The sequence below is a fragment of the Rhodoferax sp. XS2R6 genome, assembly GCF_056521365.1.
The window spans coordinates 112917-224978 of record NZ_JBWMAY010000003.1 but is presented as its reverse complement, the minus strand read 5'-3'; the positions used below and the strand labels follow the sequence as shown (position 1 = coordinate 224978).

The 112062-nt window shown below is 62.6% G+C and carries 108 protein-coding genes, 2 tRNA genes and 1 pseudogene (1 of these 111 cut by a window edge); 60 read left to right on the top strand and 51 right to left on the bottom strand.

Features of this window, described 5'->3' with window-relative positions; genetic code table 11:
- Positions 1-332, bottom strand: the 5' portion of a protein-coding gene (locus AC097A_RS12625; protein WP_479621107.1) for a class II glutamine amidotransferase. It extends 559 nt beyond the left edge of the window; 332 of the gene's 891 nt are visible here — the first part of the coding sequence; the start codon lies at positions 330-332; the stop codon falls past the left edge of the window.
- Between the two features lie 63 nt (positions 333-395).
- On the bottom strand, positions 396-587 hold the full coding sequence (locus AC097A_RS12620; RefSeq protein ID WP_105259384.1) for a 4-oxalocrotonate tautomerase: 192 nt from the start codon (positions 585-587) through the stop codon (positions 396-398).
- Between the two features lie 73 nt (positions 588-660).
- Between AC097A_RS12620 and AC097A_RS12615 the strand changes: the two genes are divergently transcribed.
- The 8 genes from AC097A_RS12615 to AC097A_RS12580 all read left to right on the top strand — a co-directional run bounded on the left by AC097A_RS12615 (position 661) and on the right by AC097A_RS12580 (position 10366).
- Positions 661-2163, top strand: a complete 1503-nt coding sequence (locus AC097A_RS12615) for an ArnT family glycosyltransferase (protein ID WP_479621106.1) — start codon at positions 661-663, stop codon at positions 2161-2163.
- Positions 2164-2171: 8 nt separating this feature from the next.
- Positions 2172-2987, top strand: a complete 816-nt coding sequence (locus tag AC097A_RS12610) for a phosphatase PAP2 family protein (protein WP_479621105.1) — start codon at positions 2172-2174, stop codon at positions 2985-2987.
- Between the two features lie 283 nt (positions 2988-3270).
- Positions 3271-4230, top strand: a complete 960-nt coding sequence (locus AC097A_RS12605; RefSeq protein ID WP_479621104.1) for a TerC family protein — start codon at positions 3271-3273, stop codon at positions 4228-4230.
- Between the two features lie 2 nt (positions 4231-4232).
- The gene (locus AC097A_RS12600; RefSeq protein ID WP_479621103.1) at positions 4233-4835 is read left to right on the top strand and encodes an exopolysaccharide biosynthesis protein; all 603 of its coding nucleotides are present in this window, start codon (positions 4233-4235) and stop codon (positions 4833-4835) included.
- 176 nt (positions 4836-5011) lie between these two features.
- Entirely contained in the window at positions 5012-5530 is a 519-nt protein-coding gene (locus AC097A_RS12595) for a sigma-70 family RNA polymerase sigma factor (RefSeq protein ID WP_479621102.1), read from the top strand.
- Complete coding sequence (locus AC097A_RS12590) at positions 5521-6522, top strand: FecR family protein (RefSeq protein ID WP_479621101.1); 1002 nt, start codon at positions 5521-5523, stop codon at positions 6520-6522. Before AC097A_RS12595 ends, AC097A_RS12590 begins: the two co-directional genes overlap by 10 nt.
- 96 nt (positions 6523-6618) lie before the next feature.
- Positions 6619-9054, top strand: a complete 2436-nt coding sequence (locus tag AC097A_RS12585; RefSeq protein WP_479621100.1) for a TonB-dependent siderophore receptor — start codon at positions 6619-6621, stop codon at positions 9052-9054.
- 10 nt (positions 9055-9064) lie between these two features.
- Positions 9065-10366 (top strand): PepSY-associated TM helix domain-containing protein, encoded by a 1302-nt coding sequence (locus AC097A_RS12580; protein ID WP_479621284.1) that lies wholly within the window; start codon positions 9065-9067, stop codon positions 10364-10366.
- Between the two features lie 51 nt (positions 10367-10417).
- Here AC097A_RS12580 and AC097A_RS12575 read toward each other — a convergent pair whose 3' ends face one another.
- Positions 10418-11260 carry a Rossmann-like and DUF2520 domain-containing protein gene (locus AC097A_RS12575; protein WP_479621099.1) on the bottom strand — a complete coding sequence of 281 codons (843 nt, stop codon included), beginning with the start codon at positions 11258-11260 and terminating at the stop codon, positions 10418-10420.
- 59 nt (positions 11261-11319) lie between these two features.
- Between AC097A_RS12575 and AC097A_RS12570 the strand changes: the two genes are divergently transcribed.
- Positions 11320-12174, top strand: a complete 855-nt coding sequence (locus AC097A_RS12570) for an NAD-dependent epimerase/dehydratase family protein (protein ID WP_479621098.1) — start codon at positions 11320-11322, stop codon at positions 12172-12174.
- On the opposite strand, the gene AC097A_RS12565 is transcribed toward AC097A_RS12570, so the two are convergent.
- From AC097A_RS12565 to AC097A_RS12535, 7 genes are all read right to left on the bottom strand, one after another.
- Positions 12155-12820, bottom strand: a complete 666-nt coding sequence (locus tag AC097A_RS12565) for a phosphatase PAP2 family protein (protein WP_479621097.1) — start codon at positions 12818-12820, stop codon at positions 12155-12157. The two genes, AC097A_RS12570 and AC097A_RS12565, sit on opposite strands and share 20 nt — an antisense overlap.
- A complete protein-coding gene (locus tag AC097A_RS12560; protein WP_479621096.1) occupies positions 12817-13866 on the bottom strand; it encodes a serine/threonine protein kinase in 1050 nt (349 codons plus the stop codon). Before AC097A_RS12560 ends, AC097A_RS12565 begins: the two co-directional genes overlap by 4 nt.
- A gap of 53 nt (positions 13867-13919) precedes the next feature.
- Positions 13920-15452, bottom strand: coding sequence for a serine/threonine protein kinase (locus AC097A_RS12555; RefSeq protein ID WP_479621095.1), 1533 nt, complete (start codon positions 15450-15452; stop codon positions 13920-13922).
- The gene (locus AC097A_RS12550) at positions 15449-16201 is read right to left on the bottom strand and encodes a metallophosphoesterase family protein (RefSeq protein WP_105259370.1); all 753 of its coding nucleotides are present in this window, start codon (positions 16199-16201) and stop codon (positions 15449-15451) included. Before AC097A_RS12550 ends, AC097A_RS12555 begins: the two co-directional genes overlap by 4 nt.
- A gap of 120 nt (positions 16202-16321) precedes the next feature.
- Positions 16322-17431, bottom strand: a complete 1110-nt coding sequence (locus AC097A_RS12545; protein ID WP_479621094.1) for a DUF2855 family protein — start codon at positions 17429-17431, stop codon at positions 16322-16324.
- An 89-nt stretch (positions 17432-17520) separates the two neighbouring features.
- Entirely contained in the window at positions 17521-17949 is a 429-nt protein-coding gene (locus AC097A_RS12540) for an organic hydroperoxide resistance protein (RefSeq protein ID WP_105259369.1), read from the bottom strand.
- 62 nt (positions 17950-18011) lie between these two features.
- Positions 18012-18470: a MarR family transcriptional regulator gene (locus AC097A_RS12535; RefSeq protein ID WP_315496390.1), complete on the bottom strand. Its 459-nt coding sequence runs from the start codon at positions 18468-18470 to the stop codon at positions 18012-18014.
- 146 nt (positions 18471-18616) lie between these two features.
- Between AC097A_RS12535 and AC097A_RS12530 the strand changes: the two genes are divergently transcribed.
- Positions 18617-20218, top strand: a complete 1602-nt coding sequence (locus tag AC097A_RS12530) for a GMC family oxidoreductase (RefSeq protein ID WP_479621093.1) — start codon at positions 18617-18619, stop codon at positions 20216-20218.
- Here AC097A_RS12530 and AC097A_RS12525 read toward each other — a convergent pair.
- The 5 genes from AC097A_RS12525 to AC097A_RS12505 form a co-directional block, all read right to left on the bottom strand.
- Entirely contained in the window at positions 20208-22211 is a 2004-nt protein-coding gene (locus AC097A_RS12525) for a hypothetical protein (protein WP_479621092.1), read from the bottom strand. The genes AC097A_RS12530 and AC097A_RS12525 overlap by 11 nt on opposite strands.
- A 183-nt stretch (positions 22212-22394) precedes the next feature.
- Entirely contained in the window at positions 22395-23234 is an 840-nt protein-coding gene (locus AC097A_RS12520; protein ID WP_479621091.1) for an ABC transporter permease, read from the bottom strand.
- Position 23235: 1 nt separating this feature from the next.
- Positions 23236-24159, bottom strand: coding sequence for an ATP-binding cassette domain-containing protein (locus AC097A_RS12515; protein ID WP_479621090.1), 924 nt, complete (start codon positions 24157-24159; stop codon positions 23236-23238).
- A 24-nt stretch (positions 24160-24183) separates the two neighbouring features.
- Positions 24184-25338, bottom strand: a complete 1155-nt coding sequence (locus tag AC097A_RS12510; RefSeq protein WP_479621089.1) for a GGDEF domain-containing protein — start codon at positions 25336-25338, stop codon at positions 24184-24186.
- A 4-nt stretch (positions 25339-25342) separates the two neighbouring features.
- Entirely contained in the window at positions 25343-26836 is a 1494-nt protein-coding gene (locus tag AC097A_RS12505) for an AMP nucleosidase (protein ID WP_479621088.1), read from the bottom strand.
- A gap of 69 nt (positions 26837-26905) precedes the next feature.
- On the opposite strand from AC097A_RS12505, the gene AC097A_RS12500 reads away from it, so the two are divergent.
- Entirely contained in the window at positions 26906-27235 is a 330-nt protein-coding gene (locus tag AC097A_RS12500; RefSeq protein WP_105259361.1) for a hypothetical protein, read from the top strand.
- Here the strand turns inward: AC097A_RS12500 and AC097A_RS12495 are convergent.
- Positions 27215-27433 (bottom strand): cysteine-rich CWC family protein, encoded by a 219-nt coding sequence (locus AC097A_RS12495; protein ID WP_236635156.1) that lies wholly within the window; start codon positions 27431-27433, stop codon positions 27215-27217. The two genes, AC097A_RS12500 and AC097A_RS12495, sit on opposite strands and share 21 nt — an antisense overlap.
- Before the next feature lie 58 nt (positions 27434-27491).
- On the opposite strand from AC097A_RS12495, the gene AC097A_RS12490 reads away from it, so the two are divergent.
- Positions 27492-27959: a CYTH domain-containing protein gene (locus AC097A_RS12490; protein WP_479621087.1), complete on the top strand. Its 468-nt coding sequence runs from the start codon at positions 27492-27494 to the stop codon at positions 27957-27959.
- Here the strand turns inward: AC097A_RS12490 and AC097A_RS12485 are convergent.
- The 3 genes from AC097A_RS12485 to AC097A_RS12475 form a co-directional block, all read right to left on the bottom strand.
- The gene (locus tag AC097A_RS12485) at positions 27935-29464 is read right to left on the bottom strand and encodes a tetratricopeptide repeat protein (RefSeq protein WP_479621086.1); all 1530 of its coding nucleotides are present in this window, start codon (positions 29462-29464) and stop codon (positions 27935-27937) included. The genes AC097A_RS12490 and AC097A_RS12485 overlap by 25 nt on opposite strands.
- Positions 29457-30134 carry a glycosyltransferase gene (locus AC097A_RS12480; protein WP_479621085.1) on the bottom strand — a complete coding sequence of 226 codons (678 nt, stop codon included), beginning with the start codon at positions 30132-30134 and terminating at the stop codon, positions 29457-29459. Before AC097A_RS12480 ends, AC097A_RS12485 begins: the two co-directional genes overlap by 8 nt.
- A 150-nt stretch (positions 30135-30284) precedes the next feature.
- The gene (locus AC097A_RS12475; RefSeq protein ID WP_479621084.1) at positions 30285-32519 is read right to left on the bottom strand and encodes a malate synthase G; all 2235 of its coding nucleotides are present in this window, start codon (positions 32517-32519) and stop codon (positions 30285-30287) included.
- 139 nt (positions 32520-32658) lie between these two features.
- Between AC097A_RS12475 and AC097A_RS12470 the strand changes: the two genes are divergently transcribed.
- The 6 genes from AC097A_RS12470 to AC097A_RS12445 all read left to right on the top strand — a co-directional run bounded on the left by AC097A_RS12470 (position 32659) and on the right by AC097A_RS12445 (position 37643).
- Positions 32659-32958 carry a Dabb family protein gene (locus AC097A_RS12470; protein ID WP_315474058.1) on the top strand — a complete coding sequence of 100 codons (300 nt, stop codon included), beginning with the start codon at positions 32659-32661 and terminating at the stop codon, positions 32956-32958.
- Positions 32959-33029: 71 nt separating this feature from the next.
- The gene (locus tag AC097A_RS12465; RefSeq protein ID WP_315474057.1) at positions 33030-33311 is read left to right on the top strand and encodes a helix-turn-helix domain-containing protein; all 282 of its coding nucleotides are present in this window, start codon (positions 33030-33032) and stop codon (positions 33309-33311) included.
- A complete protein-coding gene (locus AC097A_RS12460) occupies positions 33311-34651 on the top strand; it encodes a type II toxin-antitoxin system HipA family toxin (protein ID WP_479621083.1) in 1341 nt (446 codons plus the stop codon). Before AC097A_RS12465 ends, AC097A_RS12460 begins: the two co-directional genes overlap by 1 nt.
- 17 nt (positions 34652-34668) lie before the next feature.
- Positions 34669-35865, top strand: a complete 1197-nt coding sequence (locus AC097A_RS12455) for a CaiB/BaiF CoA transferase family protein (RefSeq protein WP_479621082.1) — start codon at positions 34669-34671, stop codon at positions 35863-35865.
- Between the two features lie 70 nt (positions 35866-35935).
- Positions 35936-36880: a LysR family transcriptional regulator gene (locus AC097A_RS12450; RefSeq protein WP_479621081.1), complete on the top strand. Its 945-nt coding sequence runs from the start codon at positions 35936-35938 to the stop codon at positions 36878-36880.
- 31 nt (positions 36881-36911) lie between these two features.
- Positions 36912-37643, top strand: coding sequence for a DUF429 domain-containing protein (locus AC097A_RS12445; RefSeq protein WP_479621080.1), 732 nt, complete (start codon positions 36912-36914; stop codon positions 37641-37643).
- A gap of 536 nt (positions 37644-38179) precedes the next feature.
- Here AC097A_RS12445 and AC097A_RS12440 read toward each other — a convergent pair.
- The 5 genes from AC097A_RS12440 to AC097A_RS12420 all read right to left on the bottom strand — a co-directional run bounded on the left by AC097A_RS12440 (position 38180) and on the right by AC097A_RS12420 (position 43140).
- The gene (locus tag AC097A_RS12440) at positions 38180-39361 is read right to left on the bottom strand and encodes a GGDEF domain-containing protein (protein WP_479621079.1); all 1182 of its coding nucleotides are present in this window, start codon (positions 39359-39361) and stop codon (positions 38180-38182) included.
- Positions 39362-39532: 171 nt separating this feature from the next.
- Positions 39533-39796: a DUF2164 domain-containing protein gene (locus AC097A_RS12435; protein ID WP_315479722.1), complete on the bottom strand. Its 264-nt coding sequence runs from the start codon at positions 39794-39796 to the stop codon at positions 39533-39535.
- Positions 39797-39877: 81 nt separating this feature from the next.
- Complete coding sequence (gene proC, locus AC097A_RS12430) at positions 39878-40693, bottom strand: pyrroline-5-carboxylate reductase (protein ID WP_479621078.1); 816 nt, start codon at positions 40691-40693, stop codon at positions 39878-39880.
- Between the two features lie 78 nt (positions 40694-40771).
- Positions 40772-42355 (bottom strand): glycerol kinase GlpK, encoded by a 1584-nt coding sequence (gene glpK / locus AC097A_RS12425; RefSeq protein ID WP_479621077.1) that lies wholly within the window; start codon positions 42353-42355, stop codon positions 40772-40774.
- A 20-nt stretch (positions 42356-42375) separates the two neighbouring features.
- Entirely contained in the window at positions 42376-43140 is a 765-nt protein-coding gene (locus AC097A_RS12420; RefSeq protein ID WP_315847644.1) for a DeoR family transcriptional regulator, read from the bottom strand.
- Between the two features lie 113 nt (positions 43141-43253).
- On the opposite strand from AC097A_RS12420, the gene AC097A_RS12415 reads away from it, so the two are divergent.
- The 20 genes from AC097A_RS12415 to AC097A_RS12320 all read left to right on the top strand — a co-directional run bounded on the left by AC097A_RS12415 (position 43254) and on the right by AC097A_RS12320 (position 55063).
- Entirely contained in the window at positions 43254-44855 is a 1602-nt protein-coding gene (locus AC097A_RS12415) for a glycerol-3-phosphate dehydrogenase/oxidase (protein ID WP_105259347.1), read from the top strand.
- A 192-nt stretch (positions 44856-45047) separates the two neighbouring features.
- A complete protein-coding gene (gene rplN, locus AC097A_RS12410; RefSeq protein WP_007861702.1) occupies positions 45048-45416 on the top strand; it encodes a 50S ribosomal protein L14 in 369 nt (122 codons plus the stop codon).
- Between the two features lie 9 nt (positions 45417-45425).
- Positions 45426-45746, top strand: coding sequence for a 50S ribosomal protein L24 (gene rplX, locus AC097A_RS12405; protein WP_105259346.1), 321 nt, complete (start codon positions 45426-45428; stop codon positions 45744-45746).
- A gap of 2 nt (positions 45747-45748) precedes the next feature.
- Positions 45749-46288 carry a 50S ribosomal protein L5 gene (gene rplE, locus AC097A_RS12400; protein WP_105259345.1) on the top strand — a complete coding sequence of 180 codons (540 nt, stop codon included), beginning with the start codon at positions 45749-45751 and terminating at the stop codon, positions 46286-46288.
- An 8-nt stretch (positions 46289-46296) separates the two neighbouring features.
- Positions 46297-46602, top strand: coding sequence for a 30S ribosomal protein S14 (gene rpsN, locus AC097A_RS12395; protein WP_105259344.1), 306 nt, complete (start codon positions 46297-46299; stop codon positions 46600-46602).
- 18 nt (positions 46603-46620) lie between these two features.
- The gene (rpsH, locus tag AC097A_RS12390) at positions 46621-47016 is read left to right on the top strand and encodes a 30S ribosomal protein S8 (protein WP_105259343.1); all 396 of its coding nucleotides are present in this window, start codon (positions 46621-46623) and stop codon (positions 47014-47016) included.
- Positions 47017-47040: 24 nt separating this feature from the next.
- The gene (gene rplF, locus AC097A_RS12385) at positions 47041-47574 is read left to right on the top strand and encodes a 50S ribosomal protein L6 (RefSeq protein ID WP_105259342.1); all 534 of its coding nucleotides are present in this window, start codon (positions 47041-47043) and stop codon (positions 47572-47574) included.
- Positions 47575-47585: 11 nt separating this feature from the next.
- On the top strand, positions 47586-47951 hold the full coding sequence (gene rplR, locus AC097A_RS12380; RefSeq protein ID WP_105259341.1) for a 50S ribosomal protein L18: 366 nt from the start codon (positions 47586-47588) through the stop codon (positions 47949-47951).
- A gap of 17 nt (positions 47952-47968) precedes the next feature.
- On the top strand, positions 47969-48493 hold the full coding sequence (gene rpsE / locus AC097A_RS12375) for a 30S ribosomal protein S5 (protein ID WP_094481691.1): 525 nt from the start codon (positions 47969-47971) through the stop codon (positions 48491-48493).
- Between the two features lie 14 nt (positions 48494-48507).
- Positions 48508-48690, top strand: a complete 183-nt coding sequence (gene rpmD / locus AC097A_RS12370; protein WP_105259340.1) for a 50S ribosomal protein L30 — start codon at positions 48508-48510, stop codon at positions 48688-48690.
- Positions 48691-48699: 9 nt separating this feature from the next.
- Entirely contained in the window at positions 48700-49131 is a 432-nt protein-coding gene (rplO, locus tag AC097A_RS12365; RefSeq protein WP_105260330.1) for a 50S ribosomal protein L15, read from the top strand.
- A 24-nt stretch (positions 49132-49155) separates the two neighbouring features.
- Positions 49156-50466, top strand: coding sequence for a preprotein translocase subunit SecY (secY, locus tag AC097A_RS12360; RefSeq protein ID WP_315474047.1), 1311 nt, complete (start codon positions 49156-49158; stop codon positions 50464-50466).
- A 129-nt stretch (positions 50467-50595) separates the two neighbouring features.
- Positions 50596-50709: a 50S ribosomal protein L36 gene (rpmJ, locus tag AC097A_RS12355; protein WP_012348927.1), complete on the top strand. Its 114-nt coding sequence runs from the start codon at positions 50596-50598 to the stop codon at positions 50707-50709.
- Between the two features lie 24 nt (positions 50710-50733).
- Positions 50734-51099, top strand: a complete 366-nt coding sequence (gene rpsM / locus AC097A_RS12350) for a 30S ribosomal protein S13 (RefSeq protein ID WP_105259338.1) — start codon at positions 50734-50736, stop codon at positions 51097-51099.
- Between the two features lie 15 nt (positions 51100-51114).
- Entirely contained in the window at positions 51115-51519 is a 405-nt protein-coding gene (rpsK, locus tag AC097A_RS12345; protein ID WP_094481697.1) for a 30S ribosomal protein S11, read from the top strand.
- An 82-nt stretch (positions 51520-51601) separates the two neighbouring features.
- Positions 51602-52225: a 30S ribosomal protein S4 gene (gene rpsD / locus AC097A_RS12340; protein WP_105259337.1), complete on the top strand. Its 624-nt coding sequence runs from the start codon at positions 51602-51604 to the stop codon at positions 52223-52225.
- Between the two features lie 106 nt (positions 52226-52331).
- On the top strand, positions 52332-53321 hold the full coding sequence (locus tag AC097A_RS12335; protein WP_105259336.1) for a DNA-directed RNA polymerase subunit alpha: 990 nt from the start codon (positions 52332-52334) through the stop codon (positions 53319-53321).
- Between the two features lie 81 nt (positions 53322-53402).
- Positions 53403-53801, top strand: coding sequence for a 50S ribosomal protein L17 (rplQ, locus tag AC097A_RS12330; RefSeq protein WP_479621076.1), 399 nt, complete (start codon positions 53403-53405; stop codon positions 53799-53801).
- A gap of 19 nt (positions 53802-53820) precedes the next feature.
- Positions 53821-53897: transfer RNA gene (locus tag AC097A_RS12325), tRNA-Met, on the top strand.
- A 188-nt stretch (positions 53898-54085) separates the two neighbouring features.
- The gene (locus tag AC097A_RS12320; RefSeq protein ID WP_105259334.1) at positions 54086-55063 is read left to right on the top strand and encodes a chemotaxis protein; all 978 of its coding nucleotides are present in this window, start codon (positions 54086-54088) and stop codon (positions 55061-55063) included.
- A gap of 131 nt (positions 55064-55194) precedes the next feature.
- Here the strand turns inward: AC097A_RS12320 and AC097A_RS12315 are convergent.
- A tRNA-Gly gene (locus tag AC097A_RS12315) sits at positions 55195-55270 on the bottom strand.
- A 163-nt stretch (positions 55271-55433) separates the two neighbouring features.
- Here AC097A_RS12315 and AC097A_RS12310 point away from each other — a divergent pair.
- The 9 genes from AC097A_RS12310 (at position 55434) to AC097A_RS12270 (ending at position 64051) form a co-directional block, all read left to right on the top strand.
- A complete protein-coding gene (locus AC097A_RS12310) occupies positions 55434-56243 on the top strand; it encodes a plasmid replication/partition related protein (protein ID WP_479621075.1) in 810 nt (269 codons plus the stop codon).
- 166 nt (positions 56244-56409) lie between these two features.
- Entirely contained in the window at positions 56410-57582 is a 1173-nt protein-coding gene (locus tag AC097A_RS12305) for an ABC transporter substrate-binding protein (RefSeq protein ID WP_315474044.1), read from the top strand.
- Between the two features lie 125 nt (positions 57583-57707).
- Positions 57708-58583 (top strand): branched-chain amino acid ABC transporter permease, encoded by an 876-nt coding sequence (locus AC097A_RS12300; protein WP_105259331.1) that lies wholly within the window; start codon positions 57708-57710, stop codon positions 58581-58583.
- Positions 58584-58594: 11 nt separating this feature from the next.
- A complete protein-coding gene (locus AC097A_RS12295) occupies positions 58595-59587 on the top strand; it encodes a branched-chain amino acid ABC transporter permease (protein WP_479621074.1) in 993 nt (330 codons plus the stop codon).
- Complete coding sequence (locus AC097A_RS12290) at positions 59584-60384, top strand: ABC transporter ATP-binding protein (protein ID WP_479621073.1); 801 nt, start codon at positions 59584-59586, stop codon at positions 60382-60384. The genes AC097A_RS12295 and AC097A_RS12290 overlap by 4 nt, the downstream gene beginning before the upstream one ends.
- Positions 60377-61102, top strand: a complete 726-nt coding sequence (locus AC097A_RS12285) for an ABC transporter ATP-binding protein (RefSeq protein WP_479621072.1) — start codon at positions 60377-60379, stop codon at positions 61100-61102. The genes AC097A_RS12290 and AC097A_RS12285 overlap by 8 nt, the downstream gene beginning before the upstream one ends.
- Before the next feature lie 72 nt (positions 61103-61174).
- Positions 61175-62155, top strand: a complete 981-nt coding sequence (locus tag AC097A_RS12280) for a Bug family tripartite tricarboxylate transporter substrate binding protein (RefSeq protein WP_479621071.1) — start codon at positions 61175-61177, stop codon at positions 62153-62155.
- 11 nt (positions 62156-62166) lie between these two features.
- Entirely contained in the window at positions 62167-63060 is an 894-nt protein-coding gene (locus AC097A_RS12275; RefSeq protein WP_479621070.1) for an NAD(P)-dependent oxidoreductase, read from the top strand.
- A gap of 43 nt (positions 63061-63103) precedes the next feature.
- The gene (locus AC097A_RS12270) at positions 63104-64051 is read left to right on the top strand and encodes an AEC family transporter (protein ID WP_105259327.1); all 948 of its coding nucleotides are present in this window, start codon (positions 63104-63106) and stop codon (positions 64049-64051) included.
- Between the two features lie 41 nt (positions 64052-64092).
- Here AC097A_RS12270 and AC097A_RS12265 read toward each other — a convergent pair whose 3' ends face one another.
- Both AC097A_RS12265 and AC097A_RS12260 read right to left on the bottom strand, forming a co-directional pair.
- Positions 64093-65091 (bottom strand): Bug family tripartite tricarboxylate transporter substrate binding protein, encoded by a 999-nt coding sequence (locus AC097A_RS12265; protein WP_479621069.1) that lies wholly within the window; start codon positions 65089-65091, stop codon positions 64093-64095.
- A gap of 110 nt (positions 65092-65201) precedes the next feature.
- A complete protein-coding gene (locus AC097A_RS12260) occupies positions 65202-66122 on the bottom strand; it encodes a LysR family transcriptional regulator (RefSeq protein WP_315474038.1) in 921 nt (306 codons plus the stop codon).
- Positions 66123-66247: 125 nt separating this feature from the next.
- On the opposite strand from AC097A_RS12260, the gene AC097A_RS12255 reads away from it, so the two are divergent.
- The 9 genes from AC097A_RS12255 to AC097A_RS12215 all read left to right on the top strand — a co-directional run bounded on the left by AC097A_RS12255 (position 66248) and on the right by AC097A_RS12215 (position 74049).
- A complete protein-coding gene (locus AC097A_RS12255; RefSeq protein WP_479621068.1) occupies positions 66248-66958 on the top strand; it encodes a substrate-binding domain-containing protein in 711 nt (236 codons plus the stop codon).
- A 49-nt stretch (positions 66959-67007) separates the two neighbouring features.
- Positions 67008-68036 (top strand): amidohydrolase family protein, encoded by a 1029-nt coding sequence (locus AC097A_RS12250; protein ID WP_479621283.1) that lies wholly within the window; start codon positions 67008-67010, stop codon positions 68034-68036.
- A gap of 300 nt (positions 68037-68336) precedes the next feature.
- Complete coding sequence (ligK, locus tag AC097A_RS12245) at positions 68337-69020, top strand: 4-carboxy-4-hydroxy-2-oxoadipate aldolase/oxaloacetate decarboxylase (protein WP_479621067.1); 684 nt, start codon at positions 68337-68339, stop codon at positions 69018-69020.
- A gap of 1 nt (position 69021) precedes the next feature.
- Complete coding sequence (locus tag AC097A_RS12240) at positions 69022-70305, top strand: ABC transporter substrate-binding protein (protein WP_479621066.1); 1284 nt, start codon at positions 69022-69024, stop codon at positions 70303-70305.
- 5 nt (positions 70306-70310) lie between these two features.
- Positions 70311-71231, top strand: a complete 921-nt coding sequence (locus AC097A_RS12235) for an amidohydrolase family protein (RefSeq protein WP_479621065.1) — start codon at positions 70311-70313, stop codon at positions 71229-71231.
- A 1-nt stretch (position 71232) separates the two neighbouring features.
- Positions 71233-71670, top strand: coding sequence for a protocatechuate 4,5-dioxygenase subunit alpha (gene ligA, locus AC097A_RS12230; protein ID WP_105259322.1), 438 nt, complete (start codon positions 71233-71235; stop codon positions 71668-71670).
- Between the two features lie 4 nt (positions 71671-71674).
- The gene (locus AC097A_RS12225) at positions 71675-72568 is read left to right on the top strand and encodes a class III extradiol dioxygenase subunit beta (protein WP_479621282.1); all 894 of its coding nucleotides are present in this window, start codon (positions 71675-71677) and stop codon (positions 72566-72568) included.
- A gap of 1 nt (position 72569) precedes the next feature.
- Positions 72570-73532 (top strand): Gfo/Idh/MocA family oxidoreductase, encoded by a 963-nt coding sequence (locus tag AC097A_RS12220; RefSeq protein ID WP_479621064.1) that lies wholly within the window; start codon positions 72570-72572, stop codon positions 73530-73532.
- A gap of 67 nt (positions 73533-73599) precedes the next feature.
- The gene (locus tag AC097A_RS12215; protein ID WP_105259320.1) at positions 73600-74049 is read left to right on the top strand and encodes a DUF2721 domain-containing protein; all 450 of its coding nucleotides are present in this window, start codon (positions 73600-73602) and stop codon (positions 74047-74049) included.
- Positions 74050-74495: 446 nt separating this feature from the next.
- Here AC097A_RS12215 and AC097A_RS12210 read toward each other — a convergent pair whose 3' ends face one another.
- On the bottom strand, positions 74496-76586 hold the full coding sequence (locus AC097A_RS12210; protein ID WP_479621063.1) for a molybdopterin-containing oxidoreductase family protein: 2091 nt from the start codon (positions 76584-76586) through the stop codon (positions 74496-74498).
- Between the two features lie 76 nt (positions 76587-76662).
- Between AC097A_RS12210 and AC097A_RS12205 the strand changes: the two genes are divergently transcribed.
- Both AC097A_RS12205 and AC097A_RS12200 read left to right on the top strand, forming a co-directional pair.
- Positions 76663-77868, top strand: a complete 1206-nt coding sequence (locus AC097A_RS12205) for a M20 aminoacylase family protein (RefSeq protein ID WP_479621062.1) — start codon at positions 76663-76665, stop codon at positions 77866-77868.
- 28 nt (positions 77869-77896) lie between these two features.
- The gene (locus AC097A_RS12200; protein WP_479621061.1) at positions 77897-78508 is read left to right on the top strand and encodes a hypothetical protein; all 612 of its coding nucleotides are present in this window, start codon (positions 77897-77899) and stop codon (positions 78506-78508) included.
- Here the strand turns inward: AC097A_RS12200 and AC097A_RS12195 are convergent.
- The 9 genes and pseudogenes from AC097A_RS12195 to AC097A_RS12155 form a co-directional block, all read right to left on the bottom strand.
- Positions 78505-79299 carry a type III pantothenate kinase gene (locus AC097A_RS12195; protein ID WP_479621060.1) on the bottom strand — a complete coding sequence of 265 codons (795 nt, stop codon included), beginning with the start codon at positions 79297-79299 and terminating at the stop codon, positions 78505-78507. The genes AC097A_RS12200 and AC097A_RS12195 overlap by 4 nt on opposite strands.
- 45 nt (positions 79300-79344) lie before the next feature.
- Entirely contained in the window at positions 79345-79782 is a 438-nt protein-coding gene (locus AC097A_RS12190) for a rhodanese-like domain-containing protein (RefSeq protein ID WP_479621281.1), read from the bottom strand.
- Positions 79783-79956: 174 nt separating this feature from the next.
- A pseudogene (locus tag AC097A_RS12185) lies at positions 79957-80457 on the bottom strand (MBL fold metallo-hydrolase); the annotation flags it as partial.
- 87 nt (positions 80458-80544) lie between these two features.
- A complete protein-coding gene (locus AC097A_RS12180) occupies positions 80545-81741 on the bottom strand; it encodes a Gfo/Idh/MocA family protein (protein WP_479621059.1) in 1197 nt (398 codons plus the stop codon).
- Positions 81738-82751, bottom strand: a complete 1014-nt coding sequence (locus AC097A_RS12175; protein WP_479621058.1) for a sugar phosphate isomerase/epimerase family protein — start codon at positions 82749-82751, stop codon at positions 81738-81740. The genes AC097A_RS12180 and AC097A_RS12175 overlap by 4 nt, the downstream gene beginning before the upstream one ends.
- A 117-nt stretch (positions 82752-82868) precedes the next feature.
- Complete coding sequence (locus tag AC097A_RS12170; RefSeq protein ID WP_479621057.1) at positions 82869-83831, bottom strand: substrate-binding domain-containing protein; 963 nt, start codon at positions 83829-83831, stop codon at positions 82869-82871.
- 77 nt (positions 83832-83908) lie between these two features.
- Complete coding sequence (locus tag AC097A_RS12165) at positions 83909-84916, bottom strand: ABC transporter permease (protein WP_479621056.1); 1008 nt, start codon at positions 84914-84916, stop codon at positions 83909-83911.
- Positions 84897-86393 carry a sugar ABC transporter ATP-binding protein gene (locus AC097A_RS12160; protein ID WP_479621055.1) on the bottom strand — a complete coding sequence of 499 codons (1497 nt, stop codon included), beginning with the start codon at positions 86391-86393 and terminating at the stop codon, positions 84897-84899. Before AC097A_RS12160 ends, AC097A_RS12165 begins: the two co-directional genes overlap by 20 nt.
- Positions 86390-87592 carry an ROK family protein gene (locus tag AC097A_RS12155; RefSeq protein WP_479621054.1) on the bottom strand — a complete coding sequence of 401 codons (1203 nt, stop codon included), beginning with the start codon at positions 87590-87592 and terminating at the stop codon, positions 86390-86392. Before AC097A_RS12155 ends, AC097A_RS12160 begins: the two co-directional genes overlap by 4 nt.
- Positions 87593-87822: 230 nt before the next feature.
- Between AC097A_RS12155 and icmF the strand changes: the two genes are divergently transcribed.
- Complete coding sequence (gene icmF / locus AC097A_RS12150; RefSeq protein ID WP_479621053.1) at positions 87823-91116, top strand: fused isobutyryl-CoA mutase/GTPase IcmF; 3294 nt, start codon at positions 87823-87825, stop codon at positions 91114-91116.
- Positions 91117-91182: 66 nt separating this feature from the next.
- The gene (locus tag AC097A_RS12145; protein ID WP_479621052.1) at positions 91183-94359 is read left to right on the top strand and encodes an EAL domain-containing protein; all 3177 of its coding nucleotides are present in this window, start codon (positions 91183-91185) and stop codon (positions 94357-94359) included.
- An 86-nt stretch (positions 94360-94445) separates the two neighbouring features.
- Here AC097A_RS12145 and AC097A_RS12140 read toward each other — a convergent pair whose 3' ends face one another.
- From AC097A_RS12140 to AC097A_RS12075, 14 genes are all read right to left on the bottom strand, one after another.
- Positions 94446-96107: an ABC transporter ATP-binding protein/permease gene (locus AC097A_RS12140; protein WP_479621051.1), complete on the bottom strand. Its 1662-nt coding sequence runs from the start codon at positions 96105-96107 to the stop codon at positions 94446-94448.
- A gap of 12 nt (positions 96108-96119) precedes the next feature.
- Positions 96120-98933, bottom strand: coding sequence for a M16 family metallopeptidase (locus AC097A_RS12135; RefSeq protein WP_479621050.1), 2814 nt, complete (start codon positions 98931-98933; stop codon positions 96120-96122).
- 63 nt (positions 98934-98996) lie between these two features.
- Positions 98997-101759 (bottom strand): TonB-dependent receptor, encoded by a 2763-nt coding sequence (locus AC097A_RS12130; RefSeq protein WP_479621049.1) that lies wholly within the window; start codon positions 101757-101759, stop codon positions 98997-98999.
- 165 nt (positions 101760-101924) lie between these two features.
- The gene (locus tag AC097A_RS12125; protein WP_479621048.1) at positions 101925-102872 is read right to left on the bottom strand and encodes a FecR domain-containing protein; all 948 of its coding nucleotides are present in this window, start codon (positions 102870-102872) and stop codon (positions 101925-101927) included.
- Positions 102856-103392 (bottom strand): sigma-70 family RNA polymerase sigma factor, encoded by a 537-nt coding sequence (locus AC097A_RS12120; protein ID WP_479621047.1) that lies wholly within the window; start codon positions 103390-103392, stop codon positions 102856-102858. The genes AC097A_RS12125 and AC097A_RS12120 overlap by 17 nt, the downstream gene beginning before the upstream one ends.
- Before the next feature lie 133 nt (positions 103393-103525).
- Positions 103526-104389, bottom strand: coding sequence for an alpha/beta hydrolase (locus AC097A_RS12115; protein ID WP_479621046.1), 864 nt, complete (start codon positions 104387-104389; stop codon positions 103526-103528).
- A gap of 14 nt (positions 104390-104403) precedes the next feature.
- Positions 104404-105120, bottom strand: coding sequence for an ABC transporter ATP-binding protein (locus tag AC097A_RS12110; protein ID WP_479621045.1), 717 nt, complete (start codon positions 105118-105120; stop codon positions 104404-104406).
- 4 nt (positions 105121-105124) lie between these two features.
- Positions 105125-105877 (bottom strand): ABC transporter ATP-binding protein, encoded by a 753-nt coding sequence (locus AC097A_RS12105; RefSeq protein WP_479621044.1) that lies wholly within the window; start codon positions 105875-105877, stop codon positions 105125-105127.
- Complete coding sequence (locus AC097A_RS12100) at positions 105874-106836, bottom strand: branched-chain amino acid ABC transporter permease (protein WP_479621043.1); 963 nt, start codon at positions 106834-106836, stop codon at positions 105874-105876. Before AC097A_RS12100 ends, AC097A_RS12105 begins: the two co-directional genes overlap by 4 nt.
- Positions 106829-107746: a branched-chain amino acid ABC transporter permease gene (locus AC097A_RS12095; RefSeq protein ID WP_479621042.1), complete on the bottom strand. Its 918-nt coding sequence runs from the start codon at positions 107744-107746 to the stop codon at positions 106829-106831. Before AC097A_RS12095 ends, AC097A_RS12100 begins: the two co-directional genes overlap by 8 nt.
- A 22-nt stretch (positions 107747-107768) precedes the next feature.
- Positions 107769-108965: an ABC transporter substrate-binding protein gene (locus tag AC097A_RS12090; protein WP_479621041.1), complete on the bottom strand. Its 1197-nt coding sequence runs from the start codon at positions 108963-108965 to the stop codon at positions 107769-107771.
- Between the two features lie 96 nt (positions 108966-109061).
- Positions 109062-109298, bottom strand: a complete 237-nt coding sequence (locus tag AC097A_RS12085; protein ID WP_105262255.1) for a hypothetical protein — start codon at positions 109296-109298, stop codon at positions 109062-109064.
- A gap of 117 nt (positions 109299-109415) precedes the next feature.
- Positions 109416-110798 (bottom strand): ATP-dependent RNA helicase DbpA, encoded by a 1383-nt coding sequence (dbpA, locus tag AC097A_RS12080; RefSeq protein WP_479621040.1) that lies wholly within the window; start codon positions 110796-110798, stop codon positions 109416-109418.
- Between the two features lie 565 nt (positions 110799-111363).
- Positions 111364-112017 carry a hypothetical protein gene (locus AC097A_RS12075; protein WP_479621039.1) on the bottom strand — a complete coding sequence of 218 codons (654 nt, stop codon included), beginning with the start codon at positions 112015-112017 and terminating at the stop codon, positions 111364-111366.
- Positions 112018-112062: the final 45 nt, after the last annotated feature.

Genomic DNA, 112062 nt, shown 5'->3' with positions numbered 1-112062 from the left:
AACACCCAGTAGCGGCCCCAGAGTTCGCGCGTGAAGGGATGGCAGTTTTCCAGCGTGACCGCGCCCACCGTGGCTTTGCGCACATGGGCCACCACGTTGTGGCTCTTGATGGGGTAGGACTTGAGCATCTTCGCAATCGGCGAGGTGGATGCACTTTCCTTGTCCACAAAGTGCCGCGCCGCCTTGCCGGGCAGGTCGCCTTCGCTCTCGAAGAAGGCGATGCCCCAGCCGTCCGCATGGTGGTCGGTGCAGCCGCCGCGCTGCGAAAAACCGGTGAAACTCAGCGTCAAGCTGGCCGGCAAATGGCTGTTCATTCCAAGCAATTGGCACATGGAAACAGTTTACTCCGGGGTGGTGGCAAGGGGAGCTGGGCGTTATGCGAAATCGGCCAACGCTTATGCGCGCGGCTCACTCCAGAACTTGCCGCCCGTGGCCCAGTTGTCGCGTTTCACGTCGGTGATGATGATGTCCACCGCTTCGGGCGAGCAGCCCAGGGTTTCGACGGTCACGCGGGTCACTTCGTCCACGAGCTTTTTCTTCTGCTCCTGGGTGCGGCCTTCCAGCAATTCAACATGGTAGGTGGGCATGGGGTTCCTTGGGGTGGGGATATAGAAGGCGCAGATTAGACTGCGGGGGTTTCCATTTTCCTCTGACTTCCCCTTGCAATTTTTGTTCCCGTCTTCTTTGCATGGCCGTGCCCGCGGGGTGTTGGCGCTGGTGTTTGGCCTGCACGCCCTGCTGGGCGCGGCGCTGGGCCTGTCGGTGGACGAGGCGCACTACCTGCTCTACGCCGCGCACCCGGCGCTTAGCTATTTTGACCACCCGCCGCTGGTGGGCTGGGTGCAGTGGCCACTGGTGGCGCTGGGCGCGCCCACCGGCCTGTTGCGCCTCATCCCCGGTGTGTTGTGGCTGGCCACGGTGGGGGGCGTGTACCGGCTGAGTCTGCGTCTGCTGGCGGGCCACCCGCTCGCCCAGCCGGCTGCGCTGGGCGCCGTGCTGGCGCTGGCATTGGCGCCGCTGCTGCACATCCTGGGCATTGGCCTGCTGCCCGACACCTTGCTGATGGCGCTGACCGTGGCCCTGCTGTGGCAAACCACCACGCTGATGGACCCCGAGGCACTGGACCGCCCGGCGGCCTGGCTGCTCATGGGCGTTTTGCTGGGGCTGGCCGGGCTGGCCAAATACACGGCCGTGTTCACCGCGCTGGCGCTGGGCTTGGTTTTGCTGCGTGTGCATGGCCTGCGCCTGCTGCGCAAGCCCTGGCTGTGGGCCGCGCTGGCGCTGGCCGTAGTGCTGGTGTTGCCGGTGCTGGTGTGGAATGCACAGCACCAGTGGGCGTCGTTTGTCTACCAGCTGGCCCATGGCAAAGGCAGCCAGTGGCAGGTGCTGCATGTGCTGCGGTTTGGGCTGCTGCAGTTGCTGGCCTTTGGCCCGCTGCTGTTGGCGGCGGCCTGGGCGCGTGGAGCCCGTACCGCGCGTTGGCTGTGGGCTGCGTTTGTGCTGCCGTTTGCCATCTTTGCCTACATGGCGGGCGGTGGCTCCAGCCTGCCGCACTGGACGGCCCCGGCCTGGGTGGCGCTGGCACCGCTGGCCGGTTTGGGCCTGGCGCGGGCCTGGCAATCCCGCCAACGGGCCGCGCGCTGGCTGGTGCTGGGCCTGGGTGGGTTGCAGGCGCTGGCCTGTGCAGGCCTGTTGGGCCTGATGCTCAGCGCCGGCTGGCCGGTGTTGCCTGGCAGTGATGCCGCGGTGGCCAAGCAGCCCAACCCCTTTGCCGACCTGCATGGCTGGGAGGCCGCAGGCGCCCGTGCCCAGACCCTGGCCGCGCAACACGGCCTGGGCAGTGTGGCCGTACAAAACTGGACCCTGGCCAGCCGCCTGGGCTGGTACGCGCGGCCGCTGCCCGTGTATGTGCTGGAAGACCGCGAAACCCAGTTCCGCTTCTGGGCTGGCGACCTGCCGGTGGGTGGTAACACCTTGCTGGTGGACTGGTCCCACCTGGCCTATGAGGTGCCGCTGGGCGCCCAGGGTTTTGCCAGCTGCACGCTGCTGGACACCCAGCAGGCCACGCACTGGGGCCGGCCACTGGCCCGTTTCCGCTTTTACGACTGCCGAGGCTGGTCCGGCCAGCCGCAGCCCCGGCTTACACTCGCGCCCACCTCTTGATACGCCCCATGTTGACCCCACCCACCACGCCCCATGCCCTGGCCAGCCCGGTCTCCGCCCGCACCTGGTGGTGGCCGCTGGTGATCTTTGTGCTGGGCACGCCCTTGTGGCTGCAACTGTGGGAGCCGAGCCTCTTCATCACCATCAACCAGTGGTGTGCGCCGCTGGCTGCGGAGTTTTGGACGGGCCTGTCGCTGCTGGGCAATGGCTGGGGCCTGCTGGCGGTGACCGCGCCCTTGCTGGTGCTGGCACCCCGCCTGATGGTGGCGTGGCTGTGTGCGGCGCCGTTTGCCGTGTTGTTTGCCCGCACCGGCAAGTTTTTCATTGAAAGCCCGCGCCCCGCTGCGGTGGTGGACAACACGCAGATGCGGGTGGTGGGGGAGCTGCTGCACAACGTGTCCATGCCCTCGGGTCACACGCTGACGGCGTTTGCGGTGGCATCCGGCATTTACTTTGCACTCACCGTGGCCCAGCGCCGCCGCCACTGGTGGCTGCTGGTGCTGGCGGCCGGTGCTGGTTTGTCGCGGATTGCCGTGGGGGCGCATTGGCCGGGCGATGTGGCGGTGGGCGCCAGCCTGGGCGTGCTCTCCGGTTTGCTGGGGCACCAGCTCTGGATGCGCTTGCCCGAAAGGCAGTTTGCACCTTCGGCCTGGTGGTTGCGCATGGCCGCCGTGCTGGTGGCCTTGTCCGTTTACCACCTGCTCACCGAGGAGCTGGATTTTGCGGAAAACCACGTCGCGCAACAGGTGCTGGCGGTGGTGGCGGTGGGGAGCCTGCTGGCGTACGCCTGGCGTGTGCTGCGCGGCAAATTTAATGCGAAATAGGGCTGTAGCCATCGTGGAATATGCGCAGGCAGCTATTAAATTGGATAGCTAATTGATGCACCACAAGCCAATCTGGTTTGCGGGGGCATTGTGATTTCTGCCATGATCCGCGCACCTTTAGGGGAGTAGCAAACCCGGCGCGCAGGTGCCGGGATTGCATGTTTCGTCAATACGTCGCGGGTTGTGCGTTGCCATCGCCCCGGCCGGAACATGCAGAGGCGCCACCAGTGCGCTCTCCCGCAAGACCTACAGGAAATGTTTCAACCATTTCGAGGTCTTGCTTATGCAAACTATTGCACCCCTGTGGCTATGGGCCACCTTCGTCGGCATCGTTCTGATGTCACTCTTCGTGGACTTTGTCGTCCTCAAAAAACAAGGCGCCCACGACATCGGCGTTAAAGAAGCGCTCAATTGGTCCCTCATTTGGGTCGCCTTGAGCTTCTTGTTCAATGGCCTGTTCTGGTGGGCGGTCAAAGACAGCACGGGCTCCACCGAGCTGGCCAACACCAAGTCACTCGAATTTTTGACGGGTTACCTCATCGAGAAGTCGCTGGCGGTGGACAACATCTTTGTGTTCCTGATGATCTTCACCTACTTCGCGGTGCCCACGCACTACCAGAAGCGGGTGCTGATGATCGGCATCATCGGTGCCATCGTGCTGCGCACCCTCATGATCCTGGTGGGCGGCTGGTTGCTGGCCGAGTTCCACTGGATCCTGTACGTGTTCGGTGCCTTCCTGATCCTCACCGGTGTGAAGATGTGGTGGGCGGCCGGCCAGGAGCCCAGCCTGGACGACAACCCCGCGCTCAAACTTTTGCGCAAGCTCTTGCCCGTGAGCAAGCACTACGACGGTGAAAACTTCTGGACCGTGGAAAACGGCAAAAAGATCGCCACACCCTTGTTCATGGTGATCTGCCTGGTCGCGCTGACCGACGTGATTTTTGCGGTGGACTCCATCCCCGCGATCTTTGCCATCACCAGCGACCCCTTCATCGTGCTGACCAGCAACGTGTTTGCCATCCTCGGTCTGCGTGCCATGTATTTCCTGCTGGCAGCCGTGGCCAACAAGTTCCACCTGCTGAACTACGGCTTGGCCGTGATTCTGGTGTTCATTGGTACGAAGATGTGCCTGATCGATATCTACAAGATCCCGGTGGGTGTATCGCTGGGTGTAGTGGTGGGCATTCTGGCCATCACCATGTGGCTGAGTGTGCGCTCCAGCAGCACACGCAGCAGCGTTTGACCGTGGACCAGCAGCAAGCTCGGCGCCTGCGGGCTGCGGCCGAGGCGCTGGAGGACCAGCCCATGCGCCTGCAGCAGCTGTTCCGGCTGCACGGCCGGGCAGGGCCGGGAGCCCTGTTGGTGGTGCTGGCGGTGCCGTGTCTGCTGCCCCTGCCGGGCGCAGGCACCCTGATGTCCCTGGGCCTGGCCGCGCTGGCCTGGATGATCTGGCGCTACTTTCCGCGGCTGGTCATGCCCCGCAGGGTGGGGCGGCTGCAGTTGTCGGCTCCCATGGCACGCCGGGCCCTGCACACCCTGGCATGGCTTTACGAGCAGGCCGCGCGGGTGATGCGCGCGCGCTTGCGCTGGTGGGTGCAGCCCGGCCACCGCGTGTGGCTGGCGCCTTTGGTGGCGGCCATGGCCTGGGCCATTTTTCTCCCCATTCCGTTTGGCAATGTGGTGCCGGCGGTGGCCTTGCTCCTCATCGGTTTGGGGCTGGTGTTTGAAGATGGCTTGGCCGTGCTGGCAGGTGCCACACTGGGTGTCGCGTGGGCCCTGGCCCTGGCGGCCTTGGTGGTGAGCGGCGCCCAGTGGTTGCCGGGCGTGTGGAGCGGCTGGCTGGCTTAGCCGTGGTGGTGTGAGTCGCAGCGCCAGGGTGCGCTCCCGTTCCGGATACACCACAGGCAGAGGCCAGGCGCTTGCGGCGATGGATCTAATTGGTAATAATTCGCATTTAGATTATTCCACTGCCTCCTGCCTGCCTGCTGTCCGAGCCTGGATGGTTGTGCCCGGCCCACGCCTTCATGTCCGTCGCCCCTCCCATGCAGACCGTCAGCACCCTCTACCTGGAGCACTACCCCTGGTTGCTGGGTTGGCTGCGCCGCAAGTTGGGCTGCCCGCACAACGCGGCCGACCTCAGCCACGACACCTTTGTGCGCGTGCTGGGGCAGCCACAAGCGCTGGCCCAGGTGCGCGAGCCGCGCGCCTGGCTCACCACCATTGCACGCGGCCTGGCGGTAGACCAAGCACGCCGCCAGACCCTGGAACGCGCCTACCTCGAAGCCTTGGCGGGCCTGCCCGAGAGCCACACTCCCAGCACCGAGGACCAGGCCATGCTGATCAACTGCTTGGCCCGCATTGACGCCATGCTGGATGGCTTGCACCCCAAGGCGCGCACCGTGCTGCTGCTGTCGCGGCTTGATGGACTGGGCTACGTGGCCATTGCCCAGCAGATGGGCGTGAGCCTGAGCACGGTAGAGAAACACATGGCCACCGCGCTGCGCCACTGCATGGCCATGCGGGCCGAGCTGCCATGGGCCTGAGCGCTCTGGACCAGGCGGTGCAATGGGCCGTGTGCCTGCAGTCTGGCACTGCGGGGGAGGCCGAACGCCAGGCCTGTGCCGCCTGGCGCCGCGCCAGCCCGCTGCACGAACAAGCCTGGACGCAGGTGCAAGGGGTCGAACAGGCGTTTGGCGCCATCCCCACGGGCAGCGCCCGCATGGCCCGCCAGACCCTGGATGCCGCGCAGGCCAGCGGCAAAATCGCATCGCGCCGGCGTGCCCTCCGCTTGCTGGGTGTGGGGGCGCTGAGTGCGGCATCGGCCGCATTGGTGGCGCGGCTGGCCCCATGGCGCGAGGAGGCCAGTTATGCCAGCCGCCCCGGTGAGCGGCGCAAAGTGCTGTTGGCCGACGGAACCCATCTGCAGCTCAATGCAGGCACGGCGGTGGATGTGGTGTTCACGCCGCTGCAGCGCCTCTTGGTGCTGCGTGAAGGCGAGATTTTTATCGACACCGGTGCCGACGCCGATGCCCTGGGCGGCAAGCGCCCGTTCTGGGTGCAGGCACAGCAAGTGCGCATGCAGGCCATTGGCACCGCGTTTGCCGTGCGGCACACGTTGCCCACCCGTGGTGCGCCGCTCGCCAGCACCCAGTTGCATGTGCGCGAGGGCACCGTGGCCATCTACCTGGACGGCAAGGCGCCGCTGCGGGTGCAGGCTGGCGAAACCTACCGCCTGGACGGGCAGGGCACGACCCCCATTACCCGTGTGCTGCAGCCCGACGCCGACCCCACCGCCTGGATGGACGGCGTGCTGGTGGCCAAACAAATGCGGCTGGACGCGCTTGCCGCGGCACTGTCGCGTTACCACGGGGCCCCAGTGCACTGCGCAGCCGATGTGGCGGGCCTGCGCGTGTCAGGCGTGTTCCAGCTCGACGGCCCCCAGGCCGTGCCCCGTGCGCTGGACGCGCTGGCGAGCACGCTGCCGGTGCGCATTGGCAGTAGCCCCCAAGGGCCGCTGACGATCCTGCGCCGTTAAAAAAATTTGCGCTCAGGGTTACGGGTTTTGCGGGGCCTGTTCGGCATAGAGGGGACAGCAACCTTTTTAACCGAACGTCTTGTGAACCCCACTGCCATGCCTACCCGCCATCCCCTTGCCTCACTCATCCACGCCTTGCTCATCCACGGCGCGTTGGTTGGCGCTGCAGCCGCCGCCACAACTGGCGTGCCCGAGGCACCCGCCCCCGGTGATGCCAGCCGGGCTGCCCAGCCTGTGCGCAAGCCCTACAACCTGCCCGCCGCCAGCCTGGAGGACGCGCTCAACGCCTTCTCGCGCCAGGCCGGTGTCACGCTCTCCTTCAACCCTGCGGTGGTCAGTGGCAAACGTGCACCGGCGCTGGCCGGCCAGTACAGCGTGGCCGAGGGTTTTGCGGCGCTGCTGCTTGGCAGCGGCATCAGCGCCGTGGCGCAGGCGCCAGGAACCTATGGCTTGCGGGGCGCGAACAGCGAGCCCGCCGCCGGTGGGGTGAAAAGCCTGGCCGAAGTCACGGTGGCCGGCACGCGGGACCCCAATTCGCTGTACAAACCTTTCGCCGGCGGGCAGGTTGCCAAAGGTGCACGCCTGGGTGCACTGGGCAATACCGAGCTGCTGGACGCCCCCTTTGCCATCAGCGGCTACACCGAGCAGGCGGTGCGCGACGTGCAGGCCCGGCGCCTGATTGACGTGCTGGCGGTCGACCCGGCCGTGCGGTCCACCAACTCGGAAAGCAACGCGGTCGACGTACTGTTTTTGCGCGGCCAATACCTGCTGAGTGCCGACGTGTCTTTCAACGAAACCTTTGCGGTGGTCGATACACGGCGCATTGCGATGGAGCAGTTCGAGCGCGTCGAAGTGCTGAAGGGCCCCAGTGCGCTGCTCAACGGCATCAGCCCAAACAGCACCACCAATGGCGGCGCCATCAACCTGGTGCCCAAGCGGGGGACCGATGTTCCCCTGACCCGGCTGACCCTCTCCGGCTCTTCCCACGGCCAGGCCGGCGGGCATGTGGATGTGGGCCGCCGGTTTGGCGAGGAGCACGAGTGGGGGTTGCGCATCAACGCGGCCAAGCGAGAAGGCGCGACCGGCGTGGTGGCAGAAAAAGTGGGCACCGAGCATCTGTCGGTGGCACTGGACTACGCCGGCGACAAGCTGCGTGCCAGTGTGGACGTGGCCCAAAACCGCCGCCAGTTCGATGGGTTTCCGCAGTTTCACCGGTTCAACGCCGGCTTCGAACTCCCCGCGCCGCCGTCCACCACACAGGCCATCAGCCAGGCATGGGACAGCAGCGACACCGAAAGCGTGTCCCTCGTGACCCGGCTGGAGTACGACTTCACGCCCGACTCCACGGTGTTTGGTGTGCTGGGGGGCGTGAACTACAAAGAATCCAACCTCAATGCGGGCAGCACCCGCCTGATCGCGGCCAATGGCAACTTCACCGCCCAGCCCAGCGTCTTCGCCACGGGGTCCAACATGCGTTCCGGGGAGCTGGGCTGGCGGGTGCGGTTCAACACCGGCCAGGTCAAACACCAGATGGTGCTGGGGTATTCACGCTTCACCGGCGATGGGCAAAGCCTGACCCGCACGATTGGCAGTGCCTTCACCAGCAACCTGTACAACCCGGTGTTTGTGGCAGCGCCCACACCGCCCACCGGGTTGCCGTTTCTGCGTTTTCAGGACACGACCTCGGACAGCGTGAGTGTGGTGGACTCCATGCACCTGCTGGACGACCGCCTGCACCTGGTGGCCGGGCTGCGCTACCAGAAGCTGGACATTGGCGAGTACGCCTCGGGGGTGGAAGTGCGCCGGTTCATGCAGTCGGCCGTGGCCCCCTCGGTGGGCGCCAGTTACAAGCTGATGCCCACCACGTCGGTGTACGCCAACTATGCCGAAGGCCTCTCGCAAGGGCCGGTGGCGGGCGGCACTACGGCCAACAAGGGCGAGGTCTTCCCCCCGTTCAAGGGCAAACAAGTCGAGGCCGGCCTGAAATACGACGCGGGTGCGTTTGGGGCCAGTGCGGCGCTGTTCCAGATTCTGCAGCCGGTGTCCTTTGTCAACAGCGCCAACTACCTGGTGATGGATGGCGAGCAGGTCAACCGCGGCGTGGAGCTGTCGGTGTTTGGCGAGGTGGCCAAAGGCATGCGCCTGAATGCGGGGCTGGCCCTGTTTGACGCGCTGCAATCCAAAACCCTGAACGCTGCCAACGATGGCAAAAAAGCCATCGGCATTCCGGACTACAGCCTGGTGCTGGGCGGTGAATGGGATGTGCGCGCCTGGCCGGGCCTGACCCTGACGGGGCGCTACACCAAGGTGGACAAGCAGTACGCCAGTGCAGACAACACGCAAAGCATCCCCGCCTTTGACAGCTATGACCTGGGCTTGCGCTACAGCACCCGCGTGGCGGGCAAGTCGACGGTGTTCCGCGTTTCCATCGAGAACGTGACCGATTCGTCCCATTGGCTTGCGGTGCGCACCGGCTTCCTGACCCGCAGCACGCCCCGCACGGCCTTGTTCTCGGTCAGCACGGAGTTCTAAGGGCTTGTCGATGCGCCCCTTCTGGACCTTTTTGCACCGCTGGGTAGGGCTGGGCACCGCCGTGTTCTTGTTCCTCACGGGGGTGACCGGTGCGGTCATCTCGTGGGACCACGAGCTGGACGCGTGGCTCAACCCGCACTTGACCGCTGCCCAGCCTAACCCCGAGGGGCTGCCAGGTACCTCCACGCTGGAGCTGGCGCGCCAGCTCGAGCAGCGCCACCCCACGGTGACCGTGCGTTTTATACCGCTGCACGTGGAGCCGGGCCGCAGCGTGGCCTTCGGCGTGGCGCCCAGGGTCAACCCCGCCACCCAAAAATTGCACGAACCCGGCTTTAACCAGGTCTTTGTCGACCCGGTGAGTGGCCAAGAACTGGGCCACCGCCAGTGGGGGGCCGTCTGGCCCATCAGCAGAGAAACCTTTGTCTCCTTTCTCTACAAGTTCCACCACACGCTGCACCTGCCCGAGATGTGGGGCATAGACCGCTGGGGCACCTGGCTGCTGGGAGGCGTGGCGATTCTGTGGACGCTGGACTGTTTTGTAGGCGCCTACCTGACGCTGCCGGTGCGCAGAAAGGCCAAGCCCCAGCCGGGCGATGGTCTGGCCGGTGATGCAGTGGGCGCTTTGAAAACGGGCAAAGGCTGGTGGCAGCTATGGGCGCCCGCATGGAAGATTCGCAGCCGCGCCGGTGCCTACAAACTCAACTTTGATATGCACCGGGCCGTGAGTTTGTGGACCTGGGGGCTGCTGTTCATCGTGGCCTTCACGGCGTTCTCGCTCAACCTGAACCGCGAGATCTTCCGCCCGCTCCTCACCACCTTTTCGCAGGTGTCTCCCAACCCCTTCACGCAGCGCAAACCTGCGCCCAAACACCAGCCCATCCTTCCCGTGCTGGACTATGCGCAGGCCCTGGCGCAGGCCACGGCCGATGCCCAGGCCAAAGGCTGGCCCGAGCCCCCGGGCAGTGTGTTTTACAGCCAGAGCCTGGGCATCTATGGCATTGACTTTTTTCAGTCCGACACCACGCCGGGCTCCATCAACAAGCGCCTGTACTACGACGGCAAAGACGGCCGTTTTGTCGGGGAGCGCCTGTTGTGGACGGGCTCGGTCGCCGACATCTTTCTGCAGGCGCAGTTTCCGCTGCACAGCGGGCGCATTCTGGGCTTGCCGGGGCGCATCCTGATTTCGCTGTTGGGCGTGGTGGTGGCCATGCTCAGCGTCACCGGGGTCTACATTTGGTGGAAAAAACGCCGGGCCCGACAGGTAGTGGCCACCCGCGTAGCCGTCCCGGCAGCCAATTTATGCATCAAATAGGCCTCTGAGCCACGTAGATACTGCGCAAGCAGCTCCTGATTTAATAGCGCGCTAAGGTGCCGAGTGCCCCGCCAGCCGCAGCGCCAGCGCGCTCAAGGCCTGGTAGGCCTCGCCGGCCAGCGGGTCCCAGTCGCGCACCACCTGCGCCTGCCGGGCGATGGCCGGCAGGTCACCGCGCTGGGCGGGGCCGGTTTGTGCGCCGGCCGGGCCCAGGCGGGTGATGTTGTCCACCGCGTTGCGCAGCAGGCTGGCGCGCAGCTGGGGCAGCAGGTGTGCGGGCACGCCCGTGGCCTGCCAGGCGTCTTCGGCCACGGCTTGTAGCACCGGCAAAAAGTTGGTGGCAAACACGGCCGCTGCGTGGTACAGCACCTTGTCCTCGCTGGCCACCGCAAAGCACTGGGCACCGATGGCGGCAAAGGCGGACTTCAGCACGGCGCGGGCCTCCGCATGTCCTTCAAGCGCACAGGCAGTACCAGGAAACTGTTCGATGGCGGCTTCGGGTGTGGCAAAACTCAGAATGCAGTGCGCACTGGCCGTGCGCCAGCCCAGTGCCGCCAGGGGGGCGAGCGACGCCGCACTTTGCGCCCCACTGCAATGAAAAACGATGGGGCCTTGTTGTTGCGCCCCGCGCGGCCAGGCCGCTGCGGCATCGGCCAGCGCCTGGGCGGCGGTGGCAATCTGCGCGTCGGGCACGGCCAGCATCCAGACCTCGGCCGGCCGCATGGCTGCCAGCGCATCCACCGGGGTGCCCGCACCGATGCTGGCGCAGGCCTGCTGTGCGCTGGCCAGTGTGCGGGTGCGCACGTCCTGGATCTGGAAGGTGGCCTGGCGCTGCCACAGCGTGGCCAGGGTCTGGCCGACGCGGCCGCTGCCAAGAAGGTTGAGGGTGGTCACGGGAAGAAGATGCGGGTGGAGGGATCGCAAAAAGGGCAGGGCGCCGCTACCATGGCGCCATGAAAAAAATACTGGTTACAGGCGGCACGGGTGCCGTTGGCAAATACATTGTGGACGATCTGGTGCAGCACGGCTACCAGGTCGGTGTGCTGGACTTGACCGCCCCTGCGCGCAGCGACGTGGTGCACCACGCGGTGGACGTGCTGCAGCTGGACGCGGTGCTGCAGGCCATGGCGGGCTACGACGCGGTGATGCACGTGGCCGGCATCCCGCACCCGCTGAACGACCCGGCCAAACGTGTGTTTGATGTCAACGTGAACGGCACATTCAATGTGCTGGAAGCGGCAGCCCAGCATGGCATAAGCAAGGTGGTGTTCACCTCCAGCGAATCCACCATGGGCTTTGCGTTTGCTACGCATCGGCTGGCGCCGTTGTACATCCCCGTTGACGAAGCCCATGCCGCCCGCCCGCAAGACCCGTACGGCCTGAGCAAGGTGGTGAGCGAGCAGATCTGCAAGACCTACACCGAGCGCTACGGCATGCGCACCGTGTGCCTGCGCATGCCCTGGGTCTGGCTGCCTGACGATGCGCAGCGCCCCTTCTACCGAACGCTGGTGGCCGAGTACGCCAACTGGTACAAAAACCTCTGGACCTTTGTGGACGCGCGCGACGTGGCCACGGCGCACCGGCTGGCGCTGGAGGTGGAGTTGGAGCACAAACACGAGGCCTTTTTCATCACCGGCCCGCACAACTGGACCGGCCAGGACGGCCGCAAGTTGTTGGCCGAGTTTTGGCCCGAGGTGACAGAGTTTGCGCCCGGTTTTGCGGGCACCGACCCGCTCATCTCACACGCCAAAGCGGCGCGCCTGCTGGGCTACGCGCCGCAGTTTGGCGTCAAGGACGTGTTGGCGTAGGCAGCGCCGCAGGGGGCTGGTGCAACTGGTGCCGTGTGAACGGCTGGACCTGCCCCGACAGCCACAAGGCGATGCGCACCTCCAGGGCGTGCGTGGGCAAGTAGGTGGCGGTAGAGGTGTTGAGTGCCAGCACCAGCAGCAGCGGCGCCCAGCGGGTGCTCCAATGCACCACCGTTGCCGTGCGCAGGCGCTGCACCACGGGCCAGCTCACCGCCAGGCCCAGCAGCCAGGCGGCCAGCACTTCGCTCACGCTGTGGGCGCCCACCATCACGCGCGACACGCCCACCAGCAAGGCCAAGCCTGCGCCCAGTGCAGGCCCCCAGCGGTGCGCGCTGCCACCGGGCAGGCCGCGCAAGAGCAGCGGCAAAATGGCGCTGGCCAACAAGCCGTGGCCACTGACACCCGTAAAGTCCAGCGCGGCTATACCGATGCCCCAGCCGTAAAACAGGCACTTGCTCACCACCGTCACCAGCACCGCCCCGGCCATGGCCAGCACATAGTGGCGCGCCGCTGTTTGCGCACCGCTGCGCCACAGGCCCCACACCAGCAGCCCAAAGGCGGGTAGCAGCAGGCTGGACGACCCCAGGTGCGTGATCAGCCACCACACTGGCGCCACCGCAGGCGCGTTGTTCACATCCCCGTTCATACGACCAGCGGGTCTTCCTGCATGGCTTCACATTGGTCTTGCAGCATTTGCACCTGGCCCTTCCAGTAGTCGCTGCTGCCAAACCATGGAAAGTTGGCGGGGAAGGTCGGGTCACTCCAGCGCCGCGCCAGCCAGGCGCTGTAGTGAATCAGGCGCAGCGTGCGCAGCGGCTCGATCAGCGCCAGCTCGGCCCGGTCGAATTCGCGGAACTGCTCGTAGCCGTCCACCAGCATGCCGAGCTGGCGGGTTTGTTGCTGGCGGTCGCCGCTCAGCAGCATCCACAGGTCTTGCACGGCGGGGCCGGTGCGGGCGTCGTCCAGGTCCACAAAGTGCGGGCCGGGGCCGGCGGTGGCCACGGCGTCGGTGGGCGTCCAGAGGATGTTGCCGGGGTGGCAGTCGCCATGCAGGCGCAACTGGCGTATACCGCTGGAATTGGACTTGTTTTGGCCTGTAGCGCCCGCCATATCTGCGCGAGCAGCTATTAAATCTATAGCGCTTTGGCAGGCGGTGGTCCAGGCGCTTTGCACGTCCAACGGCACCCTGTCGTTGGCCAGCAGCCATTGCATGGGTTCGATGGCAAAGGTCTGCACGTCCAGCGCCGGGCGGTGCACAAACGGTCGCTTGGCTCCCACGGCGTGGATGCGGGCCAGAAAGCGGCCGATCCACTCCAGCACCTCGCCGTCGTCCAGCTCGGGCGGGCGCCCGCCACGGCGTGGGCTCACGCTGAACGCGAATCCGCCGAATGTATGTAGCGTCTTGCCGTTCAAGACCAGCGGCCCCACGGCCGGAATTTCGTCGGCCATGAGTTCGGCCGCAAAGTCGTGTTCTTCCTGGATCTGCGCGTCCGTCCAGCGTTCGGGCCGGTAGAACTTGGCGACGACCGGGGCGCCGTCTTCGAGCTGTACCTGGTAGACGCGGTTTTCGTACGACGACAGGGCGGTGAGGCGGCCATCGCCGCGCAGGCCCACGCTGTCCAGTGCGTCCAGCACCAGGTCGGGGGTCAGGGATTCAAAGGGGTGAAGGGCAGTGCCCGCAGTGCTGTGCATGTCCCGATTGTCCTCTGCGGGCTTGCCCCTGCTGGGCGGGTGGCTTCCCCGGTTTAGCCCAGCGGCCCCAAGTCGTCTCCGTAGAGCGGCGCAGCGGGGGCCGCCGCGCTGTCGGCATCCGAGTCCGAGTAGCCCGCCGGGGGGAGGTGGGCATAGGGCGAGCCGCTGCCCAGCTGTGCAAACGGCAGGCTTTGCTTGACCAGAATGATGGTGCAGGGCGCGTCCATGGCCACCTTGATCGGCACGGTGGCGACAAAACGCTGCGTCATCAGGCCGTGGGTGGCCGCACCCATCACGATGACGCTGACGTGGTTGCCGCGTGCGTAGTCCAGCAGGGCCTGGGCCACGTCACCGCTCTCCAGCACATGGCAAGAGGTTTGGTGGCCCGGGTGGTCCAGCGGCTGGGCCCACTGGCGTAGCGTGGTGAGGTAGCGGCGGTGCACATTGGTCTCGCTTTTGTCTTCGTCCGAGGCACTGGTCTGGCTGCTGCTGATCACGGTGACGCAGGCCAGGCGGGCACCGGGGCGGGTGCCCAGTGCGCGGGCCACGGCCTCGCGCAGCGAGTACAGCGTGGCGTCCGTCACGTCTTTGTGCGGCACGGCCACCATGACGATGGGTACCTCTTGCAACTGCCGTGCGGGCAGGGGGCTGGGCTGGTAGTGCATGCCCGCGGCCTTGAACCAGCGCTTGAAATGGGTGCGAAACGGCGTGCCCACGGTGTTGGTGCCACGTGCCGTGACATGCACCTGGGTGGGGTGGCTCAGGTCAAAGGCCAGGTGGGCGGCAGAGGGGTAACGCTTGGCGGCTTCGGGTTCCAGGCAGCGCAGCACCACCTCTTGCAGCCAGGCTGGAATGTCCGCACGTAGCTTGCGCGGCGGGGTTGGGTCCACCCACAGGCGCTGGCGCAGGCCCGCTGCCGTTTGTGGCGTGCCAAACGGTAGCTCACCGGTGCACAGCTGGTAGAGCATCACGCCAATCGCAAACACATCGCTGCGCGGGTCGCCGCGCATGCCCACCACTTGCTCGGGGGCAATCCATGCGGGCGAGCCCACCGCCTTGCGCAACTGCTCGGCCAGCAGGTCGGGGTAGTGCGCGTGGCACGACAGGCCAAAGTCCAGCAGCACCGCGCTGCCATCATCACGCAGCAGCACGTTGGCGGGTTTCAGGTCCAGGTGCACGGTGTTTTGCTGGTGCAGCGCGTGCGCCGCGCGGGCCATGGCAACGCCCAGACTGACGGTGGTGTCCACCGCCACAGGCTGCGGGCCGTCCAGCCAGTGCTGCAGTGTGTGGCCGATGACGTACTCCATCACCAGGTAAGGCGTGTGTTGCAGGTCGCCCGCGGCCACAAAACGCGGCGTGGTGCTGCCGTGCAGGGTCTGCATGATTTGGCATTCCACCTCAAAACTGACGATGTTTTCGGCCCCGTCGCCCGCCGTCATGCGCGGGATTTTCATGGCCATGGCAAAGCCCGGGCCGGGCCGACCATCGGCATAGACCACACGGTAGATGTGGGCCATGCCGCCGGAGTGGATGCACTCCTCGATGGTGAATCCATCCAGCGTGGCGCCGGGCTCCAGCAGTTTCATCGTCCTTGCTCCAGCCGGTGGGCAAAGAACTCGGGCAGGCCGGCGCGGCGGATGGCGGCGGCGGCGCTGTAGTGGTCGTAGGGCACGCGGTGGAAGGTGAGCTGCGCGCGCTCGGTGTCCAGCACCGCGTACATGGCCTGGGGGTTGCCGTCGCGCGGCTGGCCCACCGAGCCCACGGTGGCCAGCCACTGCCGGTGTTTGGGCACCGGCACGGCTACGCCGGGCTGCGGGGTGAACAGCATCAGCCCGTCGGTAGCGCCGCGGTAGTACAGGGTTTGCAGGTGCACATGGCCGCCAAACACGTAGCGCACACCAGGCCATTCGCTGGCGGCGTTCAGGCTCGCCGCGGCGGCGCGCTGGTCGTAGACATAACGCCAGAGTTCGGGGCCATCGGCGCTGGCATGCACCAGCAGCACGGTGTCCAGGTGGTGGGTGAAGGGCAGGGTGTCAATCCACAGGCGCTGCGCGGGGCTGAGCTGCTGGTGTGTCCAGGTGGCGGTGCTGTCGCCCACGGTTTTGACGGTGGCCGGCGGGCGCACGGCCATGTCGTCGTGGTTGCCCTTGAGGACGATGGCGCCTTCTTCGGTGAGCAACGTGACCCGCTCGATCACCTCGGCCGGGTTGGCCCCATAACCCACCAGATCGCCCAGAAAAGCAAAGCGTTGCACCTGCTGTGCGCGTGCGTGGGCCAAGCAGGCGTCCAGCGCCTGGATATTGCCGTGAATGTCCGACAGCAAGGCCAGTCTCATCAAGTCTCCGTGTTCAGGGGTGCAAACCCGCCATCATGCGTGCGGTGCCTGACGGCAAGTTTGCAGGAGTTGCTGCGCCGGGTCTTGATATGCGTCAAATACGGCCCTGCTGCTGTGGCCTTAGAGCGACAGGGTATGGCCGCCGCGCGGATCGCCCTCGCCCGCCAAAATGGCCGCGTAGGCCGCCTGCATCGCCTCTGGCCCCGTGTGGTGCTGCACCTGCAGCCAGGGTGCGGGCAGCTGCACCCGCGCCACAAAGCCCTGCCAGGACTGCACCAGGCGCCGGTTCAGCTCGGCGCCGCCCCATTCGCTGCTGCGCTTCTTGATCTGCGCGGGTGCAAAAAACAGCGTGGGGCGCGGGCCCGGAAGATCCTTGCCACCGCCCAGCTCGGAGACATGTGTGCCGCCAATGGAACTGCTGTAGACGAGCACCGTGCAGTGGGTGTGCAGCGCCTTGCGAAACGCTGCGTTGCCCGCAAAGTCCACATAGATGGAAGGTGTGCCGGGCGCAATCTGGTCCAGCTGCGCGTAGGTCAGCACCCGGTGGTACACGCCCAGGCTTTGGCAGAACGCCACATTGCGCTCCGAGGTGAGCCCCACCACCTCGATGCCCGTGCGCTGCGCGAGCTGGAAGGCGGTGCCGTAGGCGGTTTTGCTGGACGCGCTGGAGAGCAGGATGCAGGGCGTGCCAATGTCGCCCGCGCCAAACCAGGCGTTGTCATCCAGAAAGTCGTCGATCAGCCAGGAGGTGATGAACAGCGGCCGCAGCAGGGCCTGCAGGTCTTCGGTGTCGGCGGTGTAGAACGGGTCGGTGGCGCAGCGGGTGTACTGGTTGTAGACCGCGTGCAGGGTGGCGCGGTGGGGTGCCACATCGGCCCAACCATGGGCGTGCACCTTGCCGGGCATCAGGTCCACCGCGCTGGCCATGGGAAAGTACCCATACACACGCTCCCCCACGGGCACCTCAGGATGGCGGCTTTGCAGCACGGTGGCAAAACCCCACACCGGAATGCGCCCCCACTGGTCGGCGTCTTCAATCCCCTGCACGGGGAAGAACTGCCAGTACTGCATGGCGTCGCCAAAGGCGGCGTAGGTAATGTTGTTGGAGGTAAGGGCAAAGCGGTCGATGTGCACGCGCACCTGGCCGTCGGCCAGCGCGGGCAGGGTGTGGGTGTGCAGCTGGGTCTGGCCGAGCTGGGCTTTGCGGATGAGGAGGTCGGTGGTGTCCATGCGCGGCACCATAAGACAAAAGGCCGGCCCCGCCAAGCGGGACCGGCCTCCGAGGTGACAGGGCGCAGTGCTCTGCCAGCGCTGCCGATTTAGACCACGGTGATGGTCACGTCGATGTTGCCGCGGGTGGCGTTGGAGTAGGGGCACACCTGGTGGGCCTTGTCGACCAAGGCTTGTGCGGCGGCTTTGTCCATGCCGGGGATGGAGACTTCCAGTTGCACTTCAATACCAAAGCCGGCAGGGATCTGGCCAATGCCCACGGTGGCGTTGATGCTGGTGTCCGCAGGCAGGGCAATCTTTTGCGTGCCGGCCACAAACTTCATCGCACCGATGAAACAAGCGCTGTAGCCAGAGGCAAACAGCTGCTCAGGGTTCACACCGTTGCCGGGGCCGCCCATTTCTTTGGGCACAGCCAGCTTGAGGTCCAGCAGACCATCGGAAGTGCGGGTGGTGCCGTCGCGGCCACCGGTGGAAGTGGCATGGGCTTGGTAAATCACTTTTTCGATCTTGGTGGTCATGGTGCTTCTTTCAAAAAATGCCGCGGTGTGTTGCAGCGGGGTGGGTAATTCAGTGGTGTTGCTCAGGCTGTGGTCAGGCGCTGGCGCAGGGCTTGTACCTGCTGGGTCAGGTGCATCAGTTCGTCCAGCGGGCAGTCGGCGGCGGCCAGCACGCAGGCCGGAATACGCGCCGCCTGCAGCTTGAGGGCGCGGCCTTTGGGGGTCAAAAATACTTCCACGCGGCGCTCATCGGCGGCGCTGCGTTGGCGGCTCAGCAGTTCGGCCTGCTCCATGCGCTTGAGTAGCGGGGTAAGCGTGCCGGAATCAAGGTACAGGCGCTCGCCCAGGGCCGAGACGCTCAGTCCGTCCTGCTCCCACAGCACCATCATCACCAGGTACTGCGGGTAGGTCAGCTGCAGCTCTTCCAGCAGGGGCTTGTACAGCTTGGTCATGGCCAGCGAGGTGGAATACAGCGCAAAACACAACTGGTTGTCCAGGCGCAGGGCAGCGTCGTTGGCAGAGGTGGTGCGCGGGTTCGTCATGGGCTGAATTATAGCTAGCAATTAAATTGTGTGCAATATAAATTTGCAAAATCTTTTTTTGAGGGCGACACGAGGGTAAACCTCGGCTTGGCAGCCCTGTGGCCTATGGGGTAACGTTAACGTCACCCTGAATGAGGAGACCGCACGTGTTCGACTACATCATCATTGGCGCTGGCTCGGCTGGCTGTGTGCTGGCCGCCCGCCTGAGCGAGGACCCTGCCGTGACCGTGGCCCTGCTGGAAGCCGGCCCGGCCGATACCAGCGTGCTGATCCACTGTCCTGCGGGGCTGGCCGTGCTGGCCAAAAATGGCGATGCCAACTGGAAGTTCGACACCACTGCCCAGCCCGGCCTGAACGGGCGGCGCGGCTACCAGCCACGCGGCAAGGTGCTGGGCGGCTCCAGCTCGGTCAACGCCATGATCTACATCCGCGGCCAGCGTGAGGACTACGACAGCTGGGCCGCTGAGGGCAACCCCGGTTGGAGCTACGACGAGGTTTTGCCTTACTTCAAAAAGGCCGAAGACAACGCACGTGGCGCCGATGCCTTCCACGGCCAGGGCGGCCCCATGCATGTGCAGGACCTGACCACGCCCAACCGCCTGGGCCCGGTGTTTGTGCAGGCCGGCCAGCAGGCGGGTTACCCACTCAACCCCGACTTCAACGGCGCCAGCCAAGAGGGTGTGGGCGTCTACCAGGTGACGCACAAAAACGGCGAGCGTTTCAGCGCCGCCAAGGGTTACCTCACGCCAAACCGGGGGCGGCCCAATCTGCAGGTGTTTACCGGCGCGCACACCACCCGCATCTTGCTGGAGCACAAGCGCGCCGTGGGCGTGCAGTTTCTGCACGAGGGCGAGATGAAAGAGCTGCGCTGCAGCCGCGAGGTGCTGCTAAGTGCGGGCGCGCTGCAGTCGCCGCAGATCCTCATGCTGTCGGGCATTGGCCCGCACCAGCATCTGGTGGAAAAAGGCATTGCCACGCTGCACGATCTGCCGGGTGTGGGCCAAAACCTGCACGACCATGTGGACGTGGTGCAGGTGGTGAACGCGCCGCACCTGACCGAAACCTTTGGTATTTCGTTCAAGGGCTTGGCCAATGCCGTGCGCGGCATCTTCGAGTGGCGCAAGCAGCGCACCGGCATGTTGACCACCAACTTTGCCGAGGCCGGTGGCTTTATCAAAAGCCAACCCGGTGAGCGCACGCCGGACCTGCAGTTCCACTTTGCCATCGCCAAGCTGGTCAACCACGGGCGCAGCACGGTGCTGGGCCATGGTTATTCATGCCACGTGTGTTTGCTGCGCCCCTTCAGCCGCGGCAGCGTGCGCCTGGCCAGCAAAGACCCGATGGAGGCGCCGCTGATAGACCCAAACTTTCTGGGCGAGCGGGATGACGTGGAACGCCTGGTGCGCGGCTTCAAACTCATGCGCACTGTGCTGCAGCAGCCGGCGCTGGCCGCGCTGGCTGGCAAAGAAGGCCCGCGCTCAGCGGCTGCGCGCAACGACTTCGAGATCGAACAGTTCATCCGCGACAACGCCGACACCGTCTACCACCCGGTAGGTACCTGCCGCATGGGCAAGGGGCCAATGGATGTGGTGGACCACGAGTTGCGCGTGCGCGGTATCCAGGGCCTGCGCGTGGTCGACGCTTCCATCATGCCCCGCATCGTCAGCGGCAACACCAATGCACCGACCATCATGATTGCGGAGAAGGCGGCGGATTTGATTAAGGCGGCAATGCAGGCTACGGAGTAGCCAACGAAAAATTGAGCATCATAGGAACCGCACGACCGCCAGAGTAATCGCCGACGAGCCAAAAGAGAGTTGCCCGATGGCTGGCAATATTGGTGATGGTAGAAAAAAACACTTGATCCCCATAAGGCGGCAAACTCGTCGAAGTTCCCCAGCCCGCTGAGGCGGAAAATTTCCTGACCCGTTGAATGGGGCGCTCGAGGGGCGTGAGGCGGTTTTGCACAGAAGTAAAAAGCGCAGTGGCACTTCCGTCATCGTCCACGAGGATGCGGAGTCCTGATGCATCTTTGGTATTGGCGGTATCTTGGTTCAATGCTGTGGCCGTTCCTAGCCAGCCTGATTCGTCGAATCGTGCGACCCAAAAATTCGTTGGGTCATACATTGCTCCAGATACAGTCCAGCCCAAGAAGCCTTGACCATTGCCATTCATGGCAAGGATAGGCGCGTATCCGTCTTGGGAGAAGGTTTGAGTACCCAGCCAACCCGCATTGGCCTGGAATCTGTTGAATTTCAGACCATATTGTCCGAACCGATTCACGGCATCGCTGGCACTCCAAACCGCTAGAGCATTTCCGGAATCTGCTATCGACAGTTGAACATCTCCAAACCGATTCGCATTCATCATGCTGCTTCGGTCGTCCTCAATCGTGGCCGTAGTCTGCCACGCGCCTCCGGTAGGCTTGTATCTTGCAACCAGCTTACCCGCAATGCCCAAACCACCAACGTCGGTGTTCTCCGTCCAAAGCACCATGGCGTTTCCGTTTGGGGATGTCGCCACACTGAGTTGCATCAACTCATAGTCACGCATTGAAGACAATTGCTGTCCCATGCTCCAGTTGGAACCAACTTGATATTCAGAGACGAAGACCGCCTGCTGAGAACTTCCACTCAATCCCAGTTGCGCAGGTTGACGCACCCATGTGATCGCTGCTGAGCCATCGGGCCTTACCGAGAGTTGAAATCTCAAGTCTCTTCCGACGATTCCGGTGTCCAGTCGGACTTCCGGCCCCAGGCCGGAGTGCCTGTCGTAGCGACGCACATGCACCTCACGCCGGTACTCACCGTTGTCCACACGAGATTCCAACCATGCAATGATGGCGCCCCCGATGTGGTCGGCCCGTATCTGGGGTTGAAAGGCCAGAGGACTGTTTGATACTTCAATGGTTTCCAGAACACTCCCTGCAGATGAAAGACGCATCAGTGCAATCGGTAAGGTTTGATAGACCAACCCATACGAATCGAAGAGTAAGGTGGAGTTGTCGTCAAGTAAAGCCGCTATGGAATTTTGAAGAAGCTCGGGTTTTGAGGTTGGGGATATTTCGCGTGGTGTGCCCAGCACGCTTGTAGCTGGAACGACGGTCTTGATCTCGGCGCTCACAGTAGCCAAAGCTCGCAGGTCAGATATGCCTTTGCCAGCGGCGCTCATGGCATAACCTAGTGCATCCAGTACTTTGTCGTCCGAATCCCCGACCGCAAAATGACCGGTAATAGGGTCTTGCTGCAACCGCTCTCCGGTAAGAGAGTTCAGTTGATCGTTCACATATCTCTTAGCAGCCCAAAGTCCACCATTGATTGTTGCTGCGTGGCCGGAGTTAAAAGTACTGAAGATCGTGCCGGGGTCGCTACCCAGAGCGTGTGAAACAATCAAGTCCGTCGCTGGGGTGATATTCACCCGCCCAGAATGACTGGAAAAACTAAATAACGTTGTTGCTGGTGTTCCTCCATTGACGCGCAACAAGCACGGGAACGTGTGCGATGGTGTTAGCTGCAAACTGAACAGACCATTGGTGTCCGTTGTGCCATTGATATCTGCTCCTCCAATGCAGCGGGCAATGACGTTGCTATTTGGAATTGGTGCTCCAGTAGCCGCCAAACCACTCACCGAGCCACCTGATGAGGAGGAGCCACCTGAGCCGCCACCGCCGCCGCATGCAGTTAGCACTAATACTAGGGCGCTATACAAAACAACGCGCGCACGAATCGATACGTAATTCATAACCATCCCTGATTAATTAATGTTGTCGGCCGTTCCTCTATGGGAACTGATAGGACTGCACACACCACGTCGGCTAACCTAGTGTAGCTGTCGAATTGGAAATTTTAGACTCTTGAAATTCCCTCGGTTTAAGTTGCTGCGCAAGCAGCACTCATCGCCAGAATTGGTCTCTCAGTTTTACGTTCACTTCGCAAACCTCTTGCGCGTCAACGCCAGCGCAATCCAGAACGATCCCACCGCGTACACCGCCAACACTGTCAGGTGGCGTGCAGCATCGGCTGGCCACTGGTCCATGAACAGCGGGCGCACCAGCGCCACGGCGTTGGACAGCGGCAGCCAGTCCGCCACCACACGCACCACCACCGGCAGTTGCTCCAGTGGAAAGAAAACACCGCTCAGGAACATCATGGGGGTGAGGAAGAGCGTGAAGTAGTAGGTGAAGAAGTCGTAGCCCTTGGCCAGCGCGTTGAAGATCAGCGCGATGCAGCTGAAGGTGATGCCCACGCCAAACAAGATGGGCCAGGCGACGAACAGTTTGGGGCTGTGGCTGATGCCCAGCGCCAACATCACGCCCAGGATGGCGGTGACAGTGAACAGGGCCTTGAACGCGGCCCACAGCATCTCTGCCAGCACCACGTTGTCCAGGCTGATTGGGGCGTTCATGATGCCGTCCCAGGTTTTTTGCACGTGCATGCGGCTGAAGGCGGAGTACAGCGCTTCAAACGACGCGGCCTGCATGGCGCTCATGCAGATGGAGCCGCTGGCCAAAAACAGGATGTAGGGCACCGACACGGTACCAGCGGGGCCAGCCACATTGACTTCGCCCACCAAGGCACCCATGCCGTAGCCAAAGGCGACCAGCCACATCAGTGGTTCTGCAATATTGCCCACCAGGCTGGGGATGGCCAGCTTGCGCCAGACCAGCAGGTTGCGCAAAAACACGGGCCAGAAGCGCAAGGACACCTCTGGCGCGCGCCAGATGGATTGCGGTTTGGGCGGGGTGTAGGTAGATGCGGTGGTCATATCAGGCGTCCTCCCGGATCTGGCGTCCGGTCAGTTTCAAAAACAAATCTTCCAGGTTGGCCGGGCGGTGCAGGGTGCGCAGCTGCGGGTGGGCCGCCAGGGCCTGCAGCAGGGCGCCAGCGTCTTGCGTGTAGAAAAACACGGTCTCGCCACTCACTTCTACACGCGCTGCCAGGCTGCGCAGGGGGCTGTCTACCAGCGCCAGCGCGCCCACGCCATACACCTCCACTACATCCGGCTCCAGGTGCTGGGCGATCAGGTCACGCGGCGTGCCCTCAGCAATCTTCTTGCCATGGTCCAGCACCAGCAGGCGGTTGCACAAGCGCTCGGCCTCGTCCATGAAGTGGGTGGTCAGCAAAATGGACTTGCCTTGCTGCAGCAGCACCTGCAGGCGCTCCCACATCAGGTGGCGGGCTTGCGGGTCCAGGCCGGTGGTGGGTTCATCCAGTAGCAGAAGCTTGGGGTCGTTCACCAGCGCGCGCGCCAGGCTCAGGCGCCGGCGCATGCCGCCGGACAGTTCGCCGGGTTTGGCATTGGCCTTGTGGGTCAGCGCCGCAAACTCCAGCAGCTGCGGAATACGCGCGCGGATGGCCGCGTCCTTCATGCCAAAGTAGCGGCCATAGACCAGCAGGTTTTCGGCGCAGCTGAAGTCCGGGTCCAGCGTGTCGAACTGGGTGACCACGCCCAGCGCGGCCTTGATGGCCAGTGCGTCGCGCGGCATCTCCAGGCCCAGCGCGTGGATGCTGCCGCCATCGGGCACGGTGTGGCCCAGGCACATGCGGATGGTGGTGGTTTTGCCCGCGCCATTGGGCCCAATCACGCCCAGGCACTCGCCCGGAGCAATCTCAAAGGACAGGTCTTTGACCACTTCGGCGTCGCCATAACGCTTGTGCAAGTGCTGCACTTCAAACAGTTTTGCATTCATGCGGCGATTGTGCCGCAGGGCCCCTTAGTCGGCTTGCAGCAGGCGGCCGCGACCTTGCGCCTTGGCCTGGTACAGCGCGGCGTCAGCACGCACCATGAAGTCGGTGAGCTTGCGGTCGCCCGCTTGCAGCAGGGCCAGGCCTGCGCTGTAGCCCACGCGCAAGGTGGGCTGCTGGATGCCTTCCTCCAGCAAGGCCAGGCGCAGGCGTTGCTCTACGTGTAGGGCGGCGCGTTTGTCGGTTTGCGGCAGCAGCAGGGCAAATTCTTCTCCACCAATGCGGGCGGCCAGGTCGCTGCTGCGGCGGTTGGACTGCAGCACCTTGCCCACCAGGCGCAGCACCTGGTCGCCTACTTCGTGGCCCTGCGTGTCGTTCACGCGTTTGAAGTGGTCCAGGTCCAGCAGGATCAGGGCCAGCGGCGTGTTGTGGCGCCGGGCCTGGTCAAACAGGGCGGGCGCCCGGTCGTCCCAGCCATGGCGGTTGAGCAGGCCGGTGATGTTGTCGGTAAAGGCTTGCTCGCGCAGTTGGCCTTCGGCCTCTTCGCGCCAGGCCACCAACACCGCCACGGTGGTGAGCACCAGGGCCATGTTGGCGGTGAGCTGGGCCAGCACATTGACGATGTGTGGCGCGTCGAAGGTGGGGTAGAGCTCGGGGTAAAACGCACCCAGCACGCCACGCGCCAGCGACGCGCAGGCGACTGCGGCGTAACACAGGCAGACCAGGGCGCGCCAGCGCAGCCCGCCCGGCAGGCGCGGCCCAAGTGCGGCTTGTGCCACGATGGTCAGCTGTAGCGCAAACATCAGGTTGGCATAACCCACCCGCAGGCTGTAGTGCTCAAAACTCAGGGCGTAGCCCAGCGGCATCAGCACCATCAGGGCGATGAGCGCCCGTTGGTTGGGGCGCGGCCCCAGCCAGGCCTGCAGGGCCAGAAACATCAGGTAGTTGGCCACCGAGGCCAGGACCATCGCGGCGGTGGACAAGACCGGGTCCAGCCAGTGGCCAAACACAAAGCCAGAGCTGATGATGGCCACCCAGCCCAGGGTTTGGCTTAGCAGGCTGAACTGCGCCAGGCGCGCCGCGCGGCTGATGCCTTTGCCCATGATCAGGAGCAGGGCGACGGAGACGGTGCTCAGGTTAAGCGCCGTGAGGACCAGGATGGTCAGGACGTTGAGTTTCTCCATTCGGTTACTGGAAAGCCACCTCGGCAAAGCTGCGCAGCTTGCGGCTGTGCAGCTTGTTCAGGCTTTGGGCGCGCAGCAGCTCCAGCGCGCGAATGCCGATGCGCAGGTGTTGGTCGACCCGCTCGCGGTAGAAGTGGTTGGCCATGCCGGGCAGCTTGATTTCACCGTGCAAGGGCTTGTCACTCACACACAGCAAGGTGCCGTAGGGCACGCGAAAGCGAAAGCCGTTGGCCGCAATGGTGGCGCTTTCCATGTCCAGCGCCACTGCGCGGCTCTGGCTGAAACGGCGCTGGGGCTGGTTGTCGGGCAGCAGCTCCCAGTTGCGGTTGTCGGTGCTGGCCACGGTGCCGGTGCGCATGATGCTTTTGAGTGCAATGCCCTGTACCTGGGTGACCTCGGCCACGGCCTGCTCCAGCGCCATTTGCACTTCGGCCAGAGCAGGGATTGGCACCCACAGCGGGAGTTCTTCGTCCAGCACGTGGTCCTCGCGCACATAGCCGTGGGCCAGTACGTAGTCGCCCAGTTGCTGGCTGTTGCGCAGGCCAGCGCAGTGGCCCACCATGATCCAGGCGTGGGGGCGCAGCACGGCAATGTGGTCGGTGATGTTTTTGGCGTTGGCCGGGCCCACGCCGATGTTGACCATGGTGATGCCCGCGTTGTCGGCGCGCACCAGGTGGTAGCCCGGCATTTGTGGCAGGCGCGGTGGGGCGGCGCCCAGTGCGTCGATGGGCTCGGCCGCCAGGCCTACGCGGCGGGTGATCACGTTGCCGGGTTCTACAAACGCGCAGTACTCACTGTTGGGGTCGGCCATGGCCGTATGGCCCATGCGCACGAATTCGTCGATGTAGAACTGGTAGTTGGTGAACAGCACAAAGTTCTGAAAATGCTCGGGCCCGGTGCCTGTGTAGTGGCGCAGGCGGTGCAAGGAGTAGTCCACGCGTGGCGCGGTGAACAGGGCCAGCGGCAGGGCTTCACCGGCCTTGGGCACATAGGTGCCATTGGCAATGCCGTCGTCCATGGCGGCCAGGTCGGGCAGGTCGAACAGGTCGCGCATCAGGGTGCGGCGCTGGGCGCTCATATTGCCTTCCACATGGTCGTGTTCGGCAAACGAAAAATGCACCGGGATGGGCTGGCTGCTGGTGCCAATCTCCAGTTCCACACCGTGGTTTTGCAACAGCAGGCGGAACTGCTCCAGGTAGTAGTCGCTGTAGAGGTCGGGGCGGGTGAGGGTGGTCTCAAACCGGCCAGGGCCGGCCACAAAACCGTAGCTCAGCAGGGACACGTCGGCTGTGGGGGCGCGGGACACGGTGTCGGTGTGAATACGCACCAGCGGGTAGCAGGCCCGGACATGGCCGGCACTGTCGTCCCCCGCCACAAAACGCTGCATGCCCTGGCGCAGATGCTGGATGCTGCTGTCGTAAATGCGTTGTACCTGGGCCAGTGCAGCGGCCGGGTCGATAAAGCGGGCGGGGGCGATGAAGGGGGGCAGGCTGGACATGGGGGTATTGTGCCGCGTGATTGTTGCGCCGGTATGCGGTAGAGTGCAGGCAAGACCACCACGAGGCCCATGGTGCCAGACCCGAAAGACTCCCGTTTTCACGAAACCGGTTTCCCCTCCCTGCAGTGGGAAGAGGAGGACTTGCCCACGCGCCCTATGCCTTTCCATGAGCGGCCGCTGCAGGCCCGCATCGACCATGAGATGGCCATCATTGCCGAGCACCACATTCGCATCGCCCTGGCCATCGAAAAATTTTGGGGCCACCGCGACTGCGTGGAGTACCTGCAGACCCTGGTGCTCAGTGGTGGCTACAGCGACACCACCCGCAACCGTGTGGGCTTCAAGCCCGAAGTGCTGTCTGCCCTGATCAACCTGGCGTCATTGCACCGGGTGGAGTGAGCGGGCGGCGCAGGCGGCGCAGATGCAGGTTTTTCCCTGGTCGGCCGCGGGCACGCTGGCCAACAGTTCTGCGCTGAAGCTGGCTTGGGTGCACCAGCAAGGCGGCTGCTTTTGGCCGGTGCTGCGCTCCATTTCCATGGCGCATTGGTTGCCTTGGCCGCACAGCGGGCACACTTCAGGGGTGGTGGAGCGTGGCATGGACATGGTGTCCACAGTGTAGCCAGCGCCTGCTGTTTGGCAAAGGAAAGCAAACCCCATGGGCGTGGAAATCGAACGTAAATTTTTGGTCAAGGGCCAGCCTTGGCGCGAGACACCCGGCGTGCCCTATCGCCAGGGCTACTTGAACCGGGACAAGGCCCGCACAGTGCGGGTGCGTATTGCGGGCGAGGACGGATTTCTCACCATCAAAGGGGTAAGCGTGGGCGCGACACGTGCCGAGTTTGAGTACCCCATTCCCCTGGCTGATGCAGAAGCCCTGTTGGCGCAGTGTGATGGCCCTTTGGTCGAAAAAACCCGCTATCTGTTGGACCACGCGGGCACGCGCTGGGAGCTGGATGTGTTTGCCGGCGATAACGCCGGGCTGGTCGTGGCCGAGGTGGAGCTGGAGTCCGAAGACCAAGCCTTTGTGCGGCCCGACTGGCTGGGTGACGAGGTGACGCAGGATGCGCGTTACTTCAACTCCAACCTGGCCGCGCACCCCTACTGTCGCTGGGCCACGCCATAGCGCGCTTGCAGCGATGCGGCCAGCGCCGCCATGGGGGCTTGCCACCCAGCGTCTGGGGCACTGGCGGTTTGCCGGTGTACCGCAAAACCGGGAAACCAGGGCGAGGGGGAGCCTTCCTCTTGCCAGCGAAATTCTGCGGGCGCAGGCACCAGCACATCCCCGCCGATACCTAGCCCTGCGCACAGGTGCACATTGGTGTTGCTCACGCCTACCAGCCCGTCCAGACAAGAGAGCAGGCCCAGCAGCTCGTTCAGGTCCTGGTCGCAGGTGCTCGCGTTCAGCACGCGGTCGGCACCTAAACGTGCTTGCACTTGCGCCCACTCATTGGGCTGCAGCCCCCGCTGCAAGACCACCACCTCCACGTCCAGTGCTGCCAGTGCATCCAGCAGGCTGTCTAGTGGGGCAGACTTTTGCAGCCAGCGCTGGGTGGCAAAACCCTGGGGCTGGGCTTGCGTCGTGCCTGCACGCCAGGCCAGGCCCAGCTTGCGGCGCGGGCTGGCCAACAGCGGGTACTGCTGTTGCAGGCGTGCGCGCACGGCGGCGCTGGCCTGTAGTGGCACGGCCACGGGGCAGGTTGGGGCGTGTGGTCCGCCCAGGGCCAAGGGCAGGTCACCGACCAGTAGCCGGATGGAGGCTGGTGTGTCGGGGGTCTGCACGAGCGATGCAAGCGCGGGCTGGCTGAGCAGGGGCGCCAGCTTGGTGTTGCACAGCTGGTAGTGCACCTGCGCGCCGCGCGCCTGCAAGGCGGGCAGGTAGCGCATAAAAAACAGTTCATCGCCAATGCCTTGCTCCCCCTGCACCCGCACGGTGTGGCCGTGCAAGTCGGCGGGCAGCTCTGGGGTGTTTGGCACCCAGTGCGCGGGTGCGCCTTCGTGGGCATGGCGGTTGAAGCGCCAAGCGTAGTGTTGCCAGCCCTGTGCGAGCTTGCCTTGGCGCAGGCAAAGCAACGCCAGGTTGTGGTGCGCGTCCACATGGTTGGGTTGCAGCGCCAGGGTGGCAAGCAAGGCGGATTCGGCCGCAGCGGTCTGGCCGCACTGGGCCAGGCTGCTGCCCAGGTTGTAGTGCAGGCGCACCGATTGGGGGTGCCTCTGGGCGGCGGCTTGCAAAAAGGTCACGGCCTGTTCGGGCAGGCCCGCCTGTTCGTAGAACACGCCCAGGTTGTAGGCCGCTTCCTCATGGCCGGGGTCCAGCATGAAGGCCTTGATGAGCTGCATCTCCGCGGCGGTGGTTTGCCCGGTGAGCTGCAGGGCGCGGCCCAGGGTCAGCGCATGTTCAATGGCCAGGGTCTGGTCGTTGCCCGGGTCCAGGTCCTGCAGCAGGGCCACACAGTCGGCATAACGGCCCAGGTGGAACAGCGACTCGCCGGCCAAAAAACGCCAGTACACCTGCTGGGGCTGCGCTTCCAGCGCCTGGGCATAAGCGTCCAGCGCCCGTGCAAATTCTCCGTGGGCCAGAAACTGGTCACCGGCCAGTGCGTGGTCCAGGCCCGGCGTGGCCTCAGCCATCGCGTTGTTGTGAGTAGTCGGCCAGCAGGCGTTCGCGGTGCCATTCGGCAGCCATGGGGTCGTCGGCGTATTCGTGGAAGCAGGGGGTGCCCAGCGTCCAGTGCAGCAGTTTGGCGTCGGGGTTGGGCCCCAGCTCCTGTGGCAGCCAGTTCCATTCGCGTGGTAGCGCGCCTATGAGTTCGTCAGCCAGCCAGGTAAAGCGGTGCAGCTGGGCGCCGCTGCCGTTCTCTACAAACGCGGGCGTCACCACGCGGTTGGCCGGGTGGCCGCAGTTCCATAGCACCACGCTGGACCAGTTTTTGCGCGGGTAGTCCTGGTTTTTGGAGCCAAGGTACTTGCCCTGGGCCTTGGTTTTGTAGTCGTGTTGCACACACATCACGGCTTTGCTCTCGTCGCGCAGGGCCCAGAGCTGGGCAATGTCCTCGCGCAGCACCATATCGCCGTCCATGAAGATCGCCCAGCCGCCGTAGTCGGTCAGGTGCGGCAACAGAAAGCGGCTGTAGATGAACTGGTTGCTGCCGTCGCCATGCGTCTCGCGGTAGTCGGGCAGGGTGTGCAGCGCCAGCGGGGTGATGGCCACGGGCTGCCGTGCGTGCCGCACGATGCTGTTGGCACATACGTGGTAGGCCACGGCTTCGCGCGGGTCATAACCAATGAAGATCCGGATCATGCGCCATGCTAGGGCGGGGCTGTGACGCTGAAGCGCCGAAAAGCAGGGATTTACCGGACAAAAAAGGGCTGAAGGCCTAATTGGCCTCCAACCCCTATGGATATTGCGCAAACAGCTCCTAATTTAGGAGCGGAGTGCGGGTGTCGGGGCTTACGCCGCCTTCACCTTCAGCCGCCACGCATGCAGCAAGGGCTCGGTGTAACCGCTGGGCTGGGCCAGGCCCTTGAACACCAGCTCAGTCGCCGCCTGGTAGGCCGCGCCCTTGAAGTTGCCCACCATCGGGGTGTAGAGCTTGTCTCCAGCGTTTTGCTTGTCCACCTTGGCGGCCATGCGGGCGAAGGTTTCTTCCACCTGGGCTTTGGTGACCACCCCGTGGTGCAGCCAGTTGGCCATGTGCTGGCTGCTGATGCGCAGGGTGGCGCGGTCTTCCATGAGGCCGATGTCGTTGATGTCAGGCACCTTGGAGCAGCCCACGCCCTGGTCCACCCAGCGCACCACGTAGCCCAAAATGCCTTGCGCGTTGTTGTCCAGCTCTTGCTGCTTCTCGGCCGCGGTCCAGTTAGGGGTGGCGGTCACGGGGATGTGCAGCAGACCGGCCAGCAGGGCGTCGTGCTCCTGCTTTGCGTTGCGCTTGGCGTGGGTGGCTTCGATGTCCTTTTGCACATCGCTGACCAACAGCTGGTGGTAATGCAGGGCGTGCAGTGTGGCGCCGGTGGGGCTGGGCACCCAGGCGGTGTTGGCGCCGGCCTTGGGGTGGGCAATCTTCTGCTCCATCATGGCCTTCATCAGGTCGGGCATGGCCCACATGCCCTTGCCGATCTGCGCCTTGCCGCGCAGGCCGCAGCTCAGGCCCACCAGCACGTTGTTCTTCTCATAAGCGTGGATCCAGGCGCTGGCTTTCATGTCCGCCTTGCGCACCATGGGGCCGGCGTGCATGCTGGTGTGCATCTCGTCACCCGTGCGGTCCAAGAAGCCGGTGTTGATGAAGGCCACGCGGCTGCTGGCGGCGGCAATACAGGCCTTCAAGTTGACCGACGTGCGGCGCTCTTCGTCCATGATGCCCAGCTTGACCGTGCTGTCGGCCAGGCCCAGCATCTTCTCGACGCGGGTGAACAGCTCTGCGGCAAACGCCACCTCGGCGGGGCCGTGCATCTTGGGTTTGACGATGTAGACCGAGCCCTTGCGCGAGTTGCGGATGGCGTCCTTCTTGGTCTTCTTCAGATCGTGCAGGGCGATGGTGGTGGTGACCACGGCGTCCATGATGCCTTCGGGGATCTCTTTGGTTGTGCCATCGGCTGCGGTGTAGGTGATGGCCGGGTTGGTCATCAGGTGGCCCACATTGCGCACAAACATCAGGCTGCGGCCGTGCAGTTTCACGTCCTTCTTGCCATCGGGCGCGGTGTAGACGCGGTCGCCGTTCAGGCCGCGGGTCAGCGTCTTGCCGCCCTTCTCGAACTGCTCCACCAAGGTGCCTTGCAGTATGCCCAGCCAGTTGCCATAGGCCAGCACCTTGTCTTCAGCGTCCACCACGGCCACGGAGTCTTCCAGATCCAGGATGGTGGACAGCGCCGCTTCCAGCACCAGGTCGCTCACGCCGGCCGCATCGCTCTTGCCGATGGCCGTGGTGCGGTTGATGATGATGTCGAGGTGCAGGCCGTTGTGTTGCAGCAGCACGCTGGAAGGATCTTTGGCGGCGCCCTGGAAGCCGATGAACTGGGCTTTGTCAGCCAGCTTGCTGGTGCTGCCATCCTTCAGTGTCACGACCAGATCACCACCCTTGATGGCGTAGCCCGTGGAGCCCACATGCGAGCCTTTTTTGAGCGGTGCGGTGCGGTCCAGCACGTGGCGCGCGTATTCAATAACCTTCTTGCCGCGCTTGGGGTTGTAACCCTTGGGGCCGACTTTTTCGCAGCCCTTGTCTTCACTGATGACGTCGGTGCCATACAGCGCGTCGTACAGGCTGCCCCAGCGGGCGTTGGCGGCGTTCAGGGCGTAGCGGGCATTGAGCACGGGCACCACCAGCTGCGGGCCGGCTTGCGTGGCCAGCTCGGCATCCACGTTTTTGGTGCTGATCTTCACCTTCTTGGGGCTCTCAACCAAGTAGCCAATCTTTTCCAGAAAGGTCTTGTAGGCAGGCATGTCGGTGATGGGGCCGGGGTGGGCGGCGTGCCAGGTGTCCAGCTCGGTTTGCAGGCGGTCGCGCTCGGCCAGCAGAGCGATGTTTTTGGGGGCCAAGTCGGCCACAATGGCGTCAAACCCGCTCCAGAAAGCGGCAGGGGCAATGCCAGTGCCCGGCAAGACTTTCTCTTCAATAAAGGCGTGCAGGCTGGTGGCCACTTGCAGGCGGTGCGCGGTGGTGCGGGGGGTAGACGAAGCGTTGGACATGGACGATGCCTTTCGAGAAAAAACAAAATGGGGTGCCGGCCGCACACGGCCTGAGGCTAGTGAGTTACTGTATTCCATCCTTTGTGGGTCACTATATGGAAGAATATCAATCTATTTGTGACAAAAACAAAGGTAGTTCATGCCCATACGCCACCTGGTGCTGCTGAAATTCAAAGCCACTGTGACCGCACCCGAGATCCAGGCGATTGAAGCCGAATTTGCCGGTTTGCGCAGCAAGATCAGTGCCGTGCAAAGCCTGGAATGGGGCACCAACAACAGCCCCGAAGGCCTGGCCAAGGGCTTCACCCACTGCTTCAACCTCACGTTTGCCGACGATGTGGCCCGCGCGGTTTACTTGCCGCACCCGGACCACCTGGCGTTTGTGGAGATTTTGAAACCCACGCTGGACGATGTGCTGGTGCTGGACTACGCGGTGTAATCAGCGGATGAATAGTTGACGTAAATATCAATTTGAATTCAAATAAGTCATAAACTTGATATAAAAATCAATTGCAAACCCTCTCTGAACTCGGTGAAGCTGTCGCGCAGCGGCGCAAACTGCTTGGCCTCAAACAGGCAGATGTAGCTGCGCTTGCTGGGGTCACGGCGGAGTCGCTCTCGCGTTTTGAGCGGGGGCGCAGCGCAGAGTTTGGCAGCCGCAAACTACTGGCAGTGTTGGCAGTGTTGCATGCGGAGCTGGACATCCTGTCCGCAGGACAGGCTGGCAATCTGGACGCTTTGCGCCAAGAGCGCAACGCCACAGGTGCACCAAGCGCGGGGAGTAAAACCTGATGCAACTCGGCGTCTATGTGCTGGGCCAACAAGTCGCCACGCTGGAGCAGGCGGGCGACTTTAAAAGCGTATTGAGCTACTCGCCTACTGCTGCGCCAGACGCTTTTGTGTCGCTCACCATGCCTGTGCGGCTGGAAAGTTATGTGTGGGACGACCAGCTACCCCCTGTGTTGCAAATGAATCTGCCCGAGGGCTATCTGCTGCAAGTGTTGCAAGAGCAGTTTGGCCCGCACATAGGTGCAAGCCCCATCGCTTTGTTAAGCGTCATTGGGCGCAATATGGTGGGCCGGGTGCAAGTAGCCGCCGTGGGCGCAGCGCTGGATGAGCCAGCCAAACCCATTGAAGTGGCCGCCTTGCTCAAGGGCGATAACTCCGAGGCCGCCTTTGCTGCCCTGGTGAGGGAACATGCCACTAGCGGCGTGTCTGGCGTGGTACCCAAGTTCCTGGATACGCAGTTGGAGTCCGAGAACGCAGTAAGTACCCTCGCGCAGCACAAAAAAGCCAGCCTCATCACCCGCCGCCACATCATCAAAGGTTCGAGCACGCATTTGCCTTTCGTGGCATTGAACGAGCACCTGTGCATGCAAGTGGCAAGCCGCGTCATGCCCGCTGCAAAAACCGAAGTGTCAGACGATGGCCAAGCCTTGGTCGTGCACCGCTTTGATGTGGATGAACATGGCCAAGCCCACTGGGGTATGGAAGACTTTTGTAGCCTCTTGGGCCTGCGCCCCGCTGCTAAATACGACACCACCTGGGAACGCATTGCCCGCGCTGTGCGCGACCATGTTCCCGGTGAACGTCGATTGGAAACAAACCGTCTGCTAGCCATCACGCTCTTATTGAGCTATGCGCTGCGCAATGCCGACTGTCATGCCAAGAACATCGCCCTGCGCTACACCCGCCGCGCTGATGTGCACCTGGCCCCGGCGTATGACGTGCTTACCACCAGCGTGTACGCGGGCTACCAGCACAACCCGCCGGCTATCGAGTTCATGGGGAAAAAGACTTGGGCGCCCGGCAAAAACCTGCAGCGCTTTATTACCGCCACCTTCGGCATCCAACCCAAAGAGCAAGTGCAAATGGTGCAAGCCATTTGCGACGCAGTGGCCGACGTGGCCCCGAAAGTTCGCCAAGCCATGGCGCAGCACGACGGCTTTAAAGACATCGGCAAACGCATGTTGATGGCCTGGAGCGAAGGCGTGCAGGGCCTGCGCGACCAGCGTGTATACGCCGTTGGCGACTGGATGGTGGGCGAGGCCTTTGAGGGTTTTTCTGCGCCTGCGAAGCTGGAAACCCAAGCAACAAAAATTGGCCGCTCGCCTTTATTGGGTGAGCGGTAACCCATGAGTGACTCTCCATGAGCAACGAAGTTTCCGTCTCCAAAAACCTGCCCCTCACCGGCATCCGCGTTGTTGAATTCACCCACATGGTGATGGGCCCCACCTGCGGCATGACGCTGGGCGACTTGGGCGCCGAGGTCATCAAGGTCGAGCCGCTGGCCGGCGACAGCACGCGCAAGCTGCTGGGCAGCGGCGCGGGTTTTTACCCCCTGTTTAACCGCAACAAAAAAAGCATTGCGGTGGACCTCAAAAGCCCCAAGGGCCGTGAGATCGTGCTCAAGCTCATCGCCACGGCCGACATCGTGAGCGAGAACTTCAAGACCGAGACCATGCAGAAGTTGGGGCTGGACTACGCGAGCCTGAGTAAGCTCGACGAACGCCTGATCTACGTGAGCCACAAGGGTTTTTTGCCCGGCCCCTACGACCACCGCACCGCGCTGGACGAGGTGGTGCAGATGATGGGTGGCCTTGCCTATATGACCGGGCGGCCCGGCGATCCGCTGCGGGCGGGCTCCAGCGTCAACGACATCATGGGTGGCATGTTCGGCGCGATTGGTGCCATGGCCGCGTTGATGCAGCGCCAGCAGACCGGCAAGGGCCAGGAGGTGCAAAGCGCGCTGTTCGAGAACAACATCTTTCTCGTCGCCCAGCACATGATGCAGTTCGCCGTGACCGGCAAGGCCGCCGCGCCCATGCCCGAGCGCATTTCGCCCTGGGGCATTTACGACGTGTTCAGTGTCAAAAACAACGAGCAGATCTTCCTGGCCGTGGTGGGCGACGGGCAGTGGAAAACCTTTTGCGAGGCCTTTGCCTACGCCGACCTGTTTACCGATGCGCGCGTTACCACCAACAACGACCGCGTGCTGGCCCGCAGCTGGCTAATCCCCGAGCTGCGCCAGCGCCTGGCCCAGTTCAACCGCGCGGAACTGTCTGAGCGCTTTGAAAAAGTGGGCCTGCCGTTTGCCCCCATCACCGATCCGCAGCACCTGTTTGACGACCCGCACCTGCAGCAGACCGGTGGCTTGGCGCCCATGGAACTGCCCGATGGCCGCAAGACGCAGGTGCCGCTACTGCCCATCACGCTGGACGGCGCACGCCTGGGCCTGCGGCTGGACCCGCCCAAGCTGGGCGAGCACACCGACGCGCTGCTGCAAAGCCTGGGCTACTCCGGGGCGGATGTGGCAGCGCTGCATGCGGAAGGCGTGGTGCTATGAAAATGGTAGCTGTTTACGCAATATCTACGGGTGCTAGAGGCCAATTTATGCATGAAGTGGCGGGCTAGCCATGGACAAACTCAAACAGCTCGAATCCTTTGTGTCGGTGGCCACCCGCGGCAGCCTGACCGCGGCCGCCAACGCCGAAGGTGTGGCCCCGGCCATCATGGGCCGCCGTCTGGACGGGCTGGAAGAACGTCTGGGCGTGAAGCTCTTGATCCGCACCACGCGGCGCATCACGCTCACGCATGAGGGCAGCGCCTTTCTGGAAGATTGCCAGCGCATCATTGCCGACGTGGCCAATGCCGAAGCCAGTGTCAGCGCCGGTGGTATCAAGGCCAGCGGCCACCTGCGCATCACCGCGCCGGCCGGTTTTGGGCGGCGCCATGTGGCACCGCTGGTGCCCAAGTTCCGCGCGTTGCACCCTGAGGTCACGGTGTCGCTGAACCTGTCGGACCGCGTGGTGGACATTGCCGGCGAGGGCTTTGACTGCGCGGTGCGCGTGGGGGATATGCCCGACTCGTCCCTGGTGAGCGTGCGCATGGCCGACAACCGCCGCCTGTGCGTGGCCACGCCGGCGTATCTGAAGCGCCACGGCACACCGCAAACACCGGCCGACCTGGCCAAATTCGACTGCCTCACGCTGTCCAGCGATGCGTCCCAAACCCGGGGCTGGGCCTTCAAGTTGCCCGCAGGTACCAAGGGCACTGCGGGCAAAGAGGGCGAGGTGAGCTACCTCAAACCCGCCGGCCCGCTGGACTGCAGCGACGGCCAGGTGTTGCACGACTGGTGCCTGGCCGGTTTGGGTATTGCTTGGCGCAGCACCTGGGAGGTGGAGGCCGAAATTGCCGCCGGCCAGCTGGTGGCCGTGCTGGAAGACTATGCCGCCCCGCCCAACGGCATCTACGCCGTGTTTCCCCAGCGCAAACACCTGCCGCTGCGCGTGCGGCTGTGGATCGACTTCATCAAGGAGCGGTATGGAGCTGCTGGGTACTGGACGGCCGCCTTGAAATAGGTCGCAGTGCAGTTTTCACGAAAGGATATTTATGCTGATTGCAGGTATCGACTTGGCGTGGAAGAGCCAAGCAAATCCGACCGCACTTGCTGTGGGTAAGTTGTATGGCAGGACTCTGACCTTAAGCGCTTTGTTGGCCAATTTGTATGGCGTAGATGCCATCATGGGTGGATTGGCAGAATTCCCAGACATTCAAGGCATCGCCATCGACGGGCCTCTTGTTATTGGCAATCTGAGAGGACAACGTGAATGCGAAACGCGTGTGGGATCTGTATATGGTTCAAGAGGTGCTTCATGTCACACCTCCAACCTCACACTGTTTCCCTCGGCTGATAGCGTTCGGTTAGCCAATGTGCTTCGACTCCATGGGTTTGCACACTTGGGATTAGGTGCAGGCAAGTGGCAGATTGAATGCTATCCACACCCAGCACTGATTGAAATATTTGGCCTCGCTCAAAGGCATGCTTATAAAAAGGGCCGAGTCGAAGCAAGGCGGCGGGGGCAGTGTGAATTGGCGATGTTGCTGCAGAGACTTGGCGAGTCGGCAATCTTGCAATTGATCGTACCGTCTGAATTGAAGGCATGCATGACTCCACAGCACATAGCAGGACTTGCAGGTTTAGCCCTCAAACGCAATGAAGACATTCTCGACGCCATCGTTTGTGCATATGTTGGCGCACTGTACACAGTGGGCGTGAATGATGCAGTTTTTGGCGATGCTGCGAATGGGTATATTTATGTGCCTCAAACCGTTTGCATCTAGTGCTGAACCAATCTTTCCAATTAGTACGCTTTGCAAAGTCTTGCCCGAACTCACGAAGTGTTCCTCGGTAGTACCAGACTAGCCCGCAGATCCAGTACAGCGAAAGAGATGCGAGAGCATTCGCCTCTCGCATCATTTCTAGCGCCACAGGGTCGCGCCAGGACCAATAAAGCCAGTAGCAGCCATCTACGGAAAACCACGAAGTAAAGAGCATCAACGGCCAATGTCTCCAGCGCCGTTCCACGATGACGCGCATGGACCAGGAGGCAGTCACGTAGGCAATGAGTCCCATGATCAGACTGATGGGAATATCCCAGTCAGGCGCACGGTGGTAGTAGGCCCCGGCGACCAATAGGGCGATGCCCAACGCCAGGGTCAAAAGTTTCCATGGACGGGAAAGTTCGTGCAGTGGTTCAAAAGGCGGCATGCTTAAGTGGTCGAAAATCAACCATGCAATGGACGATTTTCGTTAAAAATTGCTACAAAAATAGGAGCTATCCGCGCAGTATCCATAAGCGATAGAGCCTGATTTTTCTCTAAACATGCTCCAACGAAATCTCCACCCGGTTGCGCCCATTGCGTTTGGCCAGGTACATGGCGGCGTCGGCGCGGCGCAGCACGCTGGCTTGGCTTTCTTTGGAGCCCAGCACGGCGGCACCAAAGCTGGCGGTGAGGGGGATGCTGGTGTCTTGCACCTGCAGCGGGGTCTCCTCCAGCGCCATGCGCATGCGGTTGGCGGCCTCGCGTGCGCCGGTGATGTGGGTGCCAGGCATGAGCACCATGAACTCTTCGCCGCCAAAGCGGCCCAGCGCATCCACGGTGCGCAGCCGGCTTTGCACCACTTCCACCACATGGCACAGCGCGCGGTCGCCGGTTTCGTGGCCGTGGCGGTCGTTGATGTCTTTGAAGTGGTCCAGGTCAAAAAACACGCAGGCCACAGGTTCGCCGCTGCGGTGGGTGCGCTCCAGTTCAATGCTCAGGCGCTCCTCTATCGAGGCACGGTTCAGGCAGCCGGTCAGGTGGTCCTGCTCGGCCAGGCTGCGAAAGCGCTTGACGAGGCGCCCGGCGGTCAGGCCCGCCATGGTGATGTTCATGGCCATGACGATCACGGTCAGCATCCACAGAAATGGCGTGAAGTGCGGGACTTGCACAAAGACCGCATTCGACGGTGGAGGCCCCTCCAGCAGCACCAGCAGTGTGCGCGTCAGCATGGCCAATGTGGCCAGCAAAAAAGGGCCGCTGATGGCCCAGCGAACGGTGGCCGAAAACTGGTCGTTGCGCAGGCCGCGGTAGCAGTCCCAGAAGCAGTTGAAGGTGAGGGCTGCTACCGTGAGCGAAAACACGATGGCCCGCACCATGTAGGAGCTGCCTTCGGGGGCCACCTGCAGGGTGATCACCATAGCGATCAGGATGGGGCCGATGCGCCGCGCCAGCGTGGGCAGCTCGTCCAGCCGCACCAGGTAGACGATGCCGCTGTGGAAAGCTGCCAGGCCCATGAAGACCAGCCATTCGACGCCTTGGTAATGCAGGTAGCTGGGAGTGGCCGTGCGTTGCACCAGCAGCGCTACGGTGCCAGCAAACAGCAGGTTGGCTACACAAAACCGGATGGTGGCCTTGGGTGCCATCTTCATGGCCCCACCAATAACACCCCAGGAAAATGCCCACATCGTGGTGAGCACCATGTCCATGTAGAACAACGTGATGTCGACCTGTCCCAAAACGGTTCCCCAAGGTGGCAGTGTTGGCTGGCGGCAATCATTGCTGTGCCGGTGGCTAGGGTCAGTGTACCCCTGCGATTTGGGCGGTTGCCAGCTTTTTGCGTGTTGCGCCGCGGCTTTGGCCAAGTGGTCAAACCACGCGCGGGGGCGGCGTGTGGGCAGGGGCTCGCTTCAACGTTTGCGGTCGAACTTGCGCCAGTAGGTGAACTCGGGTTCGTGCACTTCCACGTCCACTTCCATCACGCGCGCCTGCAGCCGGTCCTGCACATCGGTCACCGCCTGGTTGTAGACCAGCGGGCCCACCTCTTCCAGGAAAAAGCCCAGCAGCGCACCGGCGGCCACGTTGCCGATGGGCTCGTCCATGTTCTCGCGGAAGTAGCGCTCGATGGAGGTGATGGCCTGCTTGCGTGCCTCTTTGGAAATATCAATGGCCATGGGAAGGGGCTCCGGGTGCTATTAAAAGAGAAGCTGTTCACGCATTATCTGCGGGCGCTAGAGGTCTAAAAGGCTTGAAAATTAAGCCCCGCCGAATTCCTGGCCCAGCTCGCCCGCACGCTTCTGCGCGGCAAACAGCGCCTTGGCAAACAGGGCCTTCACCCCGCTTTCGTCCATGGACGTGATGGCCGCATAGGTGGTGCCACCCTTGGAGGTGACCTTGGCGCGCAGGCTCTCGGGCGGTTCGGTCGATGCGCGGGCCAGTTCGCCGGCGCCAATGAAGGTGGCCACGGCCAGCTGGTAGGCCTGCTCGCGCTCCAGGCCCATCTGGGCGCCGGCCTCGGTCATCGCTTCCATGAAATAGAACATGTAGGCCGGGCCCGAGCCGCTGATGGCGGTGACCGCGTCCAGCTGCGCCTCGGCCGTCAGCCACACGGTGGCGCCAGTGGTGGCAATCACCTCATCGGCCCAGTCCTTGTCGGCCTGGGTGACCGCGGGGCGGGCATACAGCGCAGTGATGCCCTTGCCGATGAGGGCGGGCGTGTTGGGCATGGTGCGGATGATGCGTTCGCTGCCCAGCCAAGCGGCAATGCTGCTGCTGGGAATGCCGGCCGCCACGCTCAGGTGCAAGGCGCCGGTGTTGTGCGTGGCCACGGCGGCGGCGGCGTCCTTGAAGGTTTGGGGCTTGACGGCCCAGACGATCAGGTCGACCGTGGCCAGAAAGGCGCCGGCCTCGGCCTGGGCGGTTATGCCAAAGTCGGCCTGCAGGCGCGTGCGCGCTTCGGCCCAGGGTTCCACCACGTCGATGTCGCTAGCTGCAAAGCCCTGGCGGACCAGCCCGCCGATGATGGCGCTGGCCATATTGCCGCCGCCGATGAACGCAATGCGCTTGCCCATGAAGTTGTCCTCAGTCGTTGTGGGTGGAGAGAGCGTCAGAGTCTATCCAAAGCCACCCGGCCAAGACCAACAAAGGCCTTACAGCGTGGTCTGGCGCACCGCGTGTTCCCACTGCTCCATGCGCTCCCGGGCGCGGGCGTGCGCCATGGTGGGCAGGAAGCGGCGCTCGGCCTTCCACAGGTCGGTCAGTTCGCTGGTGCTGCCGTACACGCCGGTGGTCAGGCCGGCCAGGTAGGCCGCGCCCAGGGCGGTGGTCTCTGTCACGGCAGGGCGCACGACCGGAATGCCCAGCAGGTCCGCCTGGAACTGCATGAGCAAATCGTTCACACAGGCGCCGCCGTCTACGCGCAGTTCAGACACCTGCGCACCCCCTGCGCGCACCGCGTCGCGGCTCATGGCCTGGAGCAATGCGGCGCTTTGAAATGCTATGCTTTCGAGAGCGGCCCGCGCAATGTGGGCGAGGGTGGAGCCACGGGTGAGGCCTGTAATGGAGCCGCGCGCATCGGGCTTCCAATACGGTGCGCCCAGGCCGGTAAAGGCCGGCACCACAATCACGCCGCCCGAATCGGGCACGCTTTGCGCCAGGCTCTGCACCTCGCCGCTGCCCTGGATCGCGTGCAGCCCGTCGCGCAGCCACTGCACCACGGCGCCGCCCACAAACACGCTGCCTTCCAGCGCGAATTCGGGCGGGCCGTGGTGGGTCGCAGCGCCGGGCCGCCCCAAGCCAGACCGCGCCCCCTCGGGGGGCAGCGCCGTACGCGAAGCGACAAGCGTGGGGGCTATTTGCGCCGCGCTGGTGGTGATGAGGCCGTTCTCGGAGGTCTGGAAGTTGTGGCCCGTGTGCATGAGCATGAAGCAGCCCGTGCCATAGGTGTTCTTCACCATGCCGGCCTTGAAGCAGGCCTGGCCAAACAGCGCGCTTTGCTGGTCGCCCGCCACGCCACCAATCGGAATCGCATGGCCCAGCAGCGCGGGCGCCACTTCACCAAACAGCGAGGCCGAGGGCTGCACTGCGGGCATCAGGCTGGCGGGAATGTCCAGCGCGGCCAGCAGGTCCTCGTCCCACAGGTTGGTGTGCACATTGAAGAGCATGGTGCGCGAGGCATTGCTCACGTCGGTGACGTGCACGCGGCCTTCGGTCAGCTGCCAAATCAGCCAGCTGTCGATGGTGCCAAAGGCCAGCTCGCCGTTGGCGGCCTGCGCGCGCGCGCCAGACACTTGGTCCAGCAACCACTTTAGCTTGGTGCCCGAGAAATAGGCATCTACCAGCAAGCCGGTTTTGTCGCGGATCGTGTCGGCCAAGCCGCGTGCGCGCAGTTCCACACAGGTGGGCTCGGCACGGCGGTCTTGCCAGACGATGGCGTGGTGGATGGGCTGGCCAGTCTTGCGGTTCCACACCACGGTGGTCTCGCGCTGGTTGGTAATGCCCACGGCTTTCACCTGCGCGGCCGTGATGCCGGCCTTGGCCAGCGCCTCGCGCGCCGTGGCGAGCTGGATGCGCCAGATCTCCAGCGCGTCGTGCTCCACCCAGCCGGGTTGGGGGTAAATCTGGGTCAGCTCCTTTTGCGCCATGGCAACGGTGCGGCCACTGGGGTCGAACACGATGCTGCGGGAGCTGGAGGTGCCTTGGTCGAGGGCGAGCAGGTAAGTGGGCTGGGGCATGTGTGTCTCCATGGGGGCGGTCAGTCCGCAATGTGCAGTTGTACGTTGGCGTCTGCCAGCAGCGGGCCAAACGCGGCAGGTGGTGCGGCGTCGGTGAACAAGCGGTCGATCTGTGAGAGGTGCCCCACCTCCACCATGGCGGGGCGATTGAATTTGCTGGCGTCCGCTGCGACCCAGACTTCCCGTGCATGGTGAAGAATGGTTTGCGCTACCTTTACCTCCCGGTAGTCGTAGTCGCGCAGGGTGCCGTCGGCCTCGATGCCGGAAATGCCGATGACAGCCAGGTCCACCTTGAATTGGCGGATGAAATCCACCGCCGCTTCGCCCACGATGCCCTGGTCCCGACCGCGGACGACGCCGCCTGTCACGATGACTTCGGTCTTGGGATTGACGCTCAGGATGCGGGCGATGTTCAGGTTGTTGGTAATCACGCGCAGCCCGCTGTGCTCGCCCAGGGCGCGGGCTACAGCTTCAGTGGTGGTACCTATGTTCAGGATCAATGAGCAGTCATTGGGGATCGCCATGGCAATAGCCCGCGCAATGCGCCGTTTGCCGGCCGCATGCAGGGTTTCGCGTTGCAAGTGGTCGATGTTTTCCACGGTGGAGTTGGGTACGCGCACGCCTCCGTGAAAGCGTGCCAGCAAGCCCTCATCCGCCAGTTTTTGGACATCGCGCCGCACGGTTTGCAGCGTCACCTGCAATCGCTCCGCCAATTGCTCCACCGACAGGCTGCCTTGTGCCTGAACGAGGGACAGCAAGGTCAGTTGGCGAGGATTGGGGGTCATGGGCAGAGGATGTAAGCGGAGGCAGCGAACTATAAACGAATGAAATCGCGTTGAAAAGTGACAAAACGAACAAAAAAGAATAGCATCGACCACCTCTTTACTTCGCCTTTTCCATGCCTCCAGTCACTGCCCCCATGCCCACCCGCCGAGAGGCGCTGATCGCCCGTTTGGGCGAAGACCGCATCTACGACATCGCCATCGTGGGCGGTGGCGCTACCGGCTTGGGCGTTGCGCTGGATGCTGCGGCGCGCGGGTTCCGTGTGGTGTTGGTGGATTCGCATGACTTTGCCAAGGGCACTTCCTCGCGAGCCACCAAGCTTGTTCATGGTGGCGTGCGTTACCTGGCCCAAGGCAATATCTCCCTGGTGCGCGAAGCGCTGCATGAGCGCACCACGCTGCTGAACAACGCCCCGCACCTGGCGCAACCGCTGCCGTTCGTGATGCCTTCTTACCAGTGGTGGGAAACCCCGTTTTACGGGGCAGGGCTCGTGGCGTATGACGCTCTGGCGGGCAAAGCCGGTCTGGGCAAGACCCAGTTTCTGGGGCGCGATGCCACGCTCAAATTACTGCCTACCGCCCGAGCCCAGGGGCTCAAGGGTGGGGTGAAGTACTGGGACGGACAGTTCAATGACGCCCGCCTGGCCTTGGCTCTGGCACGTACGGCAGCCACCAAGGGGGCGCTGCTGGTGAACTACTGTCGGGCGGCAGATCTTCTGTATATAGATGGCAAAGTACAGGGTGTCTTGTGCGAAGACACCGTGACGGGCCGGCAATACCCGGTGCAAGCGCACTGCGTGGTCAATGCCACGGGGGTGTGGGTCGATGAGCTGCGGCAAAAAGATGGGGATGCCAACGCCGGAGACGGACGTAAGCCCACCAAGCCCATGGTGGCGCCTAGCCAGGGTGTTCATATCGTGGTGGACCGTGAATTTCTAGGGGGCGACACTGCGCTCATGGTGCCTAAAACCGCCGATGGGCGGGTGTTGTTCGCGGTGCCATGGTTGGGCAAGGTCATCCTGGGCACCACGGACACGCCGCGACATGATTTGGCGCGAGAGCCGTTGGCCTTTGAGGAAGAGATTGAGTTCATCCTGACCGAATCGGCGCGCTACCTGCGCCGGGCCCCCACGCGTGCAGACGTCAAAAGTATTTGGGTGGGGCTGCGACCCCTGGTTAAGCCGCAGGAGGACGACGGCAATAGCACCAAAGGGATCAGCCGCGAGCATACGGTGTTGGTGAGTCGCAGCGGGTTGGTCACGGTGACGGGTGGCAAGTGGACGACCTACCGGGCCATGGCAGAGGATGTGCTGGAGAAATGTGCAGATAAGCAGCTGCTGCCTCTGCGCCAGCCGGGCGCTACGGTGAATTTGAAGTTGGTGGGAGCGATGCATGGCGGTGCGGCCGTGCAGTCCATCTGTCTGCCTCCTGGTTTGCCCAGTTACGGAGATGAGCAGGATGTCGTGGCCCAGATGCCGGGTGCCGACGTTGCACTCGCACCGGGGTTGACCGAGGGGATGGTGCGTTTCGCAGCTCGCTATGAGTATGCGGTGACGGTTGAGGATGTACTGGCCCGCAGGTCCCGCCTTTTGTTCCTCGATGCTGCTCTGGCCCTGACTTTGGCGCAGCGCGTGGGTGAAATTCTTGTGGAAGAGACCGGTTTACCCCCTAAAGTCGAAGAATTCACGGCACTTGGACAACAATATTTGCTTGCCTGAGTAAAAAGGTGTTGACGAAGCGGATAAGCGGGTGCACAATCGTGGGCTTCGCTTGAAAAAGTATGAAGGTTCTGCCCAAATGGATGTAGCGCGAGTGGTTCGTGTTGCAGACAGCGGGCCCAAGACTGACTGGTTGATAGTGTGTGCCGCAGTGGCAAATGCGATCTTCTGGTGCAAGTTGGGAATATTGAAATGATCCAAACTGAATCTCGATTGGAAGTTGCCGACAACACCGGCGCTAAGTCCGTCCTGTGCATCAAGGTGCTGGGTGGTTCTAAGCGTCGCTATGCAAGTGTTGGCGACATCATCAAAGTTAGCATCAAAGAAGCCGCTCCCCGTGGCCGCGTCAAAAAAGGCGAGGTTTACAGTGCTGTGGTGGTTCGTACTGCCAAGGGCATCCGCCGTGGCGACGGTTCTTTGGTGAAATTCGACGGCAACGCAGCAGTGTTGCTCAACGCCAAGTTGGAGCCTATTGGCACCCGCATCTTTGGACCAGTGACTCGCGAACTGCGCACTGAAAAGTTCATGAAGATCGTGTCCTTGGCTCCTGAAGTTTTGTAAGGACCCGCCATGAACAAGATTCGCAAAGGCGACGAAGTCATCGTTATCGCAGGTCGCGATAAGGGTAAGCGCGGAGTGATCTCCCTGCGCAAAGACGACTCTCACGTGGTTGTCGATGGTATCAACTTGGTGAAAAAGCACACCAAGCCAAATCCCATGAAGGGCACAACCGGCGGCATCGTTGAAAAGACCATGCCTATTCACCAATCCAACGTGGCAATTTTCAATGCCGCGACTGGCAAGGCTGACCGTGTTGGTATCAAGGTGCTCGCTGACGGCAAACGCGTTCGCGTTTACAAGTCCAGCGGCGAAGAAATCAAGGTGGCATAAGCATGGCACGTCTCCAACAACACTACCGCGAAAAAGTGGCAGCTGAGCTGACAACCAAGTTTGGTTACACCTCGCCCATGCAAGTGCCCCGTTTGACCAAAATCACCCTGAACATGGGTGTGAGCGAAGCGGTTGCCGACAAGAAGGTTATGGATAACGCCGTGAGCGACCTGACCAAAATTGCAGGCCAGAAGCCTGTGGTGACCAAGTCCAAAAAAGCTATCGCTGGTTTCAAGATCCGCGAAAACCAAGCTATTGGCTGCATGGTTACCCTGCGTGGCGTTCAAATGTACGAATTTTTGGATCGTTTCGTGACCGTGGCTTTGCCTCGCGTTCGTGACTTCCGTGGTATTTCTGGTCGTGCGTTCGATGGTCGTGGCAACTACAACATCGGCGTGAAAGAGCAGATCATTTTCCCTGAAATTGAGTATGACAAGGTTGATGCCTTGCGCGGTCTCAATATCAGCATCACCACAACGGCTAAGACTGACGAAGAGTGCAAGGCTCTCCTCGCTGGTTTCCGTTTTCCGTTCAAGAATTGAGGTCACCTGTGGCTAAAATGGCTTTAATCCAGCGCGAGCTGAAGCGTGATCAGTTGGCTGCCAAGTACGCGAAAAAATACGCGGAATTCAAGGCAATCGCAGGTGACGCAAAGCGTTCTGACGAAGAGCGCGCAGCAGCCCGTTTGGGTCTGCAAAAGTTGCCCCGCAACGCAAACCCCACACGCCAGCGTAACCGCTGCTCCATTACGGGTCGTCCCCGTGGAACGTTCCAGCACTTCGGTCTGGCACGTGCAAAGATTCGTGAAATGGCCTTTGCTGGTGAAATCCCCGGCATCGTCAAGGCCAGCTGGTAAGCGATAGGAGAACCGAACATGAGTATGAGTGATCCCATCGCCGATCTGTTGACACGCATTCGCAATGCGCAAATGGTTGCCAAGACAACTGTCTCGGTGCCTTCTTCCAAAGTGAAGATTGCCATTGCCCAAGTGTTGAAAGACGAAGGCTACATTGACGGTTTCAAAGTTTCTACCGAAGGTGGAAAGGCTGAACTCGAAATCGCCCTGAAGTATTACGCCGGTCGCCCTGTGATCGAGCGTATTGAGCGTGTGAGCCGCCCTGGCCTGCGCGTGTACCGTGGCAGCGAAGCAATTCCCCAAGTCCAAAATGGACTGGGCGTTGCCATCGTGACCACCCCCAAGGGTGTTATGACTGATCGCAAAGCGCGTGCCTCCGGTGTCGGTGGCGAAGTGCTGTGCTACGTCGCTTAACACTACATTGAGGAGTAAGAAACAATGTCCCGTGTAGGCAAACTTCCTGTCACCATCCCTGCGGGTGTCGAGGTGTCCATCAAGGCTGATCAAATCAGCGTGAAGGGTACTGGCGGCTCTCTGCAGTTGGCTCAAAACAGCCTGGTGAATATCGCTAATGATGCTGGCAAGCTGAGCTTCCAGCCCGCCAACGAATCCCGTGAAGCTGACGCAATGACTGGCACTTTCCGCCAGCTGGTCAACAACATGGTGGTTGGTGTGACCAAGGGATTCGAGCGCAAGCTGACCCTGATTGGTGTGGGTTACAAGGCGCAAGCGTCTGGCAACAAGTTGAATTTGGCTGTGGGTTACTCCCATCCTGTCAACCTGGACATGCCCGCTGGTATTACTGTGGCTACCCCCACACCGACCGAAATCTTGATCAAGGGTGCTGATCGCCAACGTGTTGGCCAGATTGCAGCCGAGATTCGTGCGATTCGTCCTCCCGAGCCTTACAAGGGCAAGGGCATCCGTTATGCGGATGAGAAGGTGACGATCAAAGAAACCAAGAAGAAATAAGGAGCTGCAACATGTTGACCAAAAAAGAGCAGCGTCTTCGCAGAGCCCGTCAAACCCGCATCCGCATTGCAACGCAAGGCGTAGCACGTTTGACAGTGACACGCACCAACTTGCACATCTACGCCAGCGTTATCTCTGGCGACGGTGGCAAGGTGCTGGCAAGTGCATCTACTGCAGAAGCGGAAGTGCGCAAGTCCCTGGGTGCAAGCGGCAAGGGCGGCAACGTCGCCGCAGCCCAGATCATTGGCAAGCGCGTGGCAGAAAAAGCCAAGGCAGCTGGTGTGGAGAAGGTTGCGTTTGATCGCTCCGGCTTCGCCTACCACGGCCGCGTCAAGGCGCTGGCAGATGCCGCGCGTGAAGCTGGCTTGCAGTTCTAAGCAGATCGGAAATAAAGATGGCTAAAGTTCAAGCAAAAATGCAAGGTAAGGCCGAGGGTCCTGAGGACGGTCTGCGCGAAAAGATGATCGCGATCAATCGCGTTACCAAAGTGGTGAAGGGCGGCCGTATTCTCGGTTTTGCTGCTTTGACCGTGGTTGGTGATGGTGATGGTCGTATTGGTATGGGCAAAGGCAAATCCAAAGAAGTCCCTGCAGCAGTGCAGAAGGCTATGGAAGAGGCCCGTCGCAACATGCTCAAGGTTTCGTTGAAAAACGGCACTATTCACCACAAGGTGATGGGTCACCACGGCGCAGCCAGCGTCATGATGGCTCCGGCTCCCAAGGGTACCGGCATCATTGCTGGTGGTCCAATGCGCGCAGTGTTTGAAGTGGTTGGTATAACTGATATTGTGGCCAAGAGCCATGGTTCTTCCAATCCCTACAACATGGTTCGTGCCACTTTGGATGCGCTGTCTGTGTCTACGACACCGTCGGAAGTTGCAGCCAAACGCGGCAAGACTGTTGAAGAACTCTTCGCCTAATCGAGGAATTCAAAATGACAACACAACAAACTGTGAAGATCCAATTGGTGCGTAGCCCGATTGGCACCAAAGAATCCCACCGTGCAACTGTGCGCGGTTTGGGTCTGCGCAAACTCAACAGCACCAGTGAGTTGCAAGACACACCTGCTGTGCGCGGAATGATCAACAAGATCAGCTACCTGGTCAAAGTGCTCTAAAGGTTGATGATGGAACTCAATAACATCAAGCCCGCTGACGGGGCAAAACACGCGAAGCGTCGCGTGGGCCGTGGTATCGGTTCTGGCTTGGGTAAAACCGCCGGTCGTGGTCACAAAGGTCAAAAATCCCGCTCTGGTGGTTACCACAAGGTAGGCTTTGAGGGTGGTCAGATGCCCATGCATCGCCGTTTGCCCAAGCGCGGTTTCAAGTCGCACTTGTTGCAATTTAATGCCGAAGTTACTCTGACCGCTTTGGAAGCGTTGGGCTTGGCTGAGGTTGACCTGTTGTCGCTGAAGCAAGCTGGCCTCGTTGGTCAGCTGGCCAAAGTTGTCAAGGTCATCAATACCGGTGCGATTGCCAAGGCTGTCAAACTCAATGGTATTGGTGCGACCGCTGGTGCCAAGGCTGCCATTGAAGCAGCCGGCGGAAGCGTTGCGTAAGTTTGCTTAGGCGAAAGTTAGCAAGTGGCAACAAACGCGGCTCAAACAGCAAAAACGGGTAAGTTCGGCGACCTGCGTCGTCGGCTTGTGTTTTTGCTGCTCGCTCTGGTGGTTTACCGCCTGGGGGCGCACATTCCTGTTCCTGGCATTGATCCTTTGCAGCTTCAACAGCTGTTTCAGGGCCAGCAGGGCGGCATATTGAATCTTTTCAATATGTTTTCTGGTGGTGCGCTGTCCCGTTTCACAATCTTCGCGTTGGGGATCATGCCGTATATCTCGGCATCCATCGTGATGCAGCTGTTGACATACGTCTTGCCGGCGTTTGAGCAGTTGAAAAAAGAAGGTGAAGCTGGGCGCCGCAAGATCACGCAGTACACACGGTATGGCACTCTAGGTTTGGCTTTGTTCCAGTCTCTGGGCATCGCCATGGCGTTAGAAGCATCTGCCGGACTAGTGATTGCCCCCGGTTTTGGCTTCCGAATGACAACGGTCGTTACGCTGACAGCGGGCACCATGTTCCTGATGTGGTTGGGTGAGCAAATCACCGAGCGCGGTTTGGGCAATGGCATTTCGATACTGATTTTTGGTGGTATCGCTGCAGGTCTTCCTAGCGCTGTGGGTGGTTTGTTGGAGTTGGTTCGGACAGGGGCCATGAGCATCATTGTGGCGTTACTGATCGTTGCCCTGGTGGTGTTGGTTACGTTCTTCGTGGTGTTTGTTGAGCGTGGGCAGCGCAAGATTCTGGTGAACTATGCGCGTCGCCAGGTGGGTAACAAAGTCTATGGTGGTCAATCGTCTCACCTGCCTTTGAAGCTCAACATGGCAGGTGTGATTCCGCCAATCTTTGCTTCCTCGATCATTCTGTTGCCAGCGACTATCGCAAACTGGTTCAGTTCCGGAGACTCGATGCGTTGGTTGAAAGACATCTCCAGCACGTTGAGCCCAGGTCAGCCCGTGTACGTAATGTTGTACGCCGCTGCGATTGTGTTTTTCTGCTTTTTCTATACGGCATTGGTTTTCAACAGCCGCGAAACAGCTGACAACCTGAAGAAGAGCGGTGCGTTTATTCCTGGTATTCGTCCTGGTGATCAAACTGCGCGATACATTGACAAAATTCTGCTGCGCTTGACACTGGCCGGGGCGATCTACATCACCTTCGTGTGTTTGCTGCCTGAATTTTTGATACTGAAGTACAACGTTCCATTCTATTTCGGTGGTACTTCATTGCTGATTATTGTTGTTGTCACCATGGATTTTATGGCGCAGGTCCAGAATTACATGATGTCGCAGCAGTATGAATCGCTGCTCAAGAAGGCGAATTTCAAGGCTTCTTGATAAAAGTAAGTCACCGTAAAGATGGGCACGACTGGTTTAACAGATCGAGTTTCGTTTTGATAGCAAGTTAGAGCGCATGTTCCGCGCGAATCAAAGTCGGAACGGAGCGAAAAGTTTTAGGAGAAGAAAATGAAAGTTTCGGCTTCGGTCAAGAAAATTTGCCGTAACTGCAAAATTATCCGACGCAAGGGCGTTGTGCGTGTGATCTGTACAGATCCACGTCACAAGCAGCGTCAGGGTTAATTGCAAGAGTTTTAGAGGACGAAAATGGCACGTATCGCTGGCATCAACATTCCGCCGCATCAGCATTCTGAAATTGGCTTGACAGCTATTTTTGGTATCGGTCGCACTCGCGCTCGCAAAATTTGCGAAGCTTGCGGCATTGCTTACTCCAAAAAAGTCAAAGATTTGACTGATGGTGACTTGGAGAAAATTCGCGACCAAATCGCTCAGTTTACAATTGAGGGTGATTTGCGTCGTGAGACAACCATGAACATCAAGCGTTTGATGGACATCGGTTGCTACCGCGGCTTCCGCCACCGTCGTGGCTTGCCCATGCGTGGTCAGCGTACCCGCACGAACGCACGTACTCGCAAAGGCCCGCGTAAGGCTGCTGCGTCCTTGAAGAAATAATTGGGATAAACCAACATGGCAAAAGCTCCCTCCAACAGCGCTGCACAGCGCGTTCGCAAGAAAGTTCGCAAGAACGTTGCGGACGGTATCGCCCACGTGCACGCGTCGTTCAACAACACCATCATTACCATCACCGATCGCCAGGGCAATGCACTGTCTTGGGCTTCGTCGGGTGGTCAAGGTTTCAAGGGCTCTCGCAAGTCCACACCGTTTGCTGCCCAGGTAGCTTCCGAAGTGGCTGGTCGTGCTGCGCTTGAGCAAGGTATCAAGAACTTGGACGTCGAAATCAAGGGCCCAGGCCCTGGTCGTGAGTCTTCGGTTCGTGCCTTGGCTGCGTTGGGTATCCGCATCAACATGATTGCTGATGTGACACCTGTGCCGCACAACGGTTGCCGCCCTCAAAAGCGCCGCCGCATTTAATTTATCAACAAGCCCACCGCCGTCAACTTCCGTTGACGGCTCCCGCATTTCTGTGCGGCAGATGACATAAAAGGAAGTTCAAGTGGCACGCTATCTCGGCCCCAAGGCCAAACTCTCTCGCCGTGAAGGCACCGACCTGTTCCTGAAGAGCGCACGTCGTTCCATCGGCGACAAGGCAAAGTTCGACTCCAAGCCAGGTCAGCATGGCCGCACTTCTGGTGCACGTACCTCTGACTACGGTTTGCAACTGCGTGAAAAGCAGAAGGTCAAGCGCATGTACGGTGTGTTGGAGCGCCAGTTCCGCCGTTACTTTGCCGAGGCTGATCGCCGCAAGGGCAACACAGGTGCAAACTTGATGTCTTTGCTGGAGTCCCGCTTGGACAACGTGGTGTATCGCATGGGATTTGGCTCGACTCGCGCTGAAGCGCGTCAGTTGGTGTCCCATAAGGCGATGACCGTGAATGGTCAGCCCGTCAACATTCCTTCTTACATGGTCAAGGCCGGTGATGTGATCGCTGTCCGTGACAAGTCCAAGAAGCAGAATCGTATTGTTGAAGCACTGCAGTTAGCTCAACAAGTGGGTATGCCTGCTTGGGTTGAAGTCAGCCTTGACAAAGCAGAAGGTACATTCAAGTCGGTTCCCGACCGTGACCAATTCGGCGCAGACATCAACGAATCGTTGATCGTCGAACTGTATTCACGCTAATAGCATCTGAGTCGTTGAAATCGTTCCTACGTCGCGGGCACCGCGATGTAGGTGCTTCACCAGCCTTACTGACGTAACGAGTCGGGGGTATTGAGAGGAAGTTTGAATGCAAAATAGTTTGCTGAAGCCCAAGTCCATTAGCGTTGAACAGACCGGTATCAATCGCGCCAAAGTTGCTCTGGAGCCGTTTGAACGTGGTTACGGTCATACTCTGGGCAATGCGCTGCGTCGCGTGCTGTTGTCCTCTATGCCTGGATTTGCAGCAACCGAAGTGACCATCGCAGGTGTACTGCATGAATACTCTTCGATTGATGGCGTGCAAGAAGATGTGGTTAACATTCTTCTAAACCTCAAGGGTGTGGTGTTCAAGCTCCACAACCGTGAAGAAGTGACTCTGAGCCTGCGCAAGGATTCTGAAGGCGTGGTGACCGCCGCGGATATCCAGACGCCGCATGATGTTGAAATCATCAATCCTGAGCATGTGATCGCTACGCTGTCGCACGGCGGCAAGCTGGACATGCAGATCAAGGTTGAAAAAGGCCGTGGTTATGTACCCGGTAGCATGCGCCGTTACGCCGATGAGCCGAACAAATCGATCGGCCGCATTGTTCTGGATGCATCGTTCTCTCCCGTGAAGCGCGTCAGCTACACCGTGGAAAGCGCTCGCGTTGAGCAACGTACCGATTTGGACAAGCTGGTCGTCGAAATCGAAACCAACGGTGCAGTGTCTGCAGAAGACGCCGTACGTGCATCGGCCAAGATTTTGGTTGAGCAGCTGGCAGTGTTTGCGCAGTTGGAAGGCAGCGAGCTGGCCGCATTCGACTCCCCCGCACCACGTGGCAATACGCAGTTCGATCCTATCCTATTGCGTCCTGTTGACGAGCTGGAGTTGACCGTGCGTTCTGCCAACTGCCTGAAAGCAGAAAACATCTATTACATCGGTGACCTGATTCAGCGCACCGAGAATGAGCTGCTGAAGACACCTAACCTGGGTCGCAAGTCGCTCAATGAAATCAAGGAAGTGTTGGCCTCTCGCGGTCTGACACTGGGAATGAAGCTGGAAAGCTGGCCTCCCGCTTCCCTGGAAAAACGTTAATTGAATTGAACCCCACAGGGGTTCCGTGCCACGGGCAGTACCTGATCCGGCTGCCTGTCTAAAAACTGAAGGAAAATTATCATGCGTCACGGACACGGACTACGTAAACTCAACCGCACAAGCTCACACCGCTTGGCAATGCTGCGCAACATGATGAATTCGTTGATCGAACACGAAGTCATCAAGACCACGGTCCCCAAGGCCAAGGAATTGCGTCGCGTTGTGGAGCCCATGATCACTTTGGCTAAAGAAGCCACTGTAGCCAATCGCCGTCTGGCATTTGACCGTCTGCGTGACCGCGACAGCGTGACCAAGCTGTTCGACGTGTTGGGCCCACGTTTCAAAGCCCGTCCAGGCGGCTATACCCGTATCTTGAAGATGGGTTTCCGCGTTGGCGACAATGCGCCTATGGCGTTGGTCGAACTGGTGGATCGTGCAGAAGAAGTTTCTGAAACTTCTGAAGTAACGAGGGTAGAATAGGTTATAATCTAAGTCTTGACGCGGAGTGGAGCAGCCTGGTAGCTCGTTGGGCTCATAACCCAAAGGTCGTTAGTTCAAATCTAGCCTCCGCAACCAATAGACACGTGGGATTCCACGGCAGCAAAGGCTCACCTCGGTGAGCCTTTTTTGTTTTCTGCTTAGCAATTGCATTGCAAATCCTCGTCGCATTGTTGTGCGCTACGCGCAATAATGTTTGCATCGTGTCCCCCCAAGCGCGCATGCTGGCGGGTGGGTCTCTTCCGTTTATTGACGCAGGAACTGCCATGAAAACTCCTTCCACTATCGACAAGGGTTCGCAAGCAGCTGGCCAGAGTGCCAGTGGTCGTTTGGAGTTGTTGCTATTCCGTCTGGGGGAGGCTCGGGACTCCAAGCAACGCGAATTGTTCGGGATTAACGTATTCAAAGTGCGTGAAATCGTGGTGGCACCTCACATCACGTCCATTGTGAATGCGCCACCTCACGCTTTGGGGCTCGCCAACGTGCGTGGCCAGCTAATCCCGGTAATTGACCTCCCGGGCCTCGCTGGCTGTGTCCCGCAAACTGACTCCAAGATTGTGCTTGTGACCGAGTTTGCACGTACCACTCAGGCGTTTCTCGTGGATGAAGTCGTCGAAATTGTGCAACTGGAATGGAAGCACTTGTTGGCGGCGGACAGTAGCAGCTCGGTGTTGTTGTCTGGTGTAGCACGTATCGATGGTGACGCACCGGATTCCCGATTGGCTCAGGTGTTGGATGTCGAGCAGATCCTGCGCGATGTGTTTCCAGGCGCTCACAACAACGCAGAGAAAAACTCCAGCCTTGCCAAATTGCGTTTGCCTGAGGGCTCGGTGGTGCTCGTCGCGGAGGACTCTGCGGTGGCACGCATGCTGGTGGAGGAGAGTCTGAAGGCCATGGGCGTGCAGTTCGTTGCATTGAAAAACGGGCGCGAGGTTTGGGACCGATTGGCCAGCCTGCATGGTGAAGCTGTTGCCCAGGGTAAGCATGCCCGGGACAAGGTTGCCCTGGTGTTGACCGACCTGGAAATGCCCGAGATGGATGGGTTCACGCTGACACGTAACATCAAGCAGGATTCGCGCTTTGCGGGTATCCCCGTGATCGTGTATTCCTCATTGACTGGTACCGCGAGTGAGGGGCATGCTAGCAGCGTAGGCGCGGATGCCTACGTGGCAAAGTTTGAGCCGCATGAGCTCGCCGACTCGATTGGGAAAACGCTGGCAGAGCGCCATTTGCTTCCCCAATAGGGGTGAGCGGCGCAAAATTTTAGAAGGCTTGGGAGTTGTTTGCACATGAAGTGCTGAGTACGGAAAATCGGAAAGCTCCGAGCCGTCTAGCACTTGGTATGGCGTATTGGCGCGCCATAAACCAGAAAATTTGGAGCGGGAAAAGAGTCTCGAACTCTCGACCTCAACCTTGGCAAGGTTGCGCTCTACCAACTGAGCTATTCCCGCGAATCTGAGCGGCAAATTTTAGCCCGAGTTGGGGGCGCTTTTGGCGTCGTGGCAAATAAAAAGTTGATGCATGCATTGACCTAGCCCGATCCCATGGACGTGATGCAGTGCCTGGCATGGGCGTCTCTACAATCCAGTCCCTTTGGCTACCACCACACTCTCCATGGACATTGTTGTCAACGAAGCACTCAAAGCCTATATCGACCCCCTGACGCCTGAGGAGTACGCTTCGCTGGAGCGCAGCATCCTGACCGAAGGCTGCCGTGATGCCCTGGTGTTGTGGGGCGATGTACTGGTGGACGGACACAACCGTTACGGCATCTGCCAAAAACATGGTCTGCCCTTTCAGACCTTGCAAAGCACACTTTTCCATTCGCTGGAAGATGTGCACCTCTGGATGATTGATCAGCATCTGGGGCGGCGCAGCGTCTCGGATTTTCAGCGTGGGGTGCTGGCACTGCGCAAGCGTGAAATTCTGGCGGAGCGCCAGGTGCAATCCACCGCTAGCGTGGCAGAGGCCAAGCCGGATACGAGCCCGGAAGATGCGGGTGCTGCAACTGCAGTTGCAGCGGCGCCCGGTGCGATGAAAAGCCGCGAGGACATTGCGAAGGCCGCTCGCCTGAGCAGCAGCCAGGTGGTGATGATCGAAAAAATCCAGAAGCAGGCAGCACCTGAGGTGGTGGCCGCGGTGAAGGCTGGCACCATCTCCATCAATGCGGCCGCTGCGGTGGCCACACTGCCAGCTGAAGAGCAGGTAGCGGCTGCCACTGCAGGCAAGGACCAGCTCAAACAAGCCGCCAAACGGGTGCGTGAAGCGCGGCGCACAGCACGCGAAGAGCAGGCATCGCAGGACAGCCCCGATGGTGCGGGTATGGCCGACTCCGTTGTCTTGGCTTTGCAGCAGCGCGTCACGGTGTTGGAGGCCGAGAATGCCGATCTGCGTCGGCAACTGGCCGCTCTGCAGATTGCCTAGCGCCTCTGAGGCCTCACACTCTCGAAAAAATCAAAAACGTGGGGTTTTTTATACCGGATATTGCAAAATGCTATATCAAAGAGAGCGGAATCGCGATTGCACAAGTGCTGGTTAAGCGCGATATTGGCGCCAGTGTGAAATGACAAAACCATCCAGGAGACAACACATGAACAAACGTCACTTTTTGCGTGCCACCGCGTTGGCCACTTTGGCGCTGGCAGGCACTGCCGTGCTGGCACAAGACAATGTCTTCAAGATCGGCCTGGTCTTGCCCATGACCGGCCAGCAGGCCACGACTGGTCGCCAGATTGAAGCCGCCGCCAAGCTCTACATGGCGCAAAACGGCGACACCGTGGCCGGCAAGAAGATCCAGCTCATCATCAAGGACGACACTAGCATTCCTGACGTGACCAAACGCATGGCGCAAGAGCTGGTGGTCAACGACAAGGTCAATGTACTGGCCGGCATGGGTATCACGCCTTCGGCCCTGGCCACTGCCAGCATCGCCACCCAATCCAAGACGCCTCTGGTCGTGATGGCGGCGGCTACCTCCAGCATTACCGAGGCCTCACCCTACATCGTGCGCACCAGCTTCACGCTGCCACAAGCCGCCGTGGCCATTGCCGATTGGGCACCCAAAAACGGCATCAAAAAAGTCGTCACCCTGGTGTCCGACTACGGTCCCGGTATCGATGCCGAGCGTTTCTTCAAGGACCGCATGACCTTCAACGGTGGCACGATTGTGGAATCGCTGCGCGTGCCCATGCGCAACCCCGACTTCGCCCCTTTCCTGCAAAAGGTGCGCGACCTCAAGCCCGACGCACTGTTTGTGTTTGTGCCCTCCGGCGCTGGTGCTGCGGTGATGAAGCAGTTTCTGGAACGCGGCATGGACAAGGCCGGGATCAAGCTCATTGGCCCTGGGGACATCACCGATGACGACCAGTTGAACGACATGGGCGACGGTGCCCTGGGTGTGGTCACTTCACACCATTACTCGGCGGCCCACCCTTCGGCACTGAACAAGAAGTTTGTGGAGGCTTTCAAGAAAGCCAACAACAACCTGCGCCCCAACTTCATGGCCGTGGGTGGTTATGACGGCATGCGCGTCATCTACGAAGCCTTGCGTGCCACCAAGGGCGCAGGTGGCGGTGATGCACTGTTGGCCGCCATGAAGGGTCAGATCTTCGAGAGCCCACGCGGCCCCATCTTCATCGACGCACAAACCCGCGACATCGTGCAGAACATCTACCTGCGCAAGGTCGAGAAGAAAGACGGCCAGCTCTACAACATCGAATTCGATGTGATCAAGGACGTGAAAGACCCCGGCAAGAACCGCTAACCCGGAACTTGACCGCAGACCCTGGCGGTAGCAACCAGGCAGGCAAAAAAGCGATGGCCCGTCCCTCGCTTTTTTGTTGCCCAAAATAGCGGCCCGGGCCTGAAATTACCTGTGATTGGCAAACTATGTTGACCATACTCTTTGACGGCATTGCCTACGGCATGCTGCTGTTCATCCTGGCCGTGGGCTTGGCGGTGACGATGGGGCTGATGAACTTCATCAACCTCGCGCACGGCGCCTTTGCCATGGTGGGCGGCTACATCACGGTGCTGCTGATGCAGCGCCTGGGTGTCCCATTTCTCTGGTGCCTGCCGGCAGCCTTTATAGGCGCAGGCCTTCTGGGTGGTGTGCTGGAGCGCACGCTCTACCGCCCGCTGTACCACAAGCCCCACCTGGACCAGGTGCTGTTCTCCATTGGCCTGACCTTCATGGCCGTGGCCAGCGTGGACTACTTTGTCGGCTCCACCCAGCAAATCGTGCAACTGCCCGAATGGCTCAAGGGCCGCACCGAACTCGGTGATGGTGCCTGGATGCTGGGCATGGGCCACTACCGCCTGTTCATCATCGCCGTGTGTGCGGCACTCACCGTAGCCCTGCAATACATCCTCACCAAGACCCGCTTCGGCAGCCGCCTGCGTGCCTCGGTGGATGACCAGCGTGTCGCCGCCGGTCTGGGCATTAACGTCAACGCCGTGTTCCTCTCCACCTTCGCCGTGGGCTCCGGCCTGGCCGGCCTGGGCGGCGCACTGGGGGCCGACGTACTGGGCATGGACCCCACTTTTCCCCTCAAGTTCATGATTTACTTTTTGATCGTGGTCGCCGTAGGCGGCACCTCCAGCATCACCGGCCCCTTGCTGGCTGCACTGCTGCTGGGCATTGCCGACGTGGCCGGCAAGTACTACATCCCCAAGCTGGGCGCCTTCATCGTCTACAGCCTGATGATTGTGATTCTGGTATGGCGCCCACAAGGCCTGTTTGTGCGCAAAGGGGGCAAGGCATGAGCGCGAACACCATGAATACCGATACCGCCAAACCCAACATCCTGCTCGCCTCGCGCCGCTGGCGCTGGTGGGAGGTCGTGCTGTGGGCCGCGGCACTGGCCTCGCCCTGGGCCCTGTCCAGCCACGCCCTCATCATCAACGAGATCGCCATCGTTGCGCTGTTTGCGCTCTCGCTGGACATCATCCTGGGCTACACCGGCATCGTCTCGCTGGGCCACGCAGCCTTCTTTGGCATGGGCGCCTACTCGGCGGCCCTGTTTGCCAAGCACGTCATGCCCGACCCGCTGGTGGGCATGGCGGTGGGCATTGGCACCGCCACCGTGCTGGGCGCCATCTGTAGCGTCACCATCCAGCGCGGCACCGACCTGACCCGCCTCATGGTGACGCTGGGTGTCGGGCTCATCCTCATGGAACTGGCGAACAAGCTCGACTGGCTGACCGGTGGTGCCGATGGCCTGCAGGGTGTGATGATGGGCCCCGTGCTCGGCCGGTTTGAGTTTGACTTGTATGGGCAAGTGGCCGCCTGGTACTCGCTGTGCATCTTGCTGGTGGTGTTTGTGCTGGCGCGCCGCTTTGTGGGCTCGCCCTTTGGCGCCACGCTCAAGGCTATCCGTGACAACCGCTTGCGTGCCATGGCCATTGGCATTCCGGTGGCCAGCCGCCTGGCGGTGGCCTACACCGTGGCCGCGGGTGCGGCGGGCGCGGCAGGTGCCTTGCTGGCCCAGACCTCGGGTTTTGCCTCTCTCGATGTATTTGAGTTCCACCGCTCAGCCGACGTGATGCTGGTGCTGGTGATTGGTGGTGTGGGCTGGTTGTATGGAGGGGTTGCCGGGGCCTTGATCTTCAAGCTCATGCAGGACTTCATCTCCAACATCACCCCGCAGTACTGGACCTTCTGGATCGGCCTGTTCCTGGTGGTGCTGGTGCTGGTCGGCCGCGAGCGCCTGGTGCGTCCCTGGACCTGGTTTGGTGCCAAGAAGAACAAGACCGGAGGTGCGGCATGAGCGGCCCCACAACGAACAACGCAGTGCAAACCGTCCTCAGTGCCCAGGGCCTGGTGATGAAGTTTGGCGGCATCACAGCCACCAACAACGTCACGCTGGACCTGCACAAGGGCGCACGCCACGCACTCATCGGCCCCAACGGCGCCGGCAAGACCACACTGATCAACCTGCTGACCGGCGTGCTGCAACCCACCGAAGGCAAGATCATCCTGGAAGGCCAGGACATCACCGATCTGGCGCCGCACCAGCGCGTGCGCCGCGGCATGGTGCGCACCTTCCAGATCAACCAGCTGTTTGACACCCTGACCCCGCTGGAGACGTTGGCCATGGTGGTCAGCCAGCACACCGGGCTGGGTGGCAAGTGGTGGCAGGCGCTGGGCAGCAACCGCCGCGTGATCGAGCGCTGCGAACAGCTGCTGGAGCAGTTCCACCTGACTGAGGTGATGGCGCAAGAAACCCGCTACCTGGCCTATGGCAAGCGCCGCCTGCTGGAGATTGCCATTGCGCTGGCCTGCGAGCCGCGTGTGTTGCTGCTGGACGAGCCGGTGGCCGGCGTGCCCGCGGGTGAACGCGAAGAGCTGCTGCAAACCGTGGCGGCCCTGCCGGCCGATGTGTCCATCCTTTTGATTGAACATGACATGGATCTGGTATTTAGCTTTGCCAAACGCATGACGGTGCTGGTCAACGGCACGGTGCTGACCGAAGGCGACCCCGAGCAGATTGCCAACGACCCGCAGGTCAAGGCGGTCTATCTGGGCCACGCCGAAGGTGAACTGGAAGGAGCTGCACATGGCTGAGCTGCTTAAGGTTGAGAACCTGTCTGCCGGCTACGGCGAGGCGGTGGTGCTGCACGGCGTGTCCGTCAGCATCAACGAAGGTGAAACCCTGGCGCTGCTGGGGCGCAACGGTACGGGCAAGACCACCTTCATGAACACCCTGGCCGGTGCCACGCGCCAGCATGGTGGAACGATTGCGCTGGGTGGTGCCACATTGCACAAGCTGCCCCAGCATGAGCGCGCAGCGGCTGGCATTGGTTGGGTGCCGCAGGAACGCAACATCTTCAAGTCGCTCACGGTGGACGAGAACCTGACCGCCGTGGCGCGCCCAGCGCGTGCCGGGCGTAAGGCCGCCATGTGGACGCCCGAGCGCGTGTACGAGCTGTTCCCCCGCTTGGCGGAGCGCAAGACCAACCTGGGGACGCAGCTGTCCGGTGGCGAGCAACAAATGCTGGCGGTGGGCCGTGCGCTGGTGCTCAACCCCACCATCTTGCTGCTGGACGAGCCCTGCGAAGGCCTGGCGCCCATCATCGTGCAAGAGCTGCTCAAGGCGATTCGCCGCATCACCCGCGAAGAGGGCCTCTCGGCCATCATCGTGGAGCAGCACCCGCAAGCCATCCTGGCCATCAGCGACACCGCTGCCGTGCTGGACCGTGGCACCGTGGTGCACAGCGGCACGGCGCAAAGCCTGCGCGAGCAGCCCGAGCTGCTGGACAAATTGTTGGGTGTGGCACGCTAGTGTCCGTACCATTTTGCTATTAATTTAGTAGCTTTTTGCGCATATTCCATAAGGGCTAGAGGCCAATTTGACATGAAAAACCTGAACCGTCGCACTGTTTCTCTGGGCCTGGCCTTGTTGGCCAGCACCGTGGTCGCGTTGCCCGCCTGGGCGGACACCTTCCCGTCCAAGCCCATTCGCATCGTCGTGCCCTTTGGGGCGGGCGGCGTGGCCGACCTGACCGCGCGCACGGTGGCGCAAAAGTTGTCTGAGTCCCTGGGCCAGCCCGTGGTGATTGACAACAAACCGGGCGCCGGTGGTGTGGGCGCAGGCGAAGCCGTGGCCAAGGCCGAGCCCGATGGCCACACGCTGCTGCTCATGTCCAACGGCACGGCGGTGAGCGCCAGCCTGTTCAAGAGCCTGCCGTTTGATGCGCAGCGCGACTTTACCCCCGTCTCCACCATGGGCTACTTTGATCTGGCTGTGCTGGCCTCGCCCAACGCGCCCTACAAAACCATGGCCGACCTGCTGGCCTATGCCAAGGCCAACCCCGGCAAGCTCAATGTGGGCACGGTCAACATCGGCAGCACGCAAAACCTGGCGGCCGAACTGCTTAAGACCCGTGCGGGTGTGGACTTCCTCATCGTGCCTTTCAACGGCACACCCGCCGTCACCACCGCCCTGCGCGGTGGCCAGATCGATGTGGCGGTGGAAATTCTGGGCCCCATGATGGGCCAGGTGAGCTCCAAAGCCGTGCGCCCACTGGCCGTGTTGAGCGACACACGCGCCAGCCAGATCCCGGACGTTCCCACGCTCATGCAAAGCGGTGTGAAGGACTTTGATGTGTCGTCGTGGAATGCACTCGCTGCCCCGGCCAAGACACCCAAAGACGTGATCGCCCGCCTGAACAAGGAAGTGTTGGCCGCGCTCAACCACCCCGACGTGAAAAAGAAGCTTTATGAGCTCAACGTGGAAGCGCGTGGCTCCACCCCCGAGAAGCTGGCCGAGCTGCTGGCTACTGAGACCAAACGCTGGGCCGAGGTGATTGCCAAGGCCGGTGTGCCCAAACTCTAAGGATCCGCGCCATGGCCTTGCCACTGCAACATCTGGGGTTGGTGGGTTATGGCGAGGTCGGACGCATCTTTAGCGCCGGCTTGCGTGGGCACTTCCAGTCCTGCGCCGCATGGGACCTGAAGTTTGCCGACCCGGCCACGGGCGCCGCAGCCCAGGCCATCGCAGCGGGTGTACAGGCCCAGCCCTCCATGGCCGCGCTGTGTGCACACAGCGACTTCATTCTTTCCGCTGTCACCGCTTCCAACACCCTGGCCGTGGCCCAGGCAGCCGCACCCCACCTGCGCCCCGGCACGGTGTTTCTGGACCTCAACTCCGCATCCCCTGGCACCAAACAACAGGCTGCGCAGGTGATAGAGGCAGCGGGCGGTCGTTATGTGGAGGCGGATGTCATGACCTCCGTGCCGCCCTATGGCATCCAGGTGCCGATGTTGCTGGGCGGCCCGCTGGCGGCCGAGCTGGCCGACCATCTGAACGGTCTGGGCATGGCCGCCAAGGCCGTAGCCGCCGAAATCGGTGTGGCCTCGGCCATCAAGATGTGCCGCAGTGTGATGATCAAGGGCCTGGAGGCGCTGGTGATTGAGAGTTACAGCACCGCCCGTGCCTACGGTGTGGAAGACCATGTGCTGCCCACGCTGGCCGAGACCTTTCCCAGCATTGACTGGGAGAAACAGGGCGCCTACTTCTTCAGCCGCGTGGTGCAACACGGCCAGCGCCGTGCAGAAGAAATGCGCGAGTCTGCGCGCACGGTGACCGAAGCGGGGTTTGCCCCCACCATGGCCAGCGCCATTGCTGGCAAACAGCAGGCGGTGGCCGACCTGGCCCGCGCAGGTGCGTTTGCCCATGTGGGCCAAGGTGCCCCTTGGCAGGTGTACGCTGATGCCCTGCTGGCCGCGCGCAAAGACTGACGGTATTCGCAGCGCGCCACTCTTCTCTTTTTTCAGGTTCCCCATGCTCGACATTCTGGCCATTACCGGCCCTATCTACCTGTGCATTGCCATGGGCTACCTCTGCACCCGTACGGGGGTGTTCAGCAAGCCCGATCAGCGTGTGCTGGGCAAGTTTGTGCTCAACCTCGCCTTGCCCGCGCTCCTGTTCAATGCCATTGCTCAGCGCCCGTTGCGCGATGTCATGCACTTTGACTACCTGCTGGCCTATGGCCTGGGCTCGCTGGTGATGATTCTGGGCGGTTACCTGTGGGCGCGGTATGTGAACCGCAGCGTGGGCAGCTACCGCGCCTTCTTTGCCATGGGCACCGCCTGTTCCAACAGCGGCTACATGGGCTATCCGGTGGTGCAACTGGTGCTGGGCAGCATTGCGCCAGTGGCGCTGGCGCTCAACATGCTGTTTGAAAACCTCATCAAGCTGCCACTGCTGCTCACGCTGGCCGACAACGCCGATGCGGGTGGTCACCGCCCCTGGGGCACCGTGTTGCGCGACATTGCCAGTGGCTGGGTGCGCACCCCCATGCTGGTGGTGATTCCCTTGGCGCTGTTGGTGTCGGTCATGGGCTGGAGCCTGCCCAGCCCGCTGGCCCGCACCATCACCCTGTTTTCACAAGTCACCACCGGGCTGGCCCTGTTTGTGATCGGCGGGGCATTGGTGGGTTTGCAACTCAAAGGCAAGCGGCGGCTGGTGGGCCACATCACAGTGGGCAAGCTGGTGCTGCATCCGCTGTGTGTGTTCCTTGCGTTCACCTTTGTGGTGCCGATTGCAGACCCGCAGCTGCGCACCGCCGCGCTGCTGTTTGCCGCCATGCCCATGCTGGGCGTCTACCCCATCCTGGCCCTGAAGTACGGGCATGAAGAAGTGAGCGCAGCCACTTTGTTGGTGGCCACCATTGCTTCCTTCTTCACGCTTAATGTGTTGTTGTGGGTGTTGAAGCACTACCCGCTGTAGCGCAACGGGTAAAACAACACGCCGTTCGCGTAGGCCGATGCTTAGTCCGCCTTCACCCGCCCGCCACTGATCACCGGTTTCCAGCGCGCAATCTCCGTAGCAATCAGCTTGCCAAAGTTGGCTGGGGTGTCGGGCGTGGCGATGGCGCCTTCGGCGTTCAGCCGATTTTTCAGCTCTGCAGAGTTCAGGGCCTGGTTGATCTGGGTGTTGAGTTTGGCAATCACATCGGCGGGTGTACCGGCCGGGGCCACCACGCCATACCACTGGTCCGCCTCAAAACCGGGGTAGCCACTTTCTGCCACGGTAGGCAGGTCGGGCAGGGCGTCCATGCGTTTGGGGCTGGAGACGGCCAACGCGCGCAGCTGGCCATTTTTGATCTGGCTGATGACGGCGGGCGCGCCGGTGAACAACACCTGCGTTTGACCGCCCACCAGGTCAGTGACCGCCGGGGCCGTGCCGCGGTAGGGGATGTGCAGCAGTGATGTGCCGGTCTGCAGCTTGAAGTATTCGGTGGCCAGGTTGGCAGCACTGCCGTTGCCGCCCGAGCCGTAGTTCATCTGCCCGGGTTTGGACTTGGCCAGGGCCACCAGTTCTTTCACGTTTTTGGCGGGCACGCTGGGGTGCACCACCAGCACATTGGGCACACGCGCCACCCAGGCCACGGGGGCAAAACTCTTGATCGGGTCGTAGGGCAGGTTGGGGTAGAGCGAGGGATTCACTGCCAGCGTGCCAATGTGGCCCATGAGCAGGGTGTAGCCGTCGGCCGGGGCCTTGGCCACTTTGTCAGCCCCAATGGCGCCGCCCGCGCCGGGCACGTTGTCGATGACCACCGACTGGCCCCAGGCCTCGGTGAGTTTCTGGCCAATGGCGCGCGCCAGGATGTCGGTCGAGCCACCGGGCGTGAAGGGCACCACCAGTCGGATGGTTTTGCCGGGGTAGCCGGTGGCGCTCTGTGCACTCGCTGTTTGGGCATAAAAGAGGCCGCTAGCCCCTATGGATACTGCGCAAGCAGCTATCAATTTATGAGTAATGGTGGGCATGGGCCGGGTCTCCTGCAGTGTTGGTTTGGCTGGGAGTGTGTGCGGGCGCCGCCGGTATCGGCAAGTTTGTCCCGGCCATAGCAGCTATGCCAAAAAGCGCAGGGCCGGCGCTAACTGCGGTGGATGGCCTTGAGCACCACCTGGTTCACCACGTCCATGGCCTTGCGCTGGGTTTGTGTGGTGGGCCGGCGCGAAGACCACACCAGCATCAGCTGGCTCATGATGCGCGGGCTGTGGATGGCCTGCACCGTGAAGGTGTCGGGGTTGTCAAAGTTGCTCAGCGTGTAGCTGGGCAACACGGCGTGGCCCATGCCTTCCTTCACCAGGTTCAGGATGGCGTTGAGGCCGTCCACCTCCAGCATCACCTCGGGGCGGCGGCCAATGGCCATCATCTCGCCCTCGATCAGGATGCGAAATGCGTTGGGCCGGCTCGGCAGGATCAGCGGCAGATTGGCCACGTCCTGGAGGCTGATGGCTGGCGCCGGCTTGGCGGGTTTGCTTTTGCCGCCGGTTTGTGGGTTGTGCGAGATCAGGGACAGCTCGTCCTCGTCCAGCGTGCTCATCTCCAGCTCGGTGCTCTGGCCGGGGTTGTAAAGCACGGCCATGTCCAGGTTGCCCAGGCGCAGGCCCTCGTGCATCTGCACTGAAAAACCCTCGGTCAGCGTCAGCTGGGCCTGCGGCAGATGCTCCCGAAACGCCAGCACCAGTGGCACGGTGATGAGCTTGGACAGGCTGGGTGGCAGGCCGATGGACACACGCCCGGCCAGCGCGCCGCGGGCCGCGCCCAGCTCTTCGCGCGTGAGCTGCACCTGGTGCAGAATGCCGCGCCCGTGCTCCAGCAGCAGCTTGCCGGCCTCGGTGGGCACGGCGCCGCGGCCGTTGCGTGTCAGCAGGTTTTGCCGTAGCTCCACCTCCAGCAGGCGGATCTGCCGGCTCAGCGCCGGCTGTGCCACGTCCAGCGAGATGGAGGCGCGGGTAAAACTGCCCATTTCGGCCACGCGCACAAAGTATTCAAGCTGTTTGAGGTCCATTGCGGGGCTCCAGGGTGGGGGTGTGGCATCAGCGAATAGCTGCGTTCCGATTATGCCAATTTGAGATAGCTGCTAGTGGTTCGCTTGGCTTATCAAAGGGCGGTGCGCCGACCAGAATACCCACCATGCCAACACCTGCCCCCACCCCGTCCGTGGCCCTGCGCTGCATCTCCTCCATGGCGACGCGTTTGCTGCTGGCCGAGTTGGCGGCGGACTTCACGGCGCGCACGGGCCAGGCGGTGGAGATCGAATCCGTGGGCGGCGTGGACGCCGCCAAGCGCGTGCAGGCGGGCGAGGTGTTTGACGCCGTGTTCCTGGCCTCCGACGCCATCGCCAAGCTGCTGGCCGCCGGCCACCTGCTGCCCGGCAGCCAGGTGGACCTGGTGCACTCCGGCGTGGCCGTGGCTGTGCAGGCCGGTGCGGTAGCGCCCAACATTTCCACTGAAGATGCCGTGCGTGCTGCCGTGCTGGCCGCGCCCACGCTGAGTTATTCCACCGGCCCCAGTGGCGTGGCCTTGGCCCAGCTGTTTGCGCGCTGGGGCATTGCCGACGAGATTCAAAGCCGCATCGTGCAGGCGCCGCCCGGCGTGCCTGTGGGCGCACTGGTGGCGCGTGGCGAGGTGGCCTTGGGCTTTCAGCAGCTCAGCGAGCTCATCCATGTGGAGGGCATCACCATCGTGGGCCCGCTGCCCACCGGCATCCAGATCACTACCACCTTCTCGGCCGGCATTGGCAGCCAGACCACCCAGGCTGAGGCCGTTCGGGCGCTGCTGGCCTTCATGGCAGCGCCGCAGGCGGCAGCCGCCAAGCAGCGCCAGGGCATGGTGCCCGCCTGAGCCCCCATAACGAACCCCAAGACCCCAGGAGACACCCGTGAAAAAGCCCATGATCATTGACTGCCACGGCCACTACACCACCGCGCCCAAGGCGCTGGAAAACTGGCGCAACGCGCAGATTGCCAACCTGGCCACGCCCGAACTGGGCCCCAAGGTGGCAGACCTGAAGATCAGCGACGACGAGCTGATTGAAACCATCGAGCAAAACCAGCTGCGCCTGATGAAAGAGCGCGGCTCCGATCTCACCATCTTCAGCCCGCGCGCCAGCTTCATGGCCCACCACATTGGCGACTTCAACACCAGCGCCACCTGGGCGGCCATCTGCAACGAGCTGTGCTACCGCGTCGCCCAGCTCTTCCCCGACAACTTCATCCCCGCCGCCATGCTGCCGCAAAGCCCTGGCGTGGACCCGGCCACCTGCATTCCTGAACTGGTGAAGTGTGTGGAGCAGTACGGCAATGTGGGCATCAACCTGAACCCCGACCCCAGCGGCGGCCATTGGACTTCGCCGCCGTTGAGCGACAAGGCGTGGTTCCCCATCTACGAGAAGATGGTGGAGTACGACATCCCCGCGATGATCCACGTGAGCACCAGCTGCAACGCCTGCTTCCACACCACCGGCGCCCACTACCTGAACGCCGACACCACGGCCTTCATGCAGTGCCTGACCAGCGACCTGTTCAAGCAGTTCCCCACACTCAAGTTCCTCATTCCCCATGGCGGCGGCGCCGTGCCTTACCACTGGGGTCGTTTCCGCGGTCTGGCGCAGGAGCTGAAGAAGCCGTTGTTGGAAGAGCATTTGCTCAACAACATCTACTTCGATACGTGCGTGTACCACCAGCCCGGCATTGATTTGCTCAATACCGTGATTCCGGTCAAGAACGTGTTGTTTGCCTCCGAGATGATTGGGGCGGTGCGTGGCATCGACCCGCAGACCGGCAACTACTACGACGACACCAAGCGCTATATCGAGGCGTCCAAGATTCTGAGCAACGAGGACCGGTTCCAGATTTACGAAGGCAATGCGCGGCGCGTGTTTCCGCGCTTGGATGCAGCTTTGAAAGCCAAGGGGCAGTAAGTTTTTTGCGGTTGTGGAGGGGCTCGGGGTGGCCATGCGTTTTGCTGCGTGTCCCCCGCCCGCTTTGCGGGCTCCTCCTTTACCTCCGCAAAACGCATAGCCACCCCGAGCCTTGCCAGCGCGCTTGGTTTTCGGGGGATGAAGACAAGCTTCTTCGCAGCGGTGGAGTAGGGGTGAGTGCCGCAGCGAAGTAAAGGAGGGGCCCGCGCAGTGGGCGGGGGACATGAGCGGAGGCACTCTCCCCTGATCCGCCGCGGGTTCAGCCAAAACATAGACGAGAAATATTGAGGAGAAACAGAAATGTATGAACTAGGCGTTGTCTACAAAAACATCACACGCGCAGACCGCGCAGCCGCAGACGGCTTGGCCGCTCTGGGCTCTGCCACCGTGCACGAAGCCATGGGCCGTGTGGGCCTGCTCAAGCCCTATATGCGCCCCATCCAGAGCGGTGTGCAGGTGTCCGGCACCGCAGTCACCGTGCTGCTGCAGCCCGGCGACAACTGGATGATGCACGTGGCGGCTGAGCAGATTCAGCCCGGCGACATCGTCGTGGCCACCGTCATCGCCGAGTGCACCGACGGCTTCTTTGGCGACCTGCTGGCGACTTCCTTCCAGGCCCGCGGTGCGCGCGCCCTGATCATCGACGGCGGTGTGCGTGATGTGAAAGAGCTGCAGCGCATGGGCTTCCCCGTGTGGAGCAAGGCCATCAGCAGCAAGGGCACCATCAAAGCCACGCTGGGCTCGGTCAACATCCCCATCGTCTGCGCCGGCATGCTGGTCACACCCGGTGACGTGATCGTGGCGGATGACGACGGTGTGGTCTGCGTGCCCGCCGCTAAAGCCGTTGCCACCTTGGCCGCTGCCCAGAAGCGTGAAAGCTTTGAGGGTGAAAAGCGCGAGAAGCTGGCTGCTGGCGTGCTGGGCCTGGACATGTACAAGATGCGCGAGCCCCTGGCGGCCGCGGGCTTGAAATACATCGACTGACGTGCACTCCACCCACGCCATGACGCCCCGTGCCCTGCTTCGTGCCCTGTGCTGCCTGGTGGGCGCTACCGCCCTGGCTTGCCAGGCGCAGATCCCGCTGGCCGGTGTGACCGAGGCCAAGGGCCCCGGTACCCTGGCCGGCACCAGTTTTAAGAACGGTTACCGCATGGCCATTGACGAGATCAATGGCAGCGGTGGCGTGTTGGGGCAAAAGCTGGCACTGACCCAATTCGACATCGACACCAAACCCGATGCCGCCAAAGAGGCCATGGGCCAAGCCGTGGCTGGCAAGCCTTTTGCCGTTTTGGGGCCGGTGTTTTCCGGGCTCACGCTGGCATCCATGCCCGTCACCACCACCACCGGCATCCCGCACTTCACGGGCGGCGAGGCCGCGTCGCTCACGCGCAAGTTCCACCCTACGCTGATGCGCAGCTCGCTCTCGCAAACGGCCTCGGCCCCGCGCCTGGCCTCGTTTGTGGCCTATGGGCTGGAGCCCAAAAGCCTGGCGCTCATGTCCATCGACAACGACTTTGGGCGCGACGGCAAGGCCGCGCTGGCCGAGGTGCTCAAGCGGCGTAACGTCAATGTGAGTTTTGACCGTGTCATCAAACCCGGGCAGACCGACTTCAGCAAGGATGTGGCCGATCTGATCGCCGCACAACCCGAAGCGTTGCTGTTCTACACCACCGAGACCGAGGCCATTGGCCTGCTCAAGGAACTGCGCAAGCAGGGTTTTAACAAGCCCATCTTTACCGACGGCCTGGTGGCTGCGCAAACGGTGGTGGATGGTGCGGCCGGTGGCGCAGAGGGCGTGTTCGCCCACATGATCGCGTCGGTGGATGCTCCCACGCCGCAGGTGCAGTCGTTCACCGCGCGTTACATCACGCGCTACGGCGCGCGCCCGGACCACAACGCGATCAAAGGCTTCTTTGTGGTGCAGCTGATCAAGGCCGGCCTGGAACTGGGAGGCAAGGTCGACCAGGCCCTGTTCCTCAAGGCGGTGAAGGACACGCGCTTTGATATTCGCAAGTACCCGGAGTTGCTGAGCTCTACCGGCTACGACTTCTTTGGCGAGCTGAACCGCGAGAGCTACTTCGTGGTCATCCGCGATGGGCGGCCGCGTGTGCTGGCTACCGTGCGTTCCATCGAGGGCGGGCAGGTCGAGCTGCCCAACCGCAGCCAGATTGCCATGAATTCTGCGGAGTTTCGCCGCACCGTGGCTGCCGCCTTGCCCGGTGCTGCACCGGTGGTGGCATCCGTTCCCCCTGTCTCCAAAGCCAAGTGAACACCATGAACTTTGAAAAAACCCCCGGCTGGATGGATTGGTACACCGGCCCCGCCACACCCCGCTTCCAGGTGCCTGCGGGCGCAGTGGACGCGCATTGCCATGTGTTTGGCCCCGGTGCCGAGTTCCCCTTCGCACCCGAACGCAAGTACACGCCCTGCGACGCCTCCAAGCACCAGCTGTTCGCCCTGCGCGACCACCTGGGGTTTGAGAAAAACGTGATCGTGCAGGCCACCTGCCACGGTGCCGACAACCGCGCCATGGTCGATGCATTGCTGCACAGCAATGGCAAGGCGCGTGGCGTGGCCACCGTCAAGCGCGGCGTCACCGACGAAGAGTTGCAGGCCATGCACGACGCCGGTGTGCGCGGTGTGCGCTTCAACTTCGTCAAGCGCCTGGTGGACTTCACGCCCAAGGATGAGCTGATGGAGATTGCGGGCCGCATTGCGAAGTGGCGCTGGCACGTGGTCATCTACTTTGAGGCGGTGGACTTGCCCGAGTTGTGGGACTTCTTCACCGCACTGCCCACCACGGTGGTGGTGGACCATATGGGTCGGCCCGACGTGTCCTTGCCCGTAGACGGCCCGCAGTTCGCGCTGTTTGAAAAATTCATGCGCGAGCACCAGAATGTGTGGAGCAAGGTGAGCTGCCCCGAGCGCTTGAGCGTGAGCGGCCCCAAGGCTTTGAACGGTGAGCAAAACGCCTACCGCGATGTGATCCCCTTTGCCAAGCGCATCGTCGAGCAGTTCCCTGACCGCGTGTTGTGGGGCACCGACTGGCCGCACCCCAACCTCAAGGACCACATGCCCGACGACGGTCTGCTGGTGGACTTCATCCCGCACATTGCACCCACTGCCGAACTGCAGCACAAGCTGCTGGTGGACAACCCGAATCGCCTCTATTGGCCTGAAACTTTGAAAGACTGATATGGCACTCGACAAACCCTACCAGGACATTCCTGGCACCATCATTTTTGATGCCGAGCAAAGCCGCAAGGGCTACTGGCTCAACCAGTTCTGCATGAGCCTGATGAAGGCCGAGAACCGTGTGCGCTTCAAGGCCGACCAACGCGCCTACTTGAATGAATGGCCCATGAGCGAAGACCAGCGCCAGGCCGTGATCGACATGGACCTGAACCGCGCCATGCAGCTGGGCGGCAACATCTACTTCCTGGCCAAGATTGGTGCCACACATGGCCGCAGCTTCCAGCAGATGGCGGGCAGCATGACCGGCATGACCGAAGAGGAATACCGCGCCATGATGATTGGCGGCGGTCGCTCAGCCGAAGGTAATCGCAAAATCGGTGAAGACGGCGATGCCCAAGCCCACCGCCAACCCCAAGGCCAAGCTGGCAAGAAAGACTGAAACCATGGCCAAAATTACCGCCTCTGTATTCACCTCCCACGTACCGGCCATTGGTGCCGCCATGGACCTTGGCAAGACCCAGGAAAACTATTGGAAGCCGCTGTTCGCGGGTTATGACTTCTCCAAACAATGGATGAAGGACAACAAGCCCGACGTGATCATTCTGGTCTTCAACGACCACGCCACGGCCTTCAGCCTGGACATGATTCCCACCTTTGCCATTGGCACTGCTGCGGAGTACATCCCCGCGGACGAGGGCTTTGGTCCTCGCCCTGTGCCCAAAGTGCAAGGCCACCCCGACCTGGCCGCACACATTGCGCACTCGGTCATCCAGCAGGACTTTGACCTCACCATCGTGAACAAGATGGATGTGGACCATGGCCTGACCGTGCCGCTATCGCTGATGTGCGGCGAGAAAGATCCGGTCAAGGACAGCTGGCCCTGCCCGGTGATTCCGTTTGCGGTGAACGTGGTGCAGTACCCCGTGCCCAGCGGCCAGCGTTGTTTCAACCTCGGAAAAGCGATTCGCAAAGCCGTGGAAAGTTACGATGAAGACCTCAACGTGCACATCTGGGGCACGGGCGGCATGAGCCACCAGTTGCAGGGCGCGCGTGCCGGCCTCATCAACCGCGAGTGGGACAACGCCTGGCTGGACCAGATGATTGCCGACCCCGCCGCCTGTGCCGCCACGCCGCACATCGACTACGTGCGTGAAGCCGGCAGCGAGGGCATTGAGCTGGTGATGTGGTTGATCGCCCGTGGCGCGATGTCCGACGTGCCCTACGATGCTACAGATTTAATAGCTGCTCGCGCACATTCTGTAAGTGTCAAGCACCGTTTTTACCATGTGCCCGCCAGCAACACGGCCGTGGGCCATCTGATTTTGGAGAACAACTGATATGAGTAAAACCATCAAAGTCGCGCTGGCCGGTGCCGGTGCCTTCGGTATCAAGCACTTGGACGGTATCAAGAACATCGATGGCGTGGAAGTGGTGTCGCTGATCAGCCGCGACCTGGAGAAAACCAAGGAAGTCGCCACCAAATACGGCATTGGCCACGTCACCACCGAACTGGCTGACAGCCTAGCCCTGCCTGAGTTGGATGCGGTGATTCTCTGCACGCCTACGCAGATGCATGCCGAGCAGACCCTGGCCTGCCTGAAGGCTGGCAAACACGTGCAGGTGGAAATCCCCTTGGCCGACAGCTGGGCCGGTGCAGACGCCGTGGTGGCGGAGCAAAAGCGTACTGGCTTGGTTGCCATGTGCGGCCACACGCGCCGCTTCAACCCCAGCCACCAGTATGTGAATGAACAGATCACCGCTGGCAAGTTCAACATCCAGCAGATGGATGTGCAAACCTATTTCTTCCGTCGCACCAACACCAACGCGCTGGGCCAGGCCCGCAGCTGGACCGACCACCTGCTGTGGCACCACGCCGCCCACACCGTGGACCTGTTCGCCTACCAGGCCAACAGCCCCATCGTGCAGGCCAACGCCATCCAGGGCCCCATCCACCCGGTGCTGGGCATTGCCATGGACATGAGCATCCAGCTGCGCGCGGCCAACGGTGCCATCTGCACCTTGTCCTTGAGCTTTAACAACGACGGCCCCCTGGGCACCTACTTCCGCTACATCGGCGACACGGCCACCTACCTGGCGCGCTACGACGACCTGTTCACCGGCAAGGAAGAAAAGATCGACGTGAGCCAGGTGGCGGTGAGCATGAACGGCATCGAGCTGCAAGACCGCGAATTCTTTGCCGCTATCAAAGAAGGCCGCGAACCCAACTCCAGCGTGGGCCGCGTACTGGACTGCTACCGCGTGTTGCACCAACTGGAGCAGCAACTGGCGCAACAGAGCTAAGCGCAGTCCTACAATGCAACGCCATGCGGCCGTCTGCCCGCATGGCGTTTTTTATTGAGGTACGCGCATGGCTTTTCCCCTGGACCCCGACACGGTTTCGCATGGCATTCAGCTCTCGGTAGCCCCGGTGTTTTTGCTCACGGCGGTGTCCGGCATGATTGCCGCAGTGGCCGGCCGGCTGGCCCGCATCATTGACCGCGCACGCACGGTGGAGCAGCACATCAAGCACCAGACCCACCCCGAGGAAACGGATGCCAACTACGCCGAACTGGCCGAACTGCGCACGCGGGGCCTGTTGGCCAACAGCTGTATCGCCTTGCTTACGCTGTGCGGCATCCTGATCGGAGTGACCATCATGGTGCTGTTCCTGGGCGAGACCATCGACTTCCCCGGCCTGCGTATATCCATCATCACGTTTCTGGGCGGTGTGGGGTGTTTTCTGCTGGCTCTGCTGTGTTTCATGGCCGAAACGCTGATTGCCACGCGGTTGCTGAACTTTGCGCGGAAGAACACTTAGTTGGTTTTTTTGCTGGGTTAGACCGCTTTTTTTGGACACCCACTCCCCCAGCCCCTCGCCCCGTCGGCGAGGGGAGTTTTTAACAGCCATATTTGGTTTTTGTGCGCCGGAGACCAGGCTACTGGCGTTAGGTCGCCGCTGTTAGCTCGGGCCACGGCCTGCGCGAACGGTTGTAGGTACCTCGTAGGGATGTGTTTGCCAACGCTGGCGGCTGCGCCCGCCAGTCGCTCCGCACCTGCACTTTTGCGGTCACTACAACCGCTCGCACTGGCCGTGGCCCACCCACCCGCTAGCAACCGTTCCCTGTAAGGCCTTGACCGGAGTAAGACCCTCAAATCGGCTGTTCAAAAAGCTCCCCTCGCCGACGGGGCGAGGGGCTGGGGGAGTGGGTGTCCAAAAAAAGCGGTGCAGGCGAACAAAAAAACTTAGAACGAAGCCCCGTTAATTCACAACCCAGACGGCGCAGCTGAGAGTCGCACCACCTCCACCGCACAGTCATAAAACGTAGGCGCCCGCCCCATGTCGGTCAGGCGTTGGCTGGTCAGCTCGTTCACATTGGTCCCGTCGCGCCCCAGCTTGCGCCACCAGATACCCAGTCCGTTGACCACCGCAGGCCGCGCACGTTCCGACACGCGCGCCACACACTCGTGAGTGCCGCGGCCGTTAAAGACGCGCACTACATCGCCATCGGCAATCTGGCGCGCAGCCGCATCGTTGGCGTGAATTTCCAGCAGCGGTTCGCCTTCGATGTCGCGCAGGCTTTTCACGTTCACAAAGGTGGAGTTGAGGAAGTTGCGCGCGGGCGGCGAGATCATGGCCAGCGGGTAACGTGGGTCGGCTCCGGCGGGTTCGTAGTTGGGCACATGGTTGGGCAGGCCGTCCTCGCCGCGGGCGGCTAGGCGTGCGCTGAAGAACTCGCACTTGCCGCTGGGGGTGGGGAAGCCGCCCTCGGCAAACGGTGCCTCGGGCACGGGCAGCGGTGCAAAGCCCTGCGCCAGCATCGCCGCAAAGTCCACCTTGTCGCCAAAGGCGGTACGGCACAGGCTCTCGTCGCTCTCTTCAAACACGGTTTCGGTGTAACCCATGTGGCGTGCCAGGTCGCGGAAAAACTGGGTGTTGGTGCGCGCCTGGCCCAGCGGGGCGATGGAGGGGCGGTTCAGCAACACGTCGGTGTGGCCGTAGCTGCTGTGCACGTCCCAGTGCTCCAGCTGCGTGGTGGCGGGCAGCACATAGTCGGCGTAGTCCGCCGTGTCGGTCTGGAAGTGCTCTAGTACTACGGTGAACAGGTCTTCGCGCGCAAAACCCTGTACTACTTTGGTCGATTCCGGTGCCACGGCCACGGGGTTGCTGTTGTAGACGATGACGGCCTCCACGGCCGGGCCAAAGCTTGCACTGGCAGGGCGCAGCAGGTCGTCGCCAATCGTGCTCATGTTGATGGTGCGCGGGTTGCGCCCGGCCAGCAGCTCGGGTCGCTCCAGCGCGACCTGCTGCACCGGGGCATGGCCCGAGCTGGACAGCAGCACGCCGCCCGCACGGTGGCGCCAGGCGCCAATCAGGGCGGGCAGGCAGGCAATGGCACGCACGGCGTTGCCACCGCCGCGCACGCGCTGCAGCCCGTAATTCATGCGAATGGCTACGGGCTGGCCCGCGCGTGCAGTCTGGCCGTAGTCGCGCGCCAAGCCTTGCACTTCGTCCACCGTGATGCCGCACACCGCGGCGGTGCGCTCGGGTGGCCATTCCAGTGCGCGGGCGCGCAGGGCGTCCCAGCCCAGCGTGTGGCGGGCGATGTAGTCATGGTCCAGCCAATCGTGGGTGATGAGCTGGTGCATCAGGCCCAGCGCCAAGGCAGCGTCGGTGCCGGGCAGCAGGGCGATGTGTTGGTGGCATTTCTCGGCCGTCTCGGAGCGGCGCGGGTCGATGCAGATGATCTTGGCGCCGTTGCGTTTGGCGGTTTGTACGTAGCGCCAGAAGTGCACATTGCTGGCAATCGAGTTGCTGCCCCAGATCAGGATCAGCTGCGCCTCGGCAAAAAACTCGACGCGCATGCCCACCTTGTGGCCCAGGGTTTGGGTCAGGGCCTCGGCCCCGGCCGAGGCGCAGATGGTGCGGTCCAGGCGCGAGGCGCCCAGCTTGTTGAAAAAGCGCGCTGCCATACCCTCGCCCTGCACGCGGCCCATGGTGCCGGCGTAGCTGTAGGGCAGGATGGCTTCTGGGTCGCGCGCGGCAATGGCTTGCAGGCGCTGGGCAATGTCGGCCAGCGCCTCGTCCCAGCCCACGGGCGCAAACTGACCGCTGCCTTTGGGGCCGGTACGTTTGAGGGGCTGCAGCAAGCGCTCGGGGTGGTAGCTACGTTCGGTGTAGCGCGACACCTTGGTGCACAACGCGCCGTTGGTGGCGGGGTGGGCCGGGTTGCCCTGGACCTTGATGGCAATACCCTCGCGCACGGTGACCACCATGGAGCAGGTGTCGGGACAGTCGTGGGGGCAGGCGCCGAGGACTTTGTGCTCGGTGGTGGAAGACGGATTTTCGGGGTGCATGGCGCTACTTTAGCGACTCTGCCCACCGGCTGCGCGCAGGCGGTGCACAATCCTTGTCCCTGCTGGAGTTCCGACCATGAAACTGCTCGATCCGATTGTCGCCAATACCCCCCACATTGCCGCCTTGCGCCGTGATTTGCATGCCCACCCCGAGCTGTGTTTTGAAGAGGTGCGCACGGCCGACCTGGTGGCTGCCAAGCTGACCGAATGGGGTATTCCCATTCACCGCGGTATGGGCACCACCGGCGTGGTGGGTATTGTGAAAGCTGGCACCTCCAGCCGCGCACTGGCCTTGCGTGCTGACATGGACGCGCTGCCCATGCAGGAGTTCAACACTTTTGCCCACACCAGCCAGCACCCCGGCAAGATGCACGCCTGTGGCCACGATGGCCACACCGCCATGTTGCTGGGCGCGGCCCAGTACTTGGCCCAACACCGCAATTTTGATGGCACGGTGTACCTGGTGTTCCAGCCGGCCGAAGAGGGCGGCGGCGGTGCACGCGAGATGATCAAGGACGGACTGTTTGAGCAGTTCCCAGTGGAAGCCGTGTTTGGCATGCACAACTGGCCCGGCATGCGCGCCGGCACCTTTGCCGCCAGCACGGGGCCGGTGATGGCGTCCAGCAACGAATTCAAGATTGTCATCCGCGGCAAAGGTGGCCATGCCGCCATGCCGCACAACGCCATTGACCCCGTGGTGGTGGCCTGCCAGATGGTGCAGGGGTTCCAGACCATCATTAGCCGTAACAAAAAACCGATCGATGCGGGTGTGATCTCGGTCACCATGATCCACACGGGCGAGGCCACGAATGTGATCCCCGACCACTGCGAGATCCAGGGCACGGTGCGCACCTTCACGATTGAGGTGTTGGACATGATCGAGCAGCGCATGCGCGACCTGGCCCAGCACACCAGTGCGGCCTTTGGCACCCAATGTGACTTTGAGTTTGTGCGCAACTACCCGCCCACTATCAACAGCGCCAAAGAGGCCGACTTTGCCCGCAAGGTGATGGCCAGCATCGTGGGTGAAGACAACGTGCTGGCGCAAGAGCCCACCATGGGGGCGGAAGACTTTGCCTACATGCTGCAGGCCAAACCCGGCTGCTACAGCTTTATTGCCAATGGCGACGGTGCCCACCGCGAGATGGGCCATGGCGGCGGGCCTTGTATGTTGCACAACCCGAGCTACGATTTCAACGATGCGCTGCTGCCCTTGGGCGCCACCTACTGGGTGCGCTTGGCCGAGCAGTGGCTGCACAACCCGGCGCTGAACTCAGTATGATGCCCAGAGAATGTAACGGGAGGTAACTATGACCAATTGGAGTGAACTCAGTCCCCGAGAGCATCCCCCCGGTCTGCCCCGTGCGACCCCGAGGCAGCTACAAGCCGGTGTAACCCGCTACACCTTTGTCCACGACGACCTGGAGATTGACGATCCCTCGCTGGACGTCAGCGGTCGGCACTTTGTGTCTCCGCGGGAATACGGCTTTAGCATCCGTGGCTTTCTGGGAGGCAAAACTGCCTGGGCGCGGGACTTTGCCAATGGCACCATGTTGGTGGTCAATGCGGATGGCCAGTCCCACGTGTTGTCGCCGCGCGGGGTTTCGCGGGTGCTGTTTGTGGCCCGTGATGGGTCGGTGTTGCAAGACAGTGGTTCGGCATCACGCGCGCCGCAGCGCACCCCTGATGTGGCGACCGTTCGTTTAACGCTGGTCGCGACTGTGGATTTGCAGGGTGAGTCTCCAGAGGCCGCGCGTGCCTTGCTCATGCGTATGGTGGACCGTGCCGTGTTGGCAGGTGCTTTGCCCGGTGAACCCGATGTGCGCGTGATGGAGCATGCGTTTGAAGGCAGCGCGGTGCTGTCTGCCGACAACAGCCCCAGCTCCACCCACACCGATTTCTCGCAACTGCTGGACCTCTAGGTCCGTACAGCCTCAGGGGGCGTGGCAGGGGCATAGCGCCCTTGGGCCATCTGCAGCAAGCCGTCAAAAATCAGGTTGTCGACCAGCTCAAACGGGCGCGTCATGCTGGGGGCCATCTTCCAGCCGGCACCGCCCGTCATGATGCACTTGGGCTCGGCGCCGCAGTGGGTGCTCACATGTTGCACCATGCGTTCTACCGCACCGGCAATGGCATAGGTGCCGCCGCTGGTGAGAGCGTCGCTGGTGTTGGTGGGAAATTCGCGCACCTCACCTGTGGGCACGTGCAGGCCGGCGGTGCCCGATTCGAGCGCGCGCAGCATGATGCCGTGGCCCGGCAAGATCAACCCACCCAAAAACTTGCCTTCGGCATCAATGGCCTCTACCGTCACCGCGGTCCCCACCATCACCACCACCATGGGGCGCGGCGCGCCCTGCACGCGCATGCGGTGGTAGGCGCCAATCATGGCCACCCAGCGGTCGGCGCCCAGGCGGGTGGGGTGGTCGTAGCCATTGCGCAGGCCTGCCTCGCCCTCGCTGGACACCACCCACTGTGGCACTACATCCCAGGCGTCCATCTGCTCCTGCACGCGGCGTTTCACCGCGTCGCCAGCCACCACGCAGCCGAGCACGTGGCGGGGGGGCTGTAGGCCGCGCCAGGCGCCGTCGCCGAGTTTGTCGATGTTTTCCAAAAACTCGGCGCCCTGGGCCAGCAATGCCGCCCCGGGTTGCGGGCTGGCGTATTGGGCCCACTTGAGGCGGGTGTTGCCGATGTCCAGCGCAAGAAATGTCATGGCGTTATTTTTGTCGAGTTGTCTCTGGGCGGTATTGTGCGGGCTTTAGCCTTGTCGCCAAGGGAGGCCGCGCAGGCGCCAGCCGCCGCGGTGGCCGCGCTGGGCGTTGGCATCGGGGTCGCCTTCAAAGCCTTCGAGGATGTTGTAGGCCTCCAGGCCCAACTCGGTGGCGCGCTTGGCGGCCGCAACCGAGCGCACGCCGCTGCGGCACAGCAACACCACCTTTTTTCCTGCAGGCACCGCGGTTTGCAGGTCTGCATCGAACTGCGGGTTCATCGCCATGCCGGGCCATTGCTTCCAGGCCAGAGGCACAGCACCGGGCACAAAACCCACCCACTCGCGTTCGGCATCGCTGCGCACGTCCACCAGCACGGCCTCGCCCGCCTGCCACCAGGCGCAGGCCAGCTCGGCGCTCACATCGCCCGCATAGCCAGCAGCGGCTTGGGCGGCCGTGGCGCCCGCACTGCCTGCGTCATGGCGCACGCCCGAGCTCAGGTTGGCAGGCACGGCTTCGTCGATACGACGCGGCCGCGGCAGGTTCAGGCTGTCCATGGTGGCCACAAACTCGGCCAGCGTCTTGCCGGCCACGCGGGTGTTGCTGGTTTTTTCGGTGCCTATGGTGCTGCGCGTGCGGCCCTGGTAGTCGTGGCCGGGCCAGACCGTGGTGGCGTTGGGCAGGGCGAACAGTACCTGGGTGAGACTGCGGTACAGGTCTTCGGCGCTGCCGGACTGGAAATCGGTGCGGCCGCAGCCGCCAATCAACAGGGTGTCGCCGGTGAACACATGGTCGCGCCAGGTAAAGCTCATGCTGCCACTGGTGTGGCCGGGGGTATGCAGCGCGCGGATGAACTCAGTGCCAAAGGCCAGCGTGTCGCCGTCGGCCAGCTGCACGGCGGCGGTGCCAATGCCGCAGCCGGCGGGGGCGGCGGTCTTGGCGCCGGTGTGTTCGGCCAGCAGGGCCGCGCTGGTGATGTGGTCGGCATGGGCGTGGGTCTCCACGGCCCATTGCAATTTCAGACCATATTGGCGCAGCGTGGCCAGGTCACGCTCCAGCTGCTCGTCCACCGGGTCCACGATCAGTGCGTCGCGGCTGGTCTCGTCAAACAGGATGTAGGTGTAGGTGCTGGACGCCGGGTCGAAGAGCTGGATGGGTTGCATGGCGGGGCTGGTCCGTGGACAGGTAACAAAGCGTAAGCACGCCTTGCCACTGTACTGGATTTGCCCGGCCCCGGGCCTTGCCGCAGGTCAAGCCTTGGAGGCGTTCCCCAAGGGGGTCCACTTCTGCGTGCTGCGCGACGATTCCAGCACTTTCTCGATGAAGTGCACGCCACGCGCGCCGTCCTCCACGCGCGGGTAGTCCGCGGCCAGCGGATCCACTGCTACGCCCTGCAGGCGCGCGCGGATGTCCGCCACCACGCCCAGGTAAACGTTGGCAAAGGCCTCGATAAACCCTTCCGGGTGGCCCGAGGGCAGGCGCGAGGCGCGCGCGGCAGCTTCACACAGCCCGGCGGAAGCGCGGGTTAGGGTGCGTGGCGGGCCGTCCAGCGGAGCGTGTTGCAGCTGGTTGGGGTTCTCCTGGCACCAGACCAGGCTGCCGGTGGTGCCGCTCACGCGCAGGCGCAGGTCGTTCTCGCTGCCGGTGCAGATCTGTGAGGCGATGAGTACACCGCGCGCACCGCCCTGCAGGCGCAGCAGCATATTGCCGTCGTCGTCCAGCGTGCGGCCCGCGCCCATGGCGCTCAGATCCGCGCACAGGGATTCAATCTCCAGCCCGGTCACGGTGCTCAGCAGGTTTTCGGCATGCGAGCCAATGTCGCCCATGGCACCGGCCGCGCCACTCAGCGCCGGGTCCACGCGCCAGGCGGCCTGTTTGCTGCCACTGTCTTCCACGGCCGTGGCCAGCCAACCCTGGTGGTACTCCACCACCACCTTGCGCACGGTGCCGATGGCGCCGCTCTGCACCATGTGGCGCATCTGGCGCACCAGCGGGTAGCCGGTGTAGTTGTAGGTCACGCCAAACACGGTTCCCTGCTTCTTGACGGCGGCCACCAGGTCGCGCGCCTGCGCGCCTGTGTGCACCAGGGGCTTGTCGCACACCACGTGGAAGCCGGCTTCCACAAAGGCCTGGGCCACGGGGTAGTGCACATGATTGGGCGTGACGATGGAAACAAAGTCGATGCGGTCTTCGGGGCCACGGCGCAGCTCGTCGGCCAGCAGCTCCTGCCAACTACCGTGGTTGCGGTCATCGGCCAGAAACAGGTCGCGGCCCGAGGCGCGTGCCTTGTCGGGGCTGCTGGAGAGGGCGCCGGCCACCAGCTCGATCTGGCCGTCCAGCGCGGCAGCCTTGCGGTGCACGCCACCGATGAAGGCGTCGCGGCCGCCGCCCACCATGGCATAGCGCAGGCGGCGTGGCGGATGGGAAGCGTTGGAGGCAAATGTCATGGGGCTTGTTGGTCTTTGGCGAACACGGCGTCAAACGCGCCGGCGGCCGGTTTGAAATCCAGGCGCTTGCAGAAGGCCGCGCTTTCGGTGGCACCGTGTTCGCGGTCCATGCGGCTGTCTTCCCACTCCACGCTCAGCGGGCCCTGGTAGCCCACGTCGTTGAGGGCGACGATGATGGATTCGAAGTCGATCATGCCGCGGCCCACGCTGCGGAAGTCCCAGGTGCGGCGGGCGTCGCCAAAGCTGGTGTGGCCGCCAAAGGTGCCCACGGTGCCGTCGCCCTTGCCCCACCAGGCGTCTTTCATGTGGGCGTTGAAGATGCGCGGGCCATAGGTGCGGATGAAACGGATGTAGTCCACGCCTTGGTAGGCCAGGTGGCTGGGGTCGAAGTTGAAGCCGAAGCGGGGGTGCTGGTTGACCGCGGCCAGCGCGCGTTCGCTGGTGGCGATGTCAAACGCGATCTCGGTGGGGTGCACCTCCAGCGCAAAGTTCACGTCTACCGACTCGAACACATCGAGGATGGGTGTGAAGCGCGTGCCGAAATCGGCAAAACCCTTGTCCCAATACGCCTGGGTGGTAGGCGGGAAAGCGTAGATGGAATGCCAGATGGAGGAGCCGGTGAAGCCGGTTACGGTCTTCACGCCAAACTTCTTGGCGGCACGGGCCGTGTCCTGCAGCTCGGCGGCGGCGCGCAAACGCACGCCTTCGGGGTCGCCATCGCCCCACACATGGGCGGGCAGGATGGACTGGTGACGCTCGTCAATGCGGTCGCACACGGCCTGGCCCACCAGGTGGTTGCCAATGGCCAGGCACCGCAGGCCATGGCTGGCCAGCAGGGCGTGCTTGTCTTGCACATAGGTGGAGGAGGCCAACGCCTCCTGCACATTGAAATGGTCGCCCCAGCAGGCGAGCTCCAGGCCGTCGTAGCCCATGCGTTTGGCCAGCGGGGCCAGCTCGGCCAGCGGCAGGTCGGCCCATTGGCCGGTGAACAAGGTGACAGGTCTTGCCATGGAGAGGCTCCAAAAAAGAAAGAGAAGGCCTGTAGCAAGTCGCTATGTTTTTAATAGCTATTTGCGCAGTATTTGCGTGGGCTACAGGCCTATTTCATCAATAAAACACCGGAATGCTTAGAACGGAGAGTCTGGGAAGTAGAAGTTCTTGGCGGTGTCCTTGGTGATCAGCACCGACGGAATGATGGTGGTCGCAGGCAGCTTGGCGCCTTTCAGGCGGGCTTCGGCGGTCATCTTCACCGCGTCGTAGATGAACTTGGGCGAGTAGGACACGTTGGCCTGGATGCGCGCATCGCTGCCGTCCATCAGGGTCTTGATGGAACCCTTGGCACCGGCACCACCGAACACCAGCTTGATGTCGGTGCGCTTGGCCTGGTCGATGGCCTTGAGCACGCCGACCGACATGTCGTCGTCCGCCGCCCAGACGGCGTCGATCTGCGGGAAGCGGGTCAGGTAGTCCTGCATGACCTTGAAGGCATCGTCGCGGTTCCAGTTGCCGTATTTGGCGTCCAGCACCTTGATGCCGGGGAAGGCTTTCAGGCCGCCGTTGAAGGCGTCGTTGCGTTCGTTGTCCACGTTGGAGGCAATGCCGCGCAGCACCACCACATTGCCCTTGCCGCCCAGTGCCTTGCCGATGTAGGCAGCGGGCACTTCACCAAAGGTGGTGTTGTTGGGGGCCACATAGGCATCTTGTGCGCTGGTGTCGGTCAGGCCGCGGTCCACCACGGTCACGTACACGCCCTTGCCCTTGAGCTGGGCGACGGGCTTGGTCAAAGCAGCCGATTCAAAAGGCAGCACCACCAGGGCGTTGATCTTGTTCACGGTCAGCAAGTCCTGCAGCTGGTTGGCCTGTTCGGGCGAGCCGCTGGCAGTTTTGACGATGACCTGCAGGCCAGGGTTGGCTTTTTCGAGCTCGGCTTTGGCTTGGTTGGCCCAGAACACCACGCCCGCCATGAAGCTGTGCGTGGCGGCCGGGATGGACACACCCAGCACCACTTTTTCGGCGGCGAAGCTGGGAGCGCTGCCCAGCGTAGCCAGGGCCACAGCGGTCAGTGCGAGTCTGCGGGTGATTTTTTTCATTTCAGTTGTCTCCGTTTGCAGGTTGAGAAAAACAGCGTTTGCTGTGGTTGGGGGAAAGGGTTCGGGGCGTGGCGGCTTCATCTCTTCGACCGCTGCATGAAAGCGACGGCGATGATCACGAAGCCCTGCACCGCCGCGTTGAGGTACACGCTGATGATGCTGGTGAGGTTGAGGATGTTGCTGATGACGGAGAGCAGGACCGCGCCCACCACCGTGCCGGTGATGGTCCCCGCGCCCCCCTTGAGAGCAGTGCCCCCCACGATGACGGCGGCAATTGCTTCCAGCTCCCACAGCAGGCCGGTGGTGGGCGAGGCAGAGCCCAGGCGCGGCACATAGAGCAGCGTGGCCACACCCACGCACACGCCCAGCAGCACATAGGTCAGCACCTTCACCCGGTCCACGTCCACGGCGGCGTAACGCGCCACCTGTTCGTTGGAGCCAATGGCCTGCACATAACGGCCAAAAGTGGTGCGGTTCAGGATCACGCTGCCCAGCAGCGCCACGGCCAGAAACACCCACACGGGGATGGGAATGCCCGCCAGACTGCCGTAGTACACCGGGCTGTAGATGTCGGTCAGGTCGTTGTCCAGTGTGATGGCGCCGCCGTTGGAGAAGTAGGTCAGGTAGGCGCGAAAGATGCCCAGCGTGCCCAGCGTCACGATAAAGGGCTCGATGCGCCCCTTGGTAATCAACAGGCCGTGCGCCAGGCCAAAGGCCGCGCCCAGCGCCAGGGCCAGTACCATGCCCAGCACCACGGTCCACACTGGCGAGCCCAGCAGCGGCGACAGGGTGTTCATCGCCAGAATCACACTGCCCGCAATCAGCGCGGCCATGGAGCCCACCGACAGGTCAATGCCGCCGGACACGATGACAAAGCACATGCCCACGGCAATGATGCCGATGAAGGCCGTGCGCGTGAGCACGTTGGTGATGTTGTCCACCGTAGCGAAGTTGCTGTTGAGCAGCGTGCCCACCACGCACAGCAGCACCAGGCCGATCACCGGGCCCATGCCCTGCAGTTTGGCAAGCCACTGGCCAGCTTGGCCCGTGGTGGCTGTCTTAGTCTTAGTGAGTTCCGGTTGCATGGGCGATGAGCTCCTCTTCGGTGAGTTGTTGGGATTCCAGAACGGTTTGCAGCCGGCCCGCACGCATCACCGCCACGCGGTGGCACAGGCCAATCAGCTCCATGAGTTCGCTGGAAACAATGACGACGGCCAGGCCCTGGCTGGCCAGCTTCTGAATGAGTAAATAGATGTCGCGCTTGGCGCCCACGTCCACGCCGCGCGTGGGTTCGTCCAGCACCACCACCTTGGGGCCAGGGTGCAGCACCTTGGCCAGCGCCACCTTTTGCTGGTTGCCGCCCGACAGGCTGGACGCCTTGATGTGCAGGCTGCCGGTGCGGATGCCAAATTCGTCCACCGCGCCGGCCAGTGCCTGGTCTTCCAGTGCGGGTTGCAGCCAGGGTGTGGCGTAGCGCTCCAGCGCCATCAGGGTCAGGTTTTCGCGCAGGCCAAAGTTCACATGCAGGCCCTTGCCCTTGCGGTCTTCGCTCAGGTAGGTCAGGCCCAGGCGCACGGCGTCGCGCGGGTTGCGGATGGTCTGCACGCGGCCTTGCAGCTCCACCGTGCCGGCGGTGCTGGCGCGCAGGCCCATGATGCCTTCGAACAGCTCGGTGCGGCCCGCGCCCACCAGGCCCGCAAAGCCCAGGATCTCGCCGGGGCGCACTTCAAAGCTCACGTCCTGCGCCCAGCCCGGCACGCACATGCCCTGCACACGCAGCGCGGGTGTGGTGGCCGCAGGCGGTGTGGCTTTGGGCGGGTACAGGTCGGCCAGTTCGCGGCCCACCATCAGGTTGGCCATTTGCTGGCGGCTCAGGCTGACCGTGGGCTGCTGGGCCACACAGCGGCCGTCGCGCATCACCACCACCTGGTCGGTCATGCGCTCCACCTCGTCCAGCTTGTGCGAGATATAGACCAGGGTCACGCCTTCGCTTTTCAGCTGGCGCATCAGACCAAACAGGCGTTCGGTCTCCGTGGGCGTCAGCGTAGCCGTAGGCTCGTCCATGATCAGCAGGCGTGCTTTGCGCAGCAGCGCACGTGCAATTTCCACGAGCTGTTTTTCCGCCACGATCAGGTCTTTCACCCGCGTGTTCACGTCGGCGGTCAGGCCCACCTGGGCGATGGCCGCCTGCGCCTCGGTGCGCATGGTGTCTTCGTCCAGCAGCAGGCCGCCCCAGCCACGTTTTTTCTCGTGGCCCAGGAACAGGTTCTGCGCAATCGTCAGGTCTTCGGCCAGGCTGAACTCCTGGTGGATGAGCACGATGCCCTGGGCCTCGGCATCGCGGGAGCTGGTGAAGCTCTGCACCGCACCGTTGACCAGCAGGCTGCCGCCCGTGGCAGCCTCGAACCCGGCCAGGATCTTCATCAGCGTGGACTTGCCCGCGCCGTTCTCGCCCAAGAGGCCCAGCACCTGGCCCGTGGGCAAGGCGAAGTCCACCCCATGCAGCACCTGCACAGGGCCAAAGGACTTGGTGGTCCCGCGGAATTCGATCTGCAAGCTCATGCGCCGGCCTTTCGGTGTTTCAAGGTTTCTTGCATGGCCAGCACCCCGGCGCCTACGACGCCAGCCCGTTCGGCCAAGGGCGTGTACTGGATTTCCAGGTGCCGTGTGGACAGTGCCAGCGAGCGCTGGTACACGCTTTGCCGCACCGAGGCCAGCAGCTGCGGCCCCGTGCGCGTGAGCCCGCCGCCAATGAACACATGCGAGGGGTTGAAGAAGTTCACCACCGAGGCCAGCATTTGCCCGATGCGGTTGCCCGATTCCTGGATGATGCGGTTGGCCGCGGCATCGCCATTGCGGCTGGCCTGGCCCACCAGTTCGGGGGTGATCACGCCGTGCGCTTCCAGCGAGGCCGCGAGCAAGGGGCTTTCACCCGAGGTGGCGGCCTCCGTGGCCGAGCGCACGATGGCGGGGGCCGCTGCCATCACTTCCACACAGCCCAGCTTGCCGCAGTGGCAGCGCGGGCCGTCCACGTCCACACAGATGTGGCCCACATCGCCGGCCGAGCCATTGGCGCCGCGGTAGACCTCACCATGGCAGACGATGCCGCAGCCAATGCCGGTGCCCACCTTGATGACCAGGAAGTTTTGCAACCCGCCCTGCAGGCGCCACAGCTCACCCAGTGCCATGAGGTTCACGTCGTTGTCCACAAACACCGGGGCGCTGTATTCCTCACGCAGGTAGTCGCGGATGGAGAAGCTGTCCCACTCGGGCATCAGCGGTGGGTTGACCAGCTGGGCGCTTTCAAAGTCCACCGGGCCGGGCACGCCCATGCCGATGGCAATCACTTGTTTGGGTGTAACGCCGCATTGGGTGAGCAGCTGGCGCATCAGCACGCGCAGCCGGGCCAGCACCACGCCGGGGCCGGTGCGTACGTCGGTGGTTTCGGTGTGGCGGGCCAGCACGGTCAGGTCCGGGCGCAGTACGGCCACGTCCAGGCTGGTGGCGCCCAGGTCCACGCCCACCAGCACGCCCAGGTCCGGGCTGAGCTTGATGGTCTCGGGGCGGCGCCCGCCGGTGGAGCCGCGCAGGCCGCTCTCTTCCAGCAGGCCCACGTCCAGCAGGCCCGCAATCAGGTTGTTGGTCTTGCTCTTGGAAAATTCCAAGCGGTCGGACAGGGCGAAGCGCGAACTGCCCTCGGACCAAAAGATGGCCTGCAGCAATGCGGTCTCGTCCAAAGACAAATCGTCCCAGGGTGCCAAAGTCTGTCTCCTGTATTTTTTTTCCGCCCAGCGTCTGGCTCGGGGGCGTGGCGGGATCGTATGGGGGGTGCTTCAGCCAGACAAGATCGAACTTAGACCAAATTCAGGTCGAAGTCACGCGCATTTGGACCGGGTAAATGCGTAAGCCTGGGTTGGGGGAACTGGTTTACAGTTGACGTTTACGTAAACGTCAATTCGCCGTTTCAGCCCCTTTTCTGCGAGCGCCCCCCATGACCGACCTGTCCGCTGACTTCAAGGCCCTGGCCAACTACCGCCCCACGCACAAGGTGCGCTTTGTCACCGCGGCCAGTCTGTTTGACGGGCACGATGCGGCTATCAACATCATGCGCCGCATCCTGCAGGGCATGGGCGCCGAGGTCATCCACCTGGGCCACAACCGCAGCGTGGACGAGGTGGTCACGGCCGCTTTGCAGGAAGACGTGCAGGGCATTGCCATCAGCTCCTACCAGGGCGGCCATGTGGAGTACTTCAAGTACATGGTGGACCTGCTCAAGGCGCGGGGCGGCGCGCATATCCAGGTGTTTGGCGGCGGCGGCGGCGTTATCGTGCCGGCCGAAATCCGCGAGCTGCATGCCTACGGCGTGGCCCGCATCTACAGCCCCGAAGATGGCCAGCGCATGGGCCTGGCCGGCATGATCGGCGAGATGGTGATGCGCTGCGACAAGGACATCACGGGCTTGGCCCCTACCGATCTCTCCGCCATCCAGGGCCATACCGAGGCCAGCTGGCGTGCCTTGTCCCAGTTGCTCACAGCCATTGAGGCTTCCAAGGTAAATCAGGCCTTAGCCCAGGAAATACGTGCGCAAGCAGCTACTAAAAAAATAGCGGTTGTGGGCATCACCGGCACCGGTGGCGCCGGCAAGTCCAGCCTGACCGACGAGCTGATCCGTCGCCTGCGGCTGGATCAGAGCGACAGCCTGCGTGTGGCGGTCATCTCCATCGACCCCAGCCGCCGCAAGAGTGGTGGTGCGTTACTGGGCGACCGGATTCGCATGAACGCCATCAGCCCATGGCAACAGGGCAGCCGCGTCTTCATGCGCAGCTTGGCGACGCGGGACTTTGGTTCCGAGATCAGCGCCGCGCTGCCCGATGTGATTGCTGCCTGCAAGGTGGCAGGGTTTGACCTCATCGTGGTGGAGACCTCGGGCATCGGCCAGGGCGATGCGGCCATCGTCCCGCATGTGGATGTGCCGCTGTATGTGATGACGCCGGAGTTTGGCGCGGCCAGCCAGTTGGAAAAAATCGACATGCTGGACTTTGCCGAATTTGTCGCCATTAACAAGTTCGACCGCAAGGGCGCTAGCGATGCGCTGCGCGATGTGTCCAAGCAGGTGCAGCGCAACAAGGAGGCCTGGACCACGCCCACCGACCAGATGCCGGTGTTCGGCACCATGGCCGCGCGCTTCAACGACGATGGCGTAACCGCGCTCTACCAGGCGCTACTGCCACGCCTGCAGGCGTTGGGCGTGCCGCTCAAAGACGGCATGCTGCCGAAAGTGGCAGTACGCCACAGCAGCAACCAGACCCCCGTGGTGCCCGCCGCGCGTACGCGCTACCTGGCTGAGATCAGCGACACCGTGCGCGGCTACAAAAAGCGGGCGCGCGAGCAGGCCAAATTGGCGCGCGAAATCCAGCAGCTGCGCGCTTCCGGCCGCATGTTGCAGGAGGCCAACCCGGACAAAGAGCGTGCCGTATTGGCCGTGAACGATCTGGCCACCCAGCGCGAAGAGCGCATGGGTGCGGCTGAGCGCAAGCTGCTGGCCCAGTGGCCCGAGATGCAGAAGGCCTATGCGGGTGACGAGTACGTGGTGAAAATCCGCGACAAGGAAATTCGCACCGCGCTGACCACCAAGAGCCTGAGCGGCACCACCATCCGCAAGGTGGCACTGCCGCAGTACGAAGACCAGGGCGAGGTCTTGCAGTGGTTGATGCTGGACAACGTGCCTGGCAGTTACCCCTACACCGCCGGCACCTTTGCCTTCAAGCGCGAGGGCGAAGACCCCACGCGTATGTTCGCGGGCGAGGGCGATGCCTTTCGCACCAACACGCGTTTCAAGCTGCTCTCCAGCGGCATGGCCGCCAAGCGCCTCTCCACAGCGTTTGACTCGGTCACGCTCTACGGCAACGACCCCGACCCGCGGCCCGATATCTATGGCAAGGTGGGCAACAGCGGCGTGAGCATCGCCACGCTGGACGACATGAAAGTGCTCTACGGCGGCTTTGATTTGTGTAGCCCGTCCACCAGCGTGTCCATGACCATCAACGGCCCCGCGCCTTCGATACTCGCCATGTTCATGAACACGGCCATTGACCAGAACATCGAGAAGTTTCAGGCCGACAATGGCCGCGAACCCACCGATACCGAAATTGCCAAGATCAAGGAATGGGTGCTGGCCAATGTGCGCGGCACGGTGCAGGCCGACATTCTGAAGGAAGACCAGGGCCAGAACACCTGCATCTTCAGCACCGAGTTTTCATTGAAGGTGATGGGCGACATTGCCGAGTACTTTGTGCACCACGACGTGCGCAACTTCTACAGCGTGTCCATAAGCGGGTACCACATTGCCGAGGCCGGGGCCAACCCGATCAGCCAGCTCGCGTTCACGCTGTCCAACGGCTTCACCTTTGTCGAAGCCTACCTGGCGCGCGGCATGCACATCGATGACTTCGCGCCCAACCTGTCCTTCTTCTTCAGCAACGGCATGGACCCGGAGTACACCGTGATGGGCCGCGTGGCGCGCCGCATCTGGGCCGTGGCCATGAAAGAGAAATACGGCGCGAACGAGCGCAGCCAGAAGCTGAAGTACCACATCCAGACCAGCGGCCGCAGCCTGCACGCGCAGGAGATCCAGTTCAACGACATCCGCACCACGCTGCAGGCGCTGATTGCGATCTACGACAACTGCAACAGCCTGCACACCAATGCGTTCGACGAGGCCATCACCACGCCCACTGAAGACAGCGTGCGCCGTGCCATGGCCATCCAGCTCATCATCAATCGCGAATGGGGCCTGGCCAAGAACGAGAACCCGTCACAAGGCGCCTTCATCATCGAAGAGCTGACCGAGCTGGTGGAAGAGGCTGTGCTCAAAGAGTTTGAAAGCATTGCCGAGCGTGGGGGCGTGCTGGGGGCGATGGAAACCGGCTACCAGCGCGGCAAGATTCAAGACGAGTCGATGCACTATGAGATGCTTAAACACACCGGCGAGTTGCCCATCATCGGCGTCAATACCTTCCGCAATCCACATGGCGACCAGGTGCTGGAGAAGCTGGAGCTGGCCCGCAGCACGGACGAGGAAAAACAAAACCAGCTCAAACGCCTGGCCGATTTCCACACCCGCCATGCCGATACGGCGCCTGCCATGCTCAAGAAGCTGCAACAGGCCGTGATCGACAACCAAAACGTGTTTGACGTGCTGATGGACGCCGTGCGCGTTTGCTCACTGGGCCACATCACCAGCGCGCTGTTTGAGGTGGGTGGGCAGTACCGGCGCAATATGTAAAACGCAGTTTGCGCCAAGTTGGTGCGCTTATTGCTTGATGTGTTCCTTCGTTGGGAAGGACACGTGATGCTGTCAAAAATTCCGTTGTGGTTGGGGCGTTTGAGCGTGGGGCGCAAGCTCACCCTCATTTACCTGCTGGATCTGACCGCGGTGATCTACGTCTCGGGCATCCTGATCCACGAGAAGTACCTGGCGATTGACTTTGCGCGCAAGGAAATTGTGGGCGCCCACTACGCCGAGGTCGTGCGGCGCAATTTGATGGGGGTGTTTCGGGTGCCGGCGCCTGCCGTGCCGCCGCAAGCGGTGGCGCCCCGGTTTGCCGATGACTTGAAGGCGCTGGATGCCATCCGCGAGGCGCATGACGCCGCGTTGCACACCACCGAAGCCTCGCAGCGCCTGCACACCCTGCTGCAGACGCCGTCCAGCAAGGGCAACAAAACCGCGCTCTTGTCGCAGGGGCGCGACCTGCTCACCATCGTAGGCAACCAGTCCAACCTGATTCTGGACCCCGACCTGGACAGTTATTACGTGATGTCGCTCACGGTGCTGCGCTTTCCGGAGCTCTTGCAGGTGCTGTACGACACGCGCGATTTCATGCAGCACTGGGGCCAGACCTCGCAAGGGCAAAACCCCAGCGCCCAGTTGCTCACGCTGGTGGGCCGACTCGATGCCGTGCTGCAGGGCATGGAGTCCGATTACGAACAGGCCTGGCTGGCCGGCACACCGCAGCTGCAGGCCGGGTTGGGCGCCACCCGCACGGCGCTGTTGCTGCAGGCGCGCCAGTTTTCGCGCACCGTGCAAGCTGCCTCGGCCGACGGCCTGAGCGCCCAGGAGGCGGCGGCCCTGGAGCAGGCCTACCAGGCCGCGCTGGCCGGGCTGGACGATGCCTGGCGCGTGGGGCTAGAGCAAATGCAGCTGCTGCTGGATGCGCGGGTGGACGGTCTGTTCCAGCGCATGTGGCTGCACCTGGGCACCGCGCTCTTGCTGCTGGGTTGCATTTTGAGTTTGGTGTACTTGGTAGCCAGCCAGATTGCGCGGCCGCTACAGGCGCTGGCGCGTGTGGCCGATGATGTGCGCCACACCGCTGACTACACGCGCCGTGCCAGCTGGCACAGCCGCGACGAAATCGGCCAGCTGTTCACCGCCTTCAACGGCATGCTGGCCCAGCTGGACCACGACCGCCTGGCCCAGCAAGAGCTGGCGGCCAGTGCCCGCGCGGCCGAAGCGCAGCTGGAGTTGGTGGAGGCCTTTCCCATGCCCATGGTGGTGACCTCGGTGCCCGATCACGAGGTGCTGCACGCCAATGCCCCGGCCCAGCCCTGGCTAGGCGGGCTGACCGTAGACCCCTGGCGCACCGGGCTAGAGGCCAGCGTTCGTGGTCGCTTCTTTCAGCGCCTATCGGACTTTGACGCGGTGGACGAGTTTGAGGTGCGTTGGCTGGGTGGTAGCGCACCGTCCTGGGCCGTACTGTCAGCCCGGCGGCTCAAATTCCAGGGGCGCGACGCCATCCTCACGGCGTTTGCGCCCATCAACAAACTCAAGGTCATGGAGCAGCGCCTGGAGCTGTGGGCCAAGGTGTTTGAGGCCTCCAGCGAGAGCATCATCATCATGGACGAGTCGCGCAAGATCATTAGCGTGAACCGCGCCTTCTGCCGCAGCACGGCCTACGATTTTTACGAGGTGATTGGCCACGACCTGGGCCATGTGATGGACAGCCCGCAGGACATGGTGTGGTCCGACTTGGAGGACAAAGACGCCTGGCAGGGTGAGGTGCGCATCCGCAAGCAGTCGGGTGAAAGCTACCCGGCCTGGCTCATGGTGTCGGCGGTGCACAAAAGCGCCACCAGCGGCGAGGTGGTCAACTACATCGGCATCTCGATCGACATCACCGACCGCAAGGCCAAGGAGGAGCGCATCCGCTTTCTGGCCCAGCACGATGTGCTGACCGAGCTGCCGAATCGCTCGCTGTGCCAGCAGCGCCTGGCCGAGGCGCTGGCGCAGGCCCAACACACGGGCGAAAAAGTAGCGGTGTTGTTCATCGACCTGGACCGCTTCAAGTTCATCAATGACACGCTGGGCCACCACATTGGCGATGGCCTGCTGCGCACCGTGGCGCGGCGCCTGAGCATGTCGGTGCGCGCGGACGACACCGTGAGTCGCCTGGGCGGGGACGAGTTCGTCATCATCCTGCGCCATGTGGTGGACCGCGAGGAGCTGGCCAGCATGGTGAACCAGCGCCTGATGCCTTCTCTGCGCCAAAGCGCCATGGTGGAAGGCAACAACCTCACCGTGTCGTGCAGCGTGGGCGTGGCCCTGTACCCCGAAGATGCCACCGCGCAGGACGAACTGATGCGCCGCGCCGACGCCGCCATGTACGAGGCCAAGGCGGCGGGGCGCGACATGGCGCGTTTTTTCTCCCCCGAGACCGACCAGCGTGTGCAGGCCCGCCAGACCATGGAGGGCCAGCTGCGCCAGGCACTGGCCAACGACGAGTTCAGCCTGCACTTTCAGCCGCGCCTGAACGCGCGCACACGCCGCGTGCAGGGCGCTGAGGCCCTGCTGCGCTGGCACAACCCGGTGCTGGGGCAGGTGGCGCCCAGCCACTTTATTCATCTGGCCGAAGAGACGGGCCTGATCAAGCCGATTGGCTTGTGGGTGCTGCGCGAGGCCTGCGCCCAGTGGGTGGCGCTGCAGGCGCAGGGCTTGTGCAAGGGGCTGGAGCTCTCGGTCAACCTGTCGGTGGCGCAGCTGGCCGACCCGGAGCTGGTGGATCAGCTGCGTGGCGTGCTGGAGGCCTCGGGCATGGAGCCCGGCCTGCTGGAGCTGGAGCTGACCGAGTCACAGCTGATGGACAACCCGGTAGCCGCGCAGGCGCAGGTGAGTGCGCTCAAGGCGTTGGGCGTGCACATTGCCATCGATGACTTTGGCACCGGCTACTCCAGCCTGGCGTATCTGAAGCGCTTCGAGATCGACAAGCTCAAGGTCGACCAATCCTTCGTCTACGGCATGCTGGACGACAGCGCGGATGCGGCCATCGTGCACGCCGTCATTGCGCTAGGCCACACGCTGGGCCTGAAGGTGGTGGCCGAGGGTGTGGAAAACCTGCCCACCGCCCAGACGCTGACCGCGCTGGGCTGCGACGAGCTGCAGGGCTACTGCTTCAGCCGCCCGATGGCCGTAGACGACTGGGTGGCCTGGCTGCAGGCCCAGGAGGAGCGGCCAGACCGGCGCCGTGGGCGCTGAGGGATGCTATAGATTCAGGAGCTGCTTGCACAGTATCCATATGGTCTAGGGCCTATTTTTGTTGAAATTTGAGGGCCCGATGCATACTAGGTTGCAACGCTCTGCAGCGTGACCCGCGCGTCGAAGACGCAATGTAAAACGCTCTGGTGTGTGATCGCCAACACCGCACAACCTGGGAGTTGGCGTTTGAGCATCTGTATCAGTGCCAGGCTGGCGGCTTCGTCGAGCTGGCTGGTGGCTTCGTCCAGCAGCAGACAGTCGGGGCGGTAGAGCAGGGCACGTGCCATCGACAGGCGTTGTTGCTCGCCGCCCGAGAGCATGTGGCCCCACTCGCGCGTTTCATCCAGCCGGTGTTGCAGCGCGTCCAGGCCCACGCGCCGCAGTGCGTCCTGCAGCGCTGCCGCGTCTGGCACCGTGTGCGCGGGGTAGGCCAGCAGGTTGGCCAGAGTGTCGGCTGGCAGATAGGGTTGCTGTGGAAGCAACAAGGTGCGCCCGGCATGTTGGGTGCACTCGCCCTGGTAGTAGGGCCAAATGCCGCTGAGCGTGCGTAGCAGCGTGGACTTGCCCACGCCGCTGGGGCCGTCCAGATGCAGCCACTGGCCGGCGTGCAGGGTCAGGTCTACCGGTTGCAGCAGTGGGGTGCCATTGGGCTTGTGCACCGTAAGCTGGCGCGCTTGCAGCTGTGCCGCAGTCGGGATGGCCTGCCACTGCTGGTGCTCGTCTTCAATGGCGCACCGGAACTGCGTGAGCCGGCTGATGGTGGCAGAGAGCTTGGCCAGCTCGTCGTAGGCCTGTACAAACCAGCTCATGGCGGTGCTGACCTGCATAAAGGCGGTGCTGATCTGCATCATGTCGCCAAAGGTGATGGACTTGTGCAGAAACGCTGGCATCGACGCGAACAGCGGCACCATGGTGTTGGCGCGGTTGTAGCTCACGGTGAAGAAGCCCAGTAGGCGCTCGCGGTTCATCAGTGCCACCCAGTTGCGGGCAATGCCGGAGAAGTGCCCCAGCAACTGGCGCTGCTCACGCTGCTCGCCGCCATATAAGGCGATCTGCTCGGCGTGGTCACGCTTGCGCAGCAGGGCCGCGCGGAAGTCGGCCTCGCTGCGCTGCTGCTCCCAGTTCAGCGCGAACAGACGCTGGCCAATCTTGTGCGTGATGAAGGCGCCGATCAGTGCGTAGCCCATGCTGAACCACACCAAGTAGCCCGGAATATGCACGTCGCCACCATTCCAGGGCAATGTGAGCCGGCTGGACATGACCCAGAGCAGGCCGACAAAGGACACGATCTTGGCCACCGCGCTGATGAAGGAGCGCAGTATGTCGATACTGTCGGCCACCAGCAGGTGCACATCTTCGGCAATGCGCTGGTCTGGGTTGTCGGGCTCGCCGTGCAGGCCCAGTCGGTAGAAGGCATGGTGTTGCAGCCATTGGCCCACCAGGCTGGCTGTTAGCGCCTCGCGCCAGCGCAGGATCAGCAGTTTGCGTAACCAGTCCAGGTACACGGCTACCAGCACGGCGCCAGCAATCAGCAGGCAGTACTGGCCTAGCAGTGGGTAAATCTTCTCGGTGTCCACGGCCGCCAGGGCGTCGTAGAACTCTTTGTTCCAGAAGCTGAACCAGACGTTCATGCGCACGAACACCAGGCCCAGTCCGATGATGGAGAGCAGCAGCAGCCAGGCTTTCCAGTTGCGCCGGTCACCCCAGAAGGGTTTGGCCAGCCAGTAAAAATTGCGCAAACTTTCCATGTCGGATGTTCCTTACTTGGGGTAAAGCAGCACGCTGGCCAGGTCTTGCTGCAGGTCCAGCCCGCGGGCCAGCGCCAGCACGCCTTCCGGCTGCAACTGCGCGGCCAGGGTGGGTACCTGCTCCAGGTAGCGTGCGTCACCAAACTGTTGCCAGCTCAGTTGCAGGCGCTGGAACCAGCTGGCGTCATCGTTCAGCCGCTTGGCTTCGGCCTGTTGCAGGCTGCTGGCAATGCCGGCTAGCTGCGTGGCGTCGATGGTGCGGGCCGGCTGGGCCAGCAGTGTCTGCGCGCGTGCCCACAGCGCGGGCATGCGCTGCGGGTCTGCCGTGAAGGAAATTTCGCTCTCCAGTCGCTGGGTCGCTGGGTTCAGCGTCAGCGTGAATCGCATGCGGTAGATACCGTTTTCCTTCTCGCGCAGCTCTTCGCGCAGCGCACGGTACAGCGCTTGCGAAAGCACATTCACCTGCATGGCCACCAGCGGACTCCAGGCCATGGGTGTGGCGCCGTGGGCCTGCAGCGAGGCCTGCGGTTCCAGCCCAAGGCGTAACACCGTTTCATGGCGGCCACTGCGTGCGGGCAGCGCGCGCGCAGCGGGCACGGTCTGGCTGCGTGGCAGCACCGCGAAGTAGCGCTCTACGACAGCGCGGACCTCATCCTCGTCGGCCTGGCCGGACAGGTAGTAGGTTACCGGGGCGCGGGTGTGTTCGTCCCACAGTGCTTGCAATGCATCCGGGCGCAGAGCCTGTAGCGCGGTGGCGTCGGGCGGTGCGTCTTCGGGGTCGGTTTGCCAGCGCGCTTGCGATAGTGCTTGCGCCGTCTGGTCGCGGCTGCTGCTGGTGCGGCGGGCGGCTTGGCGCAGCAGGGCTTGGGTGCTTTCGCGCACGGCCTCCGGTGGAATCTGCATGGTCTGCTGGCGCAGCCAATACAGCTGGGCCAGGCGCGGCAACTGGGCTGCGGGCACACGCGCATTCCAGCGCAAGGTCTGGCTGCCCTGCTCGGCGCTCAGTGTCCAAGGCCGCTGGCGTAGCCAGGTAGAAAACTGCGCACCGCTCCAACCGGCCGGCGCGCTCTGTGCACCGAGTTGCAGCGCGAGCTGGCGCTGCCAGGCCGGCTGGCCCGGTACGCGGTAGCCGGCATGCGACTGGGCCGAGAACTGCAACGTGCCATCCTGGTTGGGGCGCTGCAGCCAAACCAACTGGTCGCCATTGCCGAGCTGCCAATGCAGCACCTGACCCTGGCGGCTGGCCTGCACGATGCGGCCCGTGTCTTCGCTGTCTGGCAGCACAGGCAGGGTGCCCTCTGTGGTCAGCCCTTTGGGGCTTGCCAGCACGGGCAGCGGTGTTTGGGCCACATGCTGGACCAGGGCCTGTACCTCTTGCTGGCTGGGCAGGGTCAGCGGCGTGGTGCCGGGCGCCATCATGAAGAGCAACTGGTCGGGGCTGGCCAGCCAGCTGCGCAGGCGAGCGTGCACGTCCTGGAGCGTGATCTGGTTGAGGATCTCACGCACCATTTGCTGTTTTTGCAGAGGGGCCTGCAGCACGCGGTCTTGGCCCAGGGTTTCGTTGAGCAAGAGGACCCAGCGCTCGGTGTCGCGGTGTGTGGCGCTGTCCACCGCGCGCGCATTGGTCTGCAGGTACAGGGTGCGTTGGCGCTCGAAGTCGGCTGGCGCAAAGCCTTCACGCCGCAGGCGCTCCATGGTCTCCAGCAGGGTGTGCAGGCCCTGGGCATGGCCGTTTACCGTCACCCGTGCAGATACTGCCAGCGTGTAGGTCTGGCTGCCAACCAGGCCTTTGGCGCTGACCAGGCTTTCCACTTGCGGTGGCAGGCTACCCGCGAGTGTGCGGATGCGCTGCTGCAACAGTTCATTGGTCAGCATATCGAGCAGCCGCGCGCGCAGGCCTTCGGCATCGGGCGCTTCGTTGCTCTGAAAGCGGTGCACCCAAGCCACTTGGCTGGAGCCACTTTCTGGGTCTTGCATGCGGGCAATGCGCAGGCCATCGATCAGCACCGGATCGCGACTGGCGCGTGCTGGCAAGGGCTTGGCTGGCTGGCCGCCAAACCAGTGCGCAATGCGCGCCTGCAAGGCCGTGGCGTCTACATCGCCGACCACCAGCAGGGCCATGTTGTTGGGGTGGTACCAGCTGTCGTAAAACTGCTGCAAGGTGCTGGCGGGCTGGCTGCGGATGCTGGCCTCAGAGCCGATGGTGGGGCGCTCTGGGTAGAGTGAGCCCGCACGCAGCAGGGCGCGGCGTTGTCGTTCCATGCGTTCGTTGAGCCCCAGCTTGCCGCGCCACTCTTCGAGCACGATCTTGCGCTCGCCCTCCAGGCTGTGGGTACGTATTTCGGCGCCACCTGCGATTTGGGCGAGCAGTTGCAGGCCTTCATCCCACTGGGTGTGCCGCCCGCCCGAGAGCTGCAGCATATAGAGCGTTCGCTCGTAGTTGGTCATGGCGTTGATTTGCTCACCTACGCGCCAGCCCAAGGCCTTGATGCGGGCGTGCAGTCCCTGCGGAAAGTCCCGACTTTCATGAAAAACCATGTGTTCCACCATGTGGGCTACGCCCGACTGTTGCTCGGTTTCATCGAGTGAGCCGGCCTTCACCAGCAGCTGCATCTGCAGCACGCCCTTGGGCGCAGTGCCGGGCACGATGTAGTAGCGCAGGCCGTTGGGCAATTGACCGCGCTGCACGCGCGCATCCCAGTCAAATGCGGCCTTGGTGGCTGCCGTCTGGGGCGCGCTGGTAGAGGCTGGCGTTGTACGAGATTGGGCGGCGGCATGGCACGCCAGGGCGGCGAGCGCACAGGCGCTGGCGAGTCGGATTAGCATGATGGGCAGGAAAAAGTTGAAAGGCGTGCCATGCACGCCGGAACAGGGCCGGGCGCGGTGCGCTTAGAACTGGTAGCCCACTTCGAGCAGAAAGGTGCGGCCACGCTCATAAGTGGCATAGCTGGTGCTGGTGGTCGTCATGTTGGCGCGGTCCAGAATGTTTTCCACCGTGAGCTTGACGTCGAGCTGCTGCTTCTGGTTGACATACGGGGTCCACTGGAACACCGTGTCCAGCGTCACGGCCTCGGCCAGTTTGGTGGGTTTCCAGACATCCACGGTAGTGCCGTTGTAGTCGGTGGTGCCGCTTTGTGTCATTTGCTCGTAGCCCGCGCGGATGCGCAACACGTTGGAAACGGTGAGCCGCCGCTGGGGCAGTTTCGTCATGGCGGCCAGGCGCAGGGTCCATGGGCGGTTGTAGTTGTCCGCTGGCATGTCTGCATAGCGGATGAACTGGCCGTCGTACTGGATGATTTCATCGTCGGTGGCACTGTAGGTGTCCGCATACGAAGAGTAGTTGCTGCGCACAGCGCTCTTGTTAAAGGCCATCCAGGCGGTGGTTTCTGTTGTGCCGAGTTTCCAGGCCGCGTTGCTGTTCCAGCCCACGGTCAGGTCGGTCGTGGTGCTGCCGCCCTGGTTGGTGTAGACGTAGCATTGGTTTACATCGCAGCCGGTCTGGTTGCGGACGATGCGTTTGACGATCTGATTTTTTCCTTCACGTGCAGTCAGTCCCGCGTTCCATTGGCCCCACTGCTGCAGGTCCCACAGCGCGCCCAGGTGCAGTTCGTCGTCGTAGGGGCTGTCGATGTCCTGCAGGCGGTTGGCAGGGCGGTTTTGCGTGGCAGCGTTCCAGGCAATGCTGTTAGCGTTGCGGGTCTGGGTGTAGCGCAAGGTGCGCACTTTTTCTTGCAGGGCGTAGGCCATGAGGGAGCGGCCGTAGTAGCGGTTGGCGCCCGCGGTCAGGCGCAGGTTGTCCAGCGCGTCCCAGTCCAGGCTGCTGCGCGGGGCGATGTTGGTGTCGTCCACCAGTGAGTCGTAGTCTGCGCGCGCGCCGAGCCGCCAGGTCCAGGCACCCCAGCGCACGCTGTCTTCTACAAAAGCCCCGAAGGACTGGGCGTCCATGTCCAGCGCTCCTGCTTTGTAGACATAGCGGTTGCGGAAATACTGGCCCTGGCTGCCCGCGCTCAGGGTGGGGCTGGTGGAGCAGCCCTGGACGTCGAGCGCACATGCGGCCTGTGTGAGGCTGCCCGACCAGGCCGAGACCTGGGTGGGCGTGCCGAAGTACTGCGTCAGATCGCCCAGGCGTTGGTAGCGTGCGTTTTGCTGCTTCAGGTCCAGCCCGCTGATGATGCGGTGTTGGGTGTCCCCCAGCTGCCAGGTATCTGCCTGTGATTTGATCTTGTAGTTCCAGCTCTGCAGCACTTGGTCCACGCTGCCAAAGCTGCCTTCCACGCTGGTCGTGGTCACCGGATTGGTGGCCAGCGAGGTATCGCCCCAGTTCTTGGCTGTGGACCAGCGCCAGGGTGTATAGAAGTCGGCATCCGAGCGCCGGGACTGCGTGGTCTCCGTAAAACTCAGTTGCTGGGTCAGGGTGTGGCCGTCGAGTGCGCGCACCACGCGCCCCGAGAGCGCCAGGCCGCCTCCCACCAGCGTGTAGTCGCTGCTCTTGGCGTTCTTGATGAAGTAGTTGCCTTCGTTGGGTGCATAAATCAGGGACACATCGGCCGAATCGCGCGAACTCTCGGGGCTCCAGTCGGCCTTGATGGCCACGGTGTCGTTGAGCCGGGTCTGGGTGCTGGTCTCTTTGCTGGCAGTGAATTGCTGTAGCGGAATGTCCGAGGTGCGTCGCACGGTGGAGACGCTCAGCCCCCAGTCTGCCGAGGGGCGCACCTCGGCCGATGCTTTGTAGGTCCATTTGCGGAACTGGGGTTGATCGTCTGCGGTGGATGAGTTGTCAAACTCGGTCTGCTTGCTCGGATCGATGATGAGGTGTGTCCAGTTCGAGCCGGTGTAGGCCACGGAGACCCTGCCACTCAAGGGTTTGCGGGCCTTGCAGAGTTCTGCCTGCACAACGCCGCCGGTAAAACGCCCGTATTCGGCAGACACATTGCTGTCGTGGACCTGGATGTCGCACATAAGCTCGGCGTCCAGCGCGAGCGCCTGTGCCCCTGCGGGGACGAACTCCGTATTTTCCGTGGACATGGGGTTTTGCGCGAGTTTGCTGCCAGGGTCGATGTCATTGGCCACCGAGATGCCATCAACAAAAAACTCATTCTGGTAGGGCTTGGCGCCGTGGATGCTGATCTCCGCCGGTGCGATCTCTCCACCGGTCTGGGAAGAGAGCTGTTTTTCCGAGAACTGGATGGTTGGGTTCATGCGCAGGTGGCTGCCAATGTCGCCGTTGACGGCTGGCATGGCCCGGATCAGCTCGCGCGTTAAGGTGCCTCCGGTTTGAAGCGCGTCGGCCCGCACTTCCACCGTGCTGAGTTCGGCCACATGTGTCGGCGTGCTTGGTCCGGTGGTGATAGGTAGGCGACGGATGCTGTAGCCATGGGTGTCTCTTTGCGCCTGCAGCGAATGGCTCTGCAGCAGGACTACAAACCCTTCGTCGACGCTGTGGGAACCACGCAGGCCGATGGATTGCCGCCCATGCAGCAGCGTGGCATCAAACGACAGAATGACGCCGGCTTCGGCCGCAAAGCGGCTGAGGACCTGCGCCAAAGCACCTGCAGAAATGTTGTAGGTCCGTACGCTGTTCGCGCTTGCGGGCGCGCGTTCGGACTGCGTTTGCGCGCCGCATACGCCCACCGTTCCGACCGCCAGCAGCACACAAGCGCATCCGCGGCGGACATCCTCCAAAACACAGCACTTCACAGGCCTGATCTCCAAAAGTTACATGGGGCTTCTGAAGACAGGGCCGAACGAAGAAGGGAAAAGGACACCACCAACGCAAATATTTTTTGCACCCCTGCATGGGGCTACGCCATGGTGGCGTCAGCGCGGCAGGATTCGCAGGGTTTGGCCGCCTTGCGCGACCAGGCGTACCGGCAGATGCGCTACGGCGGCGCGCAGCGAGCGCTCCGGCTCATCCAGCAGAAAAGTGCCCGAGACCTGCAACATGGCCACCCGCGGATCGACCCGGATGGGCTGCTGCCGGTAGCGCGAGAGTTCTTGGACAAAGCGCCCCAGCGGTTGTTCCAGCACGGTGAGTCGGCCATCCACCCAGGCGCTGTCTTCGGCGGGGCTCAGGTCGCGTTCGCCTGCGTTCAGCACAGAAAAGCTGGCGGTCTGCCCGGCGTCCAGTTGCAGGGCTTGCGCACCTGAGCGTGGTTGCAGCAGCACAGCGTGTTCTTGCACGGCGACGCGTGTGTGGGCCGCCTCCAGGCGCACGGTGAACCGCGTACCCAGCGCCAAGATCTGGCCGTGCATCGTCTCTACTACAAACGGGCGCGTCTCGGGCCAGGTGTCGGGCGCGGTCTGTATCTGCAGCTCCCCCTGTTCCAGCCACACGGTGCGCCCTTGTGTGCCGTAGCGCACGGCCACGCGAGTGCCGGTATTGAGTAGCAGGCGGCCACCATCGTCCAGTGCAACAGCGCGGCGTTCGCCACGCTGTGTGGCATAACTTTGGGTGGGCGCCAGCCAATCCGTTTGTGTGCTGGCCACTGCCCAGGCCCCCAAGCCCACGCACACGGTAGCCAATCCTCCCAGTACCCGGCGGCGGTTGGGGGTGGCCTGCAGCAATACCTGCCCCATGCCCTTGGGCAGCGGGCGTATGCGCGTCTGCAGTGCTTCGACGTGTTGCCAGGCTTGCGCGTGGCGGGGATCGCTGTCGCACCAGGCTTGCCAGGCGGCGCGGTCCTGTGCGCTAGGCGTCTCGGAGCCCAGTTGCACGTACCAATGCGCGGCTTGGCGCAGGGCCTGGTGGTCAGTGGGGGAGGGCATGGTCCAGGGCTGCTTGGCTGAGTAGGCAGTGTTCTACGGCCCGCACCATGTACTTCTTGACGCTCGATACCGAGACCTGCAGGGTCTGCGCAATCTCTGCATAACCCATGCCTTCCAATTGGGAGAGCAAAAAGGCCTGGCGGACCTTGGGGCCCAGCCCTTGCAGCAGGGTGTCGATTTCTACCAGGGTTTCAAGCACCATGGCCCGTTCTTCGGGCGATGGTGAGAGGCTTGGTGCGCTGGTAGCCAGGTATTCCAGGTAGGCACGCTCCAAATCCTGGCGGCGAAAAAAGTCTACCGCCAGGCCGCGTGCAATGGTGGCCAAGTAGCTGCGCGGCTGCTGGATGTCCTGCACCGCTGTACCCATCAGTACCCGCACAAAGGTGTCCTGTGTCAGGTCTGCCGCGCGCTCTGCGCTGACCCCCATCTTCATGCGCAGCCACCCCATCAGCCATCCGCGCTCTTGGCGGTACATCTTTTCCACGCCTGTGGGTGGGGGGATGGCATAGCTGGTGGACATGGAGCTTAGGAGGCGCTGGCGCGAATGGGCGGTTTCAGAAAGTGCCCCGATTTTACACAAATGAGAATTATTCTCATGTGTGATGCAAAAATACCGCGGCGCTCCACCCCGGTATTTGACGTGCGCTATCGCCTTAGGCGCGCAACTGCCGGTTCAACCACTGCGCCATGGGGCTGTCGCTGCGCTCCAGCTCGTGCACGATGGTGAAGTGGTCCGCACCCGGCACGGCGTGCAGTTCGGTCGGGTTGCCCTGCGCCTGCGCGGCCGCGTGGTACAGCGCGGACTGGCGCGCAAACTCGGTGCTCTCGGCCCCGCCCCAGGTGACCCAGGTGGGTGTGGGGCAGGCTCGCACATTGGCGGCGGGTGAGTAGCGGCGCACGGTCTGCTCGTCGAGCTGGATCATGGGCTGTAGGTAGCTGTAGCGCAGCGGCTCCAGGTCGTGCAGGCCGCTGATCAGCACCGCGGCCTTGAGTGGGTCGCGCGGCAGGCCGTAGTCGGTGTCCCATGCGGTTTCCAGGCACATGGCACTCAGGTGGCCACCGGCCGAGTGGCCGCCCACGGCCACGCGCGTGGGGTCACCGCCGTACTGGGCGATGTTGCGCAGCGTCCAGGCCACGGCCGCGCGGCACTGGCGCGTGATTTCGGCAATCGTGACAAAGGGGCACAGCGCGTAGTTCACCACCACGGTGGTGATGCCCAGCGGCTGAAGGCCCAGCGCCACACCGCTGAATTCCTTGGACGACATGGCACGCCAGTAGCCACCGTGGATGAACACGAAGACGGGTGCGTTGGGCTGGTCGGCCGGAAAGATGTCCAGCGTCTCGTGCACCGTAGGACCGAACGGAATGTCCAAATGGTTCTTGAGCGTGCTGCGCGCCTTGGTGGCCTGCGCCACAAAGTGTTTGCCCGGCGCCGTGGCGTCCGTCAGCGCCAAAGAGGGGTTGTACTGGGCGTCGATTTGCGCCTGGGTGTCAAAGTCGCGGTAGAGCTTGGGCATGTGGGTTCCTGTGCTTAGATGCCGACGTACTGGCGCCAAAGGTCGGGCTGTGCGGCCAGCGTGGCGGAGTCTCCGCTCCAGACCACGCGGCCACGTTCGATGAGGGTGTGCTGCTGGGCCAGCGGCAGCAGGCGCTGCACGTATTTGTCGATGACCAGAATGCTCTGGCCCTGCGCGCGCAGCGTGGCCAGGCAGGCCCAGATGTCTTCGCGGATCAGCGGCGCCAGGCCTTCGGTGGCCTCGTCCAATATCAAGAGGTGCGGATTGGTCATCAGCGCGCGGCCTATGGCCAGCATCTGCTGCTCGCCACCCGAGAGCTGGTTGCCCATGTTGCGGGCACGCTTTTCCAGCACGGGGAACAGGTGGTAAATGCGCTCCAGCGTCCACGGCGTGGGGCTGGCGTTACGCTGCGCGGCAAAGGCCTTGAGGTTTTCCAGCACCGTGAGGTTGGGGAAAATCTGCCGCCCCTCGGGCACCACGGCCACGCCCATGCGCGCAATGCGGTCGGGGCTGAGCTGGTCGATGCGCTCGCCCCGGAAGCGGATGCTGCCGCTGCGCGCAGGCGTGAGGCCCAGGATGCTGCGCACCGTGGTGGTCTTGCCCATGCCATTGCGCCCCAAGAGCGTGGCCACGCCACCGGCGGGGATATGCAGGTTCAGGCCAAACAGCACCTGGCTGCTGCCATAGGCGGTGTCCAGGCCGGTGATGTCGAGGAGGGTTTCTGTGGCCATGTCGTCAGACCTCATCGCCTAGGTAGGCGCGGCGCACCTCAGCGTCTTCGCGGATGGCAGCGGGCACGCCGCTGGCAATCACCTTGCCAAACACCAGCACCGAGATCGCATCGGCCAGCTGGAACACCGCGTCCATATCGTGCTCCACCAACAGCAGAGTGGTCTCGCTGCGCAGGCTGTGTAGCAATTCCACCATGCGCTGCGATTCATCGGGCCCCATGCCGGCCAGCGGTTCGTCCAGCAACAGCAGCTTCGGGCCACCGGCCAGAGCCAGGCCCACTTCCAGCTGGCGCTGCTCGGCATGCGAGAGCGCGCCGGCCAGCGCATCCAGCCGCGTGCCCAGGCCCACGCGGCGCGCCACGGCGGCAGCGCGGTCCAGGCGCTGTGCCTCGGCATGCGCGGCTTTCCAGAAACGCAGGCTGCTGCCGTCCACGGCCTGCAGGGCCAGTGCCAGGTTGTCCAGCACGCTGAGGCGCAAGAACACGTTGGTGATCTGGTAGCTGCGCGCCAGGCCGCGGTGCACGCGGCGGTGGATGGGGTGGCGGGTGACGTCGTGGCCGTCAAACACAATCTGCCCGGCGTCGGGTTGCAGCGCGCCCGAGATCTGGTGGATCAACGTCGTCTTGCCCGCGCCGTTGGGGCCAATCAGCGCGTGGATCTGGCACGGTTGCACCGTCAGGTGGGCGTGGTCGGTGGCGGCCAGTGCGCCAAAGCGCTTGACCAGACCATTCACCTGCAGCAGCGGCGCGGTGCTCATGGCACCCTCCGCTTCAGCAGGCTCATCAGGCCTTGCGGTGCCACCAGCACCACCAGCAAGAGCAGTGCGCCCAGGCCCAACTGCCAGTGTTCGGTCATGTGGCCCAAAAACTCTTCCATCAGCAAAAAGGCCGCTGCGCCCACCAGGCCGCCCAGCACATGGCCCACGCCGCCCAGAATCACCATCACCATGAGCATGCCCGACTGGCTCCACTGCATGAGCGACGGGCTCACAAAGCTGCCCTGGTTGGCCAAGAGCGCACCTGCCAGGCCGGCCAGCGCACCCGCCAGTGTGAAGGCCACCAGCTTGTAGCGCAGCACCGCGTAGCCCAGCGCGGCCATGCGCACCTCGTTCTCGCGGATGGCCTGCAGGGCCTGGCCAAAGCGGGCGTTGAGCAGGCGGGTGATGAAAAGGATGGAGGCCACCAGCAGGGCCAGCGTCACGTAATACAGCGCGGTGTCTGTGAGTTCGAATCCCAAAGTGGAGCGGCCGGGCAGCGAGAGCCCATCGTCCCCACCATAGGCCTTGAGCGACACGGCCAGGTAGTACAGCATCTGCGCAAAGGCCAGTGTGATCATGATGAAGTACACGCCCTGCGTGCGCAGGCTGATGGCCCCGATAAGCAGGGCCAGCAGCGCACTCACCCCAATGGCCAGCGGCCAAGCCAGCCAGGCACTGCTGACGCCGTGCTGCATGAGGATGCCCACGGTGTAGGCGCCCACGCCCACAAAGGCCGCGTGGCCAAAACTCACCATGCCGCCAAAGCCGAGGATGAGGTTCAGGCTGGTGGCGGCGAGCGCAAACACCAGAATGCGTGTGGCCAGCGTCACATAAAAACTGTCGCCCAGCGCGGCCGCCACCCCGGGCAGGGCGCAGAGTGCGGCCAGCAGTGGTAGCGTCCAGCGCAGGTTCAGGCTGTGCTGCAGCAGGCTAGGGGATGACGGTGTGGACTTAACCATGGGCGGGGAACAGTCCACGCGGCTTGAAAGCCAGCACGGTGGCCATCAGCACATAAATGAGGATGGAGGCCACGGCTGGCGCCGCGTCCGTCGCCACCTGGGGGCTGAACAGCGCCTCGAACAGCATGGGCAGCAGCGTGCGCCCGCCCGAGTCCACCAGGCCTACTAGCAGCGCGCCCACCAGCGCACCGCGGATGGAACCAATGCCACCAATCACGATGACCACAAACGCCAGGATGAGGATGCTCTCGCCCATGCCCACCTGCACGGCCAGCAGTGGCCCCAGCATGCCGCCGGCCAACGCGCACAAGGCAGCACCCAGGCCAAACACGGCGGTGAACAGGCGCTGCACATTGGTACCCATGGCCAGCGCCATGTCGCGGTTCGACGCGCCGGCCCGCACCTGCATGCCCATGCGCGTCCGCGTGACCAGCAGGTAGAGCACGAGCGCCGTGGCCAGGCCCACCCCAATGATGAGCAGGCGAAACGCGGGGTAGAAAAAGCCGGGCAGCAGCTCCACGGGGCCGGCCAGTGCGGCGGGCGGGTTCAGCGACAGGGGCTGCGAGCCCCAGACCATGCGCACGCCTTCGTTGCACATGAGCAGGATGGCAAAGGTGCCCAGCACCTGCGTGACGTGGTCACGCAGGTACAGGCGGCGCAGCACGGTCACTTCCAGCAACATGCCCAGTGCGGCCGTGGTGACCACGCCGGCACCCAGACCGATCCAGAACGATCCACTGGCTGCCGACACGGTGGCAATCAGGTAGGCCCCCACCATGTAGAGCGAACCGTGGGCCAGGTTCACCATGTCCATGATGCCGAACACCAACGTGAGGCCGGCGGCCAGCAGAAACAGCATGAGCCCCAGCTGCAGGCCGTTCAAGGCCTGCTCCAGCAACAAAATCCCCATCGTTTCGGGTCAGGCGCGTGGTTTACAGGGCGGGCATCTTGCAGTTGCCCACGTAGGCGTCTGCGTGGTTTTTGAACACGGCACCCAGCGTACGGTTGGTCACGCGGCCCTTGGCGTCTTTGGTGATGACACGCAGGTAGTAGTCCTGGATGGGGAAGTGGTTGCTGTTGAACTTGAAGGCGCCACGCACAGAGTCGAACTTGGCCGCTTCCAGTGCCTTCTTCACGGCGGCCTTGTCGTCCAGCTTGCCCTTGCTGTCGCGCACGGCAGCGTCGATCAGGCGGGCCGCGTCGTAGCCTTGCGCCGCGTACAGCGTGGGCAGGCGGCCATAGGCCTTTTCAAACTCGGCCACAAACTTCTTGTTGGCCGCGTTGTCCATGTCGTGGCCCCACTGCGAGGTGTTGAACATGCCCAGCATGGGGTCACCCACCGCCTTGATCACGTCCTCGTCGCCCGAGAAACCGGGGCCAAACAGCGTGATGTCCTTGGATAAACCGGCACCGACAAACTGCTTGATGAAGTTGATGCCCAGGCCACCGGGCAGAAAGATGTAGACCGCGTCGGGCTTGCTGGCGCGCAGCTTGGAGAGCTCGGCGCTGTAGTCCAGCTGGTTCAGCGCGGTGTAGGTTTCAGACGCCACTTCACCCTTGAAGAAGCGTTTGAAGCCGGTGAGTGCGTCCTTGCCAGCCGGGTAGTTGGGGGCGATCAGCGCCACACGCTTGAAACCCTTGTCGGTAACCGTCTTACCCACTGCCTCGTGCATGTTGTCGTTTTGGTACGAGGCGCTGAAGAAATAGGGGCTGCACTGCTCGCCCGCGTACTGCGAGGGGCCGGCGTTGGCGCTGATGTAGAAAGTCTTGGACTGGAAGGTGGGGGTGCCCACGGCCAGCATCACGTTGGAGAACACGATGCCGGTGAGGAAGTCCACCTTGTCGCGCTTGACCAGGCGGTCTGCAGTTTGGCGGCCCACGTCGGGGTTGGCCTGGTCGTCAGCCACGATCACTTCGGCGGCGCGGCCACCGAGCTTGCCGTCGTTGAGTTTGATGGCCAGCTGGAAACCATCGCGAATGTCTACGCCCAAACCGGCGCCGGGGCCGGACAAAGTGCTCAGCAGGCCCACGCGCACGGGCTCGGTGGACTGGGCCATGGCGGTCACAGAGCAGGCGGCCAGGGCGGCAGCGGCGACAAGGCGCAGGGAGGCAAGACGGGCGAGGGACATTGCGAAGCTTCCTTTGTGGGATAGGGTGAGACCGAAACATTATCGGCCCATCCGGCTTCGCATCCGGCCCCGCAAGGGCCGGACATGTGGGTTGGCTTAGTTAAGCAGGTAGCTGTCGGCCTGGTCTTCAAAGTCTTCGGCGTCAATGGCAGCGTCAAACGCGGCGCGCGCGGCGATGGCTTCCTTGGTGTAGGGGATCAGCGGTTTGTCCAGCGGGCGCAGCTTGTGGCGGCGCAGGCCGCGCAGCTGCTGGGAGCGTTCCATGGTCTGCAAAACCAGCTCAGGCTCCATCATCAGGCTGAAGGGGTTCAGGGCGGCGGCGGTGTCTTTCATGGCGTTCTCCAGTGGGTTCATTGCGCTGTCCAATGACTTTGGCGCTTGAATGAACTGTAGTCACGCCCCCGGGGAACTGGAGTCGGTCACACGCTGTAAGTCGTGTAGGAATTTGCCTTACAACAAGCGTGCCCGCACGCTCTTGCCCTTCACCTTGCCCGCATTGAGCTTGGCGCAGGCGTCTTTGGCAATGTTCCGTTCCACGGCCACAAAGGTGCAGTACTCGGTGACCGCAATCTTGCCAATCTGCTCACGCGTATAGGCCTCGCCACCGTCGGTGCTGGTCAATGCGCCCAGCACGTCGCCGGGGCGGATCTTCTCTTTGCGGCCGCCGGCAATCTGCACGGTCACCATGGGCGGCAGCAGGCGACCGCTGCCCGTAGGCGTCAGTTCGTCGCGCTTGAACCAGACCGAAGGGGCGTTTTGGTACTGCTCGATCTTGCCAACCGATCCCATTTCATTCATGGTCACCAGGCTCACCGCCAAGCCCGACTGGCCCGCACGGCCGGTGCGGCCCACGCGGTGTACGTGCACCTCGGCGTCGGGCGTGATGTCCACGTTGATGACCAGGTCCAGCTCTTTCACATCCAGCCCGCGTGAGGCCACATCGGTGGCCACCAGCACCGAGCAGCTGCGGTTGGAGAACTGCGCCAGCACCTGGTCGCGGTCGCGCTGCTCCAGGTCGCCGTGCAGGGCCTGGGCCACAAAGCCCTGGCCTTGCAGCAGCGTCACCAGCTCGTTGCACTGCTGGCGGGTGTTGCAAAAGGCAATCGTGCTGGTGGGGCGGAAGTGGTTGAGCAGCAGGCCCACGGTGTCCAGCCGGTTGCTGCGCTCCACCTCGTAAAAGCGTTGCTCGATGGTGTTCTCGGCCACGGCCGCCTTCACGGTGATCTGCTGCGGATCGCGCATGAACTGTTGGGCCAGTTTCGCAATGCCCTCGGGGTAGGTGGCCGAGAACAGCAGGGTCTGGCGTTCCTTGGGGGTTTGCTTCACCACCGTGGCAATGTCGTCAAAGAAGCCCATGTCCAGCATGCGGTCCGCTTCGTCCAGCACCAGCGTGTTCAGGTTTTCCAAAGAGAGGTATTCACGCTCCAGCAAGTCCATGATGCGGCCGGGTGTGCCGACCACAATGTGGGCGCCGTTCTCAAGAGACGCGCGCTGGCCGCGCGTGGCCACGCCACCGCACAGCGTCACCACCTTGATGTTTTCTTCGGCGCGTGCCAGGCGGCGAATTTCCACCGTCACCTGGTCCGCCAGCTCACGCGTGGGGCACAGCACCATGGCCTGCACGGCAAACCAGCGCGGGTTCAGCTTGGCCAGCAGCGCCAGCGCAAAGGCTGCCGTCTTGCCGCTGCCGGTTTTGGCCTGGGCAATCAGGTCTTGGCCGACCAGTGCCACGGGTAGGCTGGCAGCCTGGATGGGCGTCATGGACTCGTAGCCCAGTTGTTGTAGGTTGGCCAGCGTGGCGGGGGAGAGGGGGAGAGAGGAGAAAGCAGTCATCCCCCGATTATCGGCGCTGGGGTTCGCCATCGGTTGGCTGGCAGCCCTAAATGCTATGGTTTTAGTAGCTGCTTGCGCATATTCCATGGGCGCTAGAGGCTTGTTTTATATGTAAGCGGCCTTGCTGGGGATTGGTGGGTGCACGGCGGGCGGCGTGGCCCGCGTTCTCCGGCTCGCGTCGCGGGTGGCTGTTTCTGGAGGGTTGGGGTTACTGCGTCAACGCCTTGGTGAGGGCGCCTGCTCTGTGGCAACCGCGAGTGCGACCTGCGCCCCCGGGCCCCACCACCCGCCTGGGTTGGTGGGCTTGGATGCGATTTAGAACTTCGCCTTCAGACTGAGGCTGTGTGAAAACTTATCGCGGTTGACGCCAGCCCGAAAGTCGACCGCTCAGATGGCCCAGGTTGCGTTTTGTTGAGTGTGCTAAGGGGGCAAGGACCCCTGAAAACATGACTCAACGGAGTTTTCACACAGCCTCGACTGGAAGCGGACATCAGACGGCACCGATTCAGCATCGGAAAGGGGCCGGATATCTCTTGTGAATTGCTTTCTCTCCGACCAACTACTACTAGTCGCTTTTTGATGCATCTTTTGCGGGAGTCGGCGAGGGAAAGCGAACTACGAACGTCTCTCCAGCTTCCGCACCTTTGATGGATTCTAAAATTGACTTTGTCAATCCAGAGAGTTGTTTCGTCGCAGCAGCTGTTGGCAGTGAAGTTTGATCTCCAGGCGGTCCCATCGAAACAAAACCACTTATTGATAATCTGCGAGATTGACCAAAGAGGTTGGACGCTGCGACTTGACCTACCACTTCATTGACGAAATACAGCCCTTCCTTGTTCGTGACTGCTTTCAATGGGCCTGCGCTCTTTTCGAACCAGTTTGACGTGGTCTGATTTCCAGGCCCTGTAATAGCGCAGTGGCGATTTGCATCAGCAGTGATAGGTTTGCCTCCGTTGATGCCGGGTATTCCCCGCGTTGTAGCAAACCGACTGAGCAAGGATAGACAGATGTCGGCGCTGGTACTAACTGGTTCAATTTGGTTCAACGCCAGAACAGATACACGAAAAATTGACCGAATACGCGTGGCGTCTGCCCCATCCAGTTGAACGAATGCAATAGTCGGGATCGTCGGAGTGTATAGCTCGGAAACATTCAATAGTCTCCATTCTTCATTTTGTGGAAGTTCCACCCGTACATCCGAAACGGAAATCGAGCGCATAGGTTGTGGATGTGCACAGCCGGACAGTAGTATGGTGATGGAGAG

What these genes read in the sequence shown, in the direction of transcription:
- AC097A_RS12620 (WP_105259384.1), bottom strand. Translation starts at nt 587, where the DNA reads ATGCCCACCTACCATGTTGAATTGCTGGAAGGCCGCACCCAGGAGCAG.
- AC097A_RS12610 (WP_479621105.1), top strand. Translation starts at nt 2,172, where the DNA reads ATGTTGACCCCACCCACCACGCCCCATGCCCTGGCCAGCCCGGTCTCC.
- AC097A_RS12605 (WP_479621104.1), top strand. Translation starts at nt 3,271, where the DNA reads ATGCAAACTATTGCACCCCTGTGGCTATGGGCCACCTTCGTCGGCATC.
- AC097A_RS12595 (WP_479621102.1), top strand. Translation starts at nt 5,012, where the DNA reads ATGTCCGTCGCCCCTCCCATGCAGACCGTCAGCACCCTCTACCTGGAG.
- AC097A_RS12590 (WP_479621101.1), top strand. Translation starts at nt 5,521, where the DNA reads ATGGGCCTGAGCGCTCTGGACCAGGCGGTGCAATGGGCCGTGTGCCTG.
- AC097A_RS12585 (WP_479621100.1), top strand. Translation starts at nt 6,619, where the DNA reads ATGCCTACCCGCCATCCCCTTGCCTCACTCATCCACGCCTTGCTCATC.
- AC097A_RS12580 (WP_479621284.1), top strand. Translation starts at nt 9,065, where the DNA reads ATGCGCCCCTTCTGGACCTTTTTGCACCGCTGGGTAGGGCTGGGCACC.
- AC097A_RS12570 (WP_479621098.1), top strand. Translation starts at nt 11,320, where the DNA reads ATGAAAAAAATACTGGTTACAGGCGGCACGGGTGCCGTTGGCAAATAC.
- AC097A_RS12565 (WP_479621097.1), bottom strand. Translation starts at nt 12,820, where the DNA reads ATGAACGGGGATGTGAACAACGCGCCTGCGGTGGCGCCAGTGTGGTGG.
- AC097A_RS12560 (WP_479621096.1), bottom strand. Translation starts at nt 13,866, where the DNA reads ATGCACAGCACTGCGGGCACTGCCCTTCACCCCTTTGAATCCCTGACC.
- AC097A_RS12555 (WP_479621095.1), bottom strand. Translation starts at nt 15,452, where the DNA reads ATGAAACTGCTGGAGCCCGGCGCCACGCTGGATGGATTCACCATCGAG.
- AC097A_RS12550 (WP_105259370.1), bottom strand. Translation starts at nt 16,201, where the DNA reads ATGAGACTGGCCTTGCTGTCGGACATTCACGGCAATATCCAGGCGCTG.
- AC097A_RS12545 (WP_479621094.1), bottom strand. Translation starts at nt 17,431, where the DNA reads ATGGACACCACCGACCTCCTCATCCGCAAAGCCCAGCTCGGCCAGACC.
- AC097A_RS12540 (WP_105259369.1), bottom strand. Translation starts at nt 17,949, where the DNA reads ATGACCACCAAGATCGAAAAAGTGATTTACCAAGCCCATGCCACTTCC.
- AC097A_RS12535 (WP_315496390.1), bottom strand. Translation starts at nt 18,470, where the DNA reads ATGACGAACCCGCGCACCACCTCTGCCAACGACGCTGCCCTGCGCCTG.
- AC097A_RS12525 (WP_479621092.1), bottom strand. Translation starts at nt 22,211, where the DNA reads ATGAATTACGTATCGATTCGTGCGCGCGTTGTTTTGTATAGCGCCCTA.
- AC097A_RS12520 (WP_479621091.1), bottom strand. Translation starts at nt 23,234, where the DNA reads ATGACCACCGCATCTACCTACACCCCGCCCAAACCGCAATCCATCTGG.
- AC097A_RS12515 (WP_479621090.1), bottom strand. Translation starts at nt 24,159, where the DNA reads ATGAATGCAAAACTGTTTGAAGTGCAGCACTTGCACAAGCGTTATGGC.
- AC097A_RS12510 (WP_479621089.1), bottom strand. Translation starts at nt 25,338, where the DNA reads ATGGAGAAACTCAACGTCCTGACCATCCTGGTCCTCACGGCGCTTAAC.
- AC097A_RS12505 (WP_479621088.1), bottom strand. Translation starts at nt 26,836, where the DNA reads ATGTCCAGCCTGCCCCCCTTCATCGCCCCCGCCCGCTTTATCGACCCG.
- AC097A_RS12500 (WP_105259361.1), top strand. Translation starts at nt 26,906, where the DNA reads ATGGTGCCAGACCCGAAAGACTCCCGTTTTCACGAAACCGGTTTCCCC.
- AC097A_RS12495 (WP_236635156.1), bottom strand. Translation starts at nt 27,433, where the DNA reads ATGCCACGCTCCACCACCCCTGAAGTGTGCCCGCTGTGCGGCCAAGGC.
- AC097A_RS12490 (WP_479621087.1), top strand. Translation starts at nt 27,492, where the DNA reads ATGGGCGTGGAAATCGAACGTAAATTTTTGGTCAAGGGCCAGCCTTGG.
- AC097A_RS12485 (WP_479621086.1), bottom strand. Translation starts at nt 29,464, where the DNA reads ATGGCTGAGGCCACGCCGGGCCTGGACCACGCACTGGCCGGTGACCAG.
- AC097A_RS12480 (WP_479621085.1), bottom strand. Translation starts at nt 30,134, where the DNA reads ATGATCCGGATCTTCATTGGTTATGACCCGCGCGAAGCCGTGGCCTAC.
- AC097A_RS12475 (WP_479621084.1), bottom strand. Translation starts at nt 32,519, where the DNA reads ATGTCCAACGCTTCGTCTACCCCCCGCACCACCGCGCACCGCCTGCAA.
- AC097A_RS12470 (WP_315474058.1), top strand. Translation starts at nt 32,659, where the DNA reads ATGCCCATACGCCACCTGGTGCTGCTGAAATTCAAAGCCACTGTGACC.
- AC097A_RS12460 (WP_479621083.1), top strand. Translation starts at nt 33,311, where the DNA reads ATGCAACTCGGCGTCTATGTGCTGGGCCAACAAGTCGCCACGCTGGAG.
- AC097A_RS12455 (WP_479621082.1), top strand. Translation starts at nt 34,669, where the DNA reads ATGAGCAACGAAGTTTCCGTCTCCAAAAACCTGCCCCTCACCGGCATC.
- AC097A_RS12450 (WP_479621081.1), top strand. Translation starts at nt 35,936, where the DNA reads ATGGACAAACTCAAACAGCTCGAATCCTTTGTGTCGGTGGCCACCCGC.
- AC097A_RS12445 (WP_479621080.1), top strand. Translation starts at nt 36,912, where the DNA reads ATGCTGATTGCAGGTATCGACTTGGCGTGGAAGAGCCAAGCAAATCCG.
- AC097A_RS12435 (WP_315479722.1), bottom strand. Translation starts at nt 39,796, where the DNA reads ATGGCCATTGATATTTCCAAAGAGGCACGCAAGCAGGCCATCACCTCC.
- proC (WP_479621078.1), bottom strand. Translation starts at nt 40,693, where the DNA reads ATGGGCAAGCGCATTGCGTTCATCGGCGGCGGCAATATGGCCAGCGCC.
- glpK (WP_479621077.1), bottom strand. Translation starts at nt 42,355, where the DNA reads ATGCCCCAGCCCACTTACCTGCTCGCCCTCGACCAAGGCACCTCCAGC.
- AC097A_RS12420 (WP_315847644.1), bottom strand. Translation starts at nt 43,140, where the DNA reads ATGACCCCCAATCCTCGCCAACTGACCTTGCTGTCCCTCGTTCAGGCA.
- AC097A_RS12415 (WP_105259347.1), top strand. Translation starts at nt 43,254, where the DNA reads ATGCCTCCAGTCACTGCCCCCATGCCCACCCGCCGAGAGGCGCTGATC.
- rplN (WP_007861702.1), top strand. Translation starts at nt 45,048, where the DNA reads ATGATCCAAACTGAATCTCGATTGGAAGTTGCCGACAACACCGGCGCT.
- rplX (WP_105259346.1), top strand. Translation starts at nt 45,426, where the DNA reads ATGAACAAGATTCGCAAAGGCGACGAAGTCATCGTTATCGCAGGTCGC.
- rplE (WP_105259345.1), top strand. Translation starts at nt 45,749, where the DNA reads ATGGCACGTCTCCAACAACACTACCGCGAAAAAGTGGCAGCTGAGCTG.
- rpsH (WP_105259343.1), top strand. Translation starts at nt 46,621, where the DNA reads ATGAGTATGAGTGATCCCATCGCCGATCTGTTGACACGCATTCGCAAT.
- rplF (WP_105259342.1), top strand. Translation starts at nt 47,041, where the DNA reads ATGTCCCGTGTAGGCAAACTTCCTGTCACCATCCCTGCGGGTGTCGAG.
- rplR (WP_105259341.1), top strand. Translation starts at nt 47,586, where the DNA reads ATGTTGACCAAAAAAGAGCAGCGTCTTCGCAGAGCCCGTCAAACCCGC.
- rpsE (WP_094481691.1), top strand. Translation starts at nt 47,969, where the DNA reads ATGGCTAAAGTTCAAGCAAAAATGCAAGGTAAGGCCGAGGGTCCTGAG.
- rpmD (WP_105259340.1), top strand. Translation starts at nt 48,508, where the DNA reads ATGACAACACAACAAACTGTGAAGATCCAATTGGTGCGTAGCCCGATT.
- rplO (WP_105260330.1), top strand. Translation starts at nt 48,700, where the DNA reads ATGGAACTCAATAACATCAAGCCCGCTGACGGGGCAAAACACGCGAAG.
- rpmJ (WP_012348927.1), top strand. Translation starts at nt 50,596, where the DNA reads ATGAAAGTTTCGGCTTCGGTCAAGAAAATTTGCCGTAACTGCAAAATT.
- rpsM (WP_105259338.1), top strand. Translation starts at nt 50,734, where the DNA reads ATGGCACGTATCGCTGGCATCAACATTCCGCCGCATCAGCATTCTGAA.
- rpsK (WP_094481697.1), top strand. Translation starts at nt 51,115, where the DNA reads ATGGCAAAAGCTCCCTCCAACAGCGCTGCACAGCGCGTTCGCAAGAAA.
- AC097A_RS12335 (WP_105259336.1), top strand. Translation starts at nt 52,332, where the DNA reads ATGCAAAATAGTTTGCTGAAGCCCAAGTCCATTAGCGTTGAACAGACC.
- rplQ (WP_479621076.1), top strand. Translation starts at nt 53,403, where the DNA reads ATGCGTCACGGACACGGACTACGTAAACTCAACCGCACAAGCTCACAC.
- AC097A_RS12320 (WP_105259334.1), top strand. Translation starts at nt 54,086, where the DNA reads ATGAAAACTCCTTCCACTATCGACAAGGGTTCGCAAGCAGCTGGCCAG.
- AC097A_RS12310 (WP_479621075.1), top strand. Translation starts at nt 55,434, where the DNA reads ATGGACATTGTTGTCAACGAAGCACTCAAAGCCTATATCGACCCCCTG.
- AC097A_RS12305 (WP_315474044.1), top strand. Translation starts at nt 56,410, where the DNA reads ATGAACAAACGTCACTTTTTGCGTGCCACCGCGTTGGCCACTTTGGCG.
- AC097A_RS12300 (WP_105259331.1), top strand. Translation starts at nt 57,708, where the DNA reads ATGTTGACCATACTCTTTGACGGCATTGCCTACGGCATGCTGCTGTTC.
- AC097A_RS12295 (WP_479621074.1), top strand. Translation starts at nt 58,595, where the DNA reads ATGAATACCGATACCGCCAAACCCAACATCCTGCTCGCCTCGCGCCGC.
- AC097A_RS12290 (WP_479621073.1), top strand. Translation starts at nt 59,584, where the DNA reads ATGAGCGGCCCCACAACGAACAACGCAGTGCAAACCGTCCTCAGTGCC.
- AC097A_RS12285 (WP_479621072.1), top strand. Translation starts at nt 60,377, where the DNA reads ATGGCTGAGCTGCTTAAGGTTGAGAACCTGTCTGCCGGCTACGGCGAG.
- AC097A_RS12280 (WP_479621071.1), top strand. Translation starts at nt 61,175, where the DNA reads ATGAAAAACCTGAACCGTCGCACTGTTTCTCTGGGCCTGGCCTTGTTG.
- AC097A_RS12275 (WP_479621070.1), top strand. Translation starts at nt 62,167, where the DNA reads ATGGCCTTGCCACTGCAACATCTGGGGTTGGTGGGTTATGGCGAGGTC.
- AC097A_RS12270 (WP_105259327.1), top strand. Translation starts at nt 63,104, where the DNA reads ATGCTCGACATTCTGGCCATTACCGGCCCTATCTACCTGTGCATTGCC.
- AC097A_RS12265 (WP_479621069.1), bottom strand. Translation starts at nt 65,091, where the DNA reads ATGCCCACCATTACTCATAAATTGATAGCTGCTTGCGCAGTATCCATA.
- AC097A_RS12260 (WP_315474038.1), bottom strand. Translation starts at nt 66,122, where the DNA reads ATGGACCTCAAACAGCTTGAATACTTTGTGCGCGTGGCCGAAATGGGC.
- AC097A_RS12255 (WP_479621068.1), top strand. Translation starts at nt 66,248, where the DNA reads ATGCCAACACCTGCCCCCACCCCGTCCGTGGCCCTGCGCTGCATCTCC.
- AC097A_RS12250 (WP_479621283.1), top strand. Translation starts at nt 67,008, where the DNA reads ATGATCATTGACTGCCACGGCCACTACACCACCGCGCCCAAGGCGCTG.
- ligK (WP_479621067.1), top strand. Translation starts at nt 68,337, where the DNA reads ATGTATGAACTAGGCGTTGTCTACAAAAACATCACACGCGCAGACCGC.
- AC097A_RS12235 (WP_479621065.1), top strand. Translation starts at nt 70,311, where the DNA reads ATGAACTTTGAAAAAACCCCCGGCTGGATGGATTGGTACACCGGCCCC.
- ligA (WP_105259322.1), top strand. Translation starts at nt 71,233, where the DNA reads ATGGCACTCGACAAACCCTACCAGGACATTCCTGGCACCATCATTTTT.
- AC097A_RS12225 (WP_479621282.1), top strand. Translation starts at nt 71,675, where the DNA reads ATGGCCAAAATTACCGCCTCTGTATTCACCTCCCACGTACCGGCCATT.
- AC097A_RS12220 (WP_479621064.1), top strand. Translation starts at nt 72,570, where the DNA reads ATGAGTAAAACCATCAAAGTCGCGCTGGCCGGTGCCGGTGCCTTCGGT.
- AC097A_RS12215 (WP_105259320.1), top strand. Translation starts at nt 73,600, where the DNA reads ATGGCTTTTCCCCTGGACCCCGACACGGTTTCGCATGGCATTCAGCTC.
- AC097A_RS12210 (WP_479621063.1), bottom strand. Translation starts at nt 76,586, where the DNA reads ATGCACCCCGAAAATCCGTCTTCCACCACCGAGCACAAAGTCCTCGGC.
- AC097A_RS12205 (WP_479621062.1), top strand. Translation starts at nt 76,663, where the DNA reads ATGAAACTGCTCGATCCGATTGTCGCCAATACCCCCCACATTGCCGCC.
- AC097A_RS12200 (WP_479621061.1), top strand. Translation starts at nt 77,897, where the DNA reads ATGACCAATTGGAGTGAACTCAGTCCCCGAGAGCATCCCCCCGGTCTG.
- AC097A_RS12195 (WP_479621060.1), bottom strand. Translation starts at nt 79,299, where the DNA reads ATGACATTTCTTGCGCTGGACATCGGCAACACCCGCCTCAAGTGGGCC.
- AC097A_RS12180 (WP_479621059.1), bottom strand. Translation starts at nt 81,741, where the DNA reads ATGACATTTGCCTCCAACGCTTCCCATCCGCCACGCCGCCTGCGCTAT.
- AC097A_RS12175 (WP_479621058.1), bottom strand. Translation starts at nt 82,751, where the DNA reads ATGGCAAGACCTGTCACCTTGTTCACCGGCCAATGGGCCGACCTGCCG.
- AC097A_RS12170 (WP_479621057.1), bottom strand. Translation starts at nt 83,831, where the DNA reads ATGAAAAAAATCACCCGCAGACTCGCACTGACCGCTGTGGCCCTGGCT.
- AC097A_RS12165 (WP_479621056.1), bottom strand. Translation starts at nt 84,916, where the DNA reads ATGCAACCGGAACTCACTAAGACTAAGACAGCCACCACGGGCCAAGCT.
- AC097A_RS12160 (WP_479621055.1), bottom strand. Translation starts at nt 86,393, where the DNA reads ATGAGCTTGCAGATCGAATTCCGCGGGACCACCAAGTCCTTTGGCCCT.
- icmF (WP_479621053.1), top strand. Translation starts at nt 87,823, where the DNA reads ATGACCGACCTGTCCGCTGACTTCAAGGCCCTGGCCAACTACCGCCCC.
- AC097A_RS12145 (WP_479621052.1), top strand. Translation starts at nt 91,183, where the DNA reads ATGCTGTCAAAAATTCCGTTGTGGTTGGGGCGTTTGAGCGTGGGGCGC.
- AC097A_RS12140 (WP_479621051.1), bottom strand. Translation starts at nt 96,107, where the DNA reads ATGGAAAGTTTGCGCAATTTTTACTGGCTGGCCAAACCCTTCTGGGGT.
- AC097A_RS12135 (WP_479621050.1), bottom strand. Translation starts at nt 98,933, where the DNA reads ATGCTAATCCGACTCGCCAGCGCCTGTGCGCTCGCCGCCCTGGCGTGC.
- AC097A_RS12125 (WP_479621048.1), bottom strand. Translation starts at nt 102,872, where the DNA reads ATGCCCTCCCCCACTGACCACCAGGCCCTGCGCCAAGCCGCGCATTGG.
- AC097A_RS12120 (WP_479621047.1), bottom strand. Translation starts at nt 103,392, where the DNA reads ATGTCCACCAGCTATGCCATCCCCCCACCCACAGGCGTGGAAAAGATG.
- AC097A_RS12115 (WP_479621046.1), bottom strand. Translation starts at nt 104,389, where the DNA reads ATGCCCAAGCTCTACCGCGACTTTGACACCCAGGCGCAAATCGACGCC.
- AC097A_RS12110 (WP_479621045.1), bottom strand. Translation starts at nt 105,120, where the DNA reads ATGGCCACAGAAACCCTCCTCGACATCACCGGCCTGGACACCGCCTAT.
- AC097A_RS12105 (WP_479621044.1), bottom strand. Translation starts at nt 105,877, where the DNA reads ATGAGCACCGCGCCGCTGCTGCAGGTGAATGGTCTGGTCAAGCGCTTT.
- AC097A_RS12100 (WP_479621043.1), bottom strand. Translation starts at nt 106,836, where the DNA reads ATGGTTAAGTCCACACCGTCATCCCCTAGCCTGCTGCAGCACAGCCTG.
- AC097A_RS12095 (WP_479621042.1), bottom strand. Translation starts at nt 107,746, where the DNA reads ATGGGGATTTTGTTGCTGGAGCAGGCCTTGAACGGCCTGCAGCTGGGG.
- AC097A_RS12090 (WP_479621041.1), bottom strand. Translation starts at nt 108,965, where the DNA reads ATGTCCCTCGCCCGTCTTGCCTCCCTGCGCCTTGTCGCCGCTGCCGCC.
- AC097A_RS12085 (WP_105262255.1), bottom strand. Translation starts at nt 109,298, where the DNA reads ATGAAAGACACCGCCGCCGCCCTGAACCCCTTCAGCCTGATGATGGAG.
- dbpA (WP_479621040.1), bottom strand. Translation starts at nt 110,798, where the DNA reads ATGACTGCTTTCTCCTCTCTCCCCCTCTCCCCCGCCACGCTGGCCAAC.
- AC097A_RS12075 (WP_479621039.1), bottom strand. Translation starts at nt 112,017, where the DNA reads ATGCGCTCGATTTCCGTTTCGGATGTACGGGTGGAACTTCCACAAAAT.